Origin of the sequence: Pseudomonas sp. NFACC39-1, from assembly GCF_900110355.1 — a bacterium.
Taxonomy (GTDB): Bacteria; Pseudomonadota; Gammaproteobacteria; order Pseudomonadales; family Pseudomonadaceae; genus Aquipseudomonas; species Aquipseudomonas tehranensis.
In genome coordinates, this window is sequence record NZ_FODL01000007.1 from 173,014 (window position 1) to 286,552 (window position 113,539).

Below are 113,539 nucleotides of genomic sequence, written 5' to 3' on the forward strand. Positions count from 1 at the left end.
CAGCGAAATCGTCAAGGCGAGGGAAGAAAAATTCAGAAATCATAAACACAATGTGGGAGCGGGCTTGCTCGCGAAAGCGGCGTGTCAGGCGGGTACTGCTTTACCTGATACACCACTTTCGCGAGCAAGCCCGCTGCCACAGAGGATGTGTGGATAACTTAGCTTTTCTTGATCTTTACCGGGCGCTTCCAGCCATCGATGTTGCGCTGCCGCGCACGGGCCACAGCCAGTTGGGACTTATCCACATCCTGATTGATGGTTGAACCTGCTGCGGTATTTGATCCATCACCGATGGTCACCGGTGCAACCAGCGAATTATTGGAGCCGATGAACACGTCCTCACCAATAGTCGTCTGATACTTATTGGCACCGTCGTAATTGCAGGTGATGGTGCCGGCGCCAATGTTGGTGCGTGCACCGATTTCAGCGTCACCCAGATAGGTCAGGTGACCGGCCTTGGCGCCTTCGCCCATGTGGGCATTCTTGAGCTCGACGAAGTTACCCACATGGGCGCGGGCTTCCAGCACGGTACCCGGACGCAGGCGAGCAAATGGGCCAGCGTCGCTGCCTTCGCCCATCACGGCGCCCTCGAGGTGACTGTTGGCCTTGATCACCACTCCTTTGCGCAGGGTGCTGTCCTTGATCACACAGTTCGGGCCAATGACCACGTCGTCCTCAATGATGACCTTGCCTTCGAGGATAACGTTGATGTCGATGACCACATCGCGGCCGACGCTGACTTCACCGCGCACGTCGAAACGGGCCGGGTCGCGCAGGGTCACGCCCTGCGCCATCAGGCGGCGGGCGGCGCGCAATTGATAGTGACGCTCCAGTTCAGCCAGTTGCCGGCGATCGTTGGCGCCCTGCACTTCCATGGCATCCAGCGGCTGCTCGGTGGCGACCACCAGCCCATCGTTGACAGCCATGGCAATCACATCGGTCAGGTAGTACTCGCCCTGGGCATTGTTGTTCGACAAACGACTCATCCAGTCGCCCAGTCGCTCAGCCGGCACGGCAAGGATCCCGGTGTTGCCTTCGGTGATCGCGCGCTGGGTTTCGTTGGCGTCCTTTTGCTCGACAATCGCTGTTACCTGGCCGTCGGCGTTGCGCACAATGCGGCCGTAACCAGTGGGGTCGTCCAGCTCGACGGTCAACAGGCCCAATTGCTGGGGAGCAGCGTGCTTGAGCAGACGCTGCAAGGTATCGACTTCAATCAGCGGAACGTCGCCGTAGAGAATCAGTACCGTATCAGCGGTAATAAATGGCACCGCCTGGGCCACCGCGTGGCCGGTCCCCAGTTGTTTATCCTGCAGGACAAAATTAAGGTCATCCGCCGCCAGGCGCTCACGCACAGCATCCGCCCCGTGGCCGATCACCACGTGAATGCGCTGTGGATCAAGTTGCCGGGCGCTGTGGATAACATGACCGAGCATGGAGTTGCCGGCCACCGGGTGCAATACCTTGGGCAGCGCCGAACGCATGCGAGTGCCTTGACCCGCCGCGAGGATAACGATTTCGAGAGACATGACTGGCTACCAATCCTGGGTGGTCAGCGGCTGCGACCAGATGATAAGTATCGGGAAAAGAAAAAAGGGTAGCCGAGGCTACCCTTTTTAATCAATCGCACAGAAAGCAGACGGCTTAGCCGCCGAACTTCTTGCGGATCTGCTGGACGGTGCGCAGCTGAGCTGCGGCCTCGGCCAGACGTGCGGCAGCAGAACCGTAGTCGAACTCCGCGCCCCGCTCGTGCAAAGCCTTCTCGGCAGCCTTGACGGCTTCCTGAGCAGAGGCCTCGTCCAGGTCGGCGGCACGTTGCACGGTGTCGGCAAGGACCTTGACCATGTTCGGCTGAACCTCGAGGAAACCGCCGGAGATGTAGAACACCTCCCTTTCCCCGCCCTGCTTGGTCAGAGTAATCGGACCTGGCTTCAAGCTGGTGATCAGCGGTGCGTGACCCAGGGCGATACCAAGATCACCCAGCTCACCGTGCGCAACCACAAACTCGACCAGACCGGAGAAGATTTCCCCTTCCGCACTGACGATATCGCAATGGACTGTCATAGCCATCTGATTGCCTCAACCTAAATTAGCGCCCGTTGCCGGGCGCCGGGATTACAGTTTCTTGGCTTTCTCGATCGCTTCTTCGATGCCGCCGACCATGTAGAACGCTTGTTCTGGCAGGTGGTCGTAGTCACCGTTGAGGATGCCTTTGAAGCCAGCAATGGTGTCTTTCAGGGAAACGTATTTACCCGAGGCACCGGTGAAGACTTCAGCCACGAAGAACGGCTGCGACAAGAAGCGCTGGATCTTACGAGCGCGGGATACCAACTGCTTGTCGGTTTCCGACAGCTCGTCCATACCCAGGATCGCAATGATGTCCTTCAGCTCTTTGTAGCGCTGCAGCACATACTGAACGCCGCGAGCGGTGTCGTAGTGCTCTTGGCCGATCACGTTCGGGTCCAGCTGACGCGAAGTCGAATCCAGTGGATCTACCGCTGGGTAGATACCCAGGGAAGCGATGTCACGGGACAGAACGACGGTGGCGTCCAAGTGGGCGAAGGTGGTCGCTGGCGACGGGTCGGTCAAGTCGTCCGCCGGTACGTATACCGCCTGGATCGAGGTGATCGAACCTTCCTTGGTCGAAGTGATACGTTCTTGCAGAACGCCCATCTCTTCAGCCAGGGTCGGCTGGTAACCTACTGCCGAAGGCATACGGCCCAGCAGTGCGGATACTTCAGTACCGGCCAGGGTGTAACGGTAGATGTTGTCGACGAACAACAGTACGTCGTTACCTTCGTCACGGAACTTCTCGGCCATGGTCAGGCCGGTCAGAGCTACGCGCAGACGGTTTCCCGGCGGCTCGTTCATCTGACCGTAAACCAGTGCCACTTTGTCCAGAACGTTGGAATCCTTCATCTCGTGGTAGAAGTCGTTACCCTCACGAGTACGCTCACCCACACCGGCGAACACGGAATAACCGCTGTGCTCGATGGCGATGTTACGGATCAGTTCCATCATGTTTACGGTCTTGCCCACACCGGCACCACCGAACAGACCGACTTTACCGCCCTTGGCGAACGGGCAAACCAGGTCGATAACCTTGATGCCGGTTTCCAGCAGGTCGTTGCCGCCTGCCTGTTCAGCGAAGGATGGCGCAGGACGGTGAATGCCCCAGCGCTCTTCGGTGGCGATCGGGCCAGCTTCGTCGATCGGGTTGCCCAGTACGTCCATGATCCGGCCCAGGGTCGCTTTACCGACCGGTACGGAGATGGCAGCGCCAGAGTCGATCACGTCCAGACCGCGCTTCAAGCCTTCGGTGGAACCCATCGCAATGGTACGAACCACGCCGTCGCCCAGCTGCTGCTGAACTTCCAGAGTGGTTTCCGCGCCTTGTACTTTCAGCGCGTTGTAGATGCTCGGTACGCTGTCGCGTGGAAATTCCACGTCGATAACGGCGCCGATGATTTGAACGATACGTCCGCTACTCATAGCTGGATCCTCTGAATATTTGAACCGTTAAACCGCGGCAGCGCCGCCGACGATTTCCGAGATCTCTTGGGTGATCGCAGCCTGACGCGCCTTGTTGTAGATCAGCTGCAAATCACTGATCAGATCACCGGCGTTGTCGGTAGCGTTCTTCATCGCGATCATCCGCGCCGCTTGTTCAGCTGCGTTGTTCTCGACCACCGCCTGGTAAACCTGCGACTCCACGTAGCGGACCATCAAGCCGTCAAGCAGCTCTTTGGCATCCGGTTCGTAGAGGTAGTCCCAGTGGTGCTTGAGTTCCTGTTCCGGGGTCGCCACCAGTGGAATCAACTGCTCCACGGTAGGCTGTTGCGTCATGGTGTTGATGAACTTGTTGGATACCACGGACAGGCGGTCAATACGGCCTTCCAGGTAAGCATCCAGCATCACCTTGACGCTGCCGATCAGATCATTGATCGACGGCTCTTCACCCAGGTGGCTGATAGCTGCAACGACGTTACCGCCGAAGTTGCGGAAAAAAGCCGCACCCTTGCTACCAATCACGCACAGATCGATCTCGACGCCTTGTTCACGGTTTACAGCCATGTCCTTGACCAGGGCCTTGAACAGGTTGGTGTTCAAGCCACCGCACAGACCACGGTCACTGCTCACCACAACGTAACCGACGCGCTTGATGGCGCGCTCGATCATGAACGGGTGGCGATATTCCGGGTTGGCGTTGGCCAGATGACCAATTACCTGGCGGATGCGCTCCGCGTAGGGACGGCTAGCAGCCATGCGCATTTGTGCCTTGCGCATTTTGCTGACCGCCACTTTTTCCATGGCGCTGGTAATCTTTTGCGTGCTTTTGATGCTCGCAATCTTACTGCGAATCTCTTTTGCGCCTGCCATGTAACACCTATCAGGTTAGCAAGCGGGAGCCTTGCGACTCCCGCTGCGGCTTACCAGGTTTGGGTGGCCTTGAACTTCTCGATACCGGCTTTCATGCCAGCGTCGATTTCGTCATTGAAGTCACCCTTCACGTTGATCTTCGCCATCAAATCGGCGTGATCGCGGTTGAAGTAAGCAATCAGCGCTTGTTCAAAGCTGCCGACCTTGGCGATTTCGACGTCAGTCAGGAACCCACGTTCAGCGGCATACAGCGACAACGCCATGTCAGCAATCGACATCGGAGCGTATTGCTTCTGCTTCATCAGCTCGGTAACGCGCTGACCATGCTCAAGTTGCTTACGGGTCGCTTCGTCCAGGTCAGACGCGAATTGGGCGAATGCCGCCAGTTCACGGTACTGAGCCAGAGCGGTACGGATACCACCGGAGAGCTTCTTGATGATCTTGGTCTGAGCGGCACCACCCACACGGGATACCGAAACACCGGCGTTCACAGCAGGACGGATCCCGGAGTTGAACATGGCCGATTCCAGGAAGATCTGACCGTCGGTGATGGAAATCACGTTGGTCGGAACGAACGCGGAAACGTCGCCAGCCTGGGTTTCGATGATCGGCAGTGCGGTCAGGGAACCGGTTTTGCCGGTCACTGCGCCGTTGGTGAACTTCTCTACGTACTCTTCCGAAACGCGGGATGCGCGCTCCAGCAGACGGGAGTGGAGATAGAACACGTCGCCTGGGTAAGCTTCACGGCCTGGTGGACGGCGCAGCAGCAGGGAGATCTGGCGGTAAGCCACTGCCTGCTTGGACAGATCGTCATAAACGATCAGCGCGTCTTCACCGCGGTCGCGGAAGTATTCGCCCATGGTGCAACCGGAGTACGGTGCCAGGAACTGCAGCGCAGGAGATTCCGAAGCACTGGCAGCCACGATGATCGTGTTGGCCAGGGCGCCGTTTTCTTCCAGCTTGCGAACCACGTTGGCGATGGTCGATTGCTTCTGACCGATTGCCACGTAGACGCAGAAAATGCCGCTGTTCTTCTGGTTGATGATCGCGTCGATTGCCAGAGCGGTCTTACCGATCTGACGGTCACCAATGATCAGCTCACGCTGGCCACGGCCGACAGGGATCATGGCATCGACAGCCTTGTAGCCAGTCTGTACAGGCTGGTCTACCGACTTACGCCAGATCACGCCTGGAGCAACTTTCTCGACCGCATCGGTCTCGGTGTTGTTCAGCGGACCTTTGCCGTCAACTGGGTTACCCAGTGCGTCGACTACGCGACCCAGCAGTTCCTTACCAACCGGAACTTCGAGGATGCGGCCGGTGCACTTGGCGCTCATGCCTTCAGCCAGAGACGTGTACGCGCCCAATACCACGGCACCTACAGAGTCTTGCTCCAGGTTGAGGGCCATACCGTAGACGCCGCCCGGAAACTCGATCATTTCGCCGTACATGACGTCGGCCAGACCGTGAATCCGCACGATGCCGTCAGATACGCTGACGACAGTGCCTTCGTTACGGGCTTGGGAGGTCACATCGAGCTTGTCGATGCGGCCCTTGATAATTTCACTTATTTCGGAAGGATTGAGTTGCTGCATTGCTCTGCTGCCCCTTCAAACTCAAGATTTCAATGCTTCGGCAAGTTTCGCGATTTTGCCGCGAATCGAGCCATCGATAACCAGGTCACCGGCGCGGATAACGACACCACCAATCAAGGCAGGGTCTTCCGTAACGTCCAGACGCACTTCCCGGTTGAGTCGTGCACTGAGAACCTTGGCGAGTTTGTCTTGCTGTTCTTGGTTCAATGCAAAAGCACTGGTCACTTCCACGTCTACCGACTTCTCTTGCTCGGCCTTGTACAGGTCGAAAAGAGCGGCGATCTCCGGCAGAAGCGGGAGACGGTCGTTTTCGGCAACGACGTGAATGAAATTCTGTGCCTTGGCATCGAACTTGTCGCCGCACACGTCAATGAACGTGGCGGCCTTTTCTGCGCTCGTCAGTCGCGGGGCCTTGAGCACGCGCTGCATGGTGTCGTCTTGTGACACCGCTGCTGCCAGGCCGAGCATGGCTGACCAATTGGCCAGTTGCTGGTGGGCCTGAGCGTGCTCGAAGGCCGCCTTAGCGTAAGGTCGGGCCAACGTGGTCAGTTCTGCCATGATCGCCCTCGCTTAGATGATTTCGCGAGCCAGTTTGTCAACCAGCCCTGCGTGCGCGTTTTGATCGATTGTGGCACCCAGGATCTTCGAAGCACCGCTAACGGCCAGGCTACCCACTTGGGCACGCAGGGCGTCTTTGACACTGTTCAGTTCCTGTTCGATCTCGGCTTGAGCCTGAGCCTTCACACGGTCAGCTTCGACGCGAGCCTGTTCACGGGCTTCGTCGACAATCTGGGTACCGCGTTTCTTGGCTTGCTCGATGATTTCAGCTGCCTGAGCTTTCGCTTCGCGCAGTTGCTGACCCACTTTCTCATGGGCCAACTCCAGGTCGCGAGCTGCACGGCTGGCAGCGTCCAGACCATCCGCGATCTTCTTTTGACGTTCGTGCAATGCCGCAATGACCGGAGGCCATACGAACTTCATGCAGAACAGTACAAAAATCAGGAACGCAACGGACTGGCCAATCAGGGTCGCATTAATGTTCACGCCAACACCTCGCAGTTACGTTGTCCATCACACCAATCTACTCGAGACATCCGAGTAATCAGCCAGCGATTTGACCAACGAACGGGTTCGCAAAGGTGAAGAACAGAGCGATACCAACACCGATCATGGTCACGGCGTCGAGCAGACCAGCCACGATGAACATTTTAACTTGCAGCATTGGAACCATTTCTGGCTGACGCGCGGCGCCTTCCAGGAACTTGCCGCCCAGCAGGCCGAAACCAATTGCGGTACCCAGTGCGCCCAGGCCGATCAACAGTGCAACAGCGATAGCGGTTAGACCAACTACAGTTTCCATCTTTCCTCCCGACTTTTACGTCGTATGGTTTAGGTTTTTTAGATTAAAGCGGTAAAACAAATCGTTTCATCAAGCCCGTTCGGGCCCCTTCCCGTGTGACCGGGAAGGACATCAGACTAGTCGAGACTGGCCTTAATGGTTTTCTTCGTGCGCCATCGACAGGTAGACGATGGTCAGCATCATGAAGATGAACGCCTGCAGGGTGATGATCAGGATGTGGAACACAGCCCACGCCCACTGCAGAACTACACCCAGGCCGCTGAGCCAGAGCAGACCGCTGCCGAACATCACGGCGATCAGGATGAACACCAGCTCGCCGGCATACATGTTGCCGAACAGACGCAGGGCCAGGGAGATCGGTTTGGCGATCAGGGTCACGAACTCCAGAAGGAAGTTCACCGGGATCAGCAGGGCCTGAACGAAAATGTTCTTGCTGCCGAACGGGTGCAGGGTCAGTTCGCCGATGAAACCGCCGATGCCCTTGACCTTGATGCTGTAGAAAATGATCAGTGCGAAAACCGAGAACGCCATGCCCAGGGTCGCGTTCGGGTCGGTAGTCGACACGGCGCGGAACGGGATGTGCGAATCGCCGGAGATCAGGATGGCCAGCTGAGGAATCCAGTCGACCGGTACCAGGTCGATGGCGTTCATCAGGAACACCCAGACGAAGATGGTCAGTGCCAGCGGTGCGATTACCGGGCTACGGCCATGGAAGCTGTCTTTCACGCTGCCATCGACGAATTCGACCAATACTTCAACGAAGTTCTGCAGTGCACCAGGCTGACCGGAAGTCGCCTTCTTCGCCGCCATGCGGAAAAGAAGCACGAAGATCAGACCCAGTGCGACCGACCAGCCGAGGGTATCGACGTGGAAGGCCCAGAAGCCCATTTCCTTGGCTTCTGCTGCGGTGTGAGCAAAGCCCCAGCCGCCATTGGGTAGCTGCCCGAAGGTCAGGTTCTGCAAGTGGTGCTGGATATAGCCCGAAGCGGTTGTCTCTGCCATGGTTGCCTCAAACGCCCTAAGGTCTCGAAAGTCTTGTTCTCATTAGCAGGGGAGCGAACCAGCTAACCAGTTGGGTCAGCACGAAGACGCTGAATACAGCCAGCGGCGCCAGTGGCTTCACACCTGCGAACGTCAATGCAAACAGCACTGCCGTCAAAATCAGTTTCCCCGCCTCACCGGCATAAAAAGACCGGACGATGGCTTGGGCTGCTCGGGCGCCGGAAAACCGAAATGCCCTGTGAGCGAAATAAATATTGGGAAGCAAGGCTATCAGGCCTCCGCAAAGCCCTGAGTATCCGGCGACGACTCCCTTCCATTGCCAGAGCGCCAAAGCAGCGATCAGTACAACGACGAATTGGGTCATCAACACCGGGAAAACAGCCAGACGATGGAACGGCAAGCGGTTTGGCGTGCGTGTTTCCATCGCTTTTGCTCTCCAATGATCGGCCGCCATAATTCAATAACTTGGCATAATTTGTGCCGACAAAATGCGCGCAGAGTATAGGGGCGGTTCTGCCCCTATTCAACTGCCAGGTAGTGATTTCCGACTGCGCGCTACAAGAGCAATTGTTTCAGCGAATGTGCGCAAGGACACCTTGCAGCTCATCGAGGGAGTTATAACCGATCACCAATTGCCCTTTGCCCTTCTTGCCGTGGCGAATCTGCACCGCAGAGCCTAGGCGCTCGGCCAGGCGCTGTTCCAGGCGTGCGATATCCGGATCGGTTTTCGGTGCTTCGACAGGGGCCGGTTTACCACTGAGCCACTGACGAACCAGTGCCTCGGTCTGGCGCACGGTCAGACCTCGTGCGACAACGTGTCGCGCCCCTTCAACCTGTTGATTTTCCGGCAAACCGAGCAATGCCCGGGCGTGCCCCATCTCCAGATCACCATGGGACAGCATGGTCTTGATGACTTCCGGCAACGCAATCAGGCGCAACAGGTTAGCCACGGTCACGCGGGATTTACCTACCGCCTCGGCGACCTGCTGTTGAGTCAACTGGAATTCCTGCTGCAAACGCTGCAGGGCCACAGCCTCTTCGATCGGGTTGAGGTCTTCGCGCTGGATATTCTCGATCAGCGCCATGGCGATGGCGGTTTCATCCGGTACATCGCGGACCATCGCCGGAATGGTTTCCTGGCCGGCCTGCTGGCTGGCGCGCCAGCGGCGTTCGCCGGCGATGATCTCGAAGCGCCCGTTGGCGATCGGCCGAACCACAATCGGCTGCATCACGCCCTGGCTCTTGATCGACTGGGCGAGCTCTTCCAGCGCCTGCGGATCCATGTCCCGACGCGGCTGATACTTGCCGCGCTGGATCAGGTCCAGGGGCAAGTGTTGCAGCTCGCGCTGATCGACTTGTACGGCCTGCTCTTCCAGCGAACTGACAGTGGGACCACTGAGCAGTGCATCCAGTCCACGTCCGAGACCTCGTTTCTTGACGGCCATGGGGTTTCCTTAAGTTGGCTGGGCAGCAGCGGTGCGTGGGTTTCGGCGCTGACGGCGAACCATCTCGCCCGCCAGGGCCAGGTAGGCCAACGCACCCCGGGATTGTTTGTCGTAGGCCAGGGCCGGCATACCGTAGCTCGGCGCTTCGGCCAAACGGATGTTACGCGGAATGACCGTGTCGTAGAGCTGCTCGCCGAAGTGTTCCTTGAGCTGGGCCGATACGTCGTTCATCAGGCTCAGGCGCGGGTCATACATCGTCCGCAGCAGGCCCTCGACTTTCAGCTCCGGGTTCAGCAGTTCGGCAATGCGCTTGATGTTATCCACAAGGTCGCTTAACCCTTCGAGGGCGAAGTACTCGCACTGCATGGGGATAATCACCCCATCGGCGGCCACCAGGGCGTTGAGGGTCAGCATCGAAAGCGACGGTGGGCAGTCGATCAGGATGTAATCGTAATTTTCCCGAATCGGCGCCAAGGCGCTGCGCAAGCGGCTTTCCTTCATCTGCATTTCCAGCAGAACCACTTCGGCCGCCGTCAGGTCACGGTTGGCCGGCAGCAGTTGATAACCGCCGTGTTCGGAGAAATGCATGGCCTGGCCCAGATCGCATTCGCCGATCAGGACATCGTAAATGGAGTTTTCCAGGCCATGTTTATCCACACCGCTACCCATGGTGGCGTTGCCCTGTGGATCGAGATCGATCAGCAACACCCGGCGCTTGGTCGCGACCAGGGATGCTGCGAGGTTGATACAGGTGGTGGTTTTACCCACACCACCCTTCTGGTTCGCTATCGCGAATACCTTAGCCATTGTTGCTTGTATTCCCAATCATGCCGTGCGGCGCAGTATCAGCAGATGGCGTTGGCCTTGGCAACCGGGTACGGCCAGGGCGTGTTCGCTATCGAGGTGGAAGTCCGCCGGCAATGCTACCAGCTCATCGGCCGGATGAACGCCCTTCATTGCCAGCCAGCGCGTATCGGCATCGCCCAGGTGGCGAGTCCAGTTGCTGAAGTTCTCCATGCTGCTGAATGCCCGGGAGATTATCCCGTTGAAGGGCTGGGCAGGCTGGAACGCTTCGACACGGCTGTGGATAACTTGCAGGTTATCCAGTTTGAGTTCGAGTTTGACCTGGGTCAGGAAGCGGGTTTTCTTGCCGTTGCTGTCCAGGCAGGTCACTTGCGAGCCAGGAAACAGGATCGCCAGCGGGATGCCCGGCATGCCACCGCCACTGCCGACATCGAGCCAGCGACCGTCTTCGATGAAAGACATGACGCTGAGGCTGTCGAGCAGATGCCGCGAAACCATTTCATCCGGATCACGCACGGCGGTCAGGTTGTAGGCCTTGTTCCATTTGATCAACAGGGCCAGATAGCCCAGCAGTTGCGCGTGCTGGGCTTCGGTCAGGCTGACGCCGAGCTGACGGGCACCTGTGGATAACTCTTCGGCGTGTTGCGAGGTGACCATCGAACTCAAGCGCTTTGCTCCAACTGACGGCCCGCGCCGCGTTTTTTCAAATGAATCATCAACAGGGAAATCGCCGCCGGGGTCACACCGGGGATGCGCGAAGCCTGGCCCAGGGTCTCAGGGCGAGTAGCACCGAGCTTGCTCTGGATTTCCTTCGACAACCCGGAAATGCCCGTGTAATCGATATCCACAGGCAGTTTCGTATCTTCACTGGCGCGCAGTCGGGCGATTTCGTCCTGTTGACGGTCGATGTAGCCGGCGTATTTGGTCTTGATCTCAACCTGTTCGGCCACTTGCGGATCCTGCGCGCCTTGACCGGTCACTTCCACCAGCCCGGCATAATCGATTTCAGGGCGGCTCAACAAGTTGAGCAAGTTGTATTCGTGGGTCAGCGGTGTGCCGAATTTGGTCGCGATGGCATCGCCCTGCTCGGTACCGGGACGAACCCAAGTGCTTTTCAGCCGCTGTTCTTCCAGCTCGATACTCTCGCGTTTCTTGCAGAACGCAGCCCAGCGAACGTCATCGACCAGCCCCAGCTCACGACCTTTTTCGGTCAGGCGCAGGTCAGCGTTGTCTTCACGCAGGATCAGGCGGTATTCGGCACGGGAGGTAAACATCCGATATGGCTCCTGGGTACCCAGGGTAATCAAATCATCCACAAGCACACCGATATACGCCTCATCGCGGCGCGGGCACCAACTGTCTTTGCCCTGGGCGCGCAGCGCGGCGTTGGCGCCAGCCAGCAGGCCTTGGGCACCGGCTTCTTCGTAACCGGTGGTGCCGTTGATTTGTCCGGCAAAGAACAGGCCGCCGATGACTTTGGTTTCCAGGCTGTACTTCAGATCCCGCGGGTCGAAGTAATCGTATTCGATGGCATAACCCGGACGAACGATGTGGGCGTTTTCCATGCCGCGAATCGATTGGACGATCTGCAGTTGCACGTCAAACGGCAGAGAGGTGGAAATCCCGTTTGGGTACAGCTCGTGCGTCGTCAGGCCTTCGGGTTCGATGAAGACCTGATGGCTTTCCTTGTCGGCAAAACGATGGATCTTGTCTTCGATCGACGGGCAATAACGCGGGCCGATACCTTCGATCACGCCAGAATACATGGGCGAGCGATCCAGGTTGGCAGCAATGATTTCGTGAGTGCGGGCGTTGGTATGGGTGATCCAGCAGCTCACCTGTTTTGGGTGCTGCGCTTTGGAGCCCATGAACGACATGACCGGAATCGGCGTATCGCCCGGCTGCTCGGTCATCACCGAGAAATCCACAGACCGGCCATCGATGCGCGGTGGCGTACCGGTTTTCAGGCGACCGACACGCAACGGCAGCTCACGCAAACGCTGAGCCAGTGCGATTGAGGGGGGATCACCTGCGCGACCGCCGGAATAGTTCTGCATGCCGATGTGGATAAGTCCACCGAGGAAGGTCCCGGTGGTCAGCACCACAGAATCAGCGAAGAAGCGCAGGCCCATCTGGGTGACAACACCGCGCACCTGGTCCTGCTCGACGATCAGATCATCGGCTGCCTGTTGAAATATCCACAGGTTCGGCTGGTTTTCCAGGATTTCGCGGACAGCGGCCTTGTACAGGACACGGTCGGCCTGGGCACGAGTAGCCCGCACGGCCGGGCCTTTGCGGCTGTTCAATACGCGAAATTGGATACCACCCTGATCGGTGGCCATGGCCATCGCGCCGCCAAGGGCATCGATTTCCTTGACCAGGTGGCTTTTGCCGATCCCGCCAATGGCAGGGTTGCAGCTCATGGCGCCGAGGGTTTCCACGTTATGCGTCAGCAACAGGGTTTTAGCCCCCATGCGTGCTGATGCAAGTGCTGCCTCGGTACCGGCATGACCGCCGCCGATGACGATCACTTCAAAACGGGAAGGGAAATCCACCACGCACCTCGTGCCTGCTTAATTCAGGTAATTCGGAAAATAGGTTTGAGCCTGGCTTTGGGCGTTTTTCGAGCCAGGTCGGCAAGTATAGGGACTTCCCCTTTCCTAAAGAACCCTTTGCACAAAATTTAACCAGCTGTGGAGAAGTCGAGGTTAAAGAAATTAAAAAGAAAGAAATTTATAAAACCTTTGTTTTTATGTTTATTCTTACTGACCAGCATTTCTGTGGATAAAGCTCTGAAGGCCTTTATATTCAATATGTACAGAGATTCAAAACCCTGTGTCCATGTGGGGCTGAGGGGGTTGGATAACCGGTGTAAGCCTGTGGATGAATGGGATGGTTATCCACAGAGGCCGTTATCTTCAGTTTTGAAGGGGGTTTATCAACTGAGCTCAGGGCCAGTTATTCACAGGGCCTAATCCCTCGAAAAACTGGCTTTTGATCCAGACACCGCCCACAGTCAAGCCGCCATGCAGGGCAATTGTTCCAGAAAAGGGGAGAAAACCGGCTGGATGGACTCGTTATAGGGTCGATAGCAGCCCGGTTCTTGAGGGATTGGGTTATTTACCGATGCAGAAGCTGGAGAAGATTCGACCCAGCAGGTCATCAGAGCTGAAGGCCCCGGTAATTTCCCCGAGAGATTGCTGGGCCTGACGTAAATCTTCGGCCAGTAGCTCACCGGCGCCGGCGAGGGTCAGTTGCGCGCGACCGTGCTCCAGCGCCGCGCTGGCATGGCGCAACGCCTCAAGGTGCCGACGGCGGGCGCTGAAGCTGCTTTCCGATGTCTGCTCGTAACCCATGCAGGCCTTCAAATGTTCGCGCAGCAACTCCAGTCCCATATCCGCGGATTTCGCGCTGAGGCTAATGGTGACGTGGCCATCAGCACTGACCTCCAGGGTCACGGGTTCCCCGGTCAGGTCGGCCTTGTTACGAATCAGCGTGACTTTCGAAGGGTCAGGCCGGGTTTCCAGAAACTCTGGCCACAAAGCGAAAGGATCATCCGCTTCCGGGGCCGTAGCATCGACCACCAATAACACGCGGTCAGCCTCGCCAATGGCTTTGAGCGCACGCTCCACGCCTATTTTTTCCACATGGTCGTCGGTATTGCGCAGGCCGGCCGTGTCGACCACATGCAGGGGCATGCCATCGATGTGGATATGTTCGCGCAGAATATCCCGGGTGGTGCCGGCGATCTCGGTGACAATCGCGGCCTCACGGCCTGCCAAGGCGTTGAGGAGGCTGGATTTGCCGGCATTTGGCCTTCCGGCGATCACCACCGTCATACCATCGCGCAACAGGGCACCTTGCCCGGCTTCGCGCAGTACTGTGGATAACTCATCGCGGACTTTATCGAGCATGCTCAGCACGTGACCATCGGCGAGAAAGTCGATTTCTTCCTCAGGAAAGTCGATCGCGGCCTCGACGTAGATCCGCAGGCCGATCAGTTGCTCGGTGAGGTTATGCACACGCTGGGAAAAAGCACCCTGCAGGGAACGCAACGCATTGCGCGCAGCCTGTGCGGAACTGGCTTCGATCAAATCAGCGATGGCTTCGGCCTGGGCCAGGTCGAGCTTGTCATTGAGGAATGCGCGTTCGCTGAACTCGCCTGGCCGTGCAAGACGACACCCCAGTTCAAGGCAACGCTTGAGCAACATGTCCAGGACGATCGGACCGCCATGGCCTTGCAGTTCCAGCACATCTTCGCCGGTAAACGAGTTGGGACCGGGAAAATACAAAGCCAGGCCTTCATCGAGCACTTGCTGGTCATCACTGAAAAAAGGGCCGTAGTGAGCAAACCGCGGTTTGAGTTCTCGACCGCTGATGGCCTTGGCCGCAACGCTGGCCAAAGGTCCCGAAATACGGACAATGCCGACTCCGCCGCGACCTTGGGCAGTTGCAACGGCGGCGATGGTTTCACGAGGTGCGCTCATAAACCGGTATCCAGACAAAAGTGGCAGATAGCAAAACGCCCCACTAGGGGGCGTTTTGTGTGGTTATCCACAGAGCAAGTTACGCCTCGGCTTTTTTCGTAGCCGCTTCGATCTTACGCGTGATGTACCACTGCTGGGTAATCGACAACACGTTGTTCACAACCCAGTACAGCACCAGGCCCGCAGGGAACCACAGGAAGAAGAAGGTGAAGATGATCGGCATCATCTTCATGACCTTCGCCTGCATAGGGTCCGGAGGCGTTGGGTTCAGCTGCTGCTGAATGAACATGGTTGCGCCCATGATGATCGGCAGGATGAAGAACGGATCCTTGATCGACAGGTCGGTAATCCACAGCATGAACGGTGCCTGACGCATCTCCACGCTTTCCAGCAGCACCCAGTACAGCGCCAGGAACACAGGCATTTGGACAAGAATCGGCAAGCAACCACCCAACGGGTTGATCTTCTCTTTCTTGTACAGCTCCATCATGGCCTGGGACATTTTCTGCCGGTCATCGCCATGTTGTTCTTTCAGGGCGGCCAGTTTCGGTGCCACTGCGCGCATGCGAGCCATGGATTTGTAGCTGGCAGCCGACAATGGGAAGAAGATCCCCTTGATCAGCATGGTCAGGAAGATGATCGACCAGCCCCAGTTACCGACGATGCTGTGGATATGTTGCAGCAGCCAGAAGATTGGCTGGGCAATAAACCACAGGAACCCGTAGTCCACGGTCAGTTCCAGACCTGGGGACAACTCTTTCAACACCGCTTGGCTTTTTGGACCGGCATACAAAATGGCGCTGGTTTCGACGGTTGCACCAGGTGCAGCGATCAATGCCGGGCCGGTATAACCGACGATGTAGTTGCCTTTGCTGTCTTTACGCGTCTGGACGACGTTGTTCTCGCCTTTCTGCGGGATCCAGGCGGTTACAAAATAGTGCTGCAACCAGGCAACCCAGCCACCTTGTACGGTTTCCTTGAGCTGCGCCTTGTCCATATCTTTCATGGACACTTTTTTGTAAGGCTCCGAACTTGTCCACAGGGCAGCGCCCAAGTAAGTCGCGGTACCGGTGGCGGTGCTGGAGGAAGGATCATCGCTGGCGTCACGCTTGAGCTGCGCGAACATCGCACCGGACCAGGGTTGTGCGCTCTGGTTATCGATCAGGTAGGAAACGGTCACGTCATACAGGCCACGTTTCAAAGTGAAACGCTTGATGTAATTGACGCCGTCCTTGCTGAACTTCAGATCCACGACCAATTGGTCCTGACCGTCAGCCAGTTGATAAGTCTTCTTCTCGGAGGAGTAAACCGGGCGGCCGGCCGGGTTTGCATCCGGGCCGTTGGTGCCGATCAGACCACTTTGGGCCAGATAGGTCCGCTCATTGCCGTTATCGAACAACTGGAATGGAATTTCTGGATGGTCCTGGCGGCGCGGATACAACGGCAGCTTCAACTGAGCAACGTCACCACCTTGTGGATCGATTGCCAGCTCAAGCACGTCCGTCTTGATCTGGATCAGATCCTTGCTTGCAGCCACAGGGGCTTCGGCAGGAGCAGTGGTATCGTTTGCCGCGCGCGGGATGTCGTCATTGCTGGCGGTATTATTGCCAGTGGTGGTGTCCGGCAAGCTCGGTGCGGTATTGCTGGCTGCAACATTCTGAGTCGGCAGGGCAGCCTGGCCATAGTCCTGGTTCCATTTAAGAACCATTACGTAGGACACGATTGCCAGGGCGACGATCAGGATCGTGCGTTTGATATCCATGATTACTCGGCCATCGAAGAAGAACGGGAGGTAGGGATAGGCGGAACCGGGTCATAACCGCCGGGATTCCACGGATGACAGCGACCTAAACGACGAAAGGTCAGCCAGCCACCGCGCAGAAGGCCATGATTTTCTATGGCTTCATACGCGTAGCAAGAACAACTGGGGTAGAAACGACAGTGACTGGCCATCAGGGGACTAATGGCGTAGCGATAAAACTGGATCGGAACGAGTGCCAGTTTACGCATCGGGACTGTCTACCCCTACAGTTTCGGTGTTGACTGCTGGCGGTGCAGGCTTGTTACGAGCCAAGCGCTTCCAGAGTTTGCCGAAATGCTGAATCAATTCGGGGTTTTCTACGTCACCCAAACCTTTGCGCGCGACGATAACAATGTCCCAACCGACCAGTGAATCCTGGTTCAGGCGAAACGATTCGCGCATCAGACGTTTGAGGCGATTGCGCTCAACGGAGAGCTTGACGCTCTTTTTCCCGATAACCAGCCCTAGTCGGGGGTGATCGAGATCGTTGCTGCGCGCAAGGAGCAGGAGATTTTTCCCCGGAACCTTGCCGGTAGGGGAGTCAAAGACTGCCTTGAAATGCCGGGGTGTAAGCAGACGCTTTTCCCGACTGAAGTCCTGACTCACCTCCAGTGCCGGATTATCAAACTGCCAGACGCGCACGACCTTTGGCGCGGCGACGCGACAGGACGGCACGACCGTTCTTGGTAGCCATGCGAGCACGGAAACCGTGGGTACGAGCGCGTTTGATAGTGCTTGGTTGGAAAGTACGTTTCATGTCGTGTTACCTGGGTTCGTCCACAACGGGCCGGAATGGCCCCCGTTTTAAGAGACCGGGGATTCTAGAGAAAGCAAGCCTCTAGGTCAATTTCCAACCAGCGTTTACTTGAAATAGATGTCCCGCCTGGATAGCGGCTTCATCTCAGACCTCCAGATATAGAAATAAAAAGAAGGGAATTATTTAAAGCTTTTCTGTAAAGCTTATAAAAGCAAGGCTGGCATGTGTCTGTGGATAACCATGCAGAGCCCTTGTATTACGCCATGTACAGAGAATGACAACTACAGGGGAAAGCGGTGTTCAGCCTGTGCTGCGCTGTCGGATAAGCTGTGTGTGGAATGGCCAGTTATCCACAGGACGGTTATCCACCGAGTTCAACCCCCACTTGTGCAACGACCTTAGGGGAGGTTATCCACAGAGCTTATCCACCGACCGCCTGTCGTCTTGCTCTAGGTTAAGGCATTGATAAATCATGGTGGATGAGCAACCTGCATGTGGATAAGTGGACGTCCGCTCGCTACAATGGCCGCTTGTTTTTGCCTCACCGGCTTTCAACTTAGGGGATATCCGTGTCAGTGGAACTTTGGCAGCAGTGCGTGGAGCTTTTGCGCGATGAGCTGCCTGCCCAACAATTCAACACTTGGATCCGTCCGCTACAGGTCGAAGCCGAAGGCGACGAGTTGCGCGTCTACGCACCGAACCGTTTCGTTCTTGACTGGGTCAACGAAAAGTACCTGGGGCGGGTCCTTGAGCTGCTTGATGAGCATGGCAATGGCATGGCGCCTGCGCTGTCCTTATTAATAGGCAGCAAACGCAGCTCGACTCCGCGCGCGGCCCCCAACGCCCCGTTAGCCGCTGCGGCCTCCCAGGCCCAGGCTGTCGCTGCGCCGGTTAACCATGCCGCACCGGCCCCCACGCCAGCACCGAGCAAGCGTAATGCACAAAAAGTGGCCGAAGTCAGCGAGGAGCCCTCACGGGACAGCTTCGACCCAATGGCCGGGGCCAGCTCCCAACAAGCTCCGGTGCGCGCTGAACAACGCACCGTCCAGGTCGAAGGCGCGCTCAAGCACACCAGTTACCTGAACCGCACCTTCACCTTCGAGAACTTTGTTGAAGGCAAGTCCAACCAACTGGCGCGAGCGGCAGCCTGGCAGGTCGCGGACAACCCCAAGCATGGCTACAACCCGCTCTTCCTTTATGGTGGCGTAGGCTTGGGTAAAACACACTTGATGCACGCGGTGGGTAACCACTTATTAAAGAAGAACCCGAATGCCAAGGTCGTGTACCTGCATTCCGAGCGTTTCGTGGCCGACATGGTCAAGGCGCTGCAACTGAACGCGATCAACGAGTTCAAGCGTTTCTACCGTTCGGTGGATGCTTTGCTGATCGACGACATTCAGTTCTTCGCCCGCAAGGAACGCTCCCAGGAAGAGTTCTTCCATACCTTCAATGCGTTGCTTGAAGGCGGGCAGCAGGTCATTCTTACCAGTGACCGCTACCCGAAAGAAATTGAAGGTCTTGAAGAACGTCTCAAGTCGCGTTTTGGCTGGGGCCTGACGGTTGCCGTCGAGCCGCCGGAGCTGGAAACCCGGGTGGCGATCCTGATGAAGAAGGCTGATCAGGCCAAGGTCGAACTGCCTCACGACGCCGCATTCTTCATTGCCCAGCGTATCCGCTCGAACGTCCGCGAGCTCGAAGGTGCCCTCAAGCGGGTCATCGCTCATTCGCACTTCATGGGCCGGGACATCACCATCGAGTTGATTCGCGAGTCCTTGAAGGATTTGTTAGCGCTCCAGGACAAACTGGTTTCTGTGGATAACATTCAGCGCACTGTCGCTGAATACTACAAAATCAAGATATCCGACCTGCTTTCCAAACGCCGTTCGCGTTCGGTGGCTCGCCCGCGTCAGGTGGCGATGGCCTTGTCCAAGGAGCTGACCAACCACAGTCTTCCGGAAATCGGCGACGTGTTTGGCGGACGCGACCACACCACGGTGTTGCACGCCTGTCGTAAGATCAACGAACTTAAGGAATCCGACGCGGACATCCGCGAGGACTACAAGAACCTGCTGCGAACACTGACCACTTGATGACCACCAGCGCAGCTTATTAAGGCAAGGGACTAGACCATGCATTTCACCATTCAACGCGAAGCCCTGTTGAAACCCCTGCAACTGGTCGCAGGCGTCGTCGAACGCCGCCAGACCTTGCCGGTACTTTCCAACGTGCTGCTGGTTGTCGAAGGCCAGCAATTATCGCTGACCGGTACCGACCTGGAAGTCGAGCTGGTCGGTCGTGTACAGCTTGAAGAACCGGCCGATCCGGGTTCCATCACCGTGCCGGCGCGCAAGCTGATGGATATCTGCAAAAGCCTGCCCAACGATGCGCTGATCGATATCAAGGTCGATGAGCAGAAGCTCGTGGTCAAGGCCGGTCGCAGCCGTTTCACCTTGTCGACGCTGCCGGCCAACGATTTCCCGACTGTGGAAGAAGGCCCTGGCTCGCTGACTTGCAGCCTCGAGCAAAGCAAATTGCGCCGTTTGATCGAACGCACCAGCTTCGCCATGGCGCAGCAGGACGTGCGTTACTACCTCAACGGCATGCTCCTGGAAGTGTCCGCCGGTATCATCCGTGCCGTCGCCACCGACGGTCACCGTTTGGCCATGTGCTCGATGCAGGCCGATATCGGTCAGCCAGACCGCCACCAAGTCATCGTCCCGCGCAAAGGTATCCTGGAATTGGCGCGCCTGCTGACCGAGCCGGACGGCAATGTCAGCATCGTATTGGGCCAGCACCATATCCGCGCCACCACGGGTGAGTTCACCTTCACCTCGAAGCTGGTCGATGGCAAGTTCCCTGACTACGAGCGCGTGCTGCCAAAAGGCGGTGACAAACTGGTCCTGGGTGACCGCCAGGCGCTGCGCGAGGCGTTCAGCCGTACCGCGATCCTGTCCAACGAGAAGTACCGCGGCATTCGTCTGCAACTGGCCAATGGTCAGCTGAAAATCCAGGCGAACAACCCTGAGCAGGAAGAAGCGGAAGAAGAAGTGGGCGTTGAATACAACGGCGGCTCTCTGGAAATCGGCTTCAACGTCAGCTACCTGCTCGACGTACTGGGCGTGATGACCACTGAGCAAGTGCGTCTGATCCTGTCGGACTCCAACAGCAGTGCGCTGGTGCAGGAGTCCGATAACGACGACTCGGCCTACGTTGTCATGCCGATGCGTCTGTAATCATGCCCAGCAGAAGCTAGATGTCCTTAAGTCGCGTCTCGGTCACCGCGGTGCGCAATCTGCACCCGGTGACCTTCTCCCCCTCCCCCCGCATCAATATCCTTTACGGCGCTAACGGCAGCGGCAAAACCAGCGTTCTGGAAGCTGTTCACCTGCTGGGGCTTGCTCGTTCATTTCGCAGCACCCGTCTGTTACCGGTCATCCAATACGATCAGTTGGCCTGCACCGTGTTCGGACAGGTGGAGTTGGCGCAAGGCGGTCATAGTGCCTTGGGGATATCACGGGACCGGCAAGGCGAATTCCAGATCCGCATCGATGGGCAGAATGCCCGCAGCGCCGCGCAACTGGCGGAGATCCTGCCGTTGCAGTTGATCAACCCGGACAGTTTCCGATTGCTGGAGGGCGCGCCGAAGATTCGTCGACAGTTTCTCGACTGGGGCGTGTTCCACGTGGAACCGCGTTTCATGGCCACTTGGCAGCGCTTGCAGAAGGCGCTGCGCCAGCGAAATTCCTGGCTGCGGCATGGTACACTTGACGCCGTTTCGCAAGCGGTTTGGGACAGGGAACTGTGCCAGGCCAGCGCTGAAATAGATGAATACCGCCGCGCTTACATCAAAGCCTTGAAACCGGTCTTCGAGCAGACCTTGAGCGAACTGGTTGAGCTTGAGGGCCTGACGCTCAGCTATTACCGAGGCTGGGACAAGGACCGGGAACTGAGCACCGTGCTGGCTGGCTCGCTGCAGCGGGACCAGCAGATGGGCCATACCCAGGCTGGACCGCAACGCGCTGACTTGCGCCTTAGATTGGGCGCACATAATGCCGCGGACATCTTGTCCCGGGGGCAGCAGAAATTGGTGGTGTGCGCATTGCGTATTGCCCAGGGCCATTTGGTCAGCCAGGCGCGACGCGGTCAGTGTATTTATCTGGTGGATGACTTGCCGTCCGAATTGGACGAAGCCCACCGCCGCGCACTCTGCCGCTTGCTGGAAGACTTACGCTGCCAGGTTTTTATCACCTGTGTAGATCACGAATTATTGAGGGAAGGCTGGCAGACGGAAACGCCAGTCGCTCTGTTCCACGTGGAACAGGGCCGTATCACCCAGACCCACGACCATCGGGAGTGAAGGCATTGAGCGAAGAAAATACGTACGACTCAACGAGCATTAAAGTGCTGAAAGGCCTGGATGCCGTACGCAAACGTCCCGGTATGTACATTGGTGACACCGACGATGGCAGCGGTCTGCACCACATGGTGTTCGAGGTGGTTGACAACTCCATCGACGAAGCCCTCGCCGGCCATTGCGATGACATCAGCATCATCATCCACCCGGATGAGTCCATCACTGTTCGTGACAACGGTCGTGGCATCCCGGTAGACGTACACAAGGAAGAAGGCGTTTCCGCAGCCGAGGTCATCATGACCGTGCTGCACGCCGGCGGTAAGTTCGATGACAACTCCTACAAGGTTTCCGGCGGTCTGCACGGCGTAGGTGTATCGGTTGTGAACGCACTGTCCGAAGAGCTTGTCCTTACTGTTCGCCGCAGTGGCAAGATCTGGGAACAAACCTACGTTCACGGTGTGCCTCAGGCGCCGATGGCCATCGTAGGCGACAGTGAAACCACCGGCACCCAGATTCACTTCAAGGCTTCCAGCGAAACCTTCAAGAACATCCACTTCAGCTGGGACATCCTGGCCAAGCGGATTCGTGAATTGTCCTTCCTCAACTCCGGTGTCGGCATCGTCCTCAAGGATGAGCGCAGCGGCAAGGAAGAGCTGTTCAAGTACGAAGGCGGTCTGCGTGCATTCGTTGAATACCTGAACACCAACAAGACTGCGGTCAACCAGGTGTTCCACTTCAACGTCCAGCGCGAAGATGGCATTGGCGTGGAAATCGCCCTGCAGTGGAACGACAGCTTCAACGAGAACCTGTTGTGCTTCACCAACAACATTCCACAGCGCGATGGCGGTACTCACCTGGTGGGTTTCCGTTCGGCGCTGACCCGTAACCTGAACAACTACATCGAACAGGAAGGCCTGGCGAAGAAGCATAAAGTCGCCACCACCGGTGACGATGCCCGTGAAGGCCTGACGGCGATCATTTCGGTGAAAGTGCCGGATCCGAAGTTCAGTTCCCAAACCAAGGACAAGTTGGTGTCTTCCGAAGTGAAGACCGCGGTCGAACAGGAAATGGGCAAGTACTTCTCCGACTTCCTGTTGGAAAACCCCAACGAAGCCAAGCTGGTGGTCGGCAAGATGATCGACGCCGCCCGCGCCCGTGAAGCCGCGCGCAAGGCCCGTGAGATGACCCGCCGCAAAGGCGCGCTGGACATCGCCGGCCTGCCGGGCAAACTGGCCGACTGCCAGGAAAAGGACCCTGCCCTGTCCGAACTGTACCTCGTGGAAGGTGACTCTGCTGGCGGTTCCGCCAAGCAGGGCCGCAACCGCCGCACCCAGGCCATCCTGCCGCTCAAGGGCAAGATCCTGAACGTCGAGAAAGCGCGCTTCGACAAGATGATCTCCTCCCAGGAAGTCGGCACGCTCATCACTGCGTTGGGCTGTGGCATCGGCCGCGATGAGTACAACATCGACAAGCTGCGTTATCACAACATCATCATCATGACCGACGCCGACGTCGACGGTTCGCACATCCGCACCCTGTTGCTGACGTTCTTCTTCCGTCAGTTGCCGGAGCTGATCGAGCGCGGCTACATCTATATCGCCCAGCCTCCGCTGTACAAGGTCAAGAAAGGCAAGCAAGAGCAATACATCAAAGACGACGACGCCATGGAAGAGTACATGACGCAGTCGGCCCTGGAAGATGCGAGCCTGCACCTGAACGAAGAGGCCCCAGGCATTTCCGGCGAAGCTCTCGAGCGCCTGGTTAACGACTTCCGCCTGGTGATGAAGACCCTCAAGCGCCTGTCGCGCCTGTACCCACAGGAGCTGACCGAGCACTTCATCTACCTGCCGGCTGTCAGCATGGAACAGCTGTCCGATCACGCTGCAATGCAGGATTGGCTGGCCCAGTACGAGGTTCGTCTGCGCACCGTAGAGAAGTCTGGCCTGGTGTACAAAGCCAGCCTGCGTGAAGACCGTGAGCGTAACGTCTGGCTGCCAGAGGTCGAACTGATCTCCCACGGCCTGTCGAACTACGTCACCTTCAACCGCGACTTCTTCGGCAGCAACGACTACAAGACCGTCGTCTCCCTGGGCGCGCAACTGAGCACCCTGTTGGACGAAGGCGCGTACATCCAGCGTGGTGAGCGCAAGAAAGCCGTCACCGAGTTCAAGGAAGCCCTTGAGTGGCTGATGGCCGAAAGCACCAAGCGCCACACCATCCAGCGCTATAAAGGGCTGGGTGAAATGAACCCGGACCAGCTGTGGGAAACCACCATGGACCCGGGCTCGCGCCGGATGCTGAAAGTCACCATCGAAGATGCCATTGGCGCAGACCAGATCTTCAACACCCTGATGGGTGATGCGGTCGAGCCTCGTCGTGACTTCATCGAGAGTAATGCGTTGGCGGTGTCTAACCTGGATTTCTGATCCAATTGTCCAGCCACCCTGCCCCAACGAAAAAGGCCAACGCATATGCGTTGGCCTTTTTTTCGCTCGAGGGTCCTAACTCGCCACCGAAGCCTCACTCCCCGCCGCCACACTCTCCAACCGATACCCATACCCATAAATCGTCAGCAACTGCCAACCCCGATCCGCCGTCAGCCCAAGCTTGTTGCGCAGGCGGTAGATGTGGGTATCGAGGGGGCGGGACGAGGTCATTTCCTCGTGGGTCCAGAAGCGTTCGTAGAAATATTCCCGGGACAGTGGGCGGCCCAGGTTGGCGAACAGGCAGCGGGCCAGACGGTACTCTCGTTCGGTGAGGCTGATGGGTATGCCGGCGCGGGTGACGGTGAGTTCGGCATCGTCGAATTCCAGGTCGTTGAATACCAGCACGTCGCTGGCTGGAGCGCGCTGCAGGTTATGGCGCCGCAACACGGCGGTGACCCGGGCCTTGAGTTCGTTGGGCCTGAAGGGTTTGCTCACGTAGTCGTCGGCTCCGGCATTGAGGGCCTGGACCACATCGTGCTCGCCGTCGCGGCTGGTGAGCATGATGGCGGCCGGCGGCGAGTCCATGTGCTCGCGCGTCCAGCGCAGCAGCGACAACCCGCTGATGTCGGGCAATTGCCAGTCGAGGATCAACAGGTCGAAGGTTTCCCGGCGCAGTTGCCGCAACAGGTCTTCGCCGCGCTCAAAACTGTGCAAGGTCCAGGCTTGCTCGCCCCTGCCGGGGAGCTGTTGCAGTGTCTGTTCCACCCGGCGCAGCTCGGCCGGTTCGTCATCCAGTATGGCGACACGCATGGGATGCGATTCCTTGATCTCGAGAGTAACGGACATCACCAGGGTGGCCATGCAATCTGAACAAATATTCCACTCGCCCGATGTAGCCTCGACGAACCGATAAGTTGTCGGGTTGCAGGTCCCCTGTCGCTGGCAGTGACAATACCGGCTCATGACGCGCAGGGAAAGGTAGCAGCGCGCCACCTATCGAGTCCGCTATAGTCTTTGGTCTTCAGCCTGCTGGTGCGACACGCGACCACCATGAAAAAATCCCCCGTTCCTATGTTCTGTCAGGGTGCTTATGAGCAACCAGCGTCGTCGTGAAAGCCGTGAACCGACCCAAGTCCAACGCATGTTTCGCCAATTGGTACGGGAATGGTTGTGGATAAGTCTTGTTTTGTTGCCGCTCACCGCGCTGTTGTCGTTCAGTACCCAGCCAACTCGCCACGGACCAGGGGCGGCGTTGTTGTCGGTGTTTGTGGTCGCCGTCGTGCTGGGCTTGCTATTGCTGCGCCCTCGCCTGGCGCTATGGACGACAGTGGGTGGCATGAGCATGGCCCTGCTGATCAGTGTTGTACTCGCAGCTGAAGGCTGGTGGTGGTCGCCCATGGCGAGCGTGCTGGGCATCGTGTTTGGTTATCTGATCTGGAATTGGCGGCGCCTGAGCGTAGTGCTGGCCTACTTTGGCTGGGAGCTGGCGCGCCTGGATGCGGAACCCAAGGTGTTCCCCGAACGGCGTCGTGCCCCCTACACCGGCAGCGACCGCTTGCAGGGCCAGATCATGGCTCTGGAACAAGCCATGGGGCGAACCCGGGACACCCGCCGTTTTATTGCCGATGGCCTCGAATACCTGCCCGTGGCCACAATGATCAGTGATCCCCAAGGCAGAATATTGCTCGGTAACCGCAAGGCTCGTGATCTCTTCGGCCATGGCTTGGCGGGGGGTGATGTATTGGAACATCTCGCACAGCTAGGTTACCCAGGATTGGAACGTGGGCAGCCTCACCGGTTATCCACATTGCCACTGGTGGAGTTTCGCGACAGCCGGGAGCGCAGCCTGCGTCTGGAACGCGCACCGCTCTTGCCTGTTGATGGTGAGGCGCCGATTGGCTGGTTACTGAGCCTCATCGACCTGAGTGCGGAACGCGAAGCCGAAGAGCAGCGCAGCGTCATGTTGCGTTTTTTATCCCATGATTTGCGCGCGCCCCACTCAGCGATCCTGGCGCTGCTGGATGTGCAGCGGCATCAGACGGGGGCGAATAATCCGCTCTTCGATCAGATCGAGCGCCAGGTGCGCCGCGCCCTGGAATTGACCGACGGCTTCGTGCAACTGGCCAAGGCCGAATCCGAGGCTTACCAATTCCAGCCGACGCTGTTCGCCATGCTGGTGCTGGATGTACTTGACCAAGCACTGCCGATTGCCCAGGTAAAACGCATCCAGTTGACTCATGAAATAGAGGATGAAGAGGCGATGGTGAGGGCGGATCAACCGTTGCTGACCCGTGCCCTGTTCAATCTGCTGGAAAATGCCATCAAGTACAGCACGCCCGACGCCTGCATTTCGCTGCAGGTTCATTGCACGTCGGGGTGGTTGATCTGCAACGTCGCCGACCAAGGCAAGGGCATCAGTGCCGAAGAACTGCCGGACCTGTTCAGTCAGTACCGCCGGTTTTCGTCGGCCCAAGGGGTCGATGGCATTGGCTTGGGGTTATCGATGGTCAAGGCCGTGGTTGACCATCACGAGGGGAAAATCGAATGCCATAGCGTGGTAGGTAAAGGTACAACGTTCAGCCTGCGATTTCCGTTGTTGGCAGAGTAAAAGATCATCCGAACGCGGCCCGAGCCTTGGGACGATCTTTTGCTGCTATAAAAACTTATGCACCTGAAGGCGGGTTTTATGTGTTTATGAAATATGTATTAAAAACAAAGACATAAAACACAAAAGTAACGGTTTTCGAAAAAACGGTACACAGGTTATCCACAGATATCAAACAGCAGCTTGTTCCGTGGACACTTCTGCGACAGGGCCGGGAGGAAGCGAACCCATTTCCCGTTGTGTCTGTTCATTCCAGGCTTGTACGCGCTCATTAAGCTCGGCAATGGCGCGAGGCCCGCTACCTTCGGCATACATCGGTTGGCCGATCACCACGGTGATGACGCCCGGGGTCCGGAGCCAGCCACCCTTGGGCCAGAACTTACCGGCATTGTGTGCAATCGGCAGCACCGGCAGGTCAGCGTTTACCGCCAAAGCGCTACCACTGCGCGAAAATTTTCCGATGGTCCCGTAGGGAACACGCGTGCCCTCCGGAAAGATCAGCACCCAAACCTTGTCCTTGAGCAGCTCATCGCCTTTTTTCGCCACCTGCTTGAGAGCAACCTTGGGGTTGTCCCGGTCAATGGCGATGGGGCGCAGCATTGCCATGGCCCAACCGAAGAACGGTACAAACAGCAGTTCACGTTTGAGCACTTGGCTCAGGGGCTCGAAGTAAGCCGACAGGAAGAACGTCTCCCAGGTGCTCTGATGGTTGGACTGGATCACGCACGGCCGGTCAGGCACGTTTTCGGCGCCTTTTACTTCATACCGTATCCCCAGAAAAACCTTGCTCAGCCACAGCGCGCAACGGCACCAGTACACATTGATAAAACGGTAGCGCGTCCTGAACGACATGAAGGGCGCGACAAAAAAACTCAAGGAGCACCACAGCAAGGAACTGGTGCCCAGCAGCAGGTAAAAGAGGAAGGTTCTGATGGCCTGCAATATCGACATAGCGGCATTTACCGTTGCGGGCAGTGCCCGACTGTTTAAGCGCTTCCCGAACAGTCCTTGATCAGGATGTCTTGGGAGCTCTAATTGTGGATAAGTTCAGCGGCAATCGCCGCCAAGTCTTCAAAAATCAAGGTGCCCACCGGCAGGGTCTTGCCCAAAGTCTTCTCGCCTTTCCCGGTCTTCACTAAAACTGGCTGACAATCGACGGCCTTGGCCGCCTCCAGGTCACCGAGGCTGTCGCCGACGAACCACACACCCGCCAGCGCTACGTTGTAATGCGCGGCGATGGTTTTCAGCATGCCGGGCTTGGGCTTGCGGCAATCGCAACCTTCGTCCGGCCCGTGTGGGCAATAGACAATCAGCCCGACTTCACCACCCTGCTCGGCCACTAATTCGCGCAAGCGCTCATGCATGGCCTCAAGGACCGCCAGGTCGTAGTAACCGCGGGCAATGCCCGACTGGTTGGTGGCAACCGCCACCGTCCAGCCGGCCTTGCTTAACTGCGCAATGGCTTCGATCGAACCGGGGAGTGGCAACCACTCCTGCACCGATTTGATGTAAGCGTCGGAGTCGTGATTGATCACTCCGTCCCGATCGAGAATCAGCAGTTTCAACAGCAGCCCCTCAACCCAGCATGGAAATGTCGGCAATATTGAGGAACAGGCCCCGCAGGCGTGCCAGCAGTGCATAACGGTTCTTGCGAACGTCTTCGTTGTCCGCATTCACCATCACGGCTTCAAAGAACGCATCGACAGGATCGCGCAGTGCTGCCAGGCGTGCCAGCGCTTCGGCATACTCGCGCTTTTCCATAAGTGGCTGCACGGACGTAGACGCCTGCTGGATAGCCGAGTTAAGAGAGAACTCCACGGCGTTATCAAAGTAACGCGCCTCAGGTACGCTGAAAATGGTTGGCTCGACCTTGCTCAACAGATTCGACACCCGCTTGTTCACCGCCGCCAGCGCTGCCGCTTCCGGCAATTGGCGGAAAGCCTGCACCGCTTGTACGCGCTGGTCGAAGTCCAAGGCCGAACCCGGCTTCAGGGCGCGTACCGACAGATAGGTGGCCACATCGACGCCTTCGTCTTCATAGCGCGCACGCAGGCGGTCGAAGATGAATTCCAGTACGGCATCGGCCAGGCCGGCAGATTTGACCTTGCTGCCGAACGCGTCGACGGCGAATGCCACGGCGTCGTTCAGGTCCAGGTCCAGTTGCTTGTCGATCAGGATCCGCAGCACGCCCAACGCCGCACGACGCAAGGCATACGGGTCTTTGCTGCCAGTGGGCAGCATGCCAATGCCGAAGATGCCCACCAGGGTGTCGAGCTTGTCGGCGATGGCCACGGCCGCACCGGTCAAGGTAGTCGGCAGTTCAGCACCGGCACCGCGCGGCATGTACTGCTCGTTCAGCGCCAGGGCTACGTCTTGCGGTTCGCCGTCATTGAGGGCGTAGTAGTAACCGGCGATACCTTGCATCTCCGGGAACTCACCGACCATTTCGGTGGACAGGTCGCACTTGGACAGGATGCCGGCCCGCGCCGCGCGCTGGGCGTCGCCGCCGATGCGTGGAGCGATGAAGGCGGCCAGTTTCGACACGCGCTCGGCCTTGTCGTAGACGCTGCCGAGTTTTTCCTGGAACACCACGTTCTGCAGGCGTTCGTTGAAGCTTTCCAGGGGCTGTTTCTTGTCTTGCTTGAAGAAGAACTCGGCGTCGGTCAGGCGCGGGCGAACGACTTTCTCGTTACCGGCGATGATCTGCTGCGGGTCCTTGCTTTCGATGTTGGCCACCGTGATGAAGCGCGGCAGCAACTTGCCTTCGGCGTCGAGCAGGCAGAAGTATTTCTGGTTGTCCTGCATGGTGGTGATCAGCGCTTCCTGGGGCACTTCAAGGAAACGTTCCTCGAACGAGCACACCAGCGGCACCGGCCATTCCACCAGCGCGGTCACTTCGTCCAACAGGTTTGGCGGCACGATGGCGGTGCCTTCCTGCTGGGTGGCCAGCTCTTCAGTGCGCTTGCTGATCAGTTCGCGGCGCTCGTTGGCGTCGGCCAACACGTAGGCCGCACGCAGGTCGGCCAGGTAATTGGCCGGCGAGGTGATGCGCACGCTCTGCGGATGATGGAAGCGATGGCCGCGGGAATCGCGACCGGCCTTCTGCGCCAGAATCGTGCAATCGATGACCTGGTCACCGAGCAGCATCACCAGCCATTGGGTCGGACGCACGAACTCTTCCTTGCGCGCGGCCCAGCGCATACGCTTGGGAATCGGCAAGTCATTGAGGGAGTCTTCAACGATGGTCGGCAACAGGCTGGCGGTCGGCTTGCCCTTGATGCTCTGGCTATAGCGCAGTTTCGGCCCGCTCTGGTCGATTTCGCTCAGGTCTACGCCACACTTCTTGGCGAAACCCAGGGCAGCCTGGGTCGGATTGCCGTCGGCATCGAACGCGGCCTGGCGTGGCGGGCCGTCGAGGTTGATGCTGCGGTCTGGCTGCTGGGTCGCCAGGGCGGTGATCAGCACGGCCAAACGACGCGGCGCGGCGTAGACCTGCTTGGCTTCGAAATTCAGGCCAGCGGCTTGCAGGCCTTTCTCGATACCGGCCAGGAACGCATCGGCCAGGGTGTTCAGGGCTTTGGGTGGCAGTTCTTCGGTGCCCAGTTCAACCAGAAAATCTTGAGCACTCATTGTGCAGCCTCCAGCTTAGCCAACACTTCATCACGCAAATCCGGGGTCGCCATCGGGAAGCCCAGTTTGGCACGGGCCAGCAGGTAGGCTTGCGCAACGGAACGCGCCAGGGTGCGTACACGCAGGATGTATTGCTGGCGCGCGGTCACGGAAATCGCCCGGCGTGCGTCCAGCAGGTTGAAGGTATGGGACGCCTTCAACACCATTTCGTAGCTCGGCAACGGCAGCGGCTGGTCCAGTTCGATCAGGCGCTTGGCTTCGCTTTCATAGAAATCGAACAGTTCGAACAGCTTCTCGACGTTGGCGTGTTCAAAGTTGTAGGTCGATTGCTCCACTTCGTTCTGGTGGAACACGTCGCCATAAGTCACCTTGCCGAACGGGCCGTCAGCCCACACCAGGTCGTAGACCGAATCCACACCTTGCAGGTACATGGCCAGGCGTTCCAGGCCGTAAGTGATTTCGCCGGTCACCGGGTAGCACTCGATGCCGCCGGCCTGCTGGAAGTAAGTGAACTGAGTCACTTCCATGCCGTTGAGCCAGACTTCCCAGCCCAGGCCCCAGGCGCCCAGGGTTGGCGATTCCCAGTTGTCTTCAACGAAACGAATGTCGTGCACCAGCGGGTCGAGGCCCACGTGCTTGAGCGAGCCCAGGTACAGTTCCTGGAAGTTTTCCGGGTTCGGTTTCAGGACCACCTGGAACTGGTAGTAGTGCTGCAGACGGTTCGGGTTTTCGCCATAGCGGCCGTCAGTCGGGCGGCGGCTGGGCTGCACATAAGCGGCGTTCCAGGTTTCCGGGCCGATGGCACGCAGAAACGTGGCAGTGTGGAAAGTGCCGGCGCCTACTTCCATATCGTAGGGCTGAAGTACCACGCAACCTTGCTCGGCCCAGTATTGCTGGAGGGCGAGGATCAAGTCTTGGAAGGTACGCACGGCTGGCGTAGGCTGGCTCACGAAATTCACCTGTTTCTTGGGCTGCGATTTAAAGAGCGGGAGTATACCCGATTCGTTCGTGCGCACGCCCCCTGGAGCCTTATGCCACGCTGCTTTTGGTGTTCTGACGATCCGTTGTACATGGCTTATCACGATCAGGAGTGGGGCACGCCGCTGCGCGATGCGCAGGGTTTGTTCGAGTTGCTTTTGCTCGAAGGGTTCCAGGCCGGGCTGTCCTGGATCACCGTTTTGCGCAAGCGCGAGCGCTACCGGCAAGTGCTGTTCGGCTTTGACGTACAGCGGGTGGCGCAGATGAGCGACGCGGAAATCGAAGACCTGATGCTCGACCCCGGCATCATCCGCAACCGCCTCAAGCTCAAGGCCGCCCGGCGCAATGCCCAAGCCTGGCTGTCCCTGGAGGATCCGGTGGCGTTCCTCTGGTCGTTCGTGGACGACAAGCCGGTCATCAACCACTTCAAGGACCGCTCCGAAGTGCCGGCCATCACGCCCCAGGCCATTGCCATGAGCAAGGGCCTGAAAAAAGCCGGGTTCACCTTCGTCGGGCCGACCATTTGTTACGCCTTGATGCAGGCCTCGGGCATGGTCATGGACCACACCCAGGACTGCGACCGTTACGCCGAGCTGGCAAACGGTGGTTAGAATAGCCCCCTCGCAACACGCCCATGAATTCAGGAGTGACCTGTGGATAAGTTGAAAGGCGCCTTGCTGGTCGGCGCTCTGCGGTTGTTTGCGCTACTGCCCTGGCGCGCAGTGCAGGCGTCGGGTTCGGCCATTGGCTGGCTCATGTGGAAGCTGCCCAACCGCTCTCGCGACGTGGTGCGGATCAACCTCGCCAAGTGCTTTCCCGAGATGGACCCGGCGGAGCGCGAACGCCTGGTGGGCCAGAGCCTCAAGGACATCGGCAAATCCCTGACCGAAAGTGCCTGCGCCTGGATCTGGCCGGCGCAACGCTCTCTTGAACTGGTGCGCGAAGTTGAAGGCCTGGAGGTGCTGAAAGACGCACTGGCCTCCGGCAAAGGCGTGGTCGGCATCACCAGCCACCTGGGCAACTGGGAAGTGCTCAACCACTTCTATTGCAGCCAGTGCAAACCGATCATTTTCTACCGCCCGCCCAAGCTCAAGGCGGTGGATGAATTGCTGCAAAAGCAGCGGGTACAGTTGGGCAACAAAGTTGCTGCCTCCACCAAAGAAGGCATCCTCAGCGTCATCAAAGAGGTCCGCAAGGGCGGCCAGGTGGGCATCCCCGCCGACCCAGAGCCGTCCGAATCCGCGGGCATCTTCGTGCCCTTCTTCGCCACCCAGGCCCTGACCAGCAAGTTCGTACCGAACATGCTCGCCGGCGGCAAAGCGGTCGGCGTCTTCCTCCACGCCCTGCGCCTGCCGGACGGCTCCGGCTACAAAGTCATCCTCGAAGCCGCGCCAGACGCCATGTACAGCACCGACACCGAAACCGCCTGCGCCGCCATGAGCAAAGTGGTAGAGCGTTACGTGCGTGCCTACCCGAGCCAGTACATGTGGAGCATGAAACGCTTCAAGAAACGCCCACCAGGCGAGGCGCGGTGGTATTGAAGGCCTGTTGCTTCATATGAGCGACACAGGATTTGTGGTGAATGCAGGATCTGGGACCCCAAAAACCCACGTGGGAGCCGAGCTTGCTCGCGATGACGGCAGCACATGCAACATCAATGCAAGCAGACCCACCGCAATCGCGAGCAAGCTCAGCTCCCACAGGGATTTGTGATGGATGCGATGTTTGTGAACAACCCGGAAAAACTGTGGGAGCGAGCCTGCTCGCGATTGCGCCCTGACGGCGGCCGCTGAATCAACCGACTCCCCCTCCTGTGGCGAGGGGATTTATCCCCGCTGGGCTGCGCAGCAGCCCCAACCAAGGGTTCGTTTTATCTAACGAACTGTCACCGCAACCGTCGTTGAAGGCGCGATAAATTTTGGAGTGTTGAGAGCCGAATGCCCTAAGCTTGCCTCTTCCCAATCAGCCAAGGACGCGTCAATGGGCATTCGAGGTAATGACCGCCAGATCGATAACATCGAGTTCAATGTCAGCGACATCGCCCGAAGCAAAGCCTTCTATGCAAGCGCATTCGGCTGGAGTTTCGTCGACTACGGCCCGACCTACACCGAATTCAGCGACGGTCGCCTGACCGGTGGTTTCACGACCGGTGAACCTGTACGCCCGGGTGGCCCGTTGATCATCCTGTACGCCGATGACCTTGAGCGTACCCAACTCAGGCTCGAAGCCGCAGGGGCGATCATCAGTCGTGAAGTGTTCGCTTTCCCGGGTGGCCGACGTTTCCACTTTATCGACCCGGATGGCTATGAACTGGCCGTGTGGTCGGCTTCCTGAGAGACTGATCGAAAACAAGCACCCTCGCCCTGTCAGATAAATCATCTGAACGGATAGATTCAATCGAACGGCACTCCCCTGTGGCGAGGGAGCTTGCTCCCGCTGGGCTGCGCAGCAGCCCCAATCATTCCTACAGACAACCCGCACTAGCCACTACCCCACCAAGCAAAACCAACCCCTCTAGCCCCAAATCCCAAGGCAATCCAAAGCCTCGTTTATTCCCCCACCGCCACCCTTCCACCAACCCACGCATCCTTGCGCCGTTGCCTACAACTACGCCAGAATCCGTCCGCTTGTGCGCCTTGCACCCGGGCTCTATCGTTTCCCTGCCACTGCCCATCAGTGGTCGGGTTTAGTAGCCCGTGGTTTTCCCGCAAGAGCATGAGTTCTCCACTCAGGCAGGCATCCCAATTCCTGTCCTTTATGGTGACTGTGCGCAGGGCGCTTCGGCGCGCCGGCAATGCTGGAATCCCCGGTCTACTAACCTGCGTACAGCCGCCACCCCTTCTTTTAGTAGGGAAGAGGTCGCGGCCTAACTCGAGGATTCCAGCGTATGTTCAAAATAACTCCAAACCCTCCGGAAACGGACCAAGCGCCGCAGCGCTCCAAATCCAAAACCCAAAAGCTTGACGAAGCCGCCAATCGCGCTCTCGATTTCTACCTCTCACCAAAGAAGCCTGAAGACACGGCCCAACCAGGCCAGATATTCACCGTCGTCAAAGACATCGACAACGAAAGCCTCCTGGCCAACCTCAGCGAAACCCTGGCTTCAGCCGATGCAATGGTCAACGACCTGGCCTTCGAATTGGAGGGCTCCCGCCGTCACGTTGCCCTTGGCATCCAGCAACTGATCGAACTGAGTTCATTGCTGGCGAACCGGGCGTTGGATAATATTGAACCGGGATAGCAGGTAAACATCGTCCCAGTAAAATAAACCCGGCATCTTGTGTCAGGTTTGCTTTCTCGTGTCGCTGCTCCCGACTGTCGCATCGGTCGAGGAGCAGCGACCTATGAGGGGCGTGAAGTGTAACATCCCCAGTTAATCCACCTTGCGACTATACCTAGAGTTAGATTAGATGAGGTTTCACTTGCAAAATGAGGAAAATCCTCTTGAATCATCTACAACGCTAGGCACTGTCTGCGATGATCAGGCTCGCGTAAAGTAAAATGGACTATCAAGTTCCCCCTTCCATAGGTCTGCAAGCGAGAGAGTGATGCTTATTCATGCGTTCGATCCGGTCGACTTCATGACCTGCAATAACCTTGCGCTCAAACCTTTGATCATGTCTCCGAGCTGTATTGCGTTAGTTGACGAGGGCGTCGGTGTAAGCCATGTGCGCGTTGAAGACCTAAATTTCGCCTCTATTCAAGAGGCTGAGTTCCGGTCAGCAGTAACGCCACGTACTGCAACGTTTATGAAAGGCTTCATGCTCAGTAGAGAAATGACGATTACGGATGGGTACGGCTCCCGACGAGGGTGGCTGGGGGAGGAAAAAGACCGCCTGATTAAGATTTACGAAACCGAGTTACTGATGGAGGAGGTACGACGACGTGTCGCTCCGGAAGCGCCCTCCCGACTGGGCTGCATTTGGGTAGCTGAGGATGGGCCTCATGGTCGTGCCCTGCTGCAAGAAATGTTCTCTGGCTCCCGACATATCGTATCTGTTGCCATTGAACAGAAAATCAACTTATTCAAGGCTGATGCAAGTTTCTACGATCAGCTTTTTGAAACAGGCGACCCAACGGCGGCCGAACGCTACTGGCGCGGCGAGGCACTTAGCTCGAAATGGGAGTTGCTGCTGGATGGCGCTATCAGAGTCACTAAAGATGATGAGCTTCAAGTGTTGCTACAAGACTGCCGGGACGCAGGACATTGCCTACCGATGAAAAAGTAAATACGACATGGGTATGTAAGGGCCTAACGGCATTATTGTTCCAACGCGGAATAGACGAGTCATAAGGAATGTTAAAATTCTCGGGCAATGGCATCCTAACAAGGTTGTCTCTAAGATTTTCTATGTCCCAGCATTTACCATTCTTATTGCATTTCCCTAAACGATATTTTAAGATGGTCGTGGGTATAAACCTGGTTTAAGCTGTTGAGCCTTCACGTCCACGGCTTCCAGATCGTCAATTTCGTTTATCAGCTTCACCAGCTTATCGTAAATACTTTCGAGATCCATGTTACATCCTTGGCGCAGCTATAAACCAATATTGATTAGAAAGGAATATCATCGTCAAACGCATCAAAGTCCTTTGCCGAAGGGTTGATATCTTTTTTTGTCGGTTCTGGCTTTTTTGCTGCTTTAACTTCTACCTCATTTGCAAGGATATAATCGAGCCCGTCAGGCGTAACGGAGTACGTATAATACTCGTACATATTATCATTGCATATAGACTTCTCGATAAGCCCTAAACGTTCTAACTTGACGATTGCAATGGAGTAAAATTCGTTCGGGTTAGATCCATTGAATAGCTCGCTTGATACAACTCCTTCTACGTTGTGCAAACCTTTTTCAAATACCTCTAATAACAGGCGTAGCTCAGTAGTTCCGATCTTATAGTCAAATCCTGTTTTTTTGGTGCGAGCTTTGATAATAGCAACATCTTCCGATGCCAAGCCAAGTCGAACTATCTCCTTTTTCACCTTATTACACGGTGCATTGACTGCTTGCGTTAGGTCATTATCTGAACGATTCCCCTCGAAGTCAGCAGGAGTTAACCCCAGTAGATCCGTCGGAAAGTGAAGGTTAATACCTCGGGGTTTGATAATAAAGCAACGTTCTTTTGTTAAGCTACCAATGAAGAGACCTAATTCGAAAAGTACGTTATCTCTTACCACGAGATGACTCTGCTCACGGATAGTCGATACATCATCCGGAGTGAAGACAAAAATAGCGAAATCCACTGTTCGAGACTTTTCCATTAAGCTATCTATTGTATAACTCGATAAACTAAAGCCATCCTTCCAGTGGACAATTTCAGCATCGTAGTCGAGGCTCTCATTGATAGCATTGGCTACATCAAGTCCTTCAACAGAAGAAGCCAAAAATATGCGAGGTTTTCTCATTTTACCTTCCATGTCTTTCTTGCACTTTTCTTAATTTAAGCATAACCAATTAAGCAACGACAGTGCCGCGTTGTCAGCTAAAAAAAGACTGATTTATTGCCGGACAGAAAATTCTTCCCTTTTTCCTTTCGCTTGCGCACCACAGTGCTCAGGCTGTCCATCTCAACAGTGCGCACAAAGAGGCGCAAATCCCCAATCGCGTCCATGATTAACCCCCTGCGAATCGAAAGCGCTGGATGAACGACGATTCGAGACTCTCGAAGATCTATCTCTAACCCCGTTAAACTATCCTCCAGCCAAAAATATCGCACAGCCCCTCCAGTCCATTCATCAAGGAGTCCCTCCCATGAAAATCGACTTCACCGGCCGTCACGTCTTAGTCACCGGATCCACCAGCGGTATCGGTTTCGCCACAGCCAAAGGCTTTCTCGAAGCCGGTGCCCAAGTGGTCATCAACGGTCGCAGCGAGAGGAGCGTGGAAGATGCGTTGCAGCGCTTGGGCGATCTTGCCTCAAGGGCCGACGGTTTCGTTGGCGACCTCAGCAACGAGCCGGGCTGCCAGGCATTGATCACGAAGTACCCGCGCTTCGATATCGTCATCAACAATCTCGGCATTTTCAAACAGCAGGATTTCTTCGAAACACCAGACAGCGAATGGCAGCGTTTCTTCGAAACCAACGTGATGTCGGGCGTGCGTGTTTCCAGGGCGTACGCGCCGGGCATGGTCGAGCGCGGTTGGGGGCGGATTGTGTTTGTCTCGTCGGAATCTGGCCTGAATATTCCTGCCGACATGATCCATTACGGGTTCACCAAGACCGCACAGCTTTCCATTGCTCGCGGCTTGGCCAAGCGCCTTGCCGGCACGGGCGTTACAGTGAATTCGGTGCTGCCTGGGCCGACGCTTTCCGAAGGGGTTGCCCAGATGCTCAAGGCAGACGTCGAGCGCACGGGGGAAAGCCTGGAAAAGGTCGCGGCAGACTTCGTCAACCACCACCGCAGCACCTCGATCATCCAGCGCGCGGCACGCGTCGAGGAGGTTGCCAACATGATCATTTATGCCAGCTCGGAGCAGGCCTCGGCCACCACCGGAGCGGCGCTGCGTGTTGATGGGGGGGTGGTGGATAGCATCGTTTAGAATCCCATGACACATTGCAAAAAAACGCCGCTTACTCATGAGAGATAAGCGGCGTTTTTTGTTCTGGCAGCAACATGGGTTGATTCAACCGATTTTCGGAGCGGTGAAGGGATTGTTCAGCCCACTCTGTTTTCCATCAGGCGATCCGAGCCGCCTTCGGCCACGCGGTTCTCGATCAGCCGATCCGAACCGCCTTCAGCAACACGTTTTTCGATCAGCCGATCCGAGCCGCCTTCGGCTACACGTTTTTCGATCAACCGATCCGAGCCGCCTTCAGCGACACGTTTTTCGATCAGTCGATCCGACCCGCCTTCGGCTACACGTTTTTCGATCAACCGATCCGAACCACCCTCCGCGACCGTAGGTTGAACAAAAGAAGTTGCGAATGCATTGCCGAGCGCCAGTGCGAGAAGCGAGCCAACGAGCGTTTTGCTGAAAGTGTTCATGTCTTGATCCTTTTTATTCGTAGATGAAGTGAGTTAGACGGTGACGTGCAAACGGACGTCGACGTTGCCGCGTGTCGCGTTGGAGTACGGGCAAACCTGGTGAGCCGCGTCGACCAGCGCTTGAGCTTCGGCTTGATCCAGACCTGGCAGGCTGATGTGCAGGTCGATGTCCAGACCGAAACCGCCTGGGATCTGGCCGATGCCGACGTGTGCCGTGATCGAGGCGTCGGCAGGAATGCTGCGTTTGCTCTGGCTGGCGACAAACTTCAGTGCGCCGATGAAGCAAGCCGAGTAGCCGGCGGCGAACAACTGCTCAGGGTTGGTGGCTTCACCACCGGCGCCGCCCAGGGATTTTGGTGTGGCCAGTTTCACGTCGAGAATCTTGTCGCTGGAAACAGCACGGCCATCACGGCCACCGGTGGAGGTTGCGACTGCGGTATAGAGAACGTTCATGGTGTTTCCTCTTGCTGAATGGGCTGATCGATTTTCAGTTCTAGTATGCGCTAAATGTTTGTGCGCTAACCAGTTGAGATAAAGTTAACGCTCAAATACTTTGCGCGCAAGATAAATTTTCAAAAAATTATCAAAATTGAATTAAGCAATTGATCTGCAAAAGAATTTATTTTCGGACAGCGCAGCATCACCCGCGGCGGGGTGAGCCAAGGGGAAGGTAGGTGTCAGGGAGTCAGTGCCCGCGCAATTGCAGGCCTTCGAAGAGAGGGCGTTCGGGGTTTCTCGATCATTCCCACGCTCCCGCGTGGGAATGCCGCCAGGGGCGCTCCGCGTTCCGCTTATGGAAGGTGACGCAGTGTGTGGACACGATCAATTCCGACTGATGAGGCAAAGCCAATCCGACTAAGCAACAGCCACTCGGTTGCGCCCCAGCGCCTTCGCCCGATACAGGGCCTTATCCGCATCGTTCATCAAGCTGTGAAGATCCTTATTACAGGCCTCCGTAGACGCGACGCCGAGGCTCGCTGATATGCTGTGAACAGGTTCGATCATCAATCCTGCAATCGTATCAATGAGCTGTTCTGCAATCTGGGTAGCGACTTCGATGGAAGTGTCCGGAAGCAGAATGGCGAACTCTTCCCCACCCAGCCGGCCGTGAATGTCCGTCGCCCGAAACGACGAACTGATGACCGCCCCCATCTTGCGCAAAACCTGATCCCCGACCTGATGGCCGTAGGTGTCGTTGATGTGCTTGAAGTGATCCATGTCCAACATGACCGCGCACAACCCCAACCGGTTGGTCTTACATTCGTCATAAAGCTGCTGGGCATGCTCGAAAAAGGCCCGCCGACTCTTCAGGCCCGTCAGTTCATCGGTTTGGGCGGCACGGGTTGAAATGCTGTTCGCCTGTTCCATTTCACGGGTGAGTCGAAAAGCGGTTTCCAGTGCCTGGGACATTTTGTGTGTAGCGCGGGCCGCAAATGCTGCGAACACCAAGATCGACAGGGCGATGCCCACTTGAATCGGCGACGGTTGAAACAGCAGCCAGGCGGTGCACGGCAATAGGACCAGGCCAATGGAGACCAGGGTCATGTCGCGGTAAGCGGAGTAGCAAGACACCGCGCTGACGGACATTCCGACGGTAAAGAGCATGACCAGTGCCTGCGACAAGAGATCGTCTGCCGGCATGACCGCTAATGCGCCGCCGCCCCAGACGCTGGCGGACGACACGAGCGTGATCCAGTATTTGCGCTCCCAGCGTTCAGGCGTGCGCTCACTTTCGTCGCTGCGAACATAGGCAATAAACAGCGAGATGCGCAACAACGTCGATCCGGTCAATATGGCCAGCCACCAAAAGATGACGTTGTGTTCAAAACGATCCCAGCACAGCCAACTCAGCATGATGGCAGCGAGGTAGCTACCAAAAACCGCAGACACGGATTGGCGAAACAGTTGCTGCAATCGGTCAGTTCGCACCTGCTCGGCTATGAAAAGCGCCTGGTCATTCCGAGATCTTGGGCCATGCATGTGATCCACCTGATCGTGACGCAACTGAAAAAGAACGATTGTGGCACCCTGCCACCAACGCAAACAACTGAATTACACCCACGGCCCCGATTGAGCCAAAACCCCGTGGCGAGGGAGCTTGCTCCCGCTGGCTGCGAAGCATCCCCTTCGCGATAGCGGGTGAACCCGCCAAAGAAAAACCCGACGCGTTACGTCGGGTTTTCGTGGGGTACGACTATTCGTTTGTCCTATCGCTTCTTCTTAGCGATAGATGTCAGCTGCCCTTGGCAGAAAAGGGATGGCGCGCAATGCTGAATGAGCGAGAGCAAGCCCGAGGTGCCCATTGTTTACGGGTTACTCGACTTGCGACAGCTTGGCGTCGTCGCAACCGGCAGCACGGCACTCGCGCTCGACAGCCTTGAGTATGACGATACGCGCCTCGGTCTTCTCATTGGCACAGTCCAGGTAGAGCAGGCCATCGTTGGAACAGGCGTTGTCACGAATTTTGATCCACTGGATTTGAGCGGCTTTCACCTTTTTCTTTTGATCCGGGGTCAGGGCACTCATCGTCTTCTTGTATTGCTCGTTGATTTCCTGATCCGACTGAACCATTTTCAGCGACGCGCAATAGGTCCTGTCATAGGCGTTTCTAGGGTTATCGCAACTCATCGCAGATGCCGATGCTGATGCCATTGCCAGCAATGTCCCAACCAACAAAGACTTGATCACTCACTTCACTCCCTGACTGCCCTCTATCCATTAGAGGTCGCGGTGAGGAATTTATCATGAGGGTTGTAGAACAATGAAGCGGATCCTATGGTTCATTCGGCCCGAACAATGGGCAAATGCTGATAGGGGTTCGGGAGCAAGTGATCGCTGAAAAAGGCTGCGTCGGGGAGTGTCAGAAATTTTGTGTTCGGGCATAACATGAGTAAGAGGTGCATGTATGCCAACCAAAAAGAAACCCCAGCGTGACCTGCCCAAAATCCCAAAAGAGCTGCTTGAGCAGTTTGGTGAGGGGCTGATGACAGCGGAAGCCATCGAGGACGCCTCGGCAGCGCCCGGAGGATGAAACTAATCAGCGCAATGGCAAGAGTGGAAAAACCGTTTTGACCGGAGATGGTCCGCTGCGGCTGGATATCCCACGCGACCGGGATGGCAGTTTTTCGCCCATTTTGATCCCCAAACACGAGCGCCGTTACACCGGTTTCGACGACAAGATCATCGCCATGTACGCCCGGGGCATGACGGTTCGCGAGATCAGAGCGTTTCTCCTGGAACAGTACGGCACAGACGTTTCGCACGACTTCATTAGCTCAGTCACCGACGCGGTGATGGAAGAGATCGGCGCTTGGCAGCAGCGACCGCTTGAGCCGATGTACCCGGTCATCTTCTTCGACGCGCTGCGGGTCAAAATCAGGGAAGAAGGTCTGGTCCGCAATAAGGCCATCTACTTGGCCTTGGGCGTACTACCGGACGGAACCCGCGATATCTTGGGCATCTGGATCGAGACAACGGAAGGCGCCAAGTTCTGGATGAAGGTCTTCAATGACCTCAAGACACGCGGCGTCGAAGACGTGTTGATTGCCGTGACCGATGGCCTCAAAGGCATGCCAGAAGCCCTGAGCGCGGTGTTTCCTGAGACGACGTTGCAAACCTGCATCGTGCATCTGATCCGCAACAGCCTCGACTATGCAGCCTGGGACAAACGTCGGGAACTGGCCAAGGCTCTCAAACCGATCTATCAAGCGATCAACGCCGAGGCCGCCGAAGCGGCTTTGGACTCGTTCGAAAATGGGCCTTGGGGCAAACAGTACCCGACCGTCGTCGCTGCTTGGCGACGCGCCTGGGATCGAGTTATCCCGTTTTTTGTCTTCCCACCCGCCATCCGGAAAGTGATTTACACGACCAACGCAATCGAGAGCATCAACGCTCAACTGCGAAAGATCATCAAAACGAGGGGACACTTCCCAACCGATGATGCTGCCACCAAATTAATCTGGCTGGGCTTGCGCAATATCACGGCAAACTGGGGCAGTGCGGCCCACGACTGGAAAAGTGCCATGAATCAGTTCGCGATCCTGTATGGGGACCGGTTCATCAGGCCGACGTGGTAAATGAAGGTCTGCCTAACGGCAGGCCGTCACCGGCCCGCACACAAAAAATCTGACACTCCCCTGCGTCGTCGTTCCCCACCTTTTTCGGACCGAAAGACAAGCAACCATCACGTATCGAGCGAGCGGGCATCTCCAAGCCGGTCAAATATTCGTGGCGAGGGAGCTTGCTCCCGCTGGGCTGCAAAGCAGCCCCACCCACCCCGAAAAATTCTTACAGACAAAACCGTATCACCCACTTCACCCCCCAATTGCAAACCCGTCTAGCCCCTTAGTCCCCGGTCTACTAACCTGCGTACAGCTGCCACCCCTTTTTCAGCTGAGTGTCGCGCCTTTTTCACCTTCGCATGAAGGAGCGTTAACCTACGAGGAGGGGCGATTGTGAGAAGCTATTTTCGGCCAAAAAAGAGCGTTTCCGCTTCGGGCCGGCAACCAGCGTACTGTAACTTTCCTAAAGTTGCCGAGGCTCAGCCCGCGCCAGCCACGCAGCCTCGACAATCTCAGGACTGTTTGCTTCTTCTAAGATCCGTAGAGCATTATTTAATGCCGAGGATGCTTTTGACTACTAAATTCGAAGACCATCATGTTTGCAGGGTCCTTGTCCAAATCAAGTAAGCTCCGACAGGGACTACCCTCAAAATAAAGTAAGCCGGAGTCGCGATGGTTTGCGGTGTTAAACTTATTGAATTTTTTGGTGTTTCGGACTAAAGCTAAACGCAAAGCAGCCGATATTCTGCGTGAGTTATTTGGCTGCGTAAATATCGATAAATTACATAGGGAGTACAAAATGTCGTGGGGTTCAGTCAATGCGTTTCATGTATATGCAACTGTTGGTGTGGGTGTCTGCTCCGTATCCTTAATGTTTCTTATACGTGATCCAAAAACGCCAAAGTGGTTAGATGTTGCAGTTGCAATTACCTTACTGCTATTGGCGGCACTTTTTTTAGGCTTGGTACAGTCTATTTTTAATGTTTTGCCAGAGGACACTATTAGTGATAGAGATTTAAAAAGTGAGTATCAAGTAGCACTTTATGTTATTCCATTCTTCACGGCTGGTCTTGCGACTAATCTTTTATCAAATATTATTTTGAATCAGCGCGACTACACAGATACGATGAGCTTCTATGAGGCTGCCCGAAGGGCAACTTGGTTTATCTGGATTGCTTTTCTCACTTCGACCTTCGTGGGGCTACTTCTGTATGTGGGGTACAAGCAAATAGAAAAATGGTCTATAAACCGATAATTGAATAATTTGGAAAAATGTTGCCCTGTCCGATTTCTGATTAGCAATGAAAATGGAACAGGTAGATTATGGTGGGGAAAATTGTATTTATATTTTGCCTCATTTCGAACGGCAATAAACGATGTCGCAAGGATCGCATATGAGAAGCTCAAAAAAAGTAGCGTTGCTTTCAATTGCTTTATCTTCTTTTGCGTTAATTTTGGTCTGTTTTAAATCATTTCCTCCCTCAAGTGTAACCGGAGCTTGGCTAAATCTCGGAGCAGGCTTATTGGCTATACTTGCTATTATCTGTGTCGGTAGTGAGTATTTTTCACCTCCAAAGCCAGGAGATAATATACGAGCGCCGGATAAATTCACCAGAGTAACGGCTGGACTAACGGGTCTTACATCAGGTGTATTTTGGGTTGCAAGTGCCTGGTATGGAATTTTTCCACCACCCGCGTAACTATGCGCGACCGGCGCAACAAGCGAAAGATTAATTTAGCGGGCAAATCGCCCGCATCTGGCCGTTTGGGCTGTTAAGACAGACTGGCCGATAAGCCCCATTAGTCTTACCACCCAGGCTGTGATAGAAGATAAATCAAAGAAGCTTGATCTACTCATCTCATTGAGTGGAAGTAAACTTCCTGCCCACCATCCCATCGACATTCCAAACCAAAAAACGGGCCTGCATTCCCACGCAGCCCCGTTTCTTCACCACCCGATCAGCTCAAAACGCCGGCAAAACCGCCCCTTTGTACTTCTCAAGAATAAAAGCCTTCACTTCCGGCGTATGCAGCGCCGCCGCCAGCTTCTTCATCGCCTCACTGTCCTTGTCATCCTCACGGGCAACCAGAATATTCACATACGGCGAGTCGCTACCTTCAATCACCAACGCATCCTTGGAAGGATCAAGCTTCGCCTCCAACGCATAGTTGGTATTGATCAACGCCAGATCCACCTGGGTCAGCACCCGCGGAATGGTCGCGGCTTCCAGCTCACGGAATTTCAAATCCTTCGGGTTCTCAACAATGTCTTTAGTAGTCGACAGGATGTTGTTGGAATCCTTCAGCGTGATCACCCCGTGCTTTGCCAGCAGCAACAGCGCACGGCCGCCGTTGGTGGCGTCGTTGGGGATGACCACGTTGGCACCGCCTGGCACTTCTGCCAGTGCCTTGAACTTGCTGGAGTACGCGCCCAAAGGTTCCAGGTGCACGCCGGTCACGCTCACCAGGTGGGTGCCCTTGGCCTTGTTGAACTCATCCAGGTACGGCTGGTGCTGGAAGAAGTTGGCGTCCAGGCGCTTTTCGGCGACTTGTACGTTCGGCTGGATGTAGTCGGTGAAGACTTTGACCTTGAGGTCCACGCCTTCTTTGGCCAGCGCCGGTTTGACGAATTCGAGGATTTCCGCGTGCGGCACCGGCGTCGCCGCGACGGTCAGGGTGTCGGCGGCGTGGGCGGAAAATGCTGCGGCGGCAGCGAAGGCAACCAGTAATTTTTTCATTCAGCTAACTCCTTTTTAGGCGCCCGCTCTCGGCGCCTGCCAGCGAATGGCCGGCTCATGGTTTATTGGCCGCGAGGCCTTATTTTCTAGAGAAATGCACAACCAGTTTGTCGCCCACGGTTTGCAGGACCTGGACCAGCACCAGCAGCAAGACCACCGTGACCACCATCACATCGGTCTGGAAACGCTGGTAGCCGAAACGGATTGCCAGGTCACCCAAACCACCGGCACCGACCACACCGGCCATGGCCGTGTAGGACACTAGCGTAATCGCTGTCACCGTAATCGCGGCAAAAATGCCCGGGCGGGCTTCCGGCAGCAAGGCGTTGACGATGATCTGCCGGGTCGTCGCGCCCATGGCCTGGGTCGCTTCGATGATGCCGCGATCGACTTCGCGCAAGGCGGTTTCCACCAGGCGGGCGAAGAATGGTGTCGCGCCGACCACCAATGGCGGAATCGCGCCGGCCACGCCCAGGGAGGTGCCGGTGATCAATACCGTGAACGGAATCATCACGATCAACAGGATGATGAATGGCAGCGAACGCAGGATGTTGACGATCAGCGACAGCAGCGCATAAACGCCCCGGGCTTCGAGCAGCTGGCGCGGGCTGCAGAGGAACAGCAGCACCCCCAGCGGCAGGCCGAGCAGCACGGTAAACAACAGCGAACCGAAGAGCATCAGGAAGGTGTCGCCAGTCGCCAACCAGATTTCCAGCCAATCGATGTTGGCGAAGAATGAATTCAACAGTTCCATCAGCGCAGCACCTCCATGTGGACGTCAGCCGCGGTGAAGCGGGCGAACGCGGCCTCCATGTCACCGCCGGTGACGGCGAGGGTCAGTTGTCCGTAGGGGGTGTCTTTGATGCGGTCGATACGACCCGCCAGAATGCTGTAGTCCACGCCGGTTTCCCGGGCGACGGTGCCGAGCAATGGCGCGTAGGTCGCTTCGCCCTGGAACGTCAGACGCACGATGCGCCCCGGTACGTGGGCGAAGTCGTCGCGCTGTTCGCTTTCGTCGATCTGTTCGTCTTCCTGGACGAAACGCTTGGTGGTCGGGTGTTTGGGATGCAAGAACACCTCGGCCACGGGCCCCTGCTCGACGATCACGCCGGCGTCCATCACCGCCACTTCATCGCAGACGCGACGGATCACGTCCATTTCATGGGTGATCAGCACGATGGTCAGCTTCAGCTCGCGGTTGATTTCCGCCAGCAGTTGCAACACCGATGCGGTGGTTTGCGGGTCCAGTGCGCTGGTGGCTTCGTCGCACAGCAGGATCTTGGGCTTGGTCGCCAGGGCGCGGGCGATGCCGACGCGCTGCTTCTGACCACCGGACAACTGTGCCGGGTACTTCTTGGCGTGGTCGGACAAGCCCACCCGCGCCAGCAATTCGGCGACGCGTTGGTCGATTTCGCTGCGGGACAATTCGCCTGCCAGCGTCAGTGGCAGTGCCACGTTGTCGGCCACGGTCTTGGACGCCAGCAAATTGAAGTGCTGGAAAATCATCCCGACCTGCTGACGGAAACGCCGTAGGCCGCTGGCGTCCAGGGCGGTGACTTCCTCGCCGTCGACGATGATCTTGCCGCCGCTGGTGTCTTCCAGGCGATTGATCAGGCGCAGCAGGGTACTTTTTCCCGCACCGGAATGGCCAATCAGGCCGAAGACCTGACCGTTCTCAATCGTCAGACTGGTCGGGTGCAGGGCGGGGATATCCCTACCGGCAACCCGGTAGGTTTTAAAAACGTTTTGAAACTCGATCACGTAGCGAACCTTGTGGGGCGCGTTGGAAAAGGATCAGCGGTTAGCCGGGCGCGCATTTTAGCCTGTCCGTATAGAGGTTCTTAGCATTTATTTGCGATTGAATCAGCCATTTGGCAATAAGGCGATCAAAGGCCATAAAAAAGGAACACGGCCAAACGGCATCGGTCACTCATTAAGCCACTCGAAAATGCCCGGGTATGGAACCTGCGGTATCGAACTCAAGAGTCCTGGCCTCCGGGATCGCAAAGAGGAGTTATGCCTGATGAGTACCAAAAAGCCCACGGTCAACAAGAGCCAACTGGCCGGGACCGACACCCTGGATCGCGGCAACACCAACGCCAAGCTCGAGAGCCTGGAGCAATTTCGCTCCGACGCCACCGAACAGGCTTTGCGCACCAATCAGGGGGTGAAAATCGCCGATAACCAGAACACCCTGCGGGTCGGGGCCCGTGGCCCCTCGCTGCTGGAAGACTTCATCATGCGTGAGAAGATCACGCACTTTGACCATGAGCGCATCCCTGAGCGCATCGTCCACGCCCGCGGCACTGGTGCCCATGGTTACTTTCAATGCTATGAAGCGCATTCCGCGCTGACCAAGGCTGGTTTCCTACAGGATCCGAGTAAGAAAACCCCGGTGTTCGTGCGTTTTTCCACGGTGCAGGGCCCGCGGGGATCCGGCGACACCGTGCGAGATGTGCGTGGCTTTGCGGTGAAGTTCTTTACCGACGAAGGCAACTTCGACCTGGTGGGCAACAATATGCCGGTGTTTTTTATTCAGGATGCGGTGAAGTTTCCAGACTTCGTCCATGCGGTGAAACCCGAACCCCACAATGAAATTCCTACGGGCGGCTCGGCCCACGATACCTTTTGGGATTTTGTCTCGCTGGTGCCGGAGTCAGCCCATATGGTGATCTGGGCCATGTCTGACAGGGCCATTCCCAAGAGCCTGCGGTCCATGCAGGGTTTTGGCGTACACACCTTCCGCATGATCAACGCTGAGGGACGGAGCAGCTTCGTCAAATTCCACTGGCGCCCCACCGTTGGCACCTGTTCGCTGGTGTGGGACGAAGCGCAGAAGCTCGCCGGTAAAGATACTGACTACCATCGTCGCGATCTTTGGGAATCGATTGAGATGGGGGACTACCCGGAATGGGAATTCGGCGTACAAATTGTCGCCGAAGAAGACGAGCATAAGTTCGACTTCGACCTCCTCGACCCCACCAAGATCATCCCGGAAGAACTCGTGCCCATCACGCCGTTGGGCAAGATGGTGCTCAACCGTAATCCGGACAATTTTTTCGCCGAGGTCGAGCAAGTCGCCTTCTGCCCTGGGCATATCGTGCCGGGTATCGACTTTTCCAACGACCCGTTGCTGCAGGGCCGGCTGTTCTCCTACACCGATACGCAAATCAGCCGACTCGGTGGGCCGAATTTTCATGAGTTGCCGATCAACCGGGCGATTACCCCGGTGCACAACGGCCAGCGTGACGCCATGCACCGCACCACCATCGACAAGGGACGCGCTTCCTACGAGCCGAACTCTATCGATGGCGGCTGGCCGAAGGAAACCCCGCCAGGTCCTGCGGACGGCGGCTTCGAAAGTTATCCAGAGCGCATCGATGCCCACAAGATCCGTCAACGCAGCGAGTCGTTTGGCGATCACTTTTCCCAGGCCCGGCTGTTCTACAAGAGCATGAGCCCCCACGAACAGGAACACATCATCGCCGCCTATAGCTTCGAATTGGGCAAGGTGGATCGGGAGTTTATTCGGGCGCGGCAGGTCAACGAGATATTGGCCAACATCGATCTGGAACTGGCCGCGCGGGTGGCGAAAAACCTTGGGCTGCCAGCGCCAACCACCTGCACCGTGGATGTACCGAAACCTTCGCTGGAGCAATCCCCCGCCTTGAGTCAGGCGAACCTGCTGTCCGGGGACATCAAGACGCGCAAGGTGGCTGTTCTGGTGGCCGACGGCGTCGATGGGGCAATTATCGACGCGTTCAAGCAGGCCCTGGAAGCCGAGGGTGCTCACGCCAAAGTGCTGGGGCCAACCTCTGCCCCGGTCACTACCGCCGATGGGCAGGCGCTGCCGGTGGATGCGTCCATGGAAGGGTTGCCATCCATTGCCTTTGACGCAGTGTTCGTACCGGGTGGTGCGGAGTCGATCAAGGCCTTGAGTGCGGACGGTGTGGCGTTGCATTACGTGTTGGAGGCCTACAAGCACCTGAAGGCCATCGCCCTCAATGGTGAAGCGCGGCAACTGCTGGTGTTGTTGAAGCTGGAGGCGGATGCGGGGCTGATTCCTGACGCGGATGCTGGCAAGTTCCAGACGTTCTTCGACGCGATTGCCCAGCATCGGGTGTGGGCGCGGGAGCCTAAGGCCAAGGCGATTCCGGCTTGAGGGTAGTCTGAAAGCGCTTTGTCGCTGGTAGGACGCTATCGCGAGCGGGCTCGCTCCCACAGTGGTTTTGTGTCGATCATAAAAACTCATGTGGGAGCGAGCCTGCTCGCGATGCTTTCAAGGCCTGCGCGGAGTCAGAACCATCTGCGCCGGAACGCTGCGCAAAATCTGCTTTTGCAGTTTCAAATCAAACCCTGGGTCCAGTTTCTTGACCCGCTTGGTCAGCAGCGTAGCCAGCCAAGGATAATCGTCAGTGCGCGGCGCCTGGATACTGACGTCACATTGAAAATTCACCACGTCGGCGGCAATGGCATCCAGTTGTCGACGCATTTTCTGGATATCGCCGATATTCAGCGCAACTGTCGTGCTCTCAGCACTCGGGTCGATCACTTTGGCAACCGGTTTGGCTTCGGCGGCCTTGAGGGCGGCCTCGGCTTTTTCCAGCTCGGCCTTGCGGGCTTCGGCAATTTCGCTGTTGACCTCACCGGTGAGCGCTGGCGCTTTGGGCATCAAGGCGCGGGCACGGCTCAGTGCGGTGGCGGCGGCATTGACGTCGCCTTTTTGCAGATCGATCTGGCTGCGGCGCAAATACGCCTCGGCCAGGCGCCGCTGATAGGGTTCCAGCGTCGGATCCTCGGGCGTCTGGGCTTGCAGTGCGGCCAGTTGATCTTCAGCGGTGGCCAGCTCATTGCCGGCCAGGCTCTGTTCAAACTGCGCGATGGCCGGGCCTCGGGTATCGGGGGCTTCGGCGACCGGTGGCGAACTCTGGCAGGCGCCCAGCAGCAGGGAAAATGCGACAAGGAGCAGATAACGGGAGGCGAACGGCTTCATTCCTGCGACTCTCTATTTGCGCAAAAAGCGAGCAAGTCTACACCCCTCGACGGGGCAGGACAAAACTCAGCAGAAATAGCGCGGCGGCGCTGACCACAATCGACGGCCCGGCCGGGGTGTCCTTGAACCACGACAGCGCCAGCCCACCGCACACTGCGAGCATGCCCAGCAGGCTTGCACCCAGGGCCATCTGCTCCGGGGAGCGGGCGTGCCGCTGTGCTGCGGCCGCCGGGATAATCAGCAAAGAAGTAATCAGCAACACACCGACGATTTTCATCGCCACGGCAATGACCACCGCAATCAACAGCATCAACGCCAGCCGCAAACCCACCACGGGCAAGCCTTCGACCCGCGCCAGTTCTTCATGCACAGTAACCGCCAGCAACGGGCGCCAGAGCGCTACCAGCAGCAGAAGGACGGCCGCGCTGCCACCCAGAATCCACGAAAGATCCATGGGGCTGATGGCAAGCAGATCGCCAAACAGGTAGGCCATCAGATCAATTCGCACGTCATGCATGAAGCTTAGTACCACCAGCCCGAGAGACAGGGTGCTGGGCGCCAGAATGCCCAGCAGCGTGTCGGACGCCAGCGGTTGACGCTGTTGCAGCGTCACCAGCAGCACCGCCAGCAACAGGCAGCCGACGGTCACCGCCACGGCAGGGCTGACATCCAGCAAAAAGCCCAGGGCCACGCCCAGCAAGGCCGCGTGGGACAAGGTATCGCCGAAATAGGCCATGCGCCGCCAGACCACGAACGAGCCCAGGGGGCCGGCCACCATCGCGAGGGCCAGGCCTGCGAGCAGGGCGTACAACAGAAAATCAGCCATGCTTGCAGCCATCTCCATGAACATGGGTAGAAACAGATGAGTCGCTGACCACCGAACCATGCAGGTCATGGGCATGGTCGTGATGGTGGTGATAAATCGCCAGGCTTTGTGCGTTCTTTCCGAACAGTTCGACGAATGCCGGATCGCCGCTGACCTGCTCGGGATGCCCGGAACAGCAGACGTGGCGATTGAGGCAGACCACCTGGTCGGTGGTGCTCATGACCAGGTGAAGGTCGTGGGAAACCATCAGCACGCCGCAGCCATGACGGTCGCGCAGGCGGGTGATCAGGCTGTACAGCTCGGCCTGACCGGCCACGTCGACCCCTTGCACGGGCTCGTCGAGCACCAGCAGCTCTGGCTCGCGCAGCAGCGCGCGAGCCAGCAAAACGCGCTGCATTTCACCGCCGGAAACACTTTGTACCGGGCTATCGATTACCTGCTCGGCACCGACTTCGTTGAGCGCCGCCAGGGCCCGTTCACGATCCACGCCAGGCACCAGGCGCAAGAAGCGCAGTACCGACAGGGGCAGCGTCGGGTCGACATGAAGCTTTTGCGGCATATAACCGACCCGCAGCTTCGGCTTGCGCCAGACGGTGCCGCTGTCGGGCTTGAGCAACCCCAGCACGGCACGCACCAGGGTTGTCTTGCCGGCGCCGTTGGGGCCGATCAGGGTGACGATCTGCCCCGGCTCGACGCTCAGGTGGATGTTATCCAGCACGCTCTGGCCGGCGAACGTCACGGCTACGTGCTCGAGACGGATCAACGCATTGCTCATCAGGCCCCCTGGCAACCGGAGCAGAGCCCGACCACTTCGACGGTCTGGGTATCCACCACGAAACCCACTTCTTTGGCGCTGGCAACGATGGCATCGCTGATGGACTTCTGCTCCAACTCGATGGCTGCGTGGCATTCGCGACAGATCAGGAACTGGCCCTGGTGGGCGTGCTCCGGGTGATTGCAGCCGACGAAAGCGTTCAACGACGAGATGCGATGCACCAGGCCATTTTCCAGCAGGAAATCCAGCGCTCGATAAACCGTGGGCGGCGCGGCGCGGCGGCCGTCCTGCTCACTGAGCACTGCGAGTATGTCGTAGGCGCCCAGCGGCTTGTGGCTTTGCCAGACCAGCTCCAGCACGCGTCGACGCAAAGCGGTCAGGCGCAACCCTTGGCGTGCGCAGATGGCGTCGGCCTCGGACAGCGCAGTGTGCACGCAGTGAGAGTGATCATGGGGACGACTGGCAAGGGGCGTAATAGGCATGGGCAGCGACGATTTTAGTGAGAGACGTTATTATGTTACCCGTTCTCGCCTCTTCGAGTGGTCATCGTGTCCCGAAATTTTTCGATCTTTGTCGCTTTTGTCGCCAGTTTTCTACTGATCGGCCCGGCCCAGGCCGAAGTCAAAGTGCTTACCAGCATCAAGCCATTGCAACTGATTGCCGCCGCCGTGCAGGACGGCGTGGCCGTTCCAGAGGTGCTGTTGCCGCCTGGTGCCTCGCCTCACCATTACGCCTTGCGGCCATCCGACGTACGGAAGGTGCAGTCGGTGGATTTGCTCTACTGGATTGGCCCCGACATGGAAAGCTTCCTGCCGCGTGTGCTGAATGGTCGTACGTTGCCGTCCGTCGCGGTGCAGGACGTACCGGGGCTCACGTTGCGTCACTTCGCCCAGGACAGTCATTCCCACGCCGAGGATGAGCATGGCGCCGATGAGCATGATCACGACCATCGACCCGGCACCATTGATGCTCACTTGTGGCTCTCGCCCATCAATGCGCGGGTGATTGCCGCCAGAATGGCTGCCGACCTGAGCGCGGCCGATCCGGCCAATGCCAGCCGCTATCAAAGCAACCTCAAGGGCTTTAACCAGCGTCTTGATGCGTTGGATGGGCGTTTGAAGAGCCGTCTGGCCGGGGTCGCGGGCAAGCCGTATTTTGTGTTCCACGAGGCGTTCGACTATTTCGAAGACCACTACGGCCTCAAGCACGCCGGGGTGTTTGCCGTGGCCGCCGAAGTCCAGCCGGGTGCCCAGCATGTGGCGGCAATGCGCAATCGCTTGCAGACCGTGGGCAAGACATGCGTCTTCAGCGAACCGCCCCTGCGCCCGCGCCTGGCCGAAACCCTGGTGGCCGGGTTGCCGGTGAAACTGGCGGAACTGGATGCGCTGGGCGGCTACACCCCGGCGACGGCGCAAGGGTATGAGCAGTTGCTGGAGAAGCTGGGGAATGATCTGGCGGGGTGCCTGGAGTCGCTATAACGCAAACCTGTGGCGAGGGGATTTATCCCCGTTGGGGCGCGAAGCGGCCCCAAGAAATATCTGCCACCGCAGTCCGTCAGACCGAAAGCAAAGGGCTGCTGCGCAGCCCAGCGGGGATAAATCCCCTCGCCACAAAGGCATTCAGATCTGCTTGCTGTCAGAGGGCGAGCGGCAACATCGCGCTGACCGTCTGCCGCTGCGCCAAGCGCTGCTGAAACTCCATCGGGTCGTGAATCAACACGTCCTGTCCGGCAAACGATTCGGCGGCGATCAGCCGCGACAGCCAAAACCGCACGCAGGCCACGCGCAGCATCGTCGGCCATGACTCGGCTTCGGCTGCCGTGAATGGACGCAGCGCCGCATAAGCCCCCAACAAGGCCCGTGTCCGTGGGCCATCGAGTACACCGTTGTCATCCGAACACCAGTCGTTCAGGGCGATGGCAACGTCATACAGCATTGGTCCGGAGCAGGCGTTGTAGAAGTCGATCAACCCGGTCAGGTGCGTACCCTCGAACATCGCATTGTCGCGGAACAGGTCCGCGTGGATGTTGGCCCGGGGCAGTGCCAGGATTTTTACCTTTTGTTGCGCGATTTCATCCAGCGCAGCTTCCAGCAACCGACGGGGTTCGGTATCGAGGTGCGTCAACAGCTTCGCACCCTCCTCCTGCATCCAGTCCAGGCCGCGATCGGTCTTGCGCTTGATCATGTTGTCCTTGGTCGCCAGGTGCAGATGGGCCAGCAACTCCCCCACCTGGGCGCAATGCTGTGCGTTGGCCTGCTTGATGTGCTTGCCGGCCAGGCGCGGTTGCAGCAGCGCCGGCTTGCCGGCCAGTTCTCGCAGTGCAACGCCGTCGGTGGTACGCAAGGCGTAAGGCACCGGCAGGTCGGCGTCATGCAGTACATCCAGCAGCTCGATGAAGAACGGCATTTCCTGCACCGGGCCGCGCTCCACCAGGGTCAGGACAAATTCACCCTGCTCCAGGCTGATAAAAAAATTGGTGTTTTCGCTGCCGGCGGCGATCCCCTGGAAATCAAGCAGGCGGCCGAGCCCATAAGGGGCGAGAAAGGTTTCCAGCTCGGGCCGAGCCAGGGGAGTGAACACAGACATGGTTAAAAACTGCCAGTACGGGCGCCCATCAGCGAGCGCCGGTTGAAGTCGAGAGCGGTATTACCACTCGAAGATTTTCCACGATGGAATCAGCATATCCGGCTGATCCGAGCGGATGAAATTCCCGTCGCTGCCATCGGCACGTACCAGGAAATAAGGCTTGCCGTTTTTGGGCGTGACCTTGATCGCGTACAGAAAGCCGTTTTGCCGGTACTCCTGAATGGTTCTATCGCCTTCGGTGCGGATGGTGACATCCGGGTCCGCCGAGGGTGCGTCGTCCGCCGCCATGACGGCCAGCGGGGTGATTGCAAACAAGCCAGCCAGTAACAGGCGATTTAGTGTACGCATGATAACCTTGTCCCTTTGTCGTCAACGGTCCCGCTATTCTAGCCCCGGACCCGCCGAAAAGGTTGATCCTGCTCATGAGCCAAGCCCCCCTCGTCCTGGTGGACGGTTCTTCTTACCTCTATCGCGCCTTTCACGCGCTACCACCGCTGACCACCTCCAAAGGCCTGCCGACGGGCGCGGTCAAGGGCGTGCTGAACATGCTCAAGAGCCTGCGCAAGCAGTATCCGGACAGCCCGTTCGCCGTGGTGTTCGATGCCAAGGGTGGGACCTTTCGCGATGAGCTGTACGCCGAATACAAGGCTAACCGCCCCAGCATGCCCGACGACATGCGCGTGCAGATCGAGCCGCTGCATGCCAGCGTCAAGGCCTTGGGCTTCCCGCTGCTGTGCGTGGACAACGTCGAAGCCGATGACGTGATCGGCACCCTGGCCCGCAGCAGCGCCGCAGCCGACCGTCCGGTGGTGATCTCCACTGGCGACAAAGACATGGCGCAATTGGTCGACGGGCACATTACCTTGGTCAACACCATGACCGGTAGCGCGCTGGACGTGGCTGGCGTGAAGGAGAAATTTGGCGTCGCTCCGGAGCAGATCATCGATTATCTGGCGCTGATGGGCGATTCTTCCGACAACATCCCCGGTGTTCCGGGCATCGGGCCGAAGACCGCCTCCGGCCTGCTAGTGGGCGTCAATGGCGGCCTGACGGAGCTGTATGCGCAACTGGACATCGTCGCCACCTTGCCGATTCGTGGCGCCAAGACCCTCGCCGCCAAACTCGAAGAACACAAGGAAATGGCCCTCCTCTCCTACGAGCTGGCGACCATCAAGACCGACGTGCCGTTGGATGTCGGTCTCGACGACCTGAAAATGGGCCAGCCGGATCACGAGAAACTCGCCGAGCTGTACACGCTGCTGGAGTTCAAGAGCTGGTTTGAAGAAAACCAGCGCGATGCCAAGCGTGCCGGTCAGGAGATCGTCGAAGTCACGGAAGAACAGCCCGGCGCTGCCGAGGCCCGGTATGAGGTCATCCTCGATCAGGCGCGCTTCGAGGCGTGGCTGGCCAAACTGGACAAAGCGCCGCTGTTTGCCTTCGTCACCGAAACCAACGGCGGCGATGCCCAGCATTCGCAACTGGTGGGATTATCGTTTGCCGTCGCCCCGTTTGAAGCAGCCTACATCCCACTGACCCACTCCTACATGGGCGTGCCGGAGCAACTGGACCGCGACACAGTACTCAGGGCTCTCAAGCCGCTGCTGGAAAACCCGAACAAGCTCAAGGTCGGCCAGCATGCCAAGTTTGAAACCAACATCCTGGCCAACTGCGCCATCGGTGGTGACCAGGACAACGGCATCCTGGTTCAAGGCGTCGCCTTTGACACCATGCTTGAGTCCTATGTGCTGGACTCCACGGCGACCCGCCACGACATGGACAGCCTGGCGCTCAAGTACCTGGGCCAAAGCAAGACCGATTTCCAGGACATCGCTGGGAAAGGCGTCAAACAGCTTACTTTCGACCAGATCTCCCTCGAACTGGCCGGCCCTTACGCCGCCGAAGACGCGGACGTGACGTTCCGTCTGCATCAGGCGCTGCAGGAAAGACTGGCCGCCACGCCCAGTCTGGGCAAGGTGCTCAACGAAATCGAAATGCCGCTGATGCCGGTCCTGGCGCGGATTGAGCGCCAGGGTGCGCTGGTCGATGCCAACCTGCTGGGGGTGCAGAGTGTCGAGTTGGGCGAGAAGCTGGTGGCCTTGGAGCGTGAGGCATTTGCCATCGCCGGGGAGGAGTTCAACCTGGGCTCACCCAAGCAACTGGGGGTGATCCTCTACGAAAAACTCGGCTTGCCGGTGCTCAGTAAAACCGCCAAGGGCCAGGCGTCTACCGCCGAAGCGGTGCTGGCCGAGCTGGCCGAGCAGGATTATCCGCTGCCCAAGGTGTTGATGCAGTATCGCTCGCTGAGCAAGCTAAAGAGCACCTACACCGACCGTCTGCCGGAGCAGATCAACAGCCGCACGGGCCGCGTCCATACTAATTATCAGCAAGCTGTCGCCGCTACCGGGCGACTGTCCTCGATCGACCCCAACCTGCAGAACATTCCGATTCGCACCGCCGAAGGCCGCAGGATTCGTCAGGCATTCGTTGCGCCGAAAGGCTACAAGCTGCTGGCGGCGGACTACTCGCAGATCGAACTGCGGATCATGGCGCACCTGGCCAAGGATGAAGGCCTGCTCCACGCGTTTCGCAATGACTTGGATGTGCACCGGGCCACCGCTGCCGAGGTGTTCGGCGTCGAGTTGGAAGCTGTCACCCATGATCAGCGCCGCAGCGCCAAGGCGATCAACTTCGGTTTGATCTACGGCATGAGTGCTTTCGGTCTGGCCAAGCAGATCGGTGTGGATCGCAAGCAGTCCCAGGCTTACATCGACCGCTACTTTGCCCGCTACCCAGGTGTACTGGCCTACATGGAGCGCACTCGCACCCAGGCCGCCGAGCAGGGTTATGTCGAAACCATTTTTGGTCGCCGGTTGTACCTGCCGGATATCAATGCGAAAAACCCGGCGTTGCGCAAAGGGGCAGAACGCACGGCCATCAACGCGCCGATGCAAGGCACCGCGGCAGATATCATCAAGAAAGCCATGGTGGCGGTGGATCGCTGGCTGACTGCGTCGGGACTGGATGCCAAGGTCATTCTGCAGGTCCACGACGAATTGGTGCTGGAGGTGCGTGAAGACCTGGTCGATCAGGTGCGCGAGGAAATTCGCCAGCACATGAGCGCCGCGGCCACGCTGGATGTGCCGCTCCTGGTGGAAGTGGGCGTGGGAAACAACTGGGACGAGGCGCACTGAGTCGTAGTGCTCTGAAGCTGGCGTAAGTCCCGTGGCGAGGAAGCAAGCTCCCTCGCCACATTGGCTCACTGAAAACCCGCGAGCGATGTCTTTAGTTCGGAAAATTCCTAAGGTTATTTCCAAAAATAATCTGAACTAAAACCGTGAATTGCTACTCAGAGTTTCTGAAAGGCTGGTGAAGCCCTTCAATGCTCCTATGTTGTGTTAAGTGTTGGCAGATATCTGGACCCCGCCCTAGCGGTCCGGAACTTGGACCCCGAACTTCCCCCTCCCCATAAGAAGTCCGGGGTTTTTTTTGCCTGCGAGTTGGCTTATTCCGCCTCTTCGCTGCCCTTGTCTGCCAATTCCATCCAGTCAGCCAATACAGTGTAGGCCTCTTCCAGGCCCATGCGCTTGGGCGCCGAGAACAACTGGATGGTGATCGCCTCACCCCACCCCTTGCGGATTTCCGACTGCACTTTGAGCAACGTATTCTTGGCCGCGCCGTAGGTCAGCTTGTCTGCCTTGGTCAGCAGAATGTGCATCGGCATGCCGCTGGCCACGGCCCAATCCAGCATCAGCAGGTCGAAGTCGGTCATTGGATGACGGATGTCCATCATCAAAATCAGACCCTTGAGGCTCTCGCGGCTGCCCAGATAGGCTTCCAAATGGCGCTGCCAATGCTGCTTCAGCGGAATCGGCACCTTGGCATAGCCGTAGCCGGGCAGGTCGACCAAACGACGTTCATCGTCTAGCTTGAAGAAGTTCAAGAGCTGCGTGCGACCCGGGGTTTTCGAGGTGCGCGCCAGGCTTGCATGGGTCAGGGTGTTCAGTGCGCTGGATTTACCAGCGTTGGAACGCCCGGCGAAAGCCACTTCAAAGCCTTCATCGTCGGGGCATTGATCGACTTTGGCGGCGCTGAGCATGAAGGTGGACTGTTGGCACAGGCCGAGGATGGGGTTCTTCAGTTGCATGGGATTTCCGATGTGGGTGGCGTCAGGAATGGACGCGGCAAGCTGTTCGTTTCCGTTTCAGTGACGCCAGTATATAATGCCGCAGATTTTGTGTGCGCTTTGTCCCAGCGTAGGATGAAGCGCACGGGAGCGACCGACTGAAATTGCGCACTAGAACGCAGCTCGCTCTCAACCCTGAAAAGGTCGTTTTATGACGAAATGGCTGCTAGCTGCCGGTGTCTTGATGCCGCTTTACAGCGCTCAGGCTACACAGGATCCGGAAGCTGTGTACAACCGTGTTTGTGGTGCCTGTCATTCCGGCCAACTCCCCATGGCACCCCGCAAGGGTGATCAGGAAGCTTGGACGCCGAGGTTGGCGAAAGGTATGGAGACGCTGGTGCAACACGTGACCCAGGGTTTCAAGGCGATGCCGCCGCGTGGTTTGTGCATGGACTGCAGTGCCGAGGATTACCGAGCCATCATCCAGTGGATGAGCGAGTAAACCCGGTCCATAAACTCTTTAACCCTTAGCCGTAGTTGGATTAGCTGATGAACAAACTGATCGTGAGTCTGCTGTTGACATTGGGGATATCCGGCGTAGCCCATGCCGCTGGCGATGCCGCCGCCGGCCAGGCGAAAGCCGCCGTATGTGGGGCCTGCCATGGTCCGGATGGCAACAGCATGGCACCAAACTTTCCGAAACTGGCGGGCCAGGGCGAGCGTTACCTGACCAAGCAGTTGAAGGACATCAAGGACGGCAAGCGTGTCGTGCTGGAAATGAACGGCTTGCTGACCAACCTGAACGATCAGGACCTGGCGGACATGGCGGCTTATTTCGCCAGCCAGAAGGGCAGCGTTGGCGCCGCCGATCCTAATCTGGTCGCACGTGGTGAAGCGCTGTTTCGCGGAGGCAACCTGGAAAAGGGGCTTCCAGCCTGCACCGGTTGCCACTCGCCTGACGGCAAAGGTAACGCGGCGGCCGGCTTCCCTCACCTTGGGGGCCAGCACGCTCAATACGTTGCCAAGCAGTTGACTGATTTCCGCAAGGAAGCAGACGGTCGTACCAATGATGGCGAAGCGATGATGCGCACCATTGCCCGCAAGCTGAGCGACGAAGAGATCGCGGCGGTGGCCAGCTACATTCAGGGCCTGCACTAAGACCGTTGGCAGGGCGTTGTGAGGGTTTACATCTCTTGCAACGTTAACGCTCGATTAATCCGTCGATGCGAACATCAAAAGGGTGGCTTTGGCCGCCCTTTTTTGTGGCCGCTGCCGTTACACTAGCGAACTTGAACCTTCCACGGCCTGTCTTAAAAAAGGCCTTGCGGGGTCCCCTCATTATCCAGGAGTAAAGCATGCGTAATCTGATCATCAGCGCCGCGCTCGCCGCTGTCAGCCTGTTCGGCATGGCCGCCCAAGCCAACGCCGACGAATCGAAGGCCCCCTACGTCGAATTGAGCAATCCCGTTCCAGTGGCCGTGCCTGGCAAGATCGAAGTGGTGGAGCTGTTCTGGTACGGCTGCCCGCATTGCTACGCTTTTGAACCGGTTATCAACCCATGGGCCGAGAAACTGCCTTCGGATGTGAACTTCGTACGCATCCCTGCCATGTTCGGCGGCCCATGGGACGCCCACGGCCAGATGTTCCTGACCCTCGAAGCCATGGGCGTCGAGCACAAGGTTCACGCTGCCATTTTCAACGCGATCCAGAATGAGCACAAAAAGCTGACCGACAAAGAAGACATGGCGAACTTCCTGGCGACCCAAGGTGTAGACAAGGAAAAATTCCTGGATACCTTCAACTCCTTCGCCATCAAGGGCCAGATCAACAAAGCCAAAGAACTTGCCAAGAAATACGAGATCACCGGCGTACCCACCATGGTCGTCAATGGCAAATACCGCTTTGATATCGGTTCGGCCGGTGGTGCGAACCAGGCGCTTGAGCTGGCCGACCAGCTGATTGCCAAAGAGCGAGCGGCAACCAAGGCCGCCGCCAACTAAGCGCGGCGCTGACCATGGCCCGCTGGAGCACCGAACGCGTCGTTGGCCTGCATGAACCGCGGGTCAATGAGCACCATATCGCCTCCACGGGCCTGCCGGCCGACAACTGCCTGCGCCTGCTCAGTTTCAATATTCAGGTGGGCATCAGCACCGAGCGTTACCGGCATTATCTGACCCGTGGTTGGCAACATCTGCTACCGCACACCGGACGTGCCGTTAACCTGCAGAAGATCGGCGACCTGCTGAGAGACTTCGACCTGGTGGCCTTGCAAGAGGCCGACGGTGGAAGCCTGAGGTCAGGCTACGTCAATCAGGTGGAGCATCTGGCTCAACTGGGTGCTTTCCCCTACTGGTATCAACAACTCAATCGTAACCTCGGACGCCTGGGCCAGCACAGCAATGGTGTGTTGAGCCGCCTGCGGCCGTGGGCGATAGAAGACCACCCGTTACCCGGTCCCAAGGGGCGCGGTGCGATCCTGGCGCGCTTTGGCGAAGGTCCGGAGGCGTTGATCGTGGTCATGATGCATCTGGCCCTTGGGGCTCGTACCCGAACGATGCAACTGGCCTACATCCGCGAGCTGATTGGTGACTACAAGCACCAGGTATTGATGGGTGACATGAATACCCATGCCAATGACTTGCTGCAAAATTCGCCTCTGCGCGATCTCGGTCTGCTCGCCCCACAAGTCGAAGCCACGTTTCCGAGCTGGCGCCCCCAGCGCTGCCTGGACCATATTCTGCTGAGCCCCACCTTGACCCTCGAACGGTTCGAGGTGCTGGCTCACCCCATTTCCGACCACCTGCCTGTCGCGGTGGAAATTCGTCTGCCGGGTTCGCTCACGGCGGATGCATTCCCTGCGGTGAGTCCTGCCCCCTCGCGGATCCCATGAATGAGCGACGAAGCTGAACGCTGGAGAGAGAAGTACTTCAAGAGCATCGAACAGCAGGAAAAGCTCGAGCGCCGCTGGGCAGCCCGGCTCGACTTGCTGCGCCGCGGCCTGGTGCGCAGTACGCTGGCCGCCGAAGGCACTGACCGGGCGGTTGATCAGTGCATGAAAGAAATGCGCGAAGTGGTGCGCACCGATGACATGGATGCCGCCCTCGCCGCTCTTTTGCCCCGCCTGGAGAAAGCCGTACTCGATTCCGAGCAGCGTCGCGAGACTCGGGTCGAACAGGTGAGCGCCGCATTGACTTCCCTGGTCGCTCAGTTGCAAACCTTGCCGCTGCCCAAGGAAGTCAGCCGCCCTTTGAAAAGGTTTTCCAAGCAGTTGGAGGACCGGGTGGACCAGGCTCGGGAGATTCCTTTGCTGCTCAGTGAATTGAGCAGCTTGCAGGGCCAGGCGCTGAGTGCGCTGGAAGCGCCCACTGAACCGAATCGTCCGAGCCTGCTGCAACGGTTGTTTGGTGGCCACGGCCAGGAAGAAGCCGCGCCCCAGCCGCACGAACCTGCCCAGCGCAGCGCGGTGCCGGTATTGGAAACGGCACCGCCGACACCGGCACAGCTAGTGACTGACACTGCGCCCGTCATAACTCCAGCTCCAACTCCTGCCCCGGCAGTGTTAGCAGGACACGCGGCAACGGTCGATGAGGCGTCTGAACCGGTCGCGTTCATTCCGTCGATGTTCGATCCTGATCCAGAACCCTCTTCGTCGCCGGTATCCGAAGCTGGCGAGCCGACTCTGGAACAAGTTGAAGCTCCCGAGCAGGATACAACTACCGAGCCGGCGCGGATTCCTGTGGAAAATGCAGTGCAGGTACCCGCCCTTGAAAACCCTGATGAGCTGATGCCCGAGGAGCCGTCGCAAGCGGACGAGGCGCTGCCCCTCCCGGAAGAGCCCGTCGAACCCTCGGCGGCCGTCGAGCCGGCAGCGTCTGATCTGGAGGGCGACCATTATGAACTGCCCGACTCACCGGAGCCTTCCTACAGTTCGGTGGCCAGGCATATCGAAGACACCCTGTTGGGCCTGCTGGGCGACCTGACCCTGCCCGAGCGTCATCGTCCCCAGGCCGAGGCCATGCGCGAACGGCTGCAAAATGGCTTGAACTGGTATGAATTACTGCCAATTCTCGACGATCTTGCCGTGCTCATGCTGGCAATTACCGACACCGGCCAACATGAATTCGAAGCGTACTTGCAGCGCCTCAATGATCGGCTGGAGTCCTTCCAGAGCAGTTTACGGGCTGCCAGTGAAGACCATGCCGATAACCAATCGGCCTCTCGGGAGATGGACACGCAGATTCGCGAGCAGGTGGATGGCTTGCAAAGCAGCGTGCAGGAAGCTGATGACCTGGAAGGTCTCAAGCAAGTGCTGGAGAACCACCTTGAAGGCCTGCTTGGCACGATGGACCAGCACCAGAAGCAGCGCGATCAGCGCGAGCAGGAAGTATCGGCTCGCCTCAAAAGCCTGGCTGAGCGCGTCGCGCTGATGGAGCAGGATGCCCAGGTTGTCCGGGATAATCTTGAAGAGCAGCGGCAAAAAGCGCTTATCGATCCGCTCACTGGGCTGCCTAACCGCGCCGCCTGGTCCGAGCGTCTCGAGCAAGAAGTTGCCCAATGGCAGCGGCACGGCAACAGTCTGCTACTGGCCATGCTCGATCTGGATCACTTCAAGCGCATCAACGATAACTACGGCCACCTGGCAGGTGATCGGGTGCTGAAGATCATCGCTTCGGTGCTGCGCAGACGTTTACGTGGCAGCGATTTCATCGCCCGCTTTGGCGGTGAGGAATTTGTCCTGCTGGTGCCCGACACGCCACTGGCGGTCGGGGCAAGACTGGCCGAGTCCCTGCGCGCAGCCATCGAGGCCTGCCCGTTTCACTTCAAGGGTGAGCCGGTCACGATCACCGTGTCCGTGGGCATGACCGCGTTCAAAACCGGGGAGCACAGCGATTCGGTGCTTAAAAGAGCCGATCAGGCGCTCTATAGAGCCAAAAATGCCGGGCGCAATCGAGTGGAATGGAGCTGAAGGCAATTGTTCCATTTTGTGAATCCCGCTATACGAGCCAGATCATCGCAACGCGATACGTTACACTGTTGCATTACCTCCAGCGCGTAATGCACCTGCCATGAAATTATTTTCGCTCATTGCCTTCTTACTGGTTCTGGCCGGTTGCGCCAGCGGCCCCAGGCTCGATACCAGCCACCCTTCCGTCAATCATGACAACCGTATCCAGTTCGTGGTGCTGCATTACACTTCCGCTTCCCTGGAGCGGTCCCTGGCTTTGTTGACCCACGGCGAAGTCAGTGCGCATTACCTGGTCGGCGATGATAAAAGCGCGACCGTCTACAAGCTGGTGGATGAAGGCCGGCGCGCCTGGCACGCCGGAGACAGTGAATGGGATGGCCGCACCTGGCTCAATTCCAGCTCCATCGGCATTGAGATCGTCAATCCCGGTTTTGTCGATACGCCCACCGGGCGCCTCTGGTATCCCTACAGCGAAGCTCAGGTCCAGGCCTTGATCGCATTGCTCAAAGACATCTCCCAGCGTAATGGGATCAACCCGCGCAACATCATTGGGCATAGCGATATTGCCCCGATGCGCAAGCTTGATCCTGGGCCGCTGTTTCCCTGGAAGCGCCTGGCGCAAGCGGGGCTGGGGATTTGGCCAGACGAGCAGGCCGTAATGCGCCAGCAGGCGGTTTTCGCGGCGCAGGTGCCGAACGCCAGTTGGTTCCAGGCCGAGTTGGCCCGGTTCGGCTACCCGACGCCTCGCACCGGCGAATGGGATGTGGCCACTCATCATGTGCTTGCCGCCTTCCAGATGCGCTTCCGGCCGACCCGGTTCGACGGCATGCCGGATGCGCAAAGTGCGGCTATCCTGCAGGTGCTCAACCAGACAAAATAATGACGCCCGTCCGACGGTCAGGGCTAAATCCAAATCAGAAGCTATAACTCATTGGTAACTTTCGGATTACCAATGATGACGCCTGCCCGCGAAACCCTGCAAAGCTGGCTCCATCGCCCGTTTCTCTTGGCGATGATGGCGGCTGTCCTGAGTACCGTGCTGTTGCTGGGGGCCAGTCTGTTTGTCGTGATACAGCAAATCCAGCAGCGTGAAAGCGACCAGATGAATGCTCAGGGCGAGCGCTTTCTGCAGCGACTCGAACAACTTTTCGGACAATTGCGCGAAAGCCTCGACGATCTGCAAAACCAGCCGTTGCGCAGATGCGACGACGACATGATCGCGACATTGCAGCAGGTCAGCTTCAACTACCGTTTTGTTTACGAAGCGGCATATATCGATAGCAGCGGGGTTTGTTCCAATCGCCCACGCCGCAGCGGGTTATCGGTGATCCGACCGCCTGACATCCGGGGCCCGACCTACAGCTACTGGCTCAATACCACCACCGAGCCCGATGAAAACCGTGCGGCATTGATGCTGGGTCGCGGCAATTTTCGCGTTGCCACTTCCCGCGGGCATCTGACCGATGTCGTTGATTTGCCGCCCGGCAGCAGCCTGTTGGTGGTGCTCGATCAGGGCCAGCGGGCGATACCGGTGCTGGGTACCGATCAATACTGGCCGCCCACGGAGCCTTGGCCCTCGAAAAGCCGCAATGCATTGCAAGTGACGCAGAACCGCCTGATCTATCGGATGCAGACCGACAGCCCGGAATATCAACTGGTGCTGATTGCTCAACGCAATGGTTTAAATATTCCCTCGAACGCCTGGTGGTTGCTGCCCATCAGCCTGATGCTGGGCCTGGGGATTGGTTTCCAGGTGTTCCTGCTGGCGCGTCAGCGCCAATCGATGGACGCCGAACTGCACGGGGCCATCCGGCGCGGAGAATTGCAGGTGCTGTACCAGCCGATCTTCGATCTGCGCAGTCGCAATTGCGTCGGTGCTGAAGCCCTGTTGCGCTGGCGGCGCCCGGACGGCACCCTCACCAGCCCGGACCTGTTCATTCCGATGGCGGAGAACACCGGGCAGATCCGTCAGATCACAGACTTCGTGCTGCAACGCCTGTTCGACCAGTTGGGCCAGCTGCTGCGGGCCAATCCGCAGCTGTACATCTCGGTGAACCTGGCGGCGTGCGACGTCATGGTGCCACGTATCGGCGAAGTGATCGCCCGCCTGCTGGCGTTGCATCGGGTGTCGGCGCACCAGATTGCCTTTGAAGTGACCGAACGCGGATTGGTCGATGTCCTGGTCGCCCGGGATAATCTGCAATCGCTGCGCGATGTCGGGCACCAAGTGTTGATCGATGATTTCGGCACGGGTTATTGCAGCCTCGCCTACCTGCAGACCTTGCCGGTGGACTGTTTGAAAATCGACAAAGCTTTCATCGACGCCTTGGGGCACGATGCCGCCAGCAGCGGTGTGGCCCCGCATATTATCCGCATGGCCCACGCGTTAGAGCTCAAGGTGATTGCCGAGGGCATCGAGCATGAAGCCCAAGCGTCTTACCTGAGCAGCGAAGGCGTGACTTTCGGGCAGGGTTGGCTGTTTGCCCATGCGCTCAGTGCCGTGCAGTTGATCGAGCTGATTACCCGCGGCCGGCGCCTGCTGGGGCGACGCATGGACGACGAGGCCTGAACCGACTCAGACCGCCAGCGCCATATAGAACTGTGTGCCCTGCCCCGGTCGTGAATAAACGCCCATGCGCCCACCGTGGAGCTGGACGATTTCCTTGCACAGCGCCAGCCCCAGCCCTGCGCCGCCTTTCTTGCGACCGACCTGGACGAAAGGTTCGAAGATCCGTCCCTGCTGGCCGTAGGGAATGCCCTCACCATTGTCCTCGACGCTGATAATCACCCGCTCGCCGTGGCGACGGGCCTGCAGGCGGATCTGACCGTGGTCGCCGGTGTGACGCATGGCATTGTCGATCAGGTTATCCAGCACCCGGTCCAGTTGCGCAGCGTCGGCATGCAGGCGCGGTAAGGGGCCCTGGATGGCCACGAGCAATTGGATGCCCTTGGCCTGGGCTTGTGCGGCAAACCGCAGCCGGGCCGCCTCCAGCAGTTCTTCGATGGAGCAAGGTGCCAGCGTCAGCTTTTGCAGGCCGTTCTGGTAGCGGGAGAAGTTCAGCAGGTCATTGATGAGCTGCATCAGGCGCTGCATTTCTTCGTTGACGGTGTTGAGCAGATCAGCTTCGCGCGATTCTTCAGGAAAATGCACGCGCTCCTGCAACAGGCCGAACGCCATGTGCATGCCAGTCACTGGCGTACGCAGCTCGTGGGACGCGCGCAACACGAACTCACTGCGCACTCTTTCGAAAGCGCGTTGTTCGGTGACGTCGTGCAACACCATCACCGCCCCGAGGATGTGACCCTGGGTATGGCTCACGGGGGTGAGGCTATAGGTCAGCAAGCGCGACTCGCCATCCACTTCGATGCTCAAATCCTCCGGCGCCCGCTCCAGCGTTCCACCGCGCAGAACCAGTTGCAGCTCCTCATCCAGCTCCGGGCGTTCCAGCGCCTCGCCCAATCCCTGGCCCAAGCGCTCCTCGTCCCAACCCAATTGACGCTGGGCCACCGGGTTGAGGTGCTCCAGGCGGCCTTGGCGGTCGATCATCAGCAAGCCGTCGTCGATGCTGTCGAGTACCGCTTGCAAGCGTTGCTGGCCGGCGAGCAGCTCATCCACGTTGGTGGCCTGATGCTCGCGCAGCGCCTGGGCCATGATGCCGAAACGACGGGTCAGTAAGTTCAACTCGGCGGCCGAGGAGATCGGCAGCGTCACCTCGAAATTGCCCTGGCCGATATCATCCGCCGCCGCCGCCAACGCCTCAATCGGCGCACCGAAACGCCGGGCAATGCCGTGGGCAGTGATGAAGCCGATGATCAGCACCGCCAGCCCTACCAGCCCCAACAGTCCGGAAATCAGAAAGGCGCGCTCGCGAGCTTTGTTCTGGGTATCGCTGATGTTGTTCAAGGCCCGCCGATACCCGTCAATCAAGCCCGTGCGCAATACGTTGAATTTTTCGGTGAGATTCTGGATACCGGTGAGTTGGGTCGGTAGCTGGCGGGAAGCTGTAAAAGCCTCGAGAAAACCGATGTAGTCGGCCTTGGCCTGGCGGAAACTGTCTGGCGAATCGTCCAGTACCTGTTCGTGGGCGATGCCCTCGTCGAGCAACTGGAAATATTGCCGTTTGGATTCCTCCAGAGCTGCCAGATCGGGCTTGTCATCCAGCATGATCATCAACTGATCGCCGAGGTTCTGCCGCAGTTTGAGACCCAAGTCGAGCAGGATGAAGTTGTCGCGCACCGATTGTTCCTGGGTATTGGACATCTGTACCACGCTGACCAAGCCAAGCATCAGCCCCAGCAATGCCACGGTAATCAGCGCCGAGATACTCAGAAACAGCCGTGTGCGCAGCTTCATCGCCAGTTTCATAAGATGACGCTCACAGGTTGTATTGCTTGCGTTTGCGATACAGCGTGGAAGCGTCGATACCCAGGGTCTTGGCGGCCTGATCAAGGGTGTCGGCCGTGGCCAGCACCGCGCCAATATGCGCTTTTTCCAGTTCGTCGAGGCTGAGCGCAGCGCCGATTCGCGGGGCATTGTTGACCGGTTGTTCAGCCATGCCCAAGTGGCTGATTTCGACTTTTTCCTGCGCGCAGATGATGCTGGCGCGCTCGACCACGTTGCGCAGCTCCCTGATATTGCCAGGCCAGCGATAGCCTAGTAGCGCTTCGCGAGCCTCGTCGCTGAAGCCACGTGCCGGGCGGGCGTACTCCTTGACGAAGCGGGCCAGGAAGCGATCAGCCAACGTCAGAATGTCTTCGGCCCGTTCGCGCAACGGTGGCAGATGCAGGGTGATGACATTTAGGCGGTACAGCAGGTCTTCGCGAAAGCGCCCGTCGCGCACCATGTCTTCAAGGTTCAGGTTAGTCGCTGCGAGAATCCGCACATCGGCACGCCGGGTCACCGGGTCGCCGACCCGCTCGTATTCTTTGTCCTGAATGAAACGCAGCAACTTGGGCTGCAATGTCAGGGGAAAATCGCCGATTTCGTCGAGAAAAAGCGTACCGCCATCGGCCTGGTTGACCCGTCCCAGCGTGCTTTCACTGGCGCCGGTAAATGCACCTCGACTGTGGCCGAACAGTTCGCTTTCCATCAATTCAGCGGTCAACGATGGGCAGTTGATCGTGACGCAGGACTTCTTCGCGCGTTTGCTCCAGCCATGGATGGCGCGGGCCAGTTCGCCCTTACCGGTGCCGGACTCGCCAAGGATCAGAATGTTGGCGTCAGTGCTGGCGACCTGACGAGCGGTTTCGAGCACGACTTTCATCGCCGGGCTGTGGGAATCGAGACCGTCATTGGGTTTGCGCACTTCCCCTTCCAGGGCTTCCAGTCGCGCTGACAACTGGCGTACTTCCAACTGTTTGGCAGTCGCCAGGCGCAGTTGATCGGGGCTGCACGGCTTGACTAGATAATCGGCGGCGCCGGCCTGGATCGCATCGACCGCTGTGTCGACCGCCGAGTGGGCGGTGACAATCACCACCCGCATCCAGGGTGCCTGGATACGCATTTGCGCCAGGACATCAAGACCGTTGTCTTCTCCCAGGCGCAAGTCCAGAAAGCACAGGTCAAACACCTGCCGCTGCAGCAAGGTGTCGGCCTGGGCGGCGCTGTTGGCGGTGGCGACGCTGTAGCCTTCGTCTTCCAGGCAATAACGGAATGTACGCAGGATGGCGGACTCGTCGTCTACCAGCAGAATGCGGCCTTGATGCTCAGTGGCGGATTCCATTTTTCCTACGCTCCTTTAATGAATGATGTTGGTTAGTGTCAGAAAAATCGGGCAAGTTGCATGGTCGTTTCTGAGGGGATCTTACCCACCGTCAGCGTACATGTGGGTATCTCACTCCTAAAAGATTGATTTGGATCCTTTTTTTGCTCCTGCACCCGCCTCGTACGGTACGGCTTGCTCCTTCCGACATCTAATTCCGACGGGCAATTCAAAAAGATTCTATCGCGCCTGTCCCCACCGTTCGTGCATTACGCACGACGCTTGACGCGGCCATCGTGCAGGATGCGCTTCGGTTGTTGTTCGGTACGTTTATAACTAATTGATTTTAAAGATATTTATATCGATAAACGTTCTGGCATGCCGACTGCAATGATCAGGTCAACGTGGCGTTAAGGCGCCTCAACCAGATCACCACTCGGGGTGGGAGGAATTTCAGGATGAATCGTCAACGTGCTGCTCAGTTTCGAATCTCTGCCTTGCATGTTCAGCAGGGTTTGTGGGCTGTAGTGGCCCTGCTGATCACACTTGCAGCAGGCCAGCAGTTGATGCTTTGGCACCAGAGCCAACAGCCTGAGGCGCCTCTGCTGTCGATTCAGCGCGCCCCGCAAACCCATTTCAGCGCTGTTGGCAGCCTCTCGGATGTTTCCGCCTCGATGCGAATGATGGAAGTCGATCAGGTTCAACCTGCCAACGACATGCCTCGCCAGGAGCGCTGGGTGTTTTAACTCGATGGACCGGTCGTCCACTGCACCGGAACCATCACCGCAAGACCCTCACTAAATAGAAAAGCGTAAGGAGAATCACCATGTTGAGCTGGGCAATTACATTCCTGATCATTGCCATCATCGCCGCGGTACTGGGCTTCGGTGGTATCGCAGGCACCGCCACGGGCATCGCCAAGATTCTCTTTGTCGTGTTCCTGGTGATGTTCATCGCTTCGTTCTTCTTTGGCCGCCGCGGTCGAGGCTGACCATGAACGCATTGAAAGGACTGGTCGCCGCCCTGCTGCTGGGCGGCGGTACCATGGCCATGGCTGCCAATGACGGACAGATGCGGGTCAATCAGGTGCTCAAGGCCGACCCGCAATATCTCGAGACTTGGCAGCAAGTGGTCAAAAAGGAAGAACGTCTACCGGAATGGGTGATGAACCTGTCAGGCGATTCGCAGCAGATGAATGCTGTCGAGGAAGATGGCGACAAATACCTGGTCGGTCCGTTGTGCGAAACCGAGGCGACGTGCCGCAGCAAGCGCTTGTTCGTCGCTTTCAGTTTCGACAAGGACGAGGCTTATGCATTGCTGGTTGAAGTCCCTGCCGGACTTCCGGCCGACAAGTCGCCAACCCGCCATGCCGATTACCGTTTCCTCGGCAATCCCGATGAAGGTATGCAAGAACTGTTAATGGAGCAACTCAAGAAAGATCCAAACTGGTACTGATTCTGAAAAGCGAGAAAAGCACGGTGCTTTTCTCCTCTGCACAGTCCGAAGAGGGCCGATGCATGACCAGGGGGCCGGGACGCTCTGCCCGTCTAAGGGCGCAGTGACCTACGGGCACAAGGGGTGCCTGCGCAAGGGCCGGGTCAGGAAAAAAGCGTCCACGCAGGTTCGCACAGTCATGAGGACTGGCGAACTTGCCTGGAGCTTCGTGCCTTGTAAAGTTCATGCCAGAGCGGTTGCCTAGCTTGGTGTCTGCGTCACCCTCCCCGTATCGCTCGCGTTTTTTCAAAGCCGCTCCACTCCTCTGCGCCTGACCGTACATCGGAGATTTATCCGCCCGGTCCGCCCCTTCGAGAGTGCTTCCTTCTTCCAGCCTTTGAGCGCTTTTGGCGACACGGGAAAAAAAGCCCGTGGCGCTGAAATGGCCGGTTCACGGCGCTTTTGCCTGCCGAAATGGCGTATTCGAACTGAGGGAAACCCACGTTTCACTTCATAAGCTTCATGCCGATTCGGCATAGGGTAGGCGTTTACGGCATTAGACGCCCCACCTTCGCATCGCAATAGTTGCGCCTTTTTTCGCCTGCCAGTGCGCCTGTGGTGCGTACTCGGGGTGACCTTATCTGGGGGCAGCGGCACGCATTCGTATCGCCATCGGGTGGTTCAGTTTGTGGCAGTTGCCCGAGTCCAACTGAAGTAAGGGTAAAGATATGAAGAAGGCAAGACTAAGCCTCGCCTGGCAGATCCTCATCGGTCTGGTGCTCGGGATTGCAATTGGCGCGTTGCTCAACCATTTCAGTGCCGAGAAGGCCTGGTGGATCAGCAACGTGCTGCAACCGGCAGGCGATATCTTTATTCGTCTGATCAAGATGATCGTCATCCCGATTGTGATTTCCTCGCTGATCGTCGGTATTGCCGGGGTCGGTGACGCCAAGAAACTCGGACGTATCGGCCTCAAGACCATCCTCTACTTCGAAATCGTCACCACTATCGCCATTGTCGTCGGCTTGCTGTTGGCCAATTTCTTCCAGCCGGGCAGCGGCATCGACATGAGCACTTTGGGTACGGTGGATATTTCCAAGTACCAGGCCACGGCCGCCGAGGTGCAGCATGAACATGCGCTCATCCAGACCATCCTCAATCTGATCCCGTCGAACATCTTCGCGGCGGTTGCTCGCGGCGAGATGCTACCGATCATTTTCTTCTCCGTATTGTTCGGCCTGGGTCTGTCCAGCCTGCAATCGGACCTGCGTGACCCCCTGGTGAAGATGTTCCAGGGCGTGTCGGAAAGCATGTTCAAAGTCACCCACATGATCATGCAATACGCCCCGATCGGCGTGTTCGCCCTGATCGCGGTGACGGTTGCCAACTTCGGCTTCGCTTCGCTCTTGCCATTGGCGAAGCTGGTGATCCTGGTTTACGTCGCTATCGCCTTCTTCGCCTTTATGGTGCTGGGTCTGATTGCACGTCTGTTCGGCTTCTCCGTGATCAAACTGATGCGCATCTTCAAGGATGAGCTGGTGCTGGCCTACTCCACCGCCAGCTCCGAAACCGTGTTGCCACGGGTGATCGAGAAGATGGAAGCCTACGGCGCGCCGAAGGCGATTTGCAGTTTCGTGGTGCCGACCGGTTATTCGTTCAACCTCGACGGTTCGACTCTTTACCAGAGCATCGCGGCGATTTTCATCGCTCAGTTGTACGGCATTGATCTGTCCATCAGCCAGCAATTGCTGTTGGTGCTGACCTTGATGGTGACTTCCAAAGGTATCGCCGGCGTACCGGGTGTTTCGTTCGTGGTGCTGTTGGCGACCCTCGGCAGTGTCGGTATTCCGCTGGAAGGTCTGGCATTCATTGCCGGTGTCGACCGCATCATGGACATGGCCCGCACCGCGCTGAACGTGATCGGCAATGCCCTGGCCGTGCTGGTCATTTCCCGCTGGGAAGGCATGTACGACGATGCCAAGGGCCAGCGCTACTGGAATTCCCTGCCCCACTGGCGCAGCAAAGAGCCGTTGCCGATGGGAGAAGTTTCCAGCCGCTGACACACAAGGATCTTTGTGATCCCCTGAAGCAACAAACAAACCCCGGAGAAATCCGGGGTTTGTCGTTTCTGCCAGCCCCGCTATCATTCGCGGCATCTTCCGGGGGACTTAACCGATGCTCAATGGCCTGTGGCTTGGCTTCTTTATCGTGGCAGCCGTGTCGGCGCTGGCGCAGTGGCTGATCGGCGGTAATGCCGGGATCTTCGCCGCCATGGTGGAAAGCATTTTCGCCATGGCCAAGCTGTCGGTGGAGGTGATGGTCCTGCTGTTCGGCACCTTGACCCTGTGGCTGGGGTTTCTGCGCATCGCCGAAAAGGCCGGTATTGTCGACTGGCTGGCCAAGGCGCTCGGGCCTTTGTTTTTGCGGCTGATGCCGGAGGTGCCGGCGGGCCATCCGGCGATTGGCCTGATTACCCTCAACTTCGCGGCCAACGGCCTGGGGCTGGATAACGCGGCGACCCCGATCGGCCTGAAGGCCATGCGGGCCCTGCAGGACTTGAACCCCAGCCCGACCATCGCCAGCAATGCACAAATCCTGTTCCTGGTGCTCAACGCCTCATCGCTGACGTTGTTGCCGGTGACTATTTTCATGTATCGCGCCCAGCAAGGGGCGCCGGACCCGACCCTGGTATTCCTGCCGATCCTGCTCGCCACCAGCGCCTCCACCCTGGTGGGGCTGCTGTCGGTGGCCTTCATGCAGCGCCTGCGCCTGTGGGACCCGGTAGTGCTGGCTTATCTGGTTCCGGGTGCGTTGGTACTGGGTGGTTTCATGGCGCTGCTGGCGACGCTCTCAGCTACGGCGCTGGCCGGGCTGTCTTCGGTCCTCGGCAACCTGACGCTGTTCGGCTTGATCATGCTGTTTCTGGTGGTGGGCGCGCTGCGCAAGGTCAAGGTTTATGAAGCCTTCGTTGAGGGCGCCAAGGAGGGCTTTGATGTCGCCAAGACGTTGCTGCCGTACTTGGTGGCCATGTTATGCGCCGTTGGCGTGCTGCGGGCCTCGGGCGCGCTGGACTTCGGTCTGGACGGGATCCGGCACCTGGTGCAGTGGGCCGGCTGGGATACCCGTTTCGTCGACGCCTTGCCGACTGCCATGGTCAAGCCATTCTCCGGCAGCGCCGCCCGAGCGATGTTGATCGAAACCATGCAGACGTCCGGCGTGGACAGCTTCCCCGCGCTGGTGGCCGCGACCATTCAGGGCAGCACCGAGACCACCTTCTATGTGCTGGCGGTGTACTTCGGCGCTGTCGGTATCCAGCGGGCGCGGCATGCGGTGGGCTGCGCGCTGCTGGCCGAGTTCAGCGGAGTCGTGGCGGCGATAGGCGTTTGCTACTGGTTCTTTGGTTGAGCCCAATCCCCTTGCCACAGGCTCGGATGGCCATGCCGGGCCTTTAGGGGTGTGCCGGCAGCGCCAGGCGCTGGCCTTGTTCCACCGTCCAGTTCACAACCTCGGCCGTCAGTCGATCGCTGGCCTGGCCGAAACCTTGCACCACGGCTGGCACTTGCACGTCGCTCAACGGTTGGCGGACTTCAAAACGACGACTGGCAAGGATGCGTTGGTCAAACCCCCGCACCAGCAATGCGTCCAGGCGAATCACCACGCTGGCCTCTGCACCTTGATATTCGGTCTGGAAGGCCTGCAATTGGCCACCCAACTCCAGATCCGTTTGCAGGTTGCTGTCGGCGACACTCAATAGCCCGACACGTCCATCCTGGGCGAAACCATCGAGCAAGCGATTGCGCAGCAACACCGGTGCCGGGTCGCTCCAGCGGGAGGCGGCGTAGCTGCTCAACAGATTGCCGTGGGGAATGACCGCTATTTTAGGGCTGTTGAGCACTTCGCTGGCCTGCGGGCTGGCCAGGCGCAATGACCATTTCACAGGGGTGCCCGGGGTTATCGGGGCCTGAGTGGCGGGTAAGCGATAGATGTCCGAAGGCTCGGCCTGGGGCAGAATCGAGCAACCGCCAACCAGGACACATCCTGCCAGCAAGAGGATAGGGCGGACGAACCGGTCAAACGGCTTCATGGCGTGAATTCCTTGTTCTTGTCACTGCCCAGCAAATAGCCGCTGGGGTTGGCATCCAGGCGCCGGGAAATACCCCGCAGTGCGCTCAGGGTGTCGCGCAGTTCCCGCACGGCCGGCGACAGGGCATTGAGCCCCTGCATGCCGTTATTGAGCGCGTCGCGATTGTCGTTGAGCAGTTTATCGAGGGTCGCGGTGCTGCGGGCCAGCGATTGCATGGCCTGGTCTGCGCTGCTCATGACCCCCTTGCCCTGATCGTTGAGCAGGCCGTTGGCGCTGCGCATCAATGCCGTCGTCTGCTCCAGTGTGGCGCTGGCCTGTTTGCCGACAGCTGCCAGTTGCTGCATGGCCTGGCGAATATCGCCGCGTTGATCGGCGATGACCCCGGTGGTTTGCTCCAAGTGTTCAAGGGTCTTGCCCAGCCGCTGGACATTGTCCGAGGAAAACACCTCGTTGGCGTTATGCAGCAGCAGGTTGATACTGGTCATCAGGTCATCGCTGTTGTTCAGCAGGCGGGCGATGGGCGAGGGCGCTGCGATAATCACTGGCGGCTCGCCCTCGGGCCCGGTCAGTGGCGGGCTGTTGGGGGTGCCGCCACTGAGCTGGATAATCGAGGTGCCGGTGATGCCGGTCAGTGCCAGTTTGGCCTGGGTGTCCTGCTTGACCGGTGTTTCAGCACTCAACCGGACCCGCGCCAGTACCCGGCGCGGGTCGTTGGGGTCCAGGCGCAGATTGACCACGTCCCCGACCTTGATGCCGCTGTACTCCACCGCGCTGCCTCTGGACAAGCCGCTGACCGCTTCGTTGAACACCACTTCGTAATCCTTGAACTCGCTGTCCACGCTGGACTTGGCCAGCCACAACCCAAACAGCAGGGCCCCGACCACCACGATCACGGTGAACAGGCCGATCAATACATGATGGGCTCGGGTTTCCATGTCAGACCTCGTTCAATTGTGTCGCGGCCGTCAAGGCCGCGCGGCCGCGAGGGCCGTGGAAGTATTCATGAATCCACGCATCGTCGGTTTCCGACACTTTGTCGATGACGTCGGCCACCAGCACTTTTTTCTGGGCCAGCACCGCCACCCGGTCGGTGATGGTGTAGAGCGTGTCCAGGTCATGGGTGACCAAAAATACGCTCAAGCCCAAGGCGTCGCGAAGCGTCAGGATCAATTGGTCGAACGCTGCCGCGCCGATGGGGTCGAGGCCGGCGGTGGGTTCGTCGAGAAACAGAATGTCCGGGTCCAGGGCCAGCGCCCGGGCCAAGGCTGCACGCTTGATCATGCCGCCGGACAGCGAGGCGGGGTATTTGTCCGCTGCCGATAGCGGCAGCCCGGCCAATGCCAGTTTTACCGCCGCCAGATGCTCGGCATCGGCGCGGCTGAGCCCGGCGTGTTCGATCAGGGGCAGGGCGACATTCTCTGTCACGGTCAGCGAAGAAAACAGCGCGCCTTTTTGAAACAGCACCCCAAAGCGACGTTCCACTCGCGAACGCTGGGCCTGGGGCAGGCTCGGCAGGTCCTGGCCGAACACTCGCACGGTGCCTTCACTGGGCCGGTTCAAGCCGACAATGCTGCGCAATAGCACCGATTTGCCACTACCGGAACCGCCGACCACGGCGAGGATCTCGCCCTTGTAGACGTCCAGGTCGAGGTTTTCATGCACGCTCTGCCGGCCAAAGCGATTGCACAAGCCACGTACCTGTATCACCGCCTCGGTGGGCGGCCTGGAAGGTCGACTCACCATTGCATCTCCATGAAAAACAGCGCGGCCACCGCGTCGAGCACGATCACCACAAAAATCGACTGCACCACGCTCGAGGTGGTGTGAGCCCCGACAGACTCGGCGCTGCCGCTGACTTTGAAGCCTTCCAGGCATCCCACCGCAGCAATCAGGAAGGCAAAGATCGGCGCCTTGACCATTCCCACCACGAAATGCTGGACGCCGATGTCCGACTGCAACAGCGTCAGGAACATCGCCGGAGAAATATCCAGCGACAGGGCACACACCACACCGCCGCCGACAATGCCCGAGAGCATGGCCACAAAGGTCAGCATCGGCAGCGCCACCAACAGGGCCAGCACTCGCGGCACCACCAGCAACTCGATGGGATCGAGGCCCAGGGTACGAATCGCGTCGATCTCTTCGTTGGCCTTCATTGAGCCGATCTGGGCGGTGAAGGCGCTGGCGGTGCGACCTGCCATGAGAATCGCAGTCAACAACACCCCGAATTCGCGCAGAAACGAGAACGCCACCAGGTCCACGGTGAAAATACTGGCGCCGAAATCGGCCAGCACCGTCGCCCCGAGAAACGCCACCACCGCGCCCACCAGAAAAGTCAGCAGGGCGACGATAGGGGCCGCGTCCAGCCCCGTCTGTTCGATATGAACCACCATCGGGGTAATGCGCCAGCGTTTCGGGCGAAACAGGCCCCGGGCCAGCGTTTCAAGGATCAAGCCGACAAAGCCGAGCAATTGCAGGGTATCTTGCCAGACCTTGTCCACGGCTCGACCGATGCGTGTCAACAACTGGGTCACGACACTCACCGTCGGCTCTTTGACCGGCACGCAGAAGTCGGTCAGCGAGCAATAGACCGTCTGCAACAGTGCCCGATCGGCGGATGACAAAGTGCAGTCGCGGTGCTCGGCGGTCTTGCCCAGCCGCTCGGCGCCCAGCAGTTCCACCAGCAACGAGGCGCCGGCGGTGTCGAGGGCACCCAAGCCATTGAGGTCGATCAGGGTGTTGTCGTCGTACTGGCCGCGCAGCGAGTCGCTCAAACGCTTGAGCTGCGTGTAGTGAGCCAGTGTCCAGTCCCCGCTGATCCATAGCTGCGCCGGGGAGTGAGAGCGATCCAGTCGGGCACTGCCAACAAGCGTGTCAGGGGTCATAAGCGCCATGCTCGTTCGGCTCGAAAAATACTAGCTAATAGCACGACCGGCATTATTTTGCCCCAGGCTCGATTGCACCGCTGACCTTGAAGCGCAAGACACCAATCACCTGGCCATTTTCCGTCAGCACCCGCACCTGCCATTTACCCGTGGGGTTTTCCGGGAAGTTCTGCTTGTGGGTCCAGGCGCGATAGCCTTCCTTGCGCCCACCATGAATGTCCAGGGCGATGCGGTCCACTTCTTTGCCGTTGAATTGCCAGACGTGATAAATCCGCTCATCAAGGCCCCGGGGCGCGTTGATAGCGGTGTAGGCATACAGACCGTTGCCGCGGATCTGGTCAGCGCTGACTTCCTTCAGGCTGACGCCCGGCGTGCGGTCCTCCAGCTGGGTGCTGATCGCCACCTCGGTCATCCACAAGGTTGCCGGCGGCACCCAGGAGCGCAGCACCCACCCGGCGGCGCCGATCCCCACCGTAATGCACAGAATCGCCAGGGCGTTGCGCACGGTGCGGATCGGAAAGATCGAAGCCAGGCTGGGGAACGACAACAGCATGGCAATGCCCAGCGCCAGCTTGAAGCTCTGGTCGGTGGTCAGGTGCAGGATGATGGGCAACGCGGTGAGCAGGGCGGCAAACAACGTTAGGGTGTGCAGCGCCAGGAACGCCCAGCGCCGGGGCGCCAGCCATTTGTAATACAGCGGATCAATGATCGAGATCAGTGCCGAGGCCGCCAGCAGACCGGTGAAAATCACTTGGCTGCTGTTCCAGGTGGTGGTGATGAAAAAGAACGGCAGGACGAAAAACAGGCTTTCCTGGTGAATCATCTGCGTGGCGTAACGCAACAGCGGCTGCGGGATTTCCCGTTTGAAGATGCGGGTAAAAAGCCGGGTCAGGCTGTTCTCCAGCATCAGCCAGAGCCAGCTCACCAGCATGATGATGGTGATCCAGGTCGCAAGACCCTGCTGGCGGTCCACCAGCATGAAACTGCCGACTCCAGAGATGAAACCACCGAGTGCGATGACCCCTGGATAGCGCTTCATCAATTCGAGAAGGCGCTGGATGTAATGAGTCAGGTTCGGCATTCGGCAGTTCACAGTGAGTCGTAGGAAATATCCCTGACAGAGTATCGCCAGGACATCGATGTGACGAGCGCTCGTGTGGTGAGGCCTGTAGGAGCTGCCGAAGGCTCGATCTTTTGATCTTTGATCTTTTGATCTTTTGATCTTTGATCTTTGATCTTTGATCTTTCGCTTGCGATTCAATTGCCAGGGGAAAGATCGCAGCCTCGTTGCACTCGTCAGCTCCTACTCAGCTCCCACTCAGCTCCTACGTCGTCGGCGTATTTGCCATGTCACCAAGCCGAGCAGCAACAACCCCAGCAGACCGCTCACCCCCCAAACCAGCTCATCGTCGCCGAGCAATGGTTTCTCGATACGCAGGTATCCCGGGTCCTTGAGCAGTTCGCGCAGAGCCTGGTTGGCCTGCTCCAGGCTCACCGCCTGAAGGCGCACGGCTGGATTGGTGAAGCGGCCGTCGTCGTAATCGCCAAGGGCACCCCAATAGTAATCGGCCAGGGCGCTGTTGCCTTGAACCGCCCAGGACTGATGGGCGATGGCGGCGCGTTTGATGCGCACGAAACTCTCCGGGTCCAGGCCATCCTTGAGCAACGCGGTGCGCATTTGCTCCAGCGCCTGCTCGGCCTGGGGCAGGTCATCGCGGGCCAGGTCCGCGTTCAGGCTGAAGAAGCCAACGCCGCCAAACACCTCGCGCTCCACCCACGGCCCGTAGGACAGGCTGCGGGCCAGGCGCAGCTGGCGATAGAGCGCCCAGTCCAGACAGTCCTTGAGCAGGTCGAAGGTTTCGTCGTGCTGTTGTTCGAGCACCGGCTCCGGAAACAGCCAATGAAGCTTGGCGCTATTGCCCACCAGGCCGCGAGTCAGGTTGCGCTTGGTGACCGCGCTGTAGCGGATCTGCGGTAACGCTGCGTGAGCGCTGGGCTCGACCGGCTCCAGTTCGCCGAAGGTCCGTTCCAGATAGGCCGGTAGCAGCCGGTCCAGGTCACCGACCACGATCAGCGTCATGTTGTTCGGTGCATACCACGCCTTGCGTGCCTGTTCGATCCTGGCAAGGGTGAGGTGCCCGACCTCGGCGCGTTCGGCACAGCGCAAACCCAATTCCACTGCCAGTTGATTGCCTGCCTTGTGGCCCAGGTCCTGATGATCGAGCCAGCGCTGCAGATGGGTGTAGTGGCCGCCATCCTCGCGTTCCACCACACGTTTGGCCGCCTGCAGGGCGTTGTCGTCGATGCGGGTGCGGGTCAGCAGTGCCATCAACAGGTCCAGGACCTTGCGTTGATTGCGCGCCGGCGCCTCGATGACGAACGTCGTGTCGGCGTTGCTCGTGAAGGCATTCCACTCGCCGCCCAGCGCCTGCATGCGCTCTTCCAGCCCGCCTTCGCCGCCGGCATCGACACCGCTGAACAGCAAATGCTCAAGCAGGTGGGGCAGTTCCTTGTCGGCGCAGCTGAAGTCGTCCAGCCCCACGCCCACCACCAGCCGGATCGCCACATGCCCGCGCTCGCTGCCCGGCTTGAGCAGCAGTTGCATACCGTTGGGCAGCACATACCCCTCGACCTGGAATCGATCCAGCGCGACCACCGGCAGTGAACCGAGCAAAAGAACGGCGAGCAACAGACAACGCATAGCGAGCTTCCTGGCGGCTGATTGGAGGTCCATGTGCCGGGCAGGCCGTCATCGCAGGCAACTTCGCGCCCCACCTCGAACCCAATGGATTTCCATGGCGACGTGGGGCCGGCTTGCGTGCGAATGGTTTAAGCCCAGGCCAATCTTACTGACTGAGCAATGCGCCAGTCGTTCAAGGTGAATGGGTGACGTCGGAAATTTCATCAGCCGCGAGCGCACCGGTCTCGGAAGTCCCCAGCACCACGTAGGCGCTGCCGCAGAACAGCGAGTTGAGGCGTTTCATGTCGGCGATCAGTTCAAGGTGCAGGGAACTAGTCTCGATGCTTTGTACGATTTTTCGCTGTAGACGGCTGACGTGGGCATGGGCCAGTCGTCTTTCCTGCGCTCGAAAGCGACGTTTCTCACGCAACAGCTGACGGGCGCTCTCCGGGTCGGCACTGAGGAACACCGACAATCCCAGCCGCAGATTGGCGATCAACTGGCTGTGCAGCGTCGCCAACTCTTCCAGGCCAACCTCGGAAAAGGACCGACGTTGCGCGGTTTTCTGTTGCTGGACCTTGCGCAACATGCGCTCGATGAGGTCGCTGGCCAGCTTCAGGTTGATCGCCAGCTCAATGATTTCCGCCCATCGGCGGCTGTCCTGTTCGCTGAGGTCCTCACGGGGCATTTGGGCCATATACAGCTTGATGGCGCTGCACAGGGCCTCGACGTCATCGCTCATGCTCCGTACTTGTTGGGTGACTGCGGTCTGCCCACCGCGCAGTACGTCGAGCATGGCTTCGAGCATGGTTTCGATCAGGTCGCCGATGCGCAGGGTTTCCCGGGCGGCGTTCGCCAGGGCCAGGCTCGGCGTGGCGAGCGCGGTGAGGTCCAGGTGGCGAGGCTTGGCCGTGCCGTTGGTGTCAGGACGCTCCGGCAGCAGCCACGCACACAGCCTGGCCATCGGCCCGACGCTGGGCAGCAGCACCAGGCAGCGCACGGTGTTGTAGAGCAGGTGAAATCCGATCACCGTTTCCTGGTGGCTGAAATCCAGGCCGTCCAGCCAGCCCACCAGCGGATCGAGCACGGGAATGATCAACAACAGGCCGATCAGCTTGTACAGCAGGCTGCCCAGCGCCACCTGGCGGCCGGCGGCGTTCTGCATGCTGGTGCTTAGAAAGGCCAGCACGCCGCTGCCGATGTTGGCGCCGATCACCAGGCCGATGGCCACCGGCAGACTGATCACCGCGGCGCCGGCCAGTGTCGCGGTCAGCAGCACGGCGGCGAGGCTGGAATAGGAGATCATCGCGAACAGCGCACCCACCAGCGCATCGAGCAGGATGTCGCCGGTCAGCGAGGCAAAGATAACTTTCACACCCTGGGCCTGGGTGATGGGCGCGGCGGCTTCGACAATCAATTGCAGCGCCAGGATGATCAAGCCCAAGCCAATGCCGACCCGGCCCATTTGCCCCAGGCGGGTCTGTTTGCGCGACAGGAAAAAGATCACCCCGAGGAAAATCAGCAGCGGCGATAACCACGACAGGTCCAGAGTCAGTACCCGCGCCATCAGGGCCGTGCCGACATCGGCGCCGAGCATGGTCGCCAGGGCAGGGGTCAGTGCCATCAGGCCTTGGCCGACGAACGAAGTGACGAGCATGGCCGTGGCATTGCTGCTCTGGACCATGGCGGTGACCATGATGCCTGCGACGAACGCCAGCCAGCGCCTGGACATGTTCTGGCCAATGACATGGCGCAGGTTGGTGCCATAGACCCGCAGAATGCCGGTACGGACGATGTGCGTGCCCCAGATCAGCAGGGCCACGGCGGAGAGCAAGTTCAGCAGGGTCAGCATGAGAAGCCCCCTGTTAGCGTCCCAAAGGGACCAATTGACGGTGCCACATTTTTTTTCGTTGTACTTAAGCTGTAGTTGGCCAACGGTTCGAGCGCCAGCATTGCATAGCTAAAGAATCGATTGAAACAAAACTGTCATAAAAAACCCCCTGATGATCTTGGAGCCTCCTATATCGATCAGGCAAACGCGGACCTGTGGGAGCGGGCTTGCTCGCGAATGCATTCTGTCAGGCGACACAGGATTGACTGCTCTGGCCTCTTCGCGAGCAAGCCCGCTCCCACAGGTCATGCACCAGGCCACTTTCATACCGGCATGAAAAAAGGGGCTCCAATGAGCCCCTTCGTTCAAATGCCCAACGTCATTACTGACCCGGCATATCCTTGCGCAGTTTCACCGGATCCTGCTGTTTGCGCTTGCGCGCCATGGCGGTGCGCATCTTGATGTTGAACGCTTCGACCGCGAGGGAGAAGGCCATGGCGAAGTAGACGTAGCCTTTTGGTACGTGCACGTCGAACGATTCGGCGATCAGCACGGTGCCCACCACCAGCAGGAACGACAACGCCAGCATCTTCAGCGATGGGTGCTTGTCGATGAACTCACTGATGGTGCCCGCTGCCAGCATCATCACCAGCACCGCCACGACGATTGCCGCGACCATCACGGGTACATGGGAGACCATGCCCACGGCGGTGATGACCGAGTCCAGGGAGAACACGATGTCGATGATCGCGATCTGGACGATGGTGTAGATGAAGTTGCCGCCCTTGCCCGTAGGCGTCTCGCCGGTTTCGTCTTCGCCTTCCAGCGCGTGGTACATCTCCTGGGAGCTTTTCCACAGCAGGAACAGGCCACCGAAGAACAGGATCAGGTCCCGCCCGGAAATGCCCTGGCCGAACACTTCGAACAGGTCGGCGGTCAGGCGCATGACCCAGGTAATGGACAGCAGCAACAGGATCCGCGTGATCATGGCCAGGGCCAGACCGAAGATCCGGGTGCGTGCCTGCATATGCTTGGGCATGCGGCTGACCAGGATCGAGATCATGATGATGTTATCGATGCCCAGGACAATTTCCAGGGCGGTCAGGGTAAAGAAGGCAACCCAGATTTCCGGGTTGGTCAGCCATTCCATGTGAGTTCCTTTAGCGAGTGTTGGGCCGCGCCGCACCTTCGATGATCGAAAGGGCCGACGCAGCGGGCATTGCTTTTATAGAGTGCTGAACAGCGGAAAAATCCCCATCAGCAAGGCGGCAAACATTATGCACAGGCAAACCAATACTGCCCACTTCAAGGTGAAACGTTGATGGTCACCAAACTCGATCCCGGCCAGGGCCACCAGCAGGTAAGTCGACGGAACCAGCGGGCTGAGCAAGTGGACGGGCTGACCAACGATCGAAGCGCGGGCCATTTCAACGGCCGTGATGCCGTAATGACTGGCCGCTTCGGCCATGACCGGTAACACCCCATAATAAAATGCATCGTTCGACATGAAGAAGGTGAACGGCATGCTCACCAACGCGGTGATCACCGCCAGGTAAGGGCCGAGGAAGTCAGGGATCACCGCCAGCAGGCTCTTGGACATGGCGTCGACCATGCCGGTGCCGGACAGGATACCGGTGAAGATACCCGCCGCGAAAATCAAGCCGACCACCGCCAGTACGCTACCGGCATGCGCTGCAACACGGTCTTTCTGCTGCTGCAGGCAAGGGTAGTTGACGATCATCGCGATACTGAACGCCACCATGAACAGCACCGGCAGCGGCAACAGGCCAGCGATCAGGGTGCACATCAGCGCCAGGGTCAACGCACCGTTGAACCAGATCAGCTTCGGACGACGGGCGTCCGGAAATTGGGAAACGCTGATTTCGCTGTGGTCGATGTCATCACCGACCAAGTGCAATTCACCCAGACGGGCGCGCTCGCGTTGACCGTACATGTAGGAAATCGCCAGGATCGCCGCAACGCCGGCCAGCATCGCAGGAATCATAGGCACGAAAATGTCGGACGGATCGACATGCAGCGCACTGGCCGCACGGGCAGTCGGGCCGCCCCAGGGCGTCATGTTCATCACGCCACCGGCAAGAATGATCAAGCCGGCCATGATCCGTGGGCTCATGCCGATGCGGCTGTAGAGCGGCAGCATGGCGGCCACGCAGATCATATAAGTGGTCGCGCCGTCACCATCAAGGGAAACGACGAGCGCCAGAACGGCGGTGCCGACCGAAACTTTCAACGGGTCGCCCTTGACCAGCTTGAGGATCTTGCGCACCGCCGGGTCGAACAGGCCGGAGTCGATCATCAGGGCAAAATAAAGAATCGCGAACATCAGCATCACCCCGGTCGGGGCAAGCTTGGTGATGCCTTCGAGCATCATCGGACCGATCTTGGGAGCAAAACCACCGAACAGGGCGAACAGGATCGGGATGATGATCAGGGCAATCAGCGCGGACAGGCGCTTGGTCATGATCAGGAACATGAACGTGATGACCATGGCAAAGCCAAGGAAAGTCAGCATAGGAAATACTCCAGGCGTGGCGCGACGGGCAAAGGCGAACCGGACAGGTCAGCGCAGGATGCAGAGCACGGGACGGACGGAGGGAGTTGACGCGACGGGACGGGTAGCAGCGGACATCAGAATCACCATTGTTGTTGTTAAAAGGGCCTAACGAGCATTCGAAACTCGCTTCTGGCCGACCGGTCTGTTGCCGGTAGTGGGGCGATCCTAATCGCGCAAGCTTTCAACTACCTTTCGTTGCAGGCAATGGTGTTTTTGTATGGGAGCAAGGCTTTGCTCCCACAGACAATCTGTGCTCCACCGATAAGTCAAAACACCGAAGGATCCAACGGCGCGCCGCGCCCATCCAGATCGCATGGTCGCGGTAGCCCTTGATCCGATGCATGTGCCGCGCCTCGAAAACTGGCCGAACCGAGGCCGTCTCCCGCGGGTCAGAGCCTTTACACGCAGGACAAAAAAGGAAAAACAGCCATGAAAAATGCCGAAACCCCGGTCACCAAAGTGGTGCTCTATGGCGCCATGAGTAGCCTCGGCGGGGCGTTGATGGCTGAAATGCTACGGCGCCAGCACGAAGTCATCGCTGTTCTCGACGACCTTACGGCCTTGGCGCCGCGCCCCGGCCTGCGGACCAAGACCGGTGACCTCTACGATCCCCAGCGGGTCAAGCAAAGCGTGGCCGGCGCCAATGCCGTGGTGTGTCTGTTGAACGCCCCGGGGTTGCCGATGAACAGCGAGCACGTGGAGCGCACTCTTATTCCTGGTCCCGTGGAGCAGGTGTTGGCCGTGGATGCGTTGATCGCCGGGATGGAGGCGGCGAGCGTTCCCCGGCTGTTTCTGGTGGGGGATTTCGCCGTCCTCGACGAGGAGCAGGCGGACGACGTATTGCAGCGCCATGCCGCCGAAGAGGTCCTCGACGCCCTGAACAACAGCACGTTGCAATGGACCCTGATTAACTCACCCTACGCAACGCCCGGCTTGAGCATCGAGCACTTCAGCCAGGTCAGCACGAGCCTGGAACCCGGCATGGCCGAATCACTGGAGCGGCTTGGTCGTGTTGCCGTTGGCATTGCCGATGAGCTGCGCTTGAATCTGCATGTGGGCCAGCATGTCAGTTTTGTCGCCGCCCTGTAGGCGCTGCCGAGGGCTGCGATCTGTTCAAACCGCAATGGAAGGTAATGCCAAACCCGTTAGCGATTCGGCGCTGTTGGCCTGCTCCTCCATCAACCAGTCCACAAACTGCCTGATCAACACCCCGCGCCGTTTACGCTGGGGCAAGACCACGTAATACCCTGATCGTGACAGGACCGTTTCAGCGACCGGACGGCACAGCAGGCCTTGGGCCAATAAGTTATCCACAAGGTATCGCCAGCCGATGGCAACGCCCTGACCGCCAATCGCCGCCTGGATCAGTAAGGTGTAGTTGTCGAAGCGCAATTGTCCGGGCGCCGGTGGCGAGCTAATGCCCAGTTCACGGAAAACGCCACTCCAGTCGAACCAGTGGCTACTGTTTTCCCCGCGCAAATGCAGCAGCGGGAATTCCGACAAGGCTTGAGCCGACAAGGGCAGGGCGCGTTCTTTGAGCAACAGCGGGCTACACACCGGAAAGACTTCTTCGCTGAAAAGCCAGCGACTTTCGCCTTGTTTGAAGCGACCGTCGCCAAACAGCACGGCAACGTCGATATCCGTGCGCAGCATGTTGTGGTTGCGTTCGCTGGTCACCAGGCTGACGTCCACCTGCGGGTTGGCCGCGTGAAACCGGTGCAAGCGGGGCATCAGCCAATAGGCGGCAAAGGCGAAGTCCGTGGCGACTTGCAGCACCTCATGCTGGTCTTGGGCGGTGATTGCGCTCAATCCTGCGTCGATATTCTGCAAACCCGCCTGCACCTGCTCGAACAGGATTGTCCCGGCCTCGGTCAGTTCGATGCCGCGGTAGATGCGATCGAACAACCGCGTACCCAGTTGTTCTTCCAGGCGCTTGATCTGTTGGCTGATGGCCGGTTGCGTGGTGCCCAGCTCGATCGCCGCCGCCGTGAAACTGCGGTGGCGGGCTGCGGCTTCAAAGGCGCGGAACAGGTCCAGGGACAGGTTGCCCAAGGCTTCATACATAAGCTGTGCTTATCCTAGTCATTGCCTTACATGGGCTTTACCCATAAAGACGGGAGTTACATGCTCAAACGCAGCAATGTCGCATAACTGTTTACTATGGAATGCCGCGAATACATGAAGCGCAAGAACATTCTTTTCATCATGGCCGATCAAATGGCCGCGCCAATGTTGCCGATCTACGGTCCTTCGCCCATCAAGCTGCCGAACCTGTCGCGCCTGGCCGAGCAGGGCGTGGTGTTCGACGCCGCGTATTGCAACAGCCCGCTCTGTGCTCCGTCACGCTTTACCCTGGTGAGCGGCCAGTTGCCCAGCAAGATCGGCGCCTACGATAACGCGGCGGATTTTCCCGCGGACGTTCCGACCTATGCCCACTATCTGCGGCGCCTGGGTTACCGCACGGCGCTGTCCGGCAAGATGCACTTTTGCGGGCCGGACCAGTTGCATGGCTATGAAGAACGCCTGACCAGTGACATTTACCCGGCCGATTACGGCTGGGCTGTGAACTGGGACGAGCCCGACGTGCGGCCAAGCTGGTATCACAATATGTCTTCGGTGCTGCAAGCCGGGCCGTGCGTGCGCACCAACCAGTTGGATTTTGATGAAGAAGTGGTATTCAAGGCCCAGCAGTATCTGTTCGATCACATCCGTGAGGATGGCGACCAGCCGTTTTGCCTGACGGTGTCCATGACCCACCCACACGACCCGTACACCATTCCCAAGACCTTTTGGGATATGTATGACGACAAGGACATCCCGTTGCCGCAAACCCCGGGGCAATCGGAGCTGGACCCGCATTCCCAGCGCCTGTTGAAAGTGTATGACCTGTGGGACAAGCCGCTGCCTGTGGATAAGATCCGTGATGCCCGCCGCGCGTACTTCGGTGCGTGCAGCTACATTGACAGCAACGTCGGCAAGTTACTGCAAACCCTGGAAGACACCGGATTGATGGACGACACGATCATCGTGTTCTCCGGCGATCATGGAGACATGCTCGGTGAAAAAGGGCTCTGGTACAAAATGCACTGGTTCGAAATGGCCGCGCGTGTGCCCCTGTTGATCAGCGCACCGGGCCAGTTCGCCAGCGGTCGGGTCGGGGCGGCGGTGTCCACTGCTGACTTGCTGCCGACCCTGGTGGAGTTGGCCGGTGGCACGTTGGAGCCCGGACTGCCACTGGATGGCCGCTCGCTGGTGCCCCATCTGCACGGGCAGGGCGGTCATGACGAGGTTTTTGGTGAATACATGGCCGAAGGCACCATCAGTCCGTTGATGATGATCCGTCGTGGTCCATGGAAATTCATCTACAGCGAAGACGATCCGTGTCTGCTGTTCGATGTGCGCAATGACCCCAAAGAACTGGAGGACCTCAGTCAATCGGCTGAGCATCAGTCCCTGTACGCCGACTTTCTCGCGGAGGCGCGAGCCAAATGGGATATCCCGGCCATTCATCAACAGGTCCTCGCCAGTCAACGCCGTCGGCGTTTTGTCGCCCACGCGTTGACCTTGGGCAAACTCAAGAGCTGGGATCACCAGCCGCTGGTGGACGCCAGCCAGCAGTACATGCGTAACCACATTGACCTCGACGATCTGGAACGCAAGGCCCGTTATCCACAACCCTGCCAAAACCAATAACGTAAGGGGAAGCACATGCAAAAGTTATCCACAGTACTGACCGCTGGGCTGTTGGCGCTTAGCAGTTCGGCGTGGGCCGAGCAAAGCTGCGAGACGGTGAAAATGGCCGACCCGGGCTGGAGTGACATCGCTGCGACCAATGCCATCACCGGCTTCCTTCTGGAGGGCATGGGCTACAAGGCCAAGGTCGACACCCTCGCGGTGCCGATCACCTTCGGCGGCCTCAAGGATGGTCAGGTTGATGTATTTCTGGGTAACTGGATGCCGGCGCAGCAGGGTTTCTACGACAAGTTCGTAGCCAATGGCGATGTCACCCAACTGGCGAAGAACCTAGACGGCACCGAATTCACCCTGGCGGTCCCGGACTATGTGTGGGACGCGGGTGTGCATAACTTTGCCGACCTCAACAAATTCGCCGACAAGTTCGACAAGAAGATCTACGGGATCGGTTCAGGTGCCCCGGCCAACCTGTCCCTGAAGGAAATCATCAAGACCAATGATTTCGGCATGGGCGAGTGGAAGCTGGTGGAGTCGAGCGAGCAGGCCATGCTCGCGGAAGTTGCCCGGGCCGTGAAGAAACAGAAGTTCGTCACCTTCCTTGGCTGGACGCCACACCCTATGAACGTGCAGCTGAAAATGCACTACCTCAAGGGCGGCGAGAAGTATTTCGGTGATACCGGCAGCGTCTATACCCTGACGCGCAAGGGTTATGCACAGGCCTGCCCGAACGTCGGCAAGCTGTTGACCAACCTGAGCTTCACCCAGGAAATGGAAAACAGCATCATGGCCGAGGTGGTGAACAACAAAGTCAGCAACGCCGACGCGGCCAAGGCCTGGATCAAAGCCAACCCGGCGGTGCTGGATAAATGGCTGGACGGCGTGAAGACCCTGGATGGCAAGGAGGCGTTGGCGGCGGTGAAGGCCAAGCTGTAAAGCCTGTGTCCCAGTGAGCCGGCTTTTGTGGCGAGGGAGCTTGCTCCCGCTGGGTTGCGAAGCAGCCCCGAAACCTGAAGGCGCAGTATCAGATAGCTCTGCGTGATCGGTTTTGGGAGCGCTACGCGCTCCAGCGGGAGCAAGCTCCCTCGCCACGGGTGGTCGCTCGCCTGATACTCTTGCGCCAAACCCAGTCTTTGAGGCCCCATGGCATTTCCCACCCGCCATTCACTCTTTCCGTTCCTGAGCTGGCTGCCGCGGCAGACCCGCGCCAGTGTCGGCCGTGACCTGATCGTCGGTCTGAGCGGTGCGATTCTCGCGTTGCCACAGTCCATTGCCTACGCCCTGATCGCCGGATTACCGCCAGAGTACGGCTTGTATGCGGCGATTGTGCCGGTGCTGATCGCCTGCCTGTGGGGATCGTCGTGGCACCTGATCTGCGGCCCTACTGCGGCGATTTCCATTGTCCTGTATGCCAGCGTCAGTCCCCTGGCCGTGCCGGCCAGCCAGGACTACGTCACCTTGATCCTGTTGCTGACGGTGCTGGCGGGTGTTTTCCAGTGGCTGCTGGGGCTGTTGCGTTTCGGCGCGCTGGTGAATTTCGTCTCGCACTCGGTGGTATTGGGTTTCACCCTGGGGGCGGCGGTGGTGATTGCCCTGGGGCAATTGCCCAATCTGCTCGGTCTTGATCTGCCCAACGAAGCCACGGCGTTGAAGGGGCTGTTGATGTTGATCAGCCACATCGAGGCTGTGGATAAACCTTCGTTATTCCTGGGTCTGGGAACGCTGGTGCTGGGGGTGCTGCTCAAACGGCTGCTGCCGCGCTGGCCGAGCCTGTTGATAACTTTAATCATCAGCAGCCTGGTGGTCTGGCTCTGGCCAGGGATGTTCGGGCATGTCGCGTTGGTCAGCGCCTTTGCCGGGCGCCTGCCGCCGTTCTCTGCGCTGCCGCTGGACCTGGATCTGATTCTGCGCCTGCTGCCCGGCGCCGTGGCGGTGGGCATGCTCGGGTTGGTGACCAGCCTGTCCATCGCCCGTTCGTTATCGGTACGCTCCGGGCAACTGCTGGATGCGAACCAGGAGGTCAGGGCGCAGGGGCTTTCCAATATCGTGGGAGGGTTCTTTTCCGGGTCCTTGTCAGCGGGTTCCTTTACCCGTTCCGGCCTCAGTTATGAGGCGGGCGCCTGTTCACCCCTGGCCGGGGTGTTCTCGGCGCTCTGGGTGGCCTTGTTTGCGGTAACCGGTGCGAAGCTGATTTCCCACATTCCGATACCGGCCATGGCCGGCAGCATTCTGCTGATTGCCTGGGGTCTGGTGGACTATCGCGGTGTCCGGTCGCTGTACCGCGTGAGCCGCGCCGAATTCGTGGTGATGAGCCTGACCTGCCTGGCCACGCTGCTGCTGGAGCTGCAAACCGCAATCTACGCCGGTGTGCTGGCGTCGCTGTTTTTCTACCTCAAGCGCACCTCGCAGCCGAGGGTGCAACATTCCCACGAGGGCGAAGCCGACATCCTGCGGGTGGGCGGCTCGATCTTTTTCGGTGCCAGCCACTACCTGCAAGTGCGCCTGCAACGGTTGCAGGCACAACGGGTGGTGATCGATGCGCAGCAGATCAACTTCATTGATTATTCCGGGGTGGAAATGCTCCACCAGGAAGCCCGGCGCCTGCGGGGCCAGGGGCGTAGCCTGACGTTGCGCAAGGCCAGGCCGCATGTGGTGGAGGAGTTGAAGAAGCTGGAGGGGCCGGAGCACTGCCCGATTCTCTTTGAGGACTGAATGGATTCAACCCCTGTAGGAGCTGCCGAAGGCTCGGGCCGCGTTCGGACGATCTTTTGATTTTGATCTTTCACTTGCGACTCAATTGTCTGGGACAAGATCGCAGCCTCGTTGCACTCGACAGCTCCTACAGGGCCAGCTGGCGGCGCAGCTCGGCCAGTACCGGCGCGGTGTCCGGGCGTACCCCGCGCCACAGGTAGAACGCTTCGCCCGCCTGCTCGGCCAGCATGCCCAAGCCATCCATCGCCACCGCCGCACCCTGTTCGCTGGCCCAACGGCAGAATGACGTCGGTTCCTTGCCATACATCATGTCGTAGCAGAACGTCATACCGGGTTCGATCAAGCTTGCGGCAATCGGCGGTACATCGCCGGACAGGCTTGCCGATGTGGCGTTGATAATCAGGTCCACCGGCTCTTGCAGCCAGTCGAAACCGCTGGCCGAGACCGGGCCCAGGTCCGCAAACAACTCGGCCAGCAATTCAGCTTTTTCCACCGTGCGGTTGGCGATGATCACCGAGGCCGGCGCTTCGGCCAGCAGTGGTTCCAAGGCGCCGCGCACGGCACCGCCGGCGCCCAGCAAGAGGATGCGTTTGCCTTTGAGGTTCAAACCGGCGTTGACGGTCAGGTCCCGTACCAGCCCGGCACCGTCGGTGTTGTCACCCAACAGGCGGCCGTCGGCCAGCTTGCTCAGCGTGTTCACCGCCCCGGCCCGCTGGGCTCGCTCGGTCAGGCTGTCGGCCAAGCGAAAGGCGTCTTCCTTGAACGGCACGGTGACATTCGCCCCACGACCCTCGCGGAAGAATTCCCGCGCGCAGCCGGCGAAATCGTCCAAGGGCGCGAGCAGCGTGCTGTAGTCCAGCGCTTGCCCGGTCTGCTCGGCGAAGAGACGGTGGATCAGCGGCGATTTGCTGTGGCCGATCGGGTTGCCCATTACAACGTAGCGATCCATGGAGTTCTCCGTTCAGGCCGTCGCCAGCCAATCGCGATCCTGCAGGAAGTACTCGGTCAGCCGCGCCTCTTCGCTGCCCGGTTCGGCTTTCCAGTCATAGCCCCAGCGCACTTGCGGCGGCAGGGACATCAGGATCGACTCGGTACGCCCGCCCGATTGCAGCCCGAACAGGGTGCCGCGGTCGTAGACCAGGTTGAACTCCACGTAGCGTCCGCGGCGAAACTCCTGGAACTCCCTTTGTTTGGCCGTAAACGGGTCGTGCTTGCGGCGGCGCACGATAGGCAGGTAAGCCTCGATGTAGGCGTCGCCGATGGCGCGCATGAAAGCGAAGCTGGTGTCGAAATCCCACTCGTTCAGGTCATCGAAAAACAGGCCGCCGATCCCCCGGGGCTCGTTGCGATGCTTGATATGGAAATAGCTGTCGCACCAGGCCTTGTAGCGCGAATACACGTCAGGGCCGAATGGGGCACAGGCCTGCTCGGCAACGCGGTGCCAATGCACGCAGTCTTCTGCCACGCCGTAGTACGGTGTCAGGTCGAAGCCGCCGCCGAACCACCAGACCGGTTCTTCGCCTTCCTTTTCCGCGATGAAAAACCGCACGTTGGCGTGGGAGGTGGGTACGTGGGGATTGTGCGGGTGGATCACCAGCGACACGCCCAACGCTTCGAAGCCGCGCCCGGCCAGTTCCGGCCGATGGGCGCTGGCCGAGGGTGGGAGACCGCTGCCGAAGACGTGGGAAAAGTTGACGCCGCCCTTTTCAATCACTGTGCCGTTTTCAATCACTCGGGTGCGACCGCCACCACCGGCGGGTCGGGTCCAGGCATCTTCGACGAAACGAGTGCCGCCGTCTTCGGTTTCCAGGGCCGCACAGATGCGGTCTTGCAGGTCGAGCAGGTAGGCTTTCACGGCCTCGGTGCGAGTGGTCATGACATCACCTTGATCAGGGCTACGCTTCGCGGCTTGCAGCGGGCCGGTGGCAAATGGGCGCACAGGATACCACCGCACTTGCCTACGCCACAGTTGACGAAGGTCAAGCTTAGGAGTCCGATAGCAGGCTTGGTAAAAAGTCCACGGCAAGGAGAAAGAGAAGATGGCCAAACGTATCCAGTTCAGTTCCCACGGCGGTCCCGAAGTGCTCGAGTACGTGGGCTACCAGCCTGCCGAGCCGGGCCCGCAGCAGGTGCGGGTCAGCAACAAGGCGATCGGCCTGAACTTCATCGATACCTATTACCGCAGCGGTCTTTATCCGCCACCGGCGCTGCCGTCGGGCCTGGGGGCCGAGGGGGCGGGTGTGGTCGAGGCCGTCGGTTCAGACGTTACGCGGTTCAAGGTCGGTGACCGGGTGGCTTATGGCAGCGGTCCGCTGGGGGCCTACAGCGACGTGCATGTGTTGCCCGAGGCCAACCTGGTGCATTTGCCCGAGTCCATCAGTTTCGAACAGGCGGCCGGCGTGATGCTCAAGGGCCTGACCGTGCAATACCTGTTGCGTCAGACCTACGAGCTCAAAGGGGGGGAAACCATCCTGTTCCATGCTGCCGCTGGTGGTGTAGGCTCTTTGGCCTGCCAGTGGGCCAAGGCCTTGGGCGTGAAGCTGATCGGTACCGTCAGCTCGCCGGAAAAAGCCGCCATCGCCAAATCCCACGGTGCTTGGGAAACCATCGACTACAGCAAGGAAAACGTCGCACAGCGTGTGCTGGAGTTGACCGACGGCAAGAAAGTCCCGGTGGTCTATGACGGTGTTGGCAAGGACACTTGGTCGACCTCCCTGGACTGCGTAGCCCCCCGTGGCCTGCTGGTGAGTTTCGGCAATGCCTCCGGTGCGGTGGAGGGCGTGAACCTCGGGATACTCGCGGCGAAGGGCTCGCTGTACGTCACTCGCCCGACCCTGGCGACCTACGCCAATAACGCCGAGAACCTGCAGCGCATGGCCGATGAGCTGTTCGGCATGATCAGCAGCGGCAAACTCACGGTGGACATCAACCAGCGTTACCCACTGGCGGAAGCGGCCAAGGCCCAGGCCGAGTTGTCGGCGCGGCGCACGACGGGGTCGACCATTCTTTTGCCCTGAATGACAGGGTGTTTCTGATGGCCTCATCGCGGGCAAGCCTTGCTCCCACAGAGTAAAACCTGTGAGAGCAGGCCCTACTCCCACCTGTGAGAGCAAGCCCCACTCCCACCTGTGGGAGCAAGGCTTGCCCGCGATGAACGATGACGCGGTATCAGTCCGGCCGCACCACTTTCCCGGTCGCCAGATCACGAATCACACTGGGGTTCTTGCGCCCACCCAGGTTGCCACCCAGCACCAGGTCGATCTGCCCGCGGAAATACTGCTCGACGCGAATCCGCGTGCGCGCCGCCGGGCGGCCCTGGGGGTTGGCCGAGGTGGACACCAGCGGCCCCACCAGTGAGCACAGGTCCCGCACGGTGGGATGATCGCTGACCCGCAGGGCAACCGTATCGTGCACACCGGTAATCCATTCCGGCAGCAGATTCTGGTGCGGCACCAGCCAGGTGTTGGGCCCCGGCCAAGTGCTGGCCATGCGATCCATCCAGGTTTCGGGGAAATCTTCGAACAGAAAGTCGAACTGGTGGATATTGTCAGCCACCAGGATCAAACCCTTGTCGGGCAGCCGCGATTTGATCGCCAGCAAGCGTTCCACCGCGTCTTCGTTCCACGGGTCGCAGCCCAGGCCCCAGACCGCTTCGGTTGGATAGGCAATCACCGCCCCGGCGCGAATTTCTCGCGCGGCTTGTTGCACACGCCAACTGTTGACCATGAAAGACTCTCCACAACGCAAATAAGGCTGTGCGCAGTTTACCGATCTTCCTCATAAAACCTAGCGCGCAAACCAGCGCCCATTGTCACAGACCGCCCGTCCCTCCATTTCCAGCTCAGTCAGCGCCGCCAGTACTTTGGGCAAGCTCCAGCCGCTGGCAGCGGCCAGCGCTTCGCTGCCAAGCGGAGCGGCATGGAGCAAACGCAACAACGGATGGGTGACGGGCGCCGGTGCCATGGACAACGGCAACTGCTGCCAACCCCGCAATGCTTCGAGAATGTGCTCGACGGTTTCCACCAGCGCCGCGCCGTCGCGGATCAACTGATGACAGCCACGGGCGCCGGGGTGATGGATCGACCCCGGAATGGCGTACACCTCGCGGCCCTGTTCGGCCGCCAAGCGTGCGGTGATCAGCGAACCGCTGGCGACACTGGCCTCCACCACCAGCACGCCGAGGGACAAACCGCTGATGATTCGGTTGCGGCGCGGAAAGTTGCTGGCGTGGGGCGGCGCGTCCAGCGGGAACTCCGACAGCACCGCGCTGCCTTGGGCGATCATCGCGTCCGCCAGCCGACGATTGCGCTGTGGATAAAAATTTTCCAGCCCGGTGCCCAGCACGCCAATTGTTTGCCCGCCCACGTCCAGCGCCGCCTGATGGGCCGCCGCATCGATGCCCAGGGCCAAGCCGCTGGTAATGACAAACCCGGCACTGGCCAGGCTTCGGGAAAACGCCGCGGCGGTGTCCATGCCTGGACGCGATGCCCGGCGGCTGCCGACCATCGCCAGCTGTGGTTTTTCCAGAATGGTCGCGTTGCCGGCGACGAACAACAGCGGTGGCGCATCGCTGATCTGCGCCAGCAGCGCGGGGTAGTCGGGCTGGTCCCACATCAGTAAATGCTGGGCCGGAGCCTCAAGCCAGGCCAATGCGTGGGCGGCGCCGTCACGTACATCCGGGTTGCGCCGGGCCTCGGCACACGCCGCCGGCAACCTCAGCGCTCGCCAGGCGCTGGCCGGTGCGCTGATGGCTTTGGAGGCCGAGCCAAAGGCCTCCATCAGGGTCATGAAACGTTTGGGGCCCAGTTCCGGCAAGCGGTGCAGGCGCAGACGGGCCTCCAGTTCCGCAGGGGAAACCGAAGCAGATTCAGGCAATAACATGGATCATCCTTGATCGTTATAAGCCCCGTCGAAACGGGAACAAGCTGTGGATAACTCTGTTGGTAACTTGTGAGAGCCGTTATGGGTTGCGCACCTTGTCGAGGATCGCCAACGAGCGTGAGGCGTATAACACCAGGCCATAGCTGAGCTTGTCGTAGGTGCGAAAAACCATCAGCAGGCCGGCACGTTCATCCGGGATTTTCACCTGCTCGCCGGTGATGCGGTCGCGTACGGTCTCGCCGGTCTTCATCACCGCCAGCACATTGCCCTCGGCCAGCCCGTCGCGCCGACCCTTGTTCAGGGTGACCACGTCCAGGGCGCCGATCTGGGTGACGCCGCGGGGGACATCGAGGATCAGCCCGTTGATGTCCGATGTCGGTGCGCTGGGCATGAACGTCGAGTTGATCGAGCGTTCTTCGCCACTGAACAGGCGATCGCCCAGGCGCACCTCCTGGGTGGTGCGTTGCAAGGCAAGCGTGGTGACATCACCCTCGGTGGCAACGACTTCACCGCTGCCGATGTCATCAGCGTTAATGCCCAGGAACTCCTTGGTTTCGGGATCGGTGTAGACCTTGCCCTGCCGGAAGATGCCATACGCCGACTGGTTCGCGTCGAATGAGCCGCGGGCAAAGATCCGGTCGCCTGTGCCGCTGAGCACCCGTTCGGCATCGCCGGCGACGATATAGGGCGCCTTGTCGAAATCTTCGGCCGCGTCGACGATGCGATTGCTCAGCAAAAAACTGTTGATGGCCTGCAGCGGGATGCTCGGGATCGCGTCGGCCACCGGCGAGCTGCGAATGCGCGGCGACAGCTTGATGGTGCCCCGAGAAGCGCCGCGATTGAGGGTCAGCCGTGGTTGGCCATTGACGTAGACCAGCGACAGGGTGTCGCCGGGATAAATCAGGTTGGGGTTCTCGATCTGTGGGTTGGCTTGCCAGAGTTCGGGCCATTTCCACGGCTCACGCAAGTATTTGCCGGAGATGTCCCACAGCGTGTCCCCTGTCACCACCGTGTATTGCTGGGGAAAACCTTCCCGAAGTTGCACTTGCCCGTGCGCGATACCGGCCGAGGCCAGAAGCAGCAGGGCGAGTAGTGATTTCCTCATGCGGTGAATCCCTTTATTATGTGCGTTCGCGTAAAACGCCAGAGCCCCCGTGGCTCGCTCCGTGATTTGAGGAGCAACGTTTTACAACGGTAGCCTGCATCCCAAGACACGCCAGGCCAGCCACCCGACTTTACCTCACACGTGCATTTATCAAGCTTATGGCCATTTTGAACATTCTCGAATTTCCGGACCCGCGCCTGCGCACGATCGCCAAACCGGTGACCGTAGTGGACGACGAAGTGCGTCAGTTGGTCGATGACATGTTTGAAACAATGTATGAGGCGCCAGGCATCGGCCTCGCCGCGACCCAGGTCAACGTGCACAAACGTATCGTCGTCATGGACCTTTCCGAAGACCGCAGCGAGCCCCGGGTGTTCATCAACCCCGAGTTCGAAACCCTGACCGACGAGATGGACCAATACCAGGAAGGCTGTCTTTCGGTGCCGGGCTTCTATGAAAACGTCGACCGCCCGCAAAAAGTCAGGATCAAGGCCCTGGACCGCGACGGCCAGCCTTACGAACTGGTTGCCGAAGGGTTGCTGGCGGTGTGCATCCAGCACGAATGCGACCACCTCAACGGCAAGCTGTTTGTGGATTACCTGTCTACCCTCAAGCGTGACCGGATCAAGAAGAAACTGGAAAAACTTCATCGCCAGAATGCTTGATGCCCCCCTTCAAAGGCTTGCCGCGGCAAGCCTTTTTCTTTTTGCGACTGCTTTGTAACTGAGAGCTTCCCATGACTGAGCCACTGCGCATCGTCTTTGCCGGCACTCCCGAGTTTGCCGCCGAACACCTCAAGGCCCTGCTGGCCAGCCCCCACGAAATCATCGCGGTCTACACCCAGCCGGATCGGCCGGCCGGCCGCGGGCAAAAACTGATGCCCAGCCCGGTCAAGCAACTGGCCCTGGAAAATCACATCCAGGTATTGCAGCCGCCGACCCTGCGGGACGCTCAGGCCCAGGCCGAATTGGCCGCCCTCAAGCCCGACTTGATGGTGGTGGTCGCCTACGGCCTGATCCTGCCCCAAGTGGTGCTGGATATTCCGCGCCTGGGGTGCATCAACAGCCACGCCTCGCTGCTGCCACGCTGGCGCGGTGCGGCGCCGATCCAGCGCGCCGTGGAAGCCGGCGACGCCGAGAGCGGCGTAACGGTGATGCGCATGGAAGCCGGCCTGGACACCGGGCCGATGCTGCTCAAGGTCAGCACGCCGATCAGCGCCGAAGACACCGGCGGCACTTTGCACGACCGCCTCGCGCTCATCGGCCCGCCCGCTGTGGTCCAGGCCATTGCCGGCCTGGCCGCCGGTACGCTGGAAGGTGAAGTGCAGGATGACAGCCTCGCCACCTACGCCCACAAACTCAACAAAGACGAAGCCCGCATCGACTGGAGCCGCCCGGCCATTGAGCTGGAACGCCTGGTGCGCGCCTTCAACCCGTGGCCGATTTGCCACAGCACGCTGAATGGTGAAGCCCTGAAGGTGCTGGCCGCCAGCCATGCCGAAGGGCAGGGAACCCCGGGTGAAGTCCTCGGTGCCAGCAAGGACGGTCTCGTCGTCGCCTGCGGTGAGCAAGCGTTGTGCCTGACACGTCTGCAGTTGCCCGGCGGCAAGGCGCTGAACTTCAGCGATTTGTACAACAGCCGTCGTGAGAAATTTGCCGTCGGCACTCATTTGGGCCAAGCGGCGGACGCTTCATGAATCCGCGTCTGGCCGCCGCCAAGGCACTTGCCGCCGTTCTCAGCGGCAAGGCCTCCCTCAACAGTTCCCTGCCGACCCAACTGGACAAGGTTGACGACCGTGATCGCGGCTTCACCCAGGACCTGGCGTTCGGCACCGCCCGCTGGCAGCCACGGTTGTCGGCCCTGGCGGCCAAGCTGTTGCAGAAGCCGTTTAAAGCTGCCGATGCCGACGTCGAAGCGCTGCTGCTGGTGGGGCTTTATCAACTGCTCTACACCCGCGTTCCCGCCCACGCCGCCATCGGCGAAACCGTGGGCTGTGCTGACAAGCTGAAAAAGCCCTGGGCCAAGGCCCTGATCAATGCCGTGCTGCGCCGCGCCCAACGGGAAAGCGAAACCCTGCTGGCCGAGCTGGAACACGACCCAGTGGTGCGCACCGCCCACCCGCGCTGGTTGCAAAAATCGTTGAAAGCCTTCTGGCCCGAGCAATGGGAAGCCATTTGCGCGGCCAACAACGCCCATCCGCCGATGATCTTGCGGGTCAACCGGCGTCACCATACCCGCGATGCGTATCTGGCCTTGCTGGGCGAGGCCGGCATCCCGGCCATCCCGTGCCAGTACAGCCGCGACGGTATCGTGCTGGAAACTCCTGGCGATGTACGCGCGCTGCCGGGCTTTGCCGACGGTTGGATCAGCGTCCAGGACGAAGCCGCGCAACTGGCTGCCGACCTGCTGGAACTGGCACCCGGCCAACGAGTGCTGGACGCTTGCTGCGCGCCGGGCGGTAAGACTTGTCACATCCTCGAAGCCGAGCCGAAGCTGGCCGGCGTGGTGGCGGTGGACCTGGAAGCCAAGCGCCTGGTGCGCGTGAAGGAAAACCTCGAACGTCTTGGCCTGGACGCCGAGCTGATCGCCGCCGACGGCCGCGACACCGCCACCTGGTGGGACGGCAAGCCGTTCCAGCGCATCCTGCTGGACGCGCCGTGCTCGGCCACCGGTGTGATTCGTCGTCACCCCGACATTAAACTCACCCGTCAGCCGGACGACATTGCCGCCTTGGCCGCGTTGCAGGGCGAACTGCTCGACGCACTATGGCCAACCCTGGAAGTCGGCGGCATGCTGCTGTACGCCACCTGTTCGACCTTGCCGACCGAGAACACCGAAGTGATCGAAGCGTTTCTCGCTCGTACGCCGGGCGCACGGGAGCTGGACATCGCCAGCAACGCCGGCCTCAAGCAGCCCCATGGCCGCCAGTTGCTGGCCCAGGAGGGCGGACATGACGGTTTCTACTACGCCAAACTGATCAAGATCGCCGCCGCACGCGGTTAAAACCGATTCGATAGGAGTGACCGGATGAAAATCATCATCCTCGGCGCAGGGCAGGTCGGCGGTTCGCTGGCTGAACATCTGGCCAGTGAAGCCAACGACATCACCGTGGTCGACACCGACGGTGAGCGCCTGCGGGATTTGGGCGACCGTCTCGACATCCGCACGGTACAAGGCCGTGGTTCCTTGCCGACCGTGCTGCGTCAGGCCGGTGCGGACGATGCCGACATGCTGGTGGCCGTGACCAACAGCGATGAAACCAACATGGTGGCCTGTCAGGTCGCTCACACGCTGTTCCACACCCCGACCAAGATCGCCCGGGTGCGCGAGGGGGCCTACCTGACCCGCGCCGAGTTGTTCGACAACGAAGCGATTCCGGTGGATGTGCTGATCAGCCCCGAGCAAGTGGTGACCAACTACATCAAGCGCCTGATCGAACACCCCGGCGCCTTGCAAGTGATCGACTTTGCCGAAGGCAAGGCGCAACTGGTGGCGGTCAAGGCCTACTACGGCGGGCCACTGGTGGGTCAGCAACTGCGCCAGCTACGCGAACACATGCCCAATGTGGAAACGCGGGTCGCGGCGATTTTCCGGCGTGACCGGCCGATCCTGCCCCAGGGCGACACGGTGATCGAAGCGGACGACGAGGTATTTTTCATCGCCGCCAAGGCCAACATTCGCGCGGTGATGAGCGAAATGCGCCGTCTAGACGAAAGAAACAAGCGCATCGTGATTGCCGGTGGCGGGCAGATTGGCGAACGTCTGGCCGAAGCCATCGAAAGCCGTTATCAGGTCAAGATCATCGAGATGAGCCCGGCGCGTTGCCGCTACCTCTCGGACAACCTGAACAGCACCGTGGTACTGCAGGGCAGCGCTTCGGACCGTGACCTGTTGCTGGAAGAAAACATCGCCGACGCCGACATCTTCCTGGCCCTGACCAACGACGACGAAGCCAATATCATGTCGTCGTTGCTGGCCAAGCGCCTGGGGGCGAAGAAGGTGATGACCATCATCAACAACCCGGCCTACGTCGACCTGATCCAGGGCGGCGAGATCGACATCGCCATCAGCCCGCAACTGGCAACCATCGGCACCTTGCTGGCCCACGTGCGCCGCGGCGACATCGTCAGCGTGCACTCCCTGCGCCGTGGCGCGGCCGAAGCCATCGAGGCGATTGCCCACGGCGACGCCAAGTCGAGCAAAGTGATCGGCAAGGCCATCCGCGACCTCGGCCTGCCGCCCGGCACCACCATCGGCGCGATCATCCGCGACGAAGAAGTGCTGATCGCCCACGACGACACCATGATCCAGACCGGCGACCATGTGATCCTGTTCCTGGTGGACAAAAAACACATTCGCGATGTCGAAAAGCTGTTCCATGTGGGGTTGAGTTTCTTCTGATCCGGAATCTGCGATGCCTGATCGTTCGCCTTCGCGGGCAAGCCCGCTCCCACAGGGTTTGGTGTTGTTCACGAAAATTGTGAGCAACAAAGATCTACTGTGGGAGCGGGCTTGCTCGCGAAGGCGGTCCAACGGCCAACAGATCAATCACTGACACCACCGAGGAAGCCCGCCATGCTCGACTCCCTGGAAAAAATGCTCGCCAAGGGCGTGGACAACGCCCTGCTGCGCTTCGGCCTGGGCAAGGGCTATCTGGACCTCGGCGAATTCGCCCGAGCAGCCGAGCACTTCCAGCGCTGCGTCGAATTCGACCCCAAATACTCAGCCGCCTGGAAACTGTTGGGCAAGGCCCACCAAGGCCAAGGCGATCTACCGGCAGCCCGCCAGGCCTGGGAACAAGGTCTGGAAGCCGCCCGCGCCCATGGCGACAAACAGGCGGAAAAGGAAATGACCGTGTTCCTCAAAAAACTGGATCGTCACGCCTGATATCGCCCCAGCCCCGTGGCGAGGGAGCTTGCTCCCGCTTGACCGGGCTGGTATTCCAGTGCGAAGCGCTCATGAAAAAGCGGTAAACATACCGATATCTAGCAATAGATAGCTAAAGCTAGCCAATGCAGCTAGATTTGCCTATCTATCGACATCAACCATTCTTACGCCGAGACATTGGCCTCTCTCGATGCGGGCTTTTTCAGGGTCCGCATCGACCGGCTTACCCCTTCAGAGGTTCAGTTTGTAAAGGTGATGTCCGAGCTCGGCGACGGGCCTTATGCCATTGCTGATATTGCGAAGGCGATGGAGCGTCCTCAATCATCGCTTGGACCGACTCGCGCCGACATCATCGCCAAGGGAATGATCTACAGCACAGATCGCGGATATCTGAATTTTACAGTGCCACTTTTCGCGGAATATATGCGCCGCCAAGAATGAGCTCTGCAATTGTGGCGACGTAATTCATTCCCCGCTGGGCTGCGCAGCAGTCTCCCAAACAGCCAACTCGATCTGTCCGCCTGCTTAACCGAACGACATTCGCCGCCCCCCGATCCAACAAGCTGAAATGATTTGATCAATCCCACCGTCAAGGACCGAACTCGTGAGCGTATCCCCCGCCCAACTCCTCTTCCTACCCGGCGCCTCGGGTAACACCCGGTTCTGGCATCCGGTTGCCGAACGCCTGACCCTTCCAGCGCGGCAGGTCCATATCGGCTGGCCCGGTTTTGGAGACACTCCGCCCGTCCCTGGCATAACCGGTATGGAAGACCTGGCGACTCGCGTGCTGGCCGAGATCGACCGGCCCACAGCGCTGGTGGCGCAGTCCATGGGCGGTATCGTCGCCGTGCTTGCGGCGCTTGAGCGCCCCGAACTGATCACGCACCTGATACTGACCGTCACCTCTGGCGGAGTGGATATGTCTGATCTGGACGCGCAGGACTGGCGCGCGGATTTTGCTGCCGCCAACCCGACGCTGCCGAGGTGGTTTCTCGACGACCGCACCGACCTCACGCTCCGGTTGACCGAGTTGCGCATGCCGGTGCTCCTCCTCTGGGGAGACGCTGATCCTATCAGCCCCGTTCGCGTCGGCCAGCGCCTTGCTGAGTTGTTACCCCATGCGGATCTACACGTTTTCTCTGGGGCCGATCATGACCTGGGTTTTACTCACGCAGATGAGGTGGCGAGGTTGATTGAGAGGCATCTGGGTTGTGGGTGAGCGAAGTATCGTTGAGTAAAAAAGGGGACTTATTTTCTGGAAGTAAATCTGTCCCCCTATTCCTAGGATTGCCTGCTTAAGGTTCTCCGGGACACCGCCGCCATCCCACAGTGGGAAGTCCTCAGGTACCGCTTGCCGGCTTTGCAAAGTGCGGAGACTGCCCGAACGACTCGATCAACAGTTCTGTGAGTACGTGGATCTTGCGAGCCGGATGGAGCCCCGGTGGGCGGACAACATAGGCACCTGCCGGAGGCGGTGGGTACCGGGTCATGATGGGCACCAGCGCCTGCGACCTCACGCTTTCATAGGTCAGGCAATCCGGCAGATAGGCAACCCCCAACCCTGCGACGGCGGCGGCGACCAGAGCGATGCCGTTATCAGCCTTGAAGCGCCCCTGCGGACGAACCGTAACCACCTTGTCGCCATCCATGAACTGCCAGGATTCGGTGCCCTGCATGAGCGCCTCGTGTGCGGACAGCTCCTCGGGCGATTCAGGTGCGCCATGGGCGCTGATATAACCGGGGCTGGCGACGAGCTTCGTATAAATCGGGCCGATACCCCTTGCAATAAGGTTTGAGTCCGGCAGGTAGCCAACGCGTATCGCACAGTCAAAACCTTCGGCGATCAGATCGACGAAGCGATCACTGTAGCTGGTCTGAATATGAAGCAAGGGATGACGGCGGGCCATTTGCGCCAGCATCGGCGCAAAGTGAGTCGGCCCAAAAGAAAGCGGGGCGGCAATGCGCAACCGACCGCGAAGGGGACCGGAGGGCAGCATCGTTTCCTTTGCTATGTCGATCTCGGCGCAGACCCTGGCCGCATGCTCGCGAAAAGTGGTTCCAGCCTCAGTGAGGGCGGCCCCGCGAGTGGTCCGCGCCAGCAACTGGACACCCAGTTCCGCCTCCAGCCGCACCAGCCTGCGGCTGACGATCGATTTGGATACGCCTAGCCGGAGGGCCGCAGGCGAAATACCGCCGGCATCAGCGACTTCTACAAAGGTTTGCAGCGCTTCGATATCCAAAATCAGCGTTCCTCATTCTGCAACACAGAAAGCCTCGAGATGCTACTACTGGGTCAAGTGACGCAACAGCACAATCCTGCTTCCTGGTGACGCTGTCTCTCCATGACAGGTCGTCCGGAAAGTGAATCACCTTCAACGCAGTGCAGACCTCAACCGCTCGCCCATCCAAAAGCGAGCGCTTGAACCGTCCACACGCAAATGACAACTAGAAGCAGGAGCAGCAAATGACAAGCGAGGCAATCCGCAACCCTCTGACCGACCACCTCTTGTCGCCTGAAAACTCGGCGCTGATCATCATCGACTACCAGCCCATCCAAGTGTCCTCGATCCGTTCGATGCTGCGTGACGAATTGGTGTTCAACATCACGAGCGTGGCCAAGGCGGCCATCAACTACAACCTTCCGATTATCCATTCGACGGTCAATGTCGCTACCGGTCGCAACAAGCCGCCCATTCAGCAGTTGCAGAACGTACTGGGGCATTTGCCCACTTACGATCGGACATCGATCAACAGTTGGGAAGACGTCGAGTTCAAACAGGCGGTTAAAGCCACTGGCCGCCGGAAACTCATCATGACCGCGCTCTGGACTGAAGCGTGCCTGACCTTTCCGGTACTCGATGCCATACAGGAAGGTTATGAAGTCTACGTGCCGGTTGATGCCGTCGGCGGTACATCCGTTGCCGCGCACGAAGCCGCGTTACGGCGAATCGAGCAAGCGGGGGCGAAACTGATCAGTCGCGTGCAGATGTATTGCGAACTCCAGCGCGATTGGGCGCGTGAATCGACCGTCCCAGGCTTTATGGGCGTGTTTGAAAACGCTGACGGTTTCAACGCCGAAAAGGCCTTGTAGGCGTTAACCAAGAACGTCTGTGGCCGATGAGGTGACGACGGTGAGACCTGTGGACACAGGTCTCATTTCTAATTCTTGATCGGATGTGCAGGTATTGCCCTGGGCAGATGAATCCGAGGTGGGTTTACAGAAAAGGTCCCCTTTCACACCTAACAACTCAAACCCCGTGGCGAGGGAGCTTGCTCCCGCTTGAGTGCGAAGCGCTCACAAAAAATCACCAAGCCCCTGTCTAGGCCTATTTAGCGCAACTAGGGCAGAGATGATTGATGTGCTGGAAATACACAGTCCCTGCGCTGGTGACATTTAGAAGGCCATCGTTCAGCTCTACAGGGAGATCGTTGGCGAGTGCCCCAAGCGTTGAATGCTAGGCTTGGTCTCTGAGATACCTTGTGGTGTATCGCTGCTTTGAGCATCTAAGCGCCATAGTTGCTTCTGGCCGAGATCCAGCGCCAACCCCCGCTGGGGTTTTCCCACGTTTCGTTAGCGAGCCTCCAAGCCCTTGTGTATGCGCATTGTAGTGCTGTCCCTGGTCCTCACGCTGTTCGGCTGCGCTACTGCGTCGGACCCGCCGAGGGGCGAGGGTGGCGATTGGCGGTCCTTCTATATAGTGAATCATGGCCTGCATACCGGGTTGGTCATTGCGCGCTCCGATCTACTTCAGGTGCTTCCCGCACTGGCCGAAGCGTTTAGCGACGGCGACTTTGTTGAGTTCGGTTGGGGTGACGAGGATTTTTACCGAGCCCCACAGGCCACCTTGAGCCTCGCCCTGCGAGCCTTGTTCGGGTCGACGGCAACCGTACTGCATGCGGTCAAGATTGACGGAGACCCCAGGCGGCGTTTCGCCGCAAGCGAGGTCATCGAAGTGCGGGTGACGGAGGACGGCTACCAACGACTGCTCGCGTTCGTGGCCGGGACCTTCACCCGCTCAGCGACGGGCACCTTGGTGGTGCTCGGGCCTGGCCTGTATGGAGAGAGCCGGTTCTACCAGGCCGAGGGTAGCTATTCGCTGTTTTATACCTGCAATACCTGGGTCGCAGAGGCGCTGGCCGCGAGCAGTTGCCCCATATCGCCTACGGCGGTGATTACGGCGGGGAACGTCATGTCGCAGTTACGCCGGGCGACAGCGGTCGGTGCGTCCTGCCTGGTTACCCGCTAACCCGTGCCTGACGGCGGGAGTGTATTCCAGTGATGCTGACATCCAGTTTCCAGTGAATGTGACTCACCCAAAGTCCTGTTTGCGAAATTGCATCCCACGTGTATCAGAAATAAAGTGGCCACTTGCCCCTCTACCGAATATTCATATGCCGCATTTCAGGTTTTTCTGCATCAACGCATTCTGAAGCGTTACACCCCGACGGATCGGAAATCCTCGCTCTACGACATAAAAACCATGCAATACAAAGAATGGTTCAGCCGTTTTGCTGACATGAGAAGTAAGCTCGCTGATTCCAAGCAACTTGGCTTCTTTATGAATGCGATTCATTAATAAAGAACCTATTCCCCGCCGGGGATGATTACCCGACACAAAAAAATGGTCGATGTAACCGTTCGGTTGAATGTCGGCGTAGCCTACTATTTCGCCGTCGATCTCAGCCACGAACGGACGGAGATCTCGAAGATGATTCGCCCAGAGCTTCGGATCAAGATCAGCAGGAGCCCAGGCTTCGATTTGATCGTGGGTGTAATCTCTTGACGCAATATCGTGAATGGCAGAGTAAAAGACGTGGAACAACGCAATCTCATCTCCGATTCTGAACCGTCGAATCGCCACATTGTTTCTCGAAAGGTGTCCAAAAAAATCGGTGTCTGTCATACCCGCTGCAAAATCAGAAATAAACTGCCCCAAGTTCCATAGACACGTGCGAAGGATGCCTTCTGGCCGTTTTCAGCCTTTCGCTAAAAGGGTTGTATGGGAGGTGAGGAGCGGTTGTTGTTGGAAGAGTTCTTGTTTAGAGAGAACTCGTCCACGTCTATGGATGAACGCACCAAAACCCGACGCAGAACGCCGGGTTTTTCCGTTGGGAACAGCCTACCTACCGCCCCGGCTCCACATTATCCAATACCTGATTCGCCAACAACGAACTCAGCTCAATCAACTGCTGAATCCCCAGCGCCAAATGACGCCGCGAGCCTTTCAGGTCGAACGCCAGATCAGCAGCCATGGCATCGGCTGAAGCTAAGGTTTCACTGAGATTAGCGAGCAAGCATTCGTTATCGAGGCCTTTCACGACGGTGAATAGCTGGCCCGGTTTGGGGTCGTCTTGGGATTTATCCGGTTTCGGTAACAAGTAGTGATCAAGCACGCGTTTGGTGGTTTCGTCTTGTTGCTTGGCTTTGGATTTTGCGGATGTATAGGTGGAATCTGCTTCTGGCGGATTCGGGGTTATTTTGAACATAAGCTTCGGTTCCAGATGTGATGCCGACACCCCGAAGCTACTAAACAATGGGGTGGCAGCTGTACGCAGGTTAGTAGACCGGGGAACCGAAGAAGCCGGCGCGCCTGAGCGCCCTGCGTACAGCCGCCATCAAGAACAGGGGGTGGGCCCTGTTTGAGAAGCGCTTGTACAACTTCGATTACCTCGGGCTACTAAACCCGACCACTGATGGGCAGTGGCAGGAAGACAATAGAACCCCGGGACAAGGCGCACAAGCGGGCGGATTCTGGCGTAGTTGTAGGCAAAGGCGCAAGGATTCGTGGCTGGATAGAGCGGTGTAGGTGAGGGCTGTAGGAGGGAGGTTTTTTGGCGATGCGGGCGGGTGTTCTCCTTTGCATCCGAGTCGATTTCATCGCGAGCAGGCTCGCTCCCACAGAGAGTGGCAACAGGAACAAACGCCCACGCCCCTGCGACTTTGCCTACAACTAAACCGGACCTAGCCTGATTGTGCGCCTTGGCCCGCGAGCTCTATCGTTTCTCAGCACTTCCACCATCAATTCATTGCCGAGTTTTCCATGAAAACTTCAAAGCGTACTCCAAAGCCGTTGCTTGCTGCCCGGTACGAGGCAGAGGCTCGCCGTCTGGCTGGTTGCCCGTCCAGCATCGAGCGCCAGTTCTTGTCAGTCAGCCTTGCCAAAGGTAAGGAGCTTGAACCCGTTGGCCGGATGGCCGGTGTCAGAAGCTGAGTTCTGTCGATATGAAAAGACCGCCACATGGGCGTTTTTTTGTTTTCACTCTGGGCAAAGCTGCATCCAATGATCAGCAGTCACCTGATTACGCCCCAACGCCTTTGCCCGTACAGCGCATTCTGCGCATAGGCCAATGAAAGCCCAACCTTACGCATGGTGGATGGCCGGGCCGTTCAAAAATTTGGGGGAAGGAGGATCTTCGCCTTGACCCCCGGCCATCGCGTTGTGTCATGTTGATCGTGTTCAGCCTTTTGGGGGCTGCTGCGCAGCCCAGCGGGAGCAAGCTCCCTCGCCACGGGGGTGGGCTGTTGCAGATGTTGTGTTCACCACTGAGAGCGGGCTTGATCGCGATAGCTATCTAGCGGAAATGACGGTGTTTCTGAAAAAACTGGATCGGTAGGAGCTGGTAGGAGCTGGTAGGAGCTGCCGAGTGGAACGAGGCTGCGATCTTTTGATTTTGATCTTTCACTCATGACTCAATTGCCTGGGGCAAGATCGCAGCCTCGTTTCACTCGTCAGCTCCTACAGGTGGGGCGAGTCCCCGCGCTATAAAGGTTGCGCCGTTATTTACGCTTCAGCATCTCCGGCAACTGCGTCACCAGCTTCTGGTTATTCAACGGCGCCCGAATGAACCCACGCTGGGTACCGTCCGGGCCGATGACGGCGAGGTTGCCACTATGATCAACCGTGTAGTTGGGCTTGCTGGTATCCGCCGGGATGAACGGAATGCTCACCGCGTTGGCCAGCTTCTGCAGGTCTTCGATGGATGACGGGGTCAGGCCGATGAACTGCGGGTCGAAGTAGCCCAGGTACTGCTTGAGTTGCTTGGGCGTGTCGCGGTTCGGGTCGACGCTCACCAACACGATCTGCAACTTATCCACAGCTTCCTTCGGCAACTCGCTTTTAATCTGGCGCAGTTGGGCGAGGGTGGTCGGGCAGATGTCCGGGCAGAAGGTGTAGCCGAAGAACAGCAGGCTCCATTTGTCTTTCAGTTCGTCCATCACCACGGCCTGACCGTCCTGGTCGGTCATTTTCACGTCCGGCAGGTTGCGGCTCTGGGGCAGCAGGATGATGCCGGCGTCGATGAGTGCTGTCTGGGCGCCCTCGCCTTTACCGGACAGCACTTTGTTGATGGTCAGGCCCATGATCAGCGCGATCACGGCCACGAGGATGAAGACGGTTTTCTGGGTTCGAGTCATAGGCTCAACAGTAAGTAGTGATCTACAAGCAGGGCGATGAACAGCAGGAACAAGTACCAGATAGAGTACTTGAACGTGTTGATCGCCGCGTGCGGCCGACTGCCACGGTACAACACCACGGCCCATTGCAGAAACCGGGCGCCTAGCACCAGCGCGCAAACCAGGTACAGCAGGCCGCTCATCTGGATCACAAAGGGCATCAGGCTCACCGCCAGCAGCACCAGGGTGTACAGCAGGATATGGATCTTGGTGTAGCGCTCGCCGTGGGTCACCGGCAGCATCGGGATGTCTGCCTTGGCGTATTCCTCTTTGCGATGAATCGCCAGGGCCCAGAAGTGCGGTGGGGTCCAGGCGAAGATGATCAGCACCAGCAGCAACGGTTCGGCGCTGACATGCCCGGTGGCGGCCACCCAGCCCAGCAGCGGTGGCGCCGCGCCGGCCAGGCCGCCGATGACGATGTTCTGCGGCGTCGCCCGCTTGAGAAAGCCGGTGTAGATCACCGCATAGCCGAGCAAGGAGGCCAGGGTCAGCCAGGCGGTCAGCGGGTTGGTGAACGCCAGCAACAGCGCTTGGCCGGCCACCGCCAGGGCCAGGGCGAAGGTCAGTGCGGCGGCCGGTGAGACCCGGCCTTCGGCCAGGGGGCGTTTGTGAGTCCGGGCCATCACCGCATCGATGCGCCGGTCCACCACATGGTTGACCGCCGCCGCGCCGCCGGCACACAGGGCAATGCCCAGGTTGCCGAACACCAGGACCGTCCACGGCACCCCGGCGCGGGTGGCGAGGAACATGCCCACCAGCGAGGTGATCAGCATCAGCACCACCACTTTGGGCTTGGTCAGCTCCAGATAATCGCGCCAGATCGCCTGGCTGTGGCGTTCACCGGTCAGGGTTGCCATGGCATCTCTCCTTTTATTGTAATGGGGCTGGGCTTATGCGCATTGAAGCGCCAGCGCAGCGGGATTTGATGCTTGACCCGAACCAGGCTGGTGCGGGCGTGATAATTGACCAGCACCAGGGTCAGCAGCAGCGCGGCGCCCCCGGCGTTGTGCGCGACGGCCACCGGCAGCGGTAGATGAAAGAGCACGTTGCTGATGCCCAGGGTGATTTGCGCCGCCAGTGCGATCAGCACCAGCCCGGCCAGCCGGGTCATGCCGACGGTTTTCAATTGCCAGGCCAACCCCAGCAGCACCACGGTCACCAGCAGCGCGCCGATGCGGTGGGTCAGGTGGATGGCGGTGCGTGCGTCGCTGTCGAGCTGGCCGCCCAGGTAGTTCGGGCCGATGTGCTGGGTCAGATGGAAGCCGTTGGCAAAATCCGCCGGTGGCAGCCATTGCCCGTGGCAGGTGGGGAAATCGATGCAGGCCACGGCGGCGTAATTGGAGCTGACCCAACCGCCGAGGGCGATCTGGCCGATCACCAGCAGCAGCCCGGCGGTGGCCCAGTGTTGCAGTCGCTTGGGCACGGTCAGCGCTGGCAACACACCGGATAATCTCAACGTGAGCAGAAACAGCAGGCTCAGGGTGGCGAAGCCGCCCAGCAGATGCCCGGTCACCACTTGCGGCCACAGCTTGAGGGTGACGGTCCACATGCCGAACGCCGCCTGGGCAACCACCACCGCCAGCAGAAACAGCGGCAGTTTCAATGGCAGGCCGGGGTGGCGCCGGTTCATCCAGGCCCGGGCGGCCAGCGCGGCAATCATCAGCCCCAGCAGGCCGGCGAAGTAGCGATGGACCATCTCGTTCCAGCCCTTGTGGGCTTCCACCGGGGCGTCGGGAAAATGCAGTTCGGCATGGGCCAGTTGGGCTTCGCTCTTGGGTACGCTGATGAACCCGTAGCAGCCGGGCCAGTCCGGGCAGCCGAGGCCGGCGTGGGTGAGCCGGGTGTAGGCGCCCAGCAGGACGACGATCAGTGCCAGCAACGTGGCAAACAGCGCGAGGCGAAATCCAGGTTTGGCCATGTCGTTGCCCTCATCCGATGTTCGACAGTTTCAACAGATGTCGCAGGTCGTTGAGCAGCGCCTTACCCTTGATCCGGGCGTCATAACGCAGCACCAGGTTGCTATGGGGATCGATGATCCACAGCTGCGCTTCCTCGCTGCCTTGGGCACCTTTCTGATAGGCCGGCAGGTCAAGCGGATAGCGCTGCAGTTGCGGGTATTCGCGCTGCAACTGGGCGTCGTATTCGGCGTTCAGCGGTTGCGCGATGGCCAGGGCATGGCTGGCGCGGGAAGCGTCGCGGCCCAGGCCGATCTGCACCTGACGGGCCAGGTACACCAATTGCCGGCAATCCTCGGAGCACGCCTGCGGCGCCGTGACCAGGATCTGCCAGCGTTTCTCGTCAGCCTGCACGCCAATCTCGGCGCGGGTCTGGCCGTTGCCGATCAGTTCGCCGTGATAGCTGCGGCTTTCCGGGACCCAGAACTGGAATTTGTACATGCCGGTGGCCAGAATCATCGGGCCGATCACCCCGAGCACGATCAGCAGCAGTTGCACGCGGCCGCGTCGACGGTTGTGCGCCGTGGGCGCCTCAGACGTGTTGGTTGGATTCATGGTGTTTCCCATGGTGTCTCCCTGCGTTGTGCCATCCGAGATAAAGAAACAGGCCGAACAGTGCCGCCGCCATGGCGAACCACTGCACGGCATAGCCGAGGTGTTTTTCCGGGCCCATGGCCACCACCGGCCAATCGGTCCGGTAGGCACCGGGCCCGCTTTGTTGGCGTAATTGGTAGGCGAAGCCGTTGCGGCCCAGTTCGGCCCAGAGTTTGTCCGGTTCGATGGTGGTCACCAGGCGCGGCCACGGCGCGTCGGCCGGGTCGGCGTGGAGCTGGAACGTGGCGCCCGGAGCCACATAGACCCAGGCTTGAAGGCTCACCGGTTGTTCCGGGGTGCTGAAGGCCGGCGGGGTGCGGCGGTCAGGCCAGGGCAACCAGCCGCGGTTGACCAGCAGCCACAGGCCGGTGGCATGGTCGAGAAAGGGTTGCAGCAACTCCACGCCGACCTTGCCGTCGTGCTGGCGGTTATCCAGCAGGATGCTGTGCTCGGCGTCGAACTGGCCTCGCAGGCTGACCGGTCGAAAGGCCGGATCCGCCGTCTGTTGCAGTTCGCCGCTGTCCATCGGCGGCGCCACGCGGCGCTCGGCATAACTGTGCATGAGCTCGCGCTTCTGCTCGCCCCGGCTCAGTTGCCAGAAACCCAGGCACACCATCACCGGCAGCAGGATCGCCACTACCAGAGACGGCACGATGCCCGGCCGAAAGCCTTTCATGGCGCCGTTCCAAAGCTGTCGAACGAGATAGCTATACTCACGTGCATCGCGTCCCCCCGGAGTGTCCCTAATGCTAAAAGCAGCGATCGTCCTGATGCTGATTGCCACGATTGCGAGCCTGTTCAGCGGCCTGTTTTTTCTGGTCAAGGACGAAGGCAATTCCAATCGCCTGGTCATCGCCCTGACGATTCGGGTGAGCCTGGCCGCCATCACCGTCGGCTTGATCGCCTGGGGCTTTTTCAGCGGCCAGTTGGTGTCCCACGTGCCTTGGTAAATCCTCAGAGCACGTAGACGAAGATGAACAAGCCAATCCACACCACATCGACGAAGTGCCAATACCAGCTCGCCGCCTCGAAGCCGAACTGATGCTCGTTGTCGAAGTGCCCGCGCATGATCCGCATCAGCATCACAAACAGGATGATCGTGCCGATGGTGACGTGGGCGCCGTGGAACCCAGTGAGCATGAAGAACGTCGCGCCGTAGACGCCGGAGCCCAGGGTCAGGCCCAGTTCCTGGTAGGCGTGGATGTATTCCTCGGCCTGGAAGCCGAGGAACGCGCAACCCAGCAGCACGGTGATCGCCAGCCAGATCTTCAGCGCGCCGCGATGGCCTTTTTTCAAGGCATGGTGGGCGATGGTCACCGTGACGCTGGAGCTGACCAGCAGGATGGTGTTGAGCAGCGGCAGGCCCCAGGGGCTGATCACATCCTTGGGCGCGGGAA

General features: G+C 58.9%; 108 protein-coding genes and 1 pseudogene (1 of these 109 cut by a window edge). 44 read left to right on the forward strand and 65 right to left on the reverse strand.

Annotated features, from left to right (window positions below):
* Positions 1 to 158: 158 nt before the first annotated feature.
* The 19 genes from glmU to rpmH all read right to left on the reverse strand — a co-directional run bounded on the left by glmU (position 159) and on the right by rpmH (position 17,628).
* Positions 159 to 1,526 carry a bifunctional UDP-N-acetylglucosamine diphosphorylase/glucosamine-1-phosphate N-acetyltransferase GlmU gene (glmU, locus tag BMY45_RS17100; protein ID WP_092399609.1) on the reverse strand — a complete coding sequence of 456 codons (1,368 nt, stop codon included), beginning with the start codon at positions 1,524 to 1,526 and terminating at the stop codon, positions 159 to 161.
* Between the two features lie 115 nt (positions 1,527 to 1,641).
* Positions 1,642 to 2,067: a F0F1 ATP synthase subunit epsilon gene (locus tag BMY45_RS17105; protein WP_060739915.1), complete on the reverse strand. Its 426-nt coding sequence runs from the start codon at positions 2,065 to 2,067 to the stop codon at positions 1,642 to 1,644.
* A gap of 45 nt (positions 2,068 to 2,112) precedes the next feature.
* Complete coding sequence (gene atpD, locus BMY45_RS17110) at positions 2,113 to 3,489, reverse strand: F0F1 ATP synthase subunit beta (protein WP_092399611.1); 1,377 nt, start codon at positions 3,487 to 3,489, stop codon at positions 2,113 to 2,115.
* 27 nt (positions 3,490 to 3,516) lie between these two features.
* A complete protein-coding gene (gene atpG / locus BMY45_RS17115; RefSeq protein ID WP_092399613.1) occupies positions 3,517 to 4,377 on the reverse strand; it encodes a F0F1 ATP synthase subunit gamma in 861 nt (286 codons plus the stop codon).
* 50 nt (positions 4,378 to 4,427) lie between these two features.
* On the reverse strand, positions 4,428 to 5,972 hold the full coding sequence (gene atpA / locus BMY45_RS17120) for a F0F1 ATP synthase subunit alpha (RefSeq protein ID WP_025216279.1): 1,545 nt from the start codon (positions 5,970 to 5,972) through the stop codon (positions 4,428 to 4,430).
* Positions 5,973 to 5,993: 21 nt separating this feature from the next.
* Positions 5,994 to 6,530, reverse strand: a complete 537-nt coding sequence (locus BMY45_RS17125; RefSeq protein ID WP_047230096.1) for a F0F1 ATP synthase subunit delta — start codon at positions 6,528 to 6,530, stop codon at positions 5,994 to 5,996.
* Between the two features lie 12 nt (positions 6,531 to 6,542).
* Positions 6,543 to 7,016 (reverse strand): F0F1 ATP synthase subunit B, encoded by a 474-nt coding sequence (locus tag BMY45_RS17130; protein WP_092399615.1) that lies wholly within the window; start codon positions 7,014 to 7,016, stop codon positions 6,543 to 6,545.
* 58 nt (positions 7,017 to 7,074) lie between these two features.
* On the reverse strand, positions 7,075 to 7,332 hold the full coding sequence (gene atpE, locus BMY45_RS17135) for a F0F1 ATP synthase subunit C (protein WP_003097235.1): 258 nt from the start codon (positions 7,330 to 7,332) through the stop codon (positions 7,075 to 7,077).
* Positions 7,333 to 7,464: 132 nt separating this feature from the next.
* Positions 7,465 to 8,334 (reverse strand): F0F1 ATP synthase subunit A, encoded by an 870-nt coding sequence (gene atpB, locus BMY45_RS17140; RefSeq protein ID WP_092399617.1) that lies wholly within the window; start codon positions 8,332 to 8,334, stop codon positions 7,465 to 7,467.
* A gap of 16 nt (positions 8,335 to 8,350) precedes the next feature.
* Entirely contained in the window at positions 8,351 to 8,758 is a 408-nt protein-coding gene (locus BMY45_RS17145) for a F0F1 ATP synthase subunit I (protein ID WP_047230099.1), read from the reverse strand.
* Positions 8,759 to 8,906: 148 nt separating this feature from the next.
* Positions 8,907 to 9,779 carry a ParB/RepB/Spo0J family partition protein gene (locus tag BMY45_RS17150; protein WP_003207098.1) on the reverse strand — a complete coding sequence of 291 codons (873 nt, stop codon included), beginning with the start codon at positions 9,777 to 9,779 and terminating at the stop codon, positions 8,907 to 8,909.
* 9 nt (positions 9,780 to 9,788) lie between these two features.
* Positions 9,789 to 10,586 (reverse strand): ParA family protein, encoded by a 798-nt coding sequence (locus tag BMY45_RS17155; protein ID WP_003187199.1) that lies wholly within the window; start codon positions 10,584 to 10,586, stop codon positions 9,789 to 9,791.
* Between the two features lie 18 nt (positions 10,587 to 10,604).
* On the reverse strand, positions 10,605 to 11,240 hold the full coding sequence (gene rsmG, locus BMY45_RS17160; RefSeq protein ID WP_171061291.1) for a 16S rRNA (guanine(527)-N(7))-methyltransferase RsmG: 636 nt from the start codon (positions 11,238 to 11,240) through the stop codon (positions 10,605 to 10,607).
* Positions 11,241 to 11,245: 5 nt separating this feature from the next.
* Positions 11,246 to 13,138, reverse strand: coding sequence for a tRNA uridine-5-carboxymethylaminomethyl(34) synthesis enzyme MnmG (gene mnmG / locus BMY45_RS17165; protein ID WP_092399837.1), 1,893 nt, complete (start codon positions 13,136 to 13,138; stop codon positions 11,246 to 11,248).
* Between the two features lie 561 nt (positions 13,139 to 13,699).
* The gene (mnmE, locus tag BMY45_RS17170) at positions 13,700 to 15,070 is read right to left on the reverse strand and encodes a tRNA uridine-5-carboxymethylaminomethyl(34) synthesis GTPase MnmE (protein WP_092399619.1); all 1,371 of its coding nucleotides are present in this window, start codon (positions 15,068 to 15,070) and stop codon (positions 13,700 to 13,702) included.
* Positions 15,071 to 15,149: 79 nt separating this feature from the next.
* The gene (gene yidC, locus BMY45_RS17175) at positions 15,150 to 16,832 is read right to left on the reverse strand and encodes a membrane protein insertase YidC (RefSeq protein WP_092399621.1); all 1,683 of its coding nucleotides are present in this window, start codon (positions 16,830 to 16,832) and stop codon (positions 15,150 to 15,152) included.
* A gap of 2 nt (positions 16,833 to 16,834) precedes the next feature.
* On the reverse strand, positions 16,835 to 17,080 hold the full coding sequence (gene yidD / locus BMY45_RS17180) for a membrane protein insertion efficiency factor YidD (protein WP_010465488.1): 246 nt from the start codon (positions 17,078 to 17,080) through the stop codon (positions 16,835 to 16,837).
* Positions 17,073 to 17,477 carry a ribonuclease P protein component gene (gene rnpA / locus BMY45_RS17185; RefSeq protein WP_218157846.1) on the reverse strand — a complete coding sequence of 135 codons (405 nt, stop codon included), beginning with the start codon at positions 17,475 to 17,477 and terminating at the stop codon, positions 17,073 to 17,075. Before rnpA ends, yidD begins: the two co-directional genes overlap by 8 nt.
* Positions 17,478 to 17,493: 16 nt before the next feature.
* Positions 17,494 to 17,628 carry a 50S ribosomal protein L34 gene (rpmH, locus tag BMY45_RS17190; protein WP_003213577.1) on the reverse strand — a complete coding sequence of 45 codons (135 nt, stop codon included), beginning with the start codon at positions 17,626 to 17,628 and terminating at the stop codon, positions 17,494 to 17,496.
* A gap of 569 nt (positions 17,629 to 18,197) precedes the next feature.
* Between rpmH and dnaA the strand changes: the two genes are divergently transcribed.
* Genes dnaA through gyrB form a run of 4 tightly spaced genes read left to right on the forward strand, consistent with a single transcriptional unit; the run spans position 18,198 to position 24,408 of the window.
* On the forward strand, positions 18,198 to 19,718 hold the full coding sequence (gene dnaA, locus BMY45_RS17195) for a chromosomal replication initiator protein DnaA (protein ID WP_092399625.1): 1,521 nt from the start codon (positions 18,198 to 18,200) through the stop codon (positions 19,716 to 19,718).
* Positions 19,719 to 19,757: 39 nt separating this feature from the next.
* A complete protein-coding gene (dnaN, locus tag BMY45_RS17200) occupies positions 19,758 to 20,861 on the forward strand; it encodes a DNA polymerase III subunit beta (protein WP_007903001.1) in 1,104 nt (367 codons plus the stop codon).
* Positions 20,862 to 20,881: 20 nt separating this feature from the next.
* Positions 20,882 to 21,985: a DNA replication/repair protein RecF gene (gene recF, locus BMY45_RS17205; protein WP_047230105.1), complete on the forward strand. Its 1,104-nt coding sequence runs from the start codon at positions 20,882 to 20,884 to the stop codon at positions 21,983 to 21,985.
* 5 nt (positions 21,986 to 21,990) lie between these two features.
* Positions 21,991 to 24,408 carry a DNA topoisomerase (ATP-hydrolyzing) subunit B gene (gene gyrB, locus BMY45_RS17210; RefSeq protein ID WP_047230120.1) on the forward strand — a complete coding sequence of 806 codons (2,418 nt, stop codon included), beginning with the start codon at positions 21,991 to 21,993 and terminating at the stop codon, positions 24,406 to 24,408.
* A gap of 75 nt (positions 24,409 to 24,483) precedes the next feature.
* On the opposite strand, the gene BMY45_RS17215 is transcribed toward gyrB, so the two are convergent.
* Positions 24,484 to 25,218 carry a response regulator transcription factor gene (locus tag BMY45_RS17215; RefSeq protein ID WP_092399839.1) on the reverse strand — a complete coding sequence of 245 codons (735 nt, stop codon included), beginning with the start codon at positions 25,216 to 25,218 and terminating at the stop codon, positions 24,484 to 24,486.
* Positions 25,219 to 25,498: 280 nt separating this feature from the next.
* Between BMY45_RS17215 and BMY45_RS17220 the strand changes: the two genes are divergently transcribed.
* Positions 25,499 to 27,016, forward strand: a complete 1,518-nt coding sequence (locus BMY45_RS17220; protein ID WP_092399627.1) for a sensor histidine kinase — start codon at positions 25,499 to 25,501, stop codon at positions 27,014 to 27,016.
* A gap of 168 nt (positions 27,017 to 27,184) precedes the next feature.
* On the opposite strand, the gene BMY45_RS17225 is transcribed toward BMY45_RS17220, so the two are convergent.
* From BMY45_RS17225 to glyQ, 4 genes are all read right to left on the reverse strand, one after another.
* A complete protein-coding gene (locus tag BMY45_RS17225; protein WP_092399629.1) occupies positions 27,185 to 27,964 on the reverse strand; it encodes a lysophospholipid acyltransferase family protein in 780 nt (259 codons plus the stop codon).
* 80 nt (positions 27,965 to 28,044) lie between these two features.
* The gene (gmhB, locus tag BMY45_RS17230) at positions 28,045 to 28,584 is read right to left on the reverse strand and encodes a D-glycero-beta-D-manno-heptose 1,7-bisphosphate 7-phosphatase (protein ID WP_177193364.1); all 540 of its coding nucleotides are present in this window, start codon (positions 28,582 to 28,584) and stop codon (positions 28,045 to 28,047) included.
* Between the two features lie 4 nt (positions 28,585 to 28,588).
* Positions 28,589 to 30,643, reverse strand: coding sequence for a glycine--tRNA ligase subunit beta (gene glyS / locus BMY45_RS17235; protein ID WP_092399633.1), 2,055 nt, complete (start codon positions 30,641 to 30,643; stop codon positions 28,589 to 28,591).
* Entirely contained in the window at positions 30,640 to 31,593 is a 954-nt protein-coding gene (gene glyQ / locus BMY45_RS17240; protein ID WP_003177094.1) for a glycine--tRNA ligase subunit alpha, read from the reverse strand. Before glyQ ends, glyS begins: the two co-directional genes overlap by 4 nt.
* Before the next feature lie 81 nt (positions 31,594 to 31,674).
* On the opposite strand from glyQ, the gene tag reads away from it, so the two are divergent.
* From tag to BMY45_RS17265, 5 genes are all read left to right on the forward strand, one after another.
* Positions 31,675 to 32,232, forward strand: a complete 558-nt coding sequence (gene tag / locus BMY45_RS17245; RefSeq protein WP_092399635.1) for a DNA-3-methyladenine glycosylase I — start codon at positions 31,675 to 31,677, stop codon at positions 32,230 to 32,232.
* Positions 32,233 to 32,274: 42 nt separating this feature from the next.
* Positions 32,275 to 33,162 (forward strand): lysophospholipid acyltransferase, encoded by an 888-nt coding sequence (locus BMY45_RS17250; protein WP_092399637.1) that lies wholly within the window; start codon positions 32,275 to 32,277, stop codon positions 33,160 to 33,162.
* Positions 33,163 to 33,601: 439 nt separating this feature from the next.
* On the forward strand, positions 33,602 to 33,955 hold the full coding sequence (locus BMY45_RS17255; protein ID WP_092399639.1) for a VOC family protein: 354 nt from the start codon (positions 33,602 to 33,604) through the stop codon (positions 33,953 to 33,955).
* A 553-nt stretch (positions 33,956 to 34,508) separates the two neighbouring features.
* Positions 34,509 to 34,862, forward strand: a complete 354-nt coding sequence (locus BMY45_RS17260; protein ID WP_092399641.1) for a DUF6124 family protein — start codon at positions 34,509 to 34,511, stop codon at positions 34,860 to 34,862.
* A 307-nt stretch (positions 34,863 to 35,169) separates the two neighbouring features.
* Positions 35,170 to 35,850 carry a hypothetical protein gene (locus BMY45_RS17265; protein WP_092399643.1) on the forward strand — a complete coding sequence of 227 codons (681 nt, stop codon included), beginning with the start codon at positions 35,170 to 35,172 and terminating at the stop codon, positions 35,848 to 35,850.
* Between the two features lie 323 nt (positions 35,851 to 36,173).
* Here the strand turns inward: BMY45_RS17265 and BMY45_RS17270 are convergent, their stop codons facing one another.
* The gene (locus BMY45_RS17270) at positions 36,174 to 37,037 is read right to left on the reverse strand and encodes a TIR domain-containing protein (protein ID WP_092399645.1); all 864 of its coding nucleotides are present in this window, start codon (positions 37,035 to 37,037) and stop codon (positions 36,174 to 36,176) included.
* 334 nt (positions 37,038 to 37,371) lie between these two features.
* On the opposite strand from BMY45_RS17270, the gene BMY45_RS17280 reads away from it, so the two are divergent.
* On the forward strand, positions 37,372 to 38,160 hold the full coding sequence (locus BMY45_RS17280) for an SDR family NAD(P)-dependent oxidoreductase (RefSeq protein WP_092399649.1): 789 nt from the start codon (positions 37,372 to 37,374) through the stop codon (positions 38,158 to 38,160).
* 116 nt (positions 38,161 to 38,276) lie between these two features.
* Here the strand turns inward: BMY45_RS17280 and BMY45_RS17285 are convergent, their stop codons facing one another.
* From BMY45_RS17285 to BMY45_RS17300, 4 genes are all read right to left on the reverse strand, one after another.
* On the reverse strand, positions 38,277 to 38,606 hold the full coding sequence (locus tag BMY45_RS17285) for a hypothetical protein (protein WP_092399651.1): 330 nt from the start codon (positions 38,604 to 38,606) through the stop codon (positions 38,277 to 38,279).
* 33 nt (positions 38,607 to 38,639) lie between these two features.
* Positions 38,640 to 39,059 (reverse strand): organic hydroperoxide resistance protein, encoded by a 420-nt coding sequence (locus BMY45_RS17290; RefSeq protein ID WP_092399653.1) that lies wholly within the window; start codon positions 39,057 to 39,059, stop codon positions 38,640 to 38,642.
* 402 nt (positions 39,060 to 39,461) lie between these two features.
* Positions 39,462 to 40,586 carry a GGDEF domain-containing protein gene (locus BMY45_RS17295; RefSeq protein WP_092399655.1) on the reverse strand — a complete coding sequence of 375 codons (1,125 nt, stop codon included), beginning with the start codon at positions 40,584 to 40,586 and terminating at the stop codon, positions 39,462 to 39,464.
* Positions 40,587 to 40,919: 333 nt separating this feature from the next.
* Positions 40,920 to 41,294, reverse strand: coding sequence for a lysozyme inhibitor LprI family protein (locus tag BMY45_RS17300; RefSeq protein WP_092399657.1), 375 nt, complete (start codon positions 41,292 to 41,294; stop codon positions 40,920 to 40,922).
* Between the two features lie 217 nt (positions 41,295 to 41,511).
* Here BMY45_RS17300 and BMY45_RS17305 point away from each other — a divergent pair.
* The 3 genes and pseudogenes from BMY45_RS17305 (at position 41,512) to BMY45_RS27705 (ending at position 44,367) form a co-directional block, all read left to right on the forward strand.
* Positions 41,512 to 42,682, forward strand: a pseudogene (locus BMY45_RS17305) (IS256 family transposase).
* A gap of 679 nt (positions 42,683 to 43,361) precedes the next feature.
* Complete coding sequence (locus BMY45_RS17310; protein WP_143071657.1) at positions 43,362 to 43,922, forward strand: hypothetical protein; 561 nt, start codon at positions 43,362 to 43,364, stop codon at positions 43,920 to 43,922.
* A gap of 139 nt (positions 43,923 to 44,061) precedes the next feature.
* Positions 44,062 to 44,367 carry a hypothetical protein gene (locus tag BMY45_RS27705; protein ID WP_143071658.1) on the forward strand — a complete coding sequence of 102 codons (306 nt, stop codon included), beginning with the start codon at positions 44,062 to 44,064 and terminating at the stop codon, positions 44,365 to 44,367.
* Positions 44,368 to 44,631: 264 nt separating this feature from the next.
* On the opposite strand, the gene BMY45_RS17315 is transcribed toward BMY45_RS27705, so the two are convergent.
* From BMY45_RS17315 to BMY45_RS17325, 3 genes are all read right to left on the reverse strand, one after another.
* Complete coding sequence (locus BMY45_RS17315; protein ID WP_092399661.1) at positions 44,632 to 45,405, reverse strand: MetQ/NlpA family ABC transporter substrate-binding protein; 774 nt, start codon at positions 45,403 to 45,405, stop codon at positions 44,632 to 44,634.
* Positions 45,406 to 45,484: 79 nt separating this feature from the next.
* Positions 45,485 to 46,159, reverse strand: a complete 675-nt coding sequence (locus tag BMY45_RS17320; protein ID WP_092399663.1) for a methionine ABC transporter permease — start codon at positions 46,157 to 46,159, stop codon at positions 45,485 to 45,487.
* Positions 46,159 to 47,166, reverse strand: a complete 1,008-nt coding sequence (locus BMY45_RS17325) for a methionine ABC transporter ATP-binding protein (protein ID WP_092399665.1) — start codon at positions 47,164 to 47,166, stop codon at positions 46,159 to 46,161. The genes BMY45_RS17320 and BMY45_RS17325 overlap by 1 nt, the downstream gene beginning before the upstream one ends.
* 262 nt (positions 47,167 to 47,428) lie before the next feature.
* Here BMY45_RS17325 and katE point away from each other — a divergent pair, with 262 nt between their 5' ends.
* Positions 47,429 to 49,567, forward strand: a complete 2,139-nt coding sequence (katE, locus tag BMY45_RS17330; protein WP_092399667.1) for a catalase HPII — start codon at positions 47,429 to 47,431, stop codon at positions 49,565 to 49,567.
* A gap of 117 nt (positions 49,568 to 49,684) precedes the next feature.
* Here the strand turns inward: katE and BMY45_RS17335 are convergent, their stop codons facing one another.
* From BMY45_RS17335 to zur, 4 genes are read right to left on the reverse strand one after another with little or no spacing between them, the layout of a single operon-like run.
* Positions 49,685 to 50,398 (reverse strand): PA5502 family lipoprotein, encoded by a 714-nt coding sequence (locus BMY45_RS17335; RefSeq protein ID WP_092399669.1) that lies wholly within the window; start codon positions 50,396 to 50,398, stop codon positions 49,685 to 49,687.
* Between the two features lie 37 nt (positions 50,399 to 50,435).
* Entirely contained in the window at positions 50,436 to 51,224 is a 789-nt protein-coding gene (znuB, locus tag BMY45_RS17340; RefSeq protein ID WP_047229780.1) for a zinc ABC transporter permease subunit ZnuB, read from the reverse strand.
* The gene (gene znuC / locus BMY45_RS17345; protein ID WP_092399671.1) at positions 51,217 to 51,999 is read right to left on the reverse strand and encodes a zinc ABC transporter ATP-binding protein ZnuC; all 783 of its coding nucleotides are present in this window, start codon (positions 51,997 to 51,999) and stop codon (positions 51,217 to 51,219) included. The genes znuB and znuC overlap by 8 nt, the downstream gene beginning before the upstream one ends.
* Positions 51,999 to 52,481, reverse strand: coding sequence for a zinc uptake transcriptional repressor Zur (gene zur / locus BMY45_RS17350; protein WP_047229782.1), 483 nt, complete (start codon positions 52,479 to 52,481; stop codon positions 51,999 to 52,001). Before zur ends, znuC begins: the two co-directional genes overlap by 1 nt.
* Before the next feature lie 66 nt (positions 52,482 to 52,547).
* Between zur and BMY45_RS17355 the strand changes: the two genes are divergently transcribed.
* On the forward strand, positions 52,548 to 53,477 hold the full coding sequence (locus BMY45_RS17355; protein WP_092399841.1) for a zinc ABC transporter substrate-binding protein ZnuA: 930 nt from the start codon (positions 52,548 to 52,550) through the stop codon (positions 53,475 to 53,477).
* Between the two features lie 157 nt (positions 53,478 to 53,634).
* Here the strand turns inward: BMY45_RS17355 and BMY45_RS17360 are convergent, their stop codons facing one another.
* The gene (locus tag BMY45_RS17360; protein ID WP_092399673.1) at positions 53,635 to 54,585 is read right to left on the reverse strand and encodes a homoserine kinase; all 951 of its coding nucleotides are present in this window, start codon (positions 54,583 to 54,585) and stop codon (positions 53,635 to 53,637) included.
* Positions 54,586 to 54,645: 60 nt separating this feature from the next.
* Positions 54,646 to 54,933 carry a DUF2782 domain-containing protein gene (locus tag BMY45_RS17365; protein WP_047229784.1) on the reverse strand — a complete coding sequence of 96 codons (288 nt, stop codon included), beginning with the start codon at positions 54,931 to 54,933 and terminating at the stop codon, positions 54,646 to 54,648.
* A 74-nt stretch (positions 54,934 to 55,007) separates the two neighbouring features.
* On the opposite strand from BMY45_RS17365, the gene polA reads away from it, so the two are divergent.
* On the forward strand, positions 55,008 to 57,776 hold the full coding sequence (polA, locus tag BMY45_RS17370) for a DNA polymerase I (RefSeq protein ID WP_092399675.1): 2,769 nt from the start codon (positions 55,008 to 55,010) through the stop codon (positions 57,774 to 57,776).
* Between the two features lie 311 nt (positions 57,777 to 58,087).
* Here polA and yihA read toward each other — a convergent pair whose 3' ends face one another.
* Positions 58,088 to 58,729 carry a ribosome biogenesis GTP-binding protein YihA/YsxC gene (yihA, locus tag BMY45_RS17375; protein ID WP_092399677.1) on the reverse strand — a complete coding sequence of 214 codons (642 nt, stop codon included), beginning with the start codon at positions 58,727 to 58,729 and terminating at the stop codon, positions 58,088 to 58,090.
* Between the two features lie 190 nt (positions 58,730 to 58,919).
* Between yihA and BMY45_RS17380 the strand changes: the two genes are divergently transcribed.
* The 7 genes from BMY45_RS17380 to BMY45_RS17410 all read left to right on the forward strand — a co-directional run bounded on the left by BMY45_RS17380 (position 58,920) and on the right by BMY45_RS17410 (position 66,243).
* The gene (locus BMY45_RS17380) at positions 58,920 to 59,210 is read left to right on the forward strand and encodes a c-type cytochrome (protein WP_003196231.1); all 291 of its coding nucleotides are present in this window, start codon (positions 58,920 to 58,922) and stop codon (positions 59,208 to 59,210) included.
* Positions 59,211 to 59,257: 47 nt separating this feature from the next.
* Entirely contained in the window at positions 59,258 to 59,866 is a 609-nt protein-coding gene (locus BMY45_RS17385) for a c-type cytochrome (protein WP_092399679.1), read from the forward strand.
* Between the two features lie 197 nt (positions 59,867 to 60,063).
* Complete coding sequence (locus BMY45_RS17390) at positions 60,064 to 60,708, forward strand: thiol:disulfide interchange protein DsbA/DsbL (protein ID WP_092399681.1); 645 nt, start codon at positions 60,064 to 60,066, stop codon at positions 60,706 to 60,708.
* Positions 60,709 to 60,722: 14 nt separating this feature from the next.
* Positions 60,723 to 61,598: an endonuclease/exonuclease/phosphatase family protein gene (locus BMY45_RS17395; RefSeq protein WP_092399683.1), complete on the forward strand. Its 876-nt coding sequence runs from the start codon at positions 60,723 to 60,725 to the stop codon at positions 61,596 to 61,598.
* Complete coding sequence (locus tag BMY45_RS17400; protein WP_092399685.1) at positions 61,599 to 63,674, forward strand: GGDEF domain-containing protein; 2,076 nt, start codon at positions 61,599 to 61,601, stop codon at positions 63,672 to 63,674.
* Between the two features lie 100 nt (positions 63,675 to 63,774).
* On the forward strand, positions 63,775 to 64,554 hold the full coding sequence (locus BMY45_RS17405; RefSeq protein ID WP_092399687.1) for an N-acetylmuramoyl-L-alanine amidase: 780 nt from the start codon (positions 63,775 to 63,777) through the stop codon (positions 64,552 to 64,554).
* Between the two features lie 75 nt (positions 64,555 to 64,629).
* Positions 64,630 to 66,243 (forward strand): EAL domain-containing protein, encoded by a 1,614-nt coding sequence (locus BMY45_RS17410; protein WP_092399843.1) that lies wholly within the window; start codon positions 64,630 to 64,632, stop codon positions 66,241 to 66,243.
* Between the two features lie 6 nt (positions 66,244 to 66,249).
* Here the strand turns inward: BMY45_RS17410 and BMY45_RS17415 are convergent, their stop codons facing one another.
* Positions 66,250 to 68,040: an ATP-binding protein gene (locus tag BMY45_RS17415; RefSeq protein WP_092399689.1), complete on the reverse strand. Its 1,791-nt coding sequence runs from the start codon at positions 68,038 to 68,040 to the stop codon at positions 66,250 to 66,252.
* A 10-nt stretch (positions 68,041 to 68,050) separates the two neighbouring features.
* The gene (gene algB / locus BMY45_RS17420; protein WP_047229793.1) at positions 68,051 to 69,397 is read right to left on the reverse strand and encodes a sigma-54-dependent response regulator transcription factor AlgB; all 1,347 of its coding nucleotides are present in this window, start codon (positions 69,395 to 69,397) and stop codon (positions 68,051 to 68,053) included.
* A gap of 437 nt (positions 69,398 to 69,834) precedes the next feature.
* Between algB and BMY45_RS17425 the strand changes: the two genes are divergently transcribed.
* The 5 genes from BMY45_RS17425 to BMY45_RS17445 all read left to right on the forward strand — a co-directional run bounded on the left by BMY45_RS17425 (position 69,835) and on the right by BMY45_RS17445 (position 74,215).
* Positions 69,835 to 70,122 carry a hypothetical protein gene (locus tag BMY45_RS17425; protein ID WP_092399691.1) on the forward strand — a complete coding sequence of 96 codons (288 nt, stop codon included), beginning with the start codon at positions 69,835 to 69,837 and terminating at the stop codon, positions 70,120 to 70,122.
* 80 nt (positions 70,123 to 70,202) lie between these two features.
* Positions 70,203 to 70,367 carry a DUF1328 domain-containing protein gene (locus tag BMY45_RS17430; protein WP_003177151.1) on the forward strand — a complete coding sequence of 55 codons (165 nt, stop codon included), beginning with the start codon at positions 70,203 to 70,205 and terminating at the stop codon, positions 70,365 to 70,367.
* A 2-nt stretch (positions 70,368 to 70,369) separates the two neighbouring features.
* Entirely contained in the window at positions 70,370 to 70,831 is a 462-nt protein-coding gene (locus tag BMY45_RS17435; protein WP_092399693.1) for an inhibitor of vertebrate lysozyme family protein, read from the forward strand.
* 707 nt (positions 70,832 to 71,538) lie between these two features.
* A complete protein-coding gene (gltP, locus tag BMY45_RS17440; RefSeq protein ID WP_092399695.1) occupies positions 71,539 to 72,870 on the forward strand; it encodes a glutamate/aspartate:proton symporter GltP in 1,332 nt (443 codons plus the stop codon).
* Between the two features lie 115 nt (positions 72,871 to 72,985).
* Positions 72,986 to 74,215: a nucleoside recognition domain-containing protein gene (locus tag BMY45_RS17445; RefSeq protein ID WP_092399697.1), complete on the forward strand. Its 1,230-nt coding sequence runs from the start codon at positions 72,986 to 72,988 to the stop codon at positions 74,213 to 74,215.
* 43 nt (positions 74,216 to 74,258) lie between these two features.
* Here the strand turns inward: BMY45_RS17445 and BMY45_RS17450 are convergent, their stop codons facing one another.
* The 9 genes from BMY45_RS17450 to BMY45_RS17490 form a co-directional block, all read right to left on the reverse strand.
* Positions 74,259 to 74,894, reverse strand: coding sequence for an ABC-type transport auxiliary lipoprotein family protein (locus BMY45_RS17450; protein WP_092399699.1), 636 nt, complete (start codon positions 74,892 to 74,894; stop codon positions 74,259 to 74,261).
* The gene (locus tag BMY45_RS17455) at positions 74,891 to 75,829 is read right to left on the reverse strand and encodes an MlaD family protein (protein ID WP_092399701.1); all 939 of its coding nucleotides are present in this window, start codon (positions 75,827 to 75,829) and stop codon (positions 74,891 to 74,893) included. Before BMY45_RS17455 ends, BMY45_RS17450 begins: the two co-directional genes overlap by 4 nt.
* 1 nt (position 75,830) lies before the next feature.
* Positions 75,831 to 76,637 carry an ABC transporter ATP-binding protein gene (locus tag BMY45_RS17460; RefSeq protein WP_177193361.1) on the reverse strand — a complete coding sequence of 269 codons (807 nt, stop codon included), beginning with the start codon at positions 76,635 to 76,637 and terminating at the stop codon, positions 75,831 to 75,833.
* Positions 76,631 to 77,779, reverse strand: coding sequence for an ABC transporter permease (locus BMY45_RS17465; protein ID WP_092399703.1), 1,149 nt, complete (start codon positions 77,777 to 77,779; stop codon positions 76,631 to 76,633). The genes BMY45_RS17460 and BMY45_RS17465 overlap by 7 nt, the downstream gene beginning before the upstream one ends.
* A 52-nt stretch (positions 77,780 to 77,831) precedes the next feature.
* The gene (locus BMY45_RS17470; protein WP_092399705.1) at positions 77,832 to 78,860 is read right to left on the reverse strand and encodes a DUF5924 family protein; all 1,029 of its coding nucleotides are present in this window, start codon (positions 78,858 to 78,860) and stop codon (positions 77,832 to 77,834) included.
* A 237-nt stretch (positions 78,861 to 79,097) separates the two neighbouring features.
* A complete protein-coding gene (locus BMY45_RS17475) occupies positions 79,098 to 80,480 on the reverse strand; it encodes a M16 family metallopeptidase (protein WP_092399707.1) in 1,383 nt (460 codons plus the stop codon).
* Positions 80,481 to 80,652: 172 nt separating this feature from the next.
* Positions 80,653 to 82,311, reverse strand: coding sequence for a Na/Pi cotransporter family protein (locus tag BMY45_RS17480; protein WP_092399709.1), 1,659 nt, complete (start codon positions 82,309 to 82,311; stop codon positions 80,653 to 80,655).
* Between the two features lie 361 nt (positions 82,312 to 82,672).
* On the reverse strand, positions 82,673 to 83,440 hold the full coding sequence (locus tag BMY45_RS17485) for a TerC family protein (RefSeq protein ID WP_092399711.1): 768 nt from the start codon (positions 83,438 to 83,440) through the stop codon (positions 82,673 to 82,675).
* Between the two features lie 75 nt (positions 83,441 to 83,515).
* Positions 83,516 to 84,823 (reverse strand): CitMHS family transporter, encoded by a 1,308-nt coding sequence (locus tag BMY45_RS17490; RefSeq protein ID WP_092399713.1) that lies wholly within the window; start codon positions 84,821 to 84,823, stop codon positions 83,516 to 83,518.
* 471 nt (positions 84,824 to 85,294) lie between these two features.
* On the opposite strand from BMY45_RS17490, the gene BMY45_RS17495 reads away from it, so the two are divergent.
* Positions 85,295 to 85,954, forward strand: a complete 660-nt coding sequence (locus BMY45_RS17495) for an NAD(P)-dependent oxidoreductase (RefSeq protein WP_092399715.1) — start codon at positions 85,295 to 85,297, stop codon at positions 85,952 to 85,954.
* Between the two features lie 24 nt (positions 85,955 to 85,978).
* Here the strand turns inward: BMY45_RS17495 and BMY45_RS17500 are convergent, their stop codons facing one another.
* Positions 85,979 to 86,929: a choline sulfate utilization transcriptional regulator gene (locus BMY45_RS17500; protein WP_092399717.1), complete on the reverse strand. Its 951-nt coding sequence runs from the start codon at positions 86,927 to 86,929 to the stop codon at positions 85,979 to 85,981.
* A 114-nt stretch (positions 86,930 to 87,043) separates the two neighbouring features.
* Here BMY45_RS17500 and betC point away from each other — a divergent pair, with 114 nt between their 5' ends.
* The 3 genes from betC to BMY45_RS17515 all read left to right on the forward strand — a co-directional run bounded on the left by betC (position 87,044) and on the right by BMY45_RS17515 (position 91,267).
* Entirely contained in the window at positions 87,044 to 88,558 is a 1,515-nt protein-coding gene (gene betC / locus BMY45_RS17505) for a choline-sulfatase (RefSeq protein WP_092399719.1), read from the forward strand.
* Positions 88,559 to 88,573: 15 nt separating this feature from the next.
* Entirely contained in the window at positions 88,574 to 89,491 is a 918-nt protein-coding gene (gene choX, locus BMY45_RS17510) for a choline ABC transporter substrate-binding protein (protein ID WP_092399721.1), read from the forward strand.
* Between the two features lie 207 nt (positions 89,492 to 89,698).
* On the forward strand, positions 89,699 to 91,267 hold the full coding sequence (locus BMY45_RS17515) for a SulP family inorganic anion transporter (RefSeq protein ID WP_092399723.1): 1,569 nt from the start codon (positions 89,699 to 89,701) through the stop codon (positions 91,265 to 91,267).
* 127 nt (positions 91,268 to 91,394) lie between these two features.
* On the opposite strand, the gene aroE is transcribed toward BMY45_RS17515, so the two are convergent.
* Together aroE and hemF are read right to left on the reverse strand one after the other, a co-directional pair.
* Positions 91,395 to 92,216, reverse strand: a complete 822-nt coding sequence (aroE, locus tag BMY45_RS17520) for a shikimate dehydrogenase (RefSeq protein WP_092399725.1) — start codon at positions 92,214 to 92,216, stop codon at positions 91,395 to 91,397.
* A gap of 12 nt (positions 92,217 to 92,228) precedes the next feature.
* On the reverse strand, positions 92,229 to 93,143 hold the full coding sequence (gene hemF, locus BMY45_RS17525; protein WP_092399727.1) for an oxygen-dependent coproporphyrinogen oxidase: 915 nt from the start codon (positions 93,141 to 93,143) through the stop codon (positions 92,229 to 92,231).
* A gap of 163 nt (positions 93,144 to 93,306) precedes the next feature.
* Here hemF and BMY45_RS17530 point away from each other — a divergent pair, with 163 nt between their 5' ends.
* Entirely contained in the window at positions 93,307 to 94,284 is a 978-nt protein-coding gene (locus BMY45_RS17530) for an NADPH:quinone reductase (RefSeq protein ID WP_092399729.1), read from the forward strand.
* A gap of 151 nt (positions 94,285 to 94,435) precedes the next feature.
* Here BMY45_RS17530 and BMY45_RS17535 read toward each other — a convergent pair whose 3' ends face one another.
* From BMY45_RS17535 to BMY45_RS17545, 3 genes are all read right to left on the reverse strand, one after another.
* Positions 94,436 to 94,993 carry an L-threonylcarbamoyladenylate synthase type 1 TsaC gene (locus BMY45_RS17535; protein ID WP_092399731.1) on the reverse strand — a complete coding sequence of 186 codons (558 nt, stop codon included), beginning with the start codon at positions 94,991 to 94,993 and terminating at the stop codon, positions 94,436 to 94,438.
* 60 nt (positions 94,994 to 95,053) lie between these two features.
* Positions 95,054 to 96,148, reverse strand: a complete 1,095-nt coding sequence (gene dprA, locus BMY45_RS17540) for a DNA-processing protein DprA (RefSeq protein WP_092399733.1) — start codon at positions 96,146 to 96,148, stop codon at positions 95,054 to 95,056.
* Between the two features lie 79 nt (positions 96,149 to 96,227).
* Positions 96,228 to 97,253 (reverse strand): LysM peptidoglycan-binding domain-containing protein, encoded by a 1,026-nt coding sequence (locus tag BMY45_RS17545; protein ID WP_092399735.1) that lies wholly within the window; start codon positions 97,251 to 97,253, stop codon positions 96,228 to 96,230.
* 158 nt (positions 97,254 to 97,411) lie between these two features.
* Between BMY45_RS17545 and def the strand changes: the two genes are divergently transcribed.
* The 7 genes from def to BMY45_RS17580 all read left to right on the forward strand — a co-directional run bounded on the left by def (position 97,412) and on the right by BMY45_RS17580 (position 103,359).
* On the forward strand, positions 97,412 to 97,918 hold the full coding sequence (gene def, locus BMY45_RS17550) for a peptide deformylase (RefSeq protein WP_092399737.1): 507 nt from the start codon (positions 97,412 to 97,414) through the stop codon (positions 97,916 to 97,918).
* Positions 97,919 to 97,989: 71 nt separating this feature from the next.
* A complete protein-coding gene (fmt, locus tag BMY45_RS17555; RefSeq protein ID WP_092399739.1) occupies positions 97,990 to 98,949 on the forward strand; it encodes a methionyl-tRNA formyltransferase in 960 nt (319 codons plus the stop codon).
* Entirely contained in the window at positions 98,946 to 100,256 is a 1,311-nt protein-coding gene (gene rsmB, locus BMY45_RS17560) for a 16S rRNA (cytosine(967)-C(5))-methyltransferase RsmB (protein ID WP_092399741.1), read from the forward strand. The genes fmt and rsmB overlap by 4 nt, the downstream gene beginning before the upstream one ends.
* Positions 100,257 to 100,280: 24 nt before the next feature.
* The gene (gene trkA / locus BMY45_RS17565) at positions 100,281 to 101,654 is read left to right on the forward strand and encodes a Trk system potassium transporter TrkA (protein WP_092399743.1); all 1,374 of its coding nucleotides are present in this window, start codon (positions 100,281 to 100,283) and stop codon (positions 101,652 to 101,654) included.
* A gap of 174 nt (positions 101,655 to 101,828) precedes the next feature.
* Positions 101,829 to 102,140, forward strand: coding sequence for a tetratricopeptide repeat protein (locus BMY45_RS17570; protein ID WP_092399745.1), 312 nt, complete (start codon positions 101,829 to 101,831; stop codon positions 102,138 to 102,140).
* Positions 102,141 to 102,317: 177 nt separating this feature from the next.
* Entirely contained in the window at positions 102,318 to 102,581 is a 264-nt protein-coding gene (locus BMY45_RS17575) for a hypothetical protein (RefSeq protein ID WP_256573666.1), read from the forward strand.
* A gap of 163 nt (positions 102,582 to 102,744) precedes the next feature.
* A complete protein-coding gene (locus BMY45_RS17580) occupies positions 102,745 to 103,359 on the forward strand; it encodes an alpha/beta fold hydrolase (RefSeq protein WP_092399747.1) in 615 nt (204 codons plus the stop codon).
* Positions 103,360 to 103,480: 121 nt separating this feature from the next.
* Here the strand turns inward: BMY45_RS17580 and BMY45_RS17585 are convergent, their stop codons facing one another.
* A complete protein-coding gene (locus BMY45_RS17585; RefSeq protein WP_092399749.1) occupies positions 103,481 to 104,380 on the reverse strand; it encodes a LysR family transcriptional regulator in 900 nt (299 codons plus the stop codon).
* Between the two features lie 224 nt (positions 104,381 to 104,604).
* On the opposite strand from BMY45_RS17585, the gene BMY45_RS17590 reads away from it, so the two are divergent.
* Both BMY45_RS17590 and BMY45_RS17595 read left to right on the forward strand, forming a co-directional pair.
* Positions 104,605 to 105,231 carry a hydrolase gene (locus tag BMY45_RS17590; protein ID WP_092399751.1) on the forward strand — a complete coding sequence of 209 codons (627 nt, stop codon included), beginning with the start codon at positions 104,605 to 104,607 and terminating at the stop codon, positions 105,229 to 105,231.
* 505 nt (positions 105,232 to 105,736) lie between these two features.
* Entirely contained in the window at positions 105,737 to 106,387 is a 651-nt protein-coding gene (locus BMY45_RS17595) for a DUF2459 domain-containing protein (RefSeq protein ID WP_092399753.1), read from the forward strand.
* Positions 106,388 to 106,528: 141 nt separating this feature from the next.
* Here BMY45_RS17595 and BMY45_RS17600 read toward each other — a convergent pair whose 3' ends face one another.
* The 7 genes from BMY45_RS17600 to BMY45_RS17630 all read right to left on the reverse strand — a co-directional run bounded on the left by BMY45_RS17600 (position 106,529) and on the right by BMY45_RS17630 (position 112,818).
* Positions 106,529 to 107,077, reverse strand: coding sequence for a GNAT family N-acetyltransferase (locus BMY45_RS17600; protein WP_256573667.1), 549 nt, complete (start codon positions 107,075 to 107,077; stop codon positions 106,529 to 106,531).
* A gap of 187 nt (positions 107,078 to 107,264) precedes the next feature.
* Positions 107,265 to 107,627: a DUF6124 family protein gene (locus tag BMY45_RS17605; RefSeq protein ID WP_092399755.1), complete on the reverse strand. Its 363-nt coding sequence runs from the start codon at positions 107,625 to 107,627 to the stop codon at positions 107,265 to 107,267.
* Between the two features lie 1,291 nt (positions 107,628 to 108,918).
* Complete coding sequence (locus BMY45_RS17610) at positions 108,919 to 109,554, reverse strand: SCO family protein (protein WP_092399757.1); 636 nt, start codon at positions 109,552 to 109,554, stop codon at positions 108,919 to 108,921.
* Positions 109,551 to 110,450, reverse strand: coding sequence for a heme o synthase (cyoE, locus tag BMY45_RS17615; RefSeq protein WP_092399759.1), 900 nt, complete (start codon positions 110,448 to 110,450; stop codon positions 109,551 to 109,553). The genes BMY45_RS17610 and cyoE overlap by 4 nt, the downstream gene beginning before the upstream one ends.
* Positions 110,438 to 111,511, reverse strand: a complete 1,074-nt coding sequence (locus tag BMY45_RS17620) for a COX15/CtaA family protein (RefSeq protein WP_092399761.1) — start codon at positions 111,509 to 111,511, stop codon at positions 110,438 to 110,440. The genes cyoE and BMY45_RS17620 overlap by 13 nt, the downstream gene beginning before the upstream one ends.
* A 10-nt stretch (positions 111,512 to 111,521) precedes the next feature.
* Positions 111,522 to 112,115, reverse strand: coding sequence for a hypothetical protein (locus BMY45_RS17625; protein ID WP_092399763.1), 594 nt, complete (start codon positions 112,113 to 112,115; stop codon positions 111,522 to 111,524).
* Positions 112,081 to 112,818: an SURF1 family protein gene (locus BMY45_RS17630; protein WP_092399765.1), complete on the reverse strand. Its 738-nt coding sequence runs from the start codon at positions 112,816 to 112,818 to the stop codon at positions 112,081 to 112,083. Before BMY45_RS17630 ends, BMY45_RS17625 begins: the two co-directional genes overlap by 35 nt.
* 70 nt (positions 112,819 to 112,888) lie before the next feature.
* Here BMY45_RS17630 and BMY45_RS17635 point away from each other — a divergent pair, with 70 nt between their 5' ends.
* A complete protein-coding gene (locus BMY45_RS17635; RefSeq protein ID WP_092399767.1) occupies positions 112,889 to 113,092 on the forward strand; it encodes a twin transmembrane helix small protein in 204 nt (67 codons plus the stop codon).
* A gap of 4 nt (positions 113,093 to 113,096) precedes the next feature.
* Here the strand turns inward: BMY45_RS17635 and BMY45_RS17640 are convergent, their stop codons facing one another.
* Positions 113,097 to 113,539: the 3' end of a cytochrome c oxidase subunit 3 gene (locus BMY45_RS17640; protein ID WP_092399769.1), read on the reverse strand. Its footprint extends 445 nt past the window's final position; the window shows 443 of its 888 coding nt (coding positions 446-888); the start codon falls outside the window, past its right edge — the gene reads right to left on this strand; its stop codon occupies positions 113,097 to 113,099.

Coding starts and splice junctions, on each gene's coding strand:
- glmU (WP_092399609.1), bottom strand. CDS start 1,526: ATGTCTCTCGAAATCGTTATCCTCGCGGCGGGTCAAGGCACTCGCATG.
- BMY45_RS17105 (WP_060739915.1), bottom strand. CDS start 2,067: ATGGCTATGACAGTCCATTGCGATATCGTCAGTGCGGAAGGGGAAATC.
- atpD (WP_092399611.1), bottom strand. CDS start 3,489: ATGAGTAGCGGACGTATCGTTCAAATCATCGGCGCCGTTATCGACGTG.
- atpG (WP_092399613.1), bottom strand. CDS start 4,377: ATGGCAGGCGCAAAAGAGATTCGCAGTAAGATTGCGAGCATCAAAAGC.
- atpA (WP_025216279.1), bottom strand. CDS start 5,972: ATGCAGCAACTCAATCCTTCCGAAATAAGTGAAATTATCAAGGGCCGC.
- BMY45_RS17125 (WP_047230096.1), bottom strand. CDS start 6,530: ATGGCAGAACTGACCACGTTGGCCCGACCTTACGCTAAGGCGGCCTTC.
- atpE (WP_003097235.1), bottom strand. CDS start 7,332: ATGGAAACTGTAGTTGGTCTAACCGCTATCGCTGTTGCACTGTTGATC.
- atpB (WP_092399617.1), bottom strand. CDS start 8,334: ATGGCAGAGACAACCGCTTCGGGCTATATCCAGCACCACTTGCAGAAC.
- BMY45_RS17145 (WP_047230099.1), bottom strand. CDS start 8,758: ATGGAAACACGCACGCCAAACCGCTTGCCGTTCCATCGTCTGGCTGTT.
- BMY45_RS17150 (WP_003207098.1), bottom strand. CDS start 9,779: ATGGCCGTCAAGAAACGAGGTCTCGGACGTGGACTGGATGCACTGCTC.
- BMY45_RS17155 (WP_003187199.1), bottom strand. CDS start 10,586: ATGGCTAAGGTATTCGCGATAGCGAACCAGAAGGGTGGTGTGGGTAAA.
- rsmG (WP_171061291.1), bottom strand. CDS start 11,240: ATGGTCACCTCGCAACACGCCGAAGAGTTATCCACAGGTGCCCGTCAG.
- mnmE (WP_092399619.1), bottom strand. CDS start 15,070: ATGAGCGCACCTCGTGAAACCATCGCCGCCGTTGCAACTGCCCAAGGT.
- yidC (WP_092399621.1), bottom strand. CDS start 16,832: ATGGATATCAAACGCACGATCCTGATCGTCGCCCTGGCAATCGTGTCC.
- yidD (WP_010465488.1), bottom strand. CDS start 17,080: ATGCGTAAACTGGCACTCGTTCCGATCCAGTTTTATCGCTACGCCATT.
- rpmH (WP_003213577.1), bottom strand. CDS start 17,628: ATGAAACGTACTTTCCAACCAAGCACTATCAAACGCGCTCGTACCCAC.
- dnaN (WP_007903001.1), top strand. CDS start 19,758: ATGCATTTCACCATTCAACGCGAAGCCCTGTTGAAACCCCTGCAACTG.
- recF (WP_047230105.1), top strand. CDS start 20,882: ATGTCCTTAAGTCGCGTCTCGGTCACCGCGGTGCGCAATCTGCACCCG.
- BMY45_RS17215 (WP_092399839.1), bottom strand. CDS start 25,218: ATGCGTGTCGCCATACTGGATGACGAACCGGCCGAGCTGCGCCGGGTG.
- BMY45_RS17220 (WP_092399627.1), top strand. CDS start 25,499: ATGAGCAACCAGCGTCGTCGTGAAAGCCGTGAACCGACCCAAGTCCAA.
- BMY45_RS17225 (WP_092399629.1), bottom strand. CDS start 27,964: ATGTCGATATTGCAGGCCATCAGAACCTTCCTCTTTTACCTGCTGCTG.
- glyS (WP_092399633.1), bottom strand. CDS start 30,643: ATGAGTGCTCAAGATTTTCTGGTTGAACTGGGCACCGAAGAACTGCCA.
- tag (WP_092399635.1), top strand. CDS start 31,675: ATGCCACGCTGCTTTTGGTGTTCTGACGATCCGTTGTACATGGCTTAT.
- BMY45_RS17255 (WP_092399639.1), top strand. CDS start 33,602: ATGGGCATTCGAGGTAATGACCGCCAGATCGATAACATCGAGTTCAAT.
- BMY45_RS17260 (WP_092399641.1), top strand. CDS start 34,509: ATGTTCAAAATAACTCCAAACCCTCCGGAAACGGACCAAGCGCCGCAG.
- BMY45_RS17265 (WP_092399643.1), top strand. CDS start 35,170: ATGCTTATTCATGCGTTCGATCCGGTCGACTTCATGACCTGCAATAAC.
- BMY45_RS17270 (WP_092399645.1), bottom strand. CDS start 37,037: ATGGAAGGTAAAATGAGAAAACCTCGCATATTTTTGGCTTCTTCTGTT.
- BMY45_RS17280 (WP_092399649.1), top strand. CDS start 37,372: ATGAAAATCGACTTCACCGGCCGTCACGTCTTAGTCACCGGATCCACC.
- BMY45_RS17285 (WP_092399651.1), bottom strand. CDS start 38,606: ATGAACACTTTCAGCAAAACGCTCGTTGGCTCGCTTCTCGCACTGGCG.
- BMY45_RS17290 (WP_092399653.1), bottom strand. CDS start 39,059: ATGAACGTTCTCTATACCGCAGTCGCAACCTCCACCGGTGGCCGTGAT.
- BMY45_RS17295 (WP_092399655.1), bottom strand. CDS start 40,586: ATGCATGGCCCAAGATCTCGGAATGACCAGGCGCTTTTCATAGCCGAG.
- BMY45_RS27705 (WP_143071658.1), top strand. CDS start 44,062: ATGAGAAGCTCAAAAAAAGTAGCGTTGCTTTCAATTGCTTTATCTTCT.
- BMY45_RS17315 (WP_092399661.1), bottom strand. CDS start 45,405: ATGAAAAAATTACTGGTTGCCTTCGCTGCCGCCGCAGCATTTTCCGCC.
- BMY45_RS17320 (WP_092399663.1), bottom strand. CDS start 46,159: ATGGAACTGTTGAATTCATTCTTCGCCAACATCGATTGGCTGGAAATC.
- katE (WP_092399667.1), top strand. CDS start 47,429: ATGAGTACCAAAAAGCCCACGGTCAACAAGAGCCAACTGGCCGGGACC.
- BMY45_RS17335 (WP_092399669.1), bottom strand. CDS start 50,398: ATGAAGCCGTTCGCCTCCCGTTATCTGCTCCTTGTCGCATTTTCCCTG.
- znuB (WP_047229780.1), bottom strand. CDS start 51,224: ATGGCTGATTTTCTGTTGTACGCCCTGCTCGCAGGCCTGGCCCTCGCG.
- znuC (WP_092399671.1), bottom strand. CDS start 51,999: ATGAGCAATGCGTTGATCCGTCTCGAGCACGTAGCCGTGACGTTCGCC.
- zur (WP_047229782.1), bottom strand. CDS start 52,481: ATGCCTATTACGCCCCTTGCCAGTCGTCCCCATGATCACTCTCACTGC.
- BMY45_RS17360 (WP_092399673.1), bottom strand. CDS start 54,585: ATGTCTGTGTTCACTCCCCTGGCTCGGCCCGAGCTGGAAACCTTTCTC.
- BMY45_RS17365 (WP_047229784.1), bottom strand. CDS start 54,933: ATGCGTACACTAAATCGCCTGTTACTGGCTGGCTTGTTTGCAATCACC.
- polA (WP_092399675.1), top strand. CDS start 55,008: ATGAGCCAAGCCCCCCTCGTCCTGGTGGACGGTTCTTCTTACCTCTAT.
- yihA (WP_092399677.1), bottom strand. CDS start 58,729: ATGCAACTGAAGAACCCCATCCTCGGCCTGTGCCAACAGTCCACCTTC.
- BMY45_RS17380 (WP_003196231.1), top strand. CDS start 58,920: ATGACGAAATGGCTGCTAGCTGCCGGTGTCTTGATGCCGCTTTACAGC.
- BMY45_RS17385 (WP_092399679.1), top strand. CDS start 59,258: ATGAACAAACTGATCGTGAGTCTGCTGTTGACATTGGGGATATCCGGC.
- BMY45_RS17390 (WP_092399681.1), top strand. CDS start 60,064: ATGCGTAATCTGATCATCAGCGCCGCGCTCGCCGCTGTCAGCCTGTTC.
- BMY45_RS17395 (WP_092399683.1), top strand. CDS start 60,723: ATGGCCCGCTGGAGCACCGAACGCGTCGTTGGCCTGCATGAACCGCGG.
- BMY45_RS17400 (WP_092399685.1), top strand. CDS start 61,599: ATGAGCGACGAAGCTGAACGCTGGAGAGAGAAGTACTTCAAGAGCATC.
- BMY45_RS17405 (WP_092399687.1), top strand. CDS start 63,775: ATGAAATTATTTTCGCTCATTGCCTTCTTACTGGTTCTGGCCGGTTGC.
- BMY45_RS17410 (WP_092399843.1), top strand. CDS start 64,630: ATGACGCCTGCCCGCGAAACCCTGCAAAGCTGGCTCCATCGCCCGTTT.
- BMY45_RS17415 (WP_092399689.1), bottom strand. CDS start 68,040: ATGAAACTGGCGATGAAGCTGCGCACACGGCTGTTTCTGAGTATCTCG.
- algB (WP_047229793.1), bottom strand. CDS start 69,397: ATGGAATCCGCCACTGAGCATCAAGGCCGCATTCTGCTGGTAGACGAC.
- BMY45_RS17425 (WP_092399691.1), top strand. CDS start 69,835: ATGAATCGTCAACGTGCTGCTCAGTTTCGAATCTCTGCCTTGCATGTT.
- BMY45_RS17430 (WP_003177151.1), top strand. CDS start 70,203: ATGTTGAGCTGGGCAATTACATTCCTGATCATTGCCATCATCGCCGCG.
- BMY45_RS17435 (WP_092399693.1), top strand. CDS start 70,370: ATGAACGCATTGAAAGGACTGGTCGCCGCCCTGCTGCTGGGCGGCGGT.
- gltP (WP_092399695.1), top strand. CDS start 71,539: ATGAAGAAGGCAAGACTAAGCCTCGCCTGGCAGATCCTCATCGGTCTG.
- BMY45_RS17445 (WP_092399697.1), top strand. CDS start 72,986: ATGCTCAATGGCCTGTGGCTTGGCTTCTTTATCGTGGCAGCCGTGTCG.
- BMY45_RS17450 (WP_092399699.1), bottom strand. CDS start 74,894: ATGAAGCCGTTTGACCGGTTCGTCCGCCCTATCCTCTTGCTGGCAGGA.
- BMY45_RS17455 (WP_092399701.1), bottom strand. CDS start 75,829: ATGGAAACCCGAGCCCATCATGTATTGATCGGCCTGTTCACCGTGATC.
- BMY45_RS17460 (WP_177193361.1), bottom strand. CDS start 76,637: ATGGTGAGTCGACCTTCCAGGCCGCCCACCGAGGCGGTGATACAGGTA.
- BMY45_RS17465 (WP_092399703.1), bottom strand. CDS start 77,779: ATGACCCCTGACACGCTTGTTGGCAGTGCCCGACTGGATCGCTCTCAC.
- BMY45_RS17470 (WP_092399705.1), bottom strand. CDS start 78,860: ATGCCGAACCTGACTCATTACATCCAGCGCCTTCTCGAATTGATGAAG.
- BMY45_RS17475 (WP_092399707.1), bottom strand. CDS start 80,480: ATGCGTTGTCTGTTGCTCGCCGTTCTTTTGCTCGGTTCACTGCCGGTG.
- BMY45_RS17480 (WP_092399709.1), bottom strand. CDS start 82,311: ATGCTGACCCTGCTGAACTTGCTCTCCGCCGTGGCCCTGCTGATCTGG.
- BMY45_RS17485 (WP_092399711.1), bottom strand. CDS start 83,440: ATGGAATGGCTGACCAACCCGGAAATCTGGGTTGCCTTCTTTACCCTG.
- BMY45_RS17490 (WP_092399713.1), bottom strand. CDS start 84,823: ATGCTGACTTTCCTTGGCTTTGCCATGGTCATCACGTTCATGTTCCTG.
- BMY45_RS17495 (WP_092399715.1), top strand. CDS start 85,295: ATGAAAAATGCCGAAACCCCGGTCACCAAAGTGGTGCTCTATGGCGCC.
- BMY45_RS17500 (WP_092399717.1), bottom strand. CDS start 86,929: ATGTATGAAGCCTTGGGCAACCTGTCCCTGGACCTGTTCCGCGCCTTT.
- betC (WP_092399719.1), top strand. CDS start 87,044: ATGAAGCGCAAGAACATTCTTTTCATCATGGCCGATCAAATGGCCGCG.
- choX (WP_092399721.1), top strand. CDS start 88,574: ATGCAAAAGTTATCCACAGTACTGACCGCTGGGCTGTTGGCGCTTAGC.
- BMY45_RS17515 (WP_092399723.1), top strand. CDS start 89,699: ATGGCATTTCCCACCCGCCATTCACTCTTTCCGTTCCTGAGCTGGCTG.
- aroE (WP_092399725.1), bottom strand. CDS start 92,216: ATGGATCGCTACGTTGTAATGGGCAACCCGATCGGCCACAGCAAATCG.
- hemF (WP_092399727.1), bottom strand. CDS start 93,143: ATGACCACTCGCACCGAGGCCGTGAAAGCCTACCTGCTCGACCTGCAA.
- BMY45_RS17530 (WP_092399729.1), top strand. CDS start 93,307: ATGGCCAAACGTATCCAGTTCAGTTCCCACGGCGGTCCCGAAGTGCTC.
- BMY45_RS17535 (WP_092399731.1), bottom strand. CDS start 94,993: ATGGTCAACAGTTGGCGTGTGCAACAAGCCGCGCGAGAAATTCGCGCC.
- dprA (WP_092399733.1), bottom strand. CDS start 96,148: ATGTTATTGCCTGAATCTGCTTCGGTTTCCCCTGCGGAACTGGAGGCC.
- BMY45_RS17545 (WP_092399735.1), bottom strand. CDS start 97,253: ATGAGGAAATCACTACTCGCCCTGCTGCTTCTGGCCTCGGCCGGTATC.
- def (WP_092399737.1), top strand. CDS start 97,412: ATGGCCATTTTGAACATTCTCGAATTTCCGGACCCGCGCCTGCGCACG.
- fmt (WP_092399739.1), top strand. CDS start 97,990: ATGACTGAGCCACTGCGCATCGTCTTTGCCGGCACTCCCGAGTTTGCC.
- rsmB (WP_092399741.1), top strand. CDS start 98,946: ATGAATCCGCGTCTGGCCGCCGCCAAGGCACTTGCCGCCGTTCTCAGC.
- trkA (WP_092399743.1), top strand. CDS start 100,281: ATGAAAATCATCATCCTCGGCGCAGGGCAGGTCGGCGGTTCGCTGGCT.
- BMY45_RS17570 (WP_092399745.1), top strand. CDS start 101,829: ATGCTCGACTCCCTGGAAAAAATGCTCGCCAAGGGCGTGGACAACGCC.
- BMY45_RS17590 (WP_092399751.1), top strand. CDS start 104,605: ATGACAAGCGAGGCAATCCGCAACCCTCTGACCGACCACCTCTTGTCG.
- BMY45_RS17595 (WP_092399753.1), top strand. CDS start 105,737: ATGCGCATTGTAGTGCTGTCCCTGGTCCTCACGCTGTTCGGCTGCGCT.
- BMY45_RS17605 (WP_092399755.1), bottom strand. CDS start 107,627: ATGTTCAAAATAACCCCGAATCCGCCAGAAGCAGATTCCACCTATACA.
- BMY45_RS17610 (WP_092399757.1), bottom strand. CDS start 109,554: ATGACTCGAACCCAGAAAACCGTCTTCATCCTCGTGGCCGTGATCGCG.
- cyoE (WP_092399759.1), bottom strand. CDS start 110,450: ATGGCAACCCTGACCGGTGAACGCCACAGCCAGGCGATCTGGCGCGAT.
- BMY45_RS17620 (WP_092399761.1), bottom strand. CDS start 111,511: ATGGCCAAACCTGGATTTCGCCTCGCGCTGTTTGCCACGTTGCTGGCA.
- BMY45_RS17625 (WP_092399763.1), bottom strand. CDS start 112,115: ATGGGAAACACCATGAATCCAACCAACACGTCTGAGGCGCCCACGGCG.
- BMY45_RS17630 (WP_092399765.1), bottom strand. CDS start 112,818: ATGAAAGGCTTTCGGCCGGGCATCGTGCCGTCTCTGGTAGTGGCGATC.
- BMY45_RS17635 (WP_092399767.1), top strand. CDS start 112,889: ATGCTAAAAGCAGCGATCGTCCTGATGCTGATTGCCACGATTGCGAGC.